Origin of the sequence: Micromonospora sp. NPDC049891, assembly GCF_040660295.1 — a bacterium.
In the GTDB taxonomy this organism is placed as follows: domain Bacteria; phylum Actinomycetota; class Actinomycetes; order Mycobacteriales; family Micromonosporaceae; genus Micromonospora.
On sequence record NZ_JBFAML010000005.1, the window covers coordinates 1 to 115,343 of the forward strand.

The 115,343-nt window shown below is 71.7% G+C and carries 100 protein-coding genes, 3 pseudogenes and 1 riboswitch (1 of these 104 running past the window's edge); of the genes and pseudogenes, 52 read left to right on the forward strand and 51 right to left on the reverse strand.

The window, feature by feature from the left end; all coding sequences use genetic code 11:
• Positions 1-93 precede the first annotated feature (93 nt).
• The 3 genes and pseudogenes from AB0I71_RS08710 to AB0I71_RS08720 form a co-directional block, all read left to right on the forward strand.
• Positions 94-1,692, forward strand: a pseudogene (locus tag AB0I71_RS08710) (zinc carboxypeptidase); the annotation flags it as partial.
• 94 nt (positions 1,693-1,786) lie between these two features.
• Positions 1,787-2,716 (forward strand): NAD(+)/NADH kinase, encoded by a 930-nt coding sequence (locus AB0I71_RS08715; protein ID WP_357582643.1) that lies wholly within the window; start codon positions 1,787-1,789, stop codon positions 2,714-2,716.
• A gap of 220 nt (positions 2,717-2,936) precedes the next feature.
• On the forward strand, positions 2,937-4,814 hold the full coding sequence (locus AB0I71_RS08720) for a nucleoside-diphosphate sugar epimerase/dehydratase (protein WP_357582644.1): 1,878 nt from the start codon (positions 2,937-2,939) through the stop codon (positions 4,812-4,814).
• Positions 4,815-5,080: 266 nt separating this feature from the next.
• Here the strand turns inward: AB0I71_RS08720 and pgm are convergent, their stop codons facing one another.
• Positions 5,081-6,727 carry a phosphoglucomutase (alpha-D-glucose-1,6-bisphosphate-dependent) gene (pgm, locus tag AB0I71_RS08725; RefSeq protein WP_357582645.1) on the reverse strand — a complete coding sequence of 549 codons (1,647 nt, stop codon included), beginning with the start codon at positions 6,725-6,727 and terminating at the stop codon, positions 5,081-5,083.
• Positions 6,724-7,956, reverse strand: a complete 1,233-nt coding sequence (gene glgC, locus AB0I71_RS08730; RefSeq protein WP_093404761.1) for a glucose-1-phosphate adenylyltransferase — start codon at positions 7,954-7,956, stop codon at positions 6,724-6,726. The genes pgm and glgC overlap by 4 nt, the downstream gene beginning before the upstream one ends.
• Before the next feature lie 96 nt (positions 7,957-8,052).
• On the opposite strand from glgC, the gene glgA reads away from it, so the two are divergent.
• Positions 8,053-9,252 (forward strand): glycogen synthase, encoded by a 1,200-nt coding sequence (gene glgA / locus AB0I71_RS08735; protein ID WP_357582646.1) that lies wholly within the window; start codon positions 8,053-8,055, stop codon positions 9,250-9,252.
• A gap of 144 nt (positions 9,253-9,396) precedes the next feature.
• Here glgA and AB0I71_RS08740 read toward each other — a convergent pair whose 3' ends face one another.
• Positions 9,397-10,233: an NAD(P)H-binding protein gene (locus AB0I71_RS08740; RefSeq protein WP_357582647.1), complete on the reverse strand. Its 837-nt coding sequence runs from the start codon at positions 10,231-10,233 to the stop codon at positions 9,397-9,399.
• Positions 10,234-10,384: 151 nt separating this feature from the next.
• On the opposite strand from AB0I71_RS08740, the gene AB0I71_RS08745 reads away from it, so the two are divergent.
• Positions 10,385-10,789, forward strand: coding sequence for a helix-turn-helix domain-containing protein (locus AB0I71_RS08745; RefSeq protein WP_357582648.1), 405 nt, complete (start codon positions 10,385-10,387; stop codon positions 10,787-10,789).
• Positions 10,790-10,873: 84 nt separating this feature from the next.
• On the opposite strand, the gene AB0I71_RS08750 is transcribed toward AB0I71_RS08745, so the two are convergent.
• Both AB0I71_RS08750 and AB0I71_RS08755 read right to left on the reverse strand, forming a co-directional pair.
• The gene (locus tag AB0I71_RS08750) at positions 10,874-11,695 is read right to left on the reverse strand and encodes a hypothetical protein (RefSeq protein WP_357582649.1); all 822 of its coding nucleotides are present in this window, start codon (positions 11,693-11,695) and stop codon (positions 10,874-10,876) included.
• Entirely contained in the window at positions 11,695-12,366 is a 672-nt protein-coding gene (locus tag AB0I71_RS08755; protein WP_357582650.1) for a nucleotidyltransferase domain-containing protein, read from the reverse strand. Before AB0I71_RS08755 ends, AB0I71_RS08750 begins: the two co-directional genes overlap by 1 nt.
• A 177-nt stretch (positions 12,367-12,543) precedes the next feature.
• On the opposite strand from AB0I71_RS08755, the gene AB0I71_RS08760 reads away from it, so the two are divergent.
• The 3 genes from AB0I71_RS08760 (at position 12,544) to AB0I71_RS08770 (ending at position 17,491) form a co-directional block, all read left to right on the forward strand.
• Entirely contained in the window at positions 12,544-14,685 is a 2,142-nt protein-coding gene (locus tag AB0I71_RS08760) for an alpha-1,4-glucan--maltose-1-phosphate maltosyltransferase (RefSeq protein ID WP_357582651.1), read from the forward strand.
• The gene (glgB, locus tag AB0I71_RS08765; protein ID WP_357582652.1) at positions 14,673-16,775 is read left to right on the forward strand and encodes a 1,4-alpha-glucan branching protein GlgB; all 2,103 of its coding nucleotides are present in this window, start codon (positions 14,673-14,675) and stop codon (positions 16,773-16,775) included. Before AB0I71_RS08760 ends, glgB begins: the two co-directional genes overlap by 13 nt.
• Before the next feature lie 179 nt (positions 16,776-16,954).
• Complete coding sequence (locus AB0I71_RS08770) at positions 16,955-17,491, forward strand: hypothetical protein (protein WP_357582653.1); 537 nt, start codon at positions 16,955-16,957, stop codon at positions 17,489-17,491.
• 160 nt (positions 17,492-17,651) lie between these two features.
• On the opposite strand, the gene AB0I71_RS08775 is transcribed toward AB0I71_RS08770, so the two are convergent.
• Positions 17,652-18,692: a phosphatase domain-containing protein gene (locus tag AB0I71_RS08775; protein ID WP_357582654.1), complete on the reverse strand. Its 1,041-nt coding sequence runs from the start codon at positions 18,690-18,692 to the stop codon at positions 17,652-17,654.
• A gap of 75 nt (positions 18,693-18,767) precedes the next feature.
• Here AB0I71_RS08775 and AB0I71_RS08780 point away from each other — a divergent pair, with 75 nt between their 5' ends.
• The 4 genes from AB0I71_RS08780 to AB0I71_RS08795 all read left to right on the forward strand — a co-directional run bounded on the left by AB0I71_RS08780 (position 18,768) and on the right by AB0I71_RS08795 (position 23,098).
• The gene (locus AB0I71_RS08780; RefSeq protein ID WP_357582655.1) at positions 18,768-20,432 is read left to right on the forward strand and encodes a hypothetical protein; all 1,665 of its coding nucleotides are present in this window, start codon (positions 18,768-18,770) and stop codon (positions 20,430-20,432) included.
• An 8-nt stretch (positions 20,433-20,440) separates the two neighbouring features.
• Positions 20,441-21,235, forward strand: coding sequence for a peroxide stress protein YaaA (gene yaaA / locus AB0I71_RS08785; RefSeq protein ID WP_357582656.1), 795 nt, complete (start codon positions 20,441-20,443; stop codon positions 21,233-21,235).
• Positions 21,236-21,351: 116 nt separating this feature from the next.
• Positions 21,352-22,053: a hypothetical protein gene (locus tag AB0I71_RS08790; protein WP_357582890.1), complete on the forward strand. Its 702-nt coding sequence runs from the start codon at positions 21,352-21,354 to the stop codon at positions 22,051-22,053.
• An 82-nt stretch (positions 22,054-22,135) separates the two neighbouring features.
• Positions 22,136-23,098 (forward strand): TAXI family TRAP transporter solute-binding subunit, encoded by a 963-nt coding sequence (locus AB0I71_RS08795; RefSeq protein WP_357582657.1) that lies wholly within the window; start codon positions 22,136-22,138, stop codon positions 23,096-23,098.
• Positions 23,099-23,107: 9 nt separating this feature from the next.
• On the opposite strand, the gene AB0I71_RS08800 is transcribed toward AB0I71_RS08795, so the two are convergent.
• From AB0I71_RS08800 to AB0I71_RS08840, 9 genes are all read right to left on the reverse strand, one after another.
• Positions 23,108-23,359 (reverse strand): helix-turn-helix transcriptional regulator, encoded by a 252-nt coding sequence (locus AB0I71_RS08800; protein ID WP_357582658.1) that lies wholly within the window; start codon positions 23,357-23,359, stop codon positions 23,108-23,110.
• A 15-nt stretch (positions 23,360-23,374) separates the two neighbouring features.
• Positions 23,375-24,226 carry an ABC transporter permease gene (locus tag AB0I71_RS08805; RefSeq protein ID WP_357582659.1) on the reverse strand — a complete coding sequence of 284 codons (852 nt, stop codon included), beginning with the start codon at positions 24,224-24,226 and terminating at the stop codon, positions 23,375-23,377.
• The gene (locus tag AB0I71_RS08810; RefSeq protein WP_357582660.1) at positions 24,223-25,194 is read right to left on the reverse strand and encodes an ABC transporter ATP-binding protein; all 972 of its coding nucleotides are present in this window, start codon (positions 25,192-25,194) and stop codon (positions 24,223-24,225) included. The genes AB0I71_RS08805 and AB0I71_RS08810 overlap by 4 nt, the downstream gene beginning before the upstream one ends.
• Positions 25,195-25,288: 94 nt before the next feature.
• Positions 25,289-26,776: a HAMP domain-containing sensor histidine kinase gene (locus AB0I71_RS08815; RefSeq protein ID WP_357582661.1), complete on the reverse strand. Its 1,488-nt coding sequence runs from the start codon at positions 26,774-26,776 to the stop codon at positions 25,289-25,291.
• A gap of 10 nt (positions 26,777-26,786) precedes the next feature.
• Positions 26,787-27,443 (reverse strand): response regulator transcription factor, encoded by a 657-nt coding sequence (locus tag AB0I71_RS08820; protein ID WP_357582662.1) that lies wholly within the window; start codon positions 27,441-27,443, stop codon positions 26,787-26,789.
• Positions 27,444-27,580: 137 nt separating this feature from the next.
• Positions 27,581-27,928: a hypothetical protein gene (locus AB0I71_RS08825; protein WP_357582663.1), complete on the reverse strand. Its 348-nt coding sequence runs from the start codon at positions 27,926-27,928 to the stop codon at positions 27,581-27,583.
• A 100-nt stretch (positions 27,929-28,028) separates the two neighbouring features.
• The gene (locus AB0I71_RS08830) at positions 28,029-29,786 is read right to left on the reverse strand and encodes a CDP-glycerol glycerophosphotransferase family protein (RefSeq protein ID WP_357582664.1); all 1,758 of its coding nucleotides are present in this window, start codon (positions 29,784-29,786) and stop codon (positions 28,029-28,031) included.
• Between the two features lie 196 nt (positions 29,787-29,982).
• A complete protein-coding gene (locus AB0I71_RS08835) occupies positions 29,983-32,370 on the reverse strand; it encodes a DUF6077 domain-containing protein (RefSeq protein WP_357582665.1) in 2,388 nt (795 codons plus the stop codon).
• 189 nt (positions 32,371-32,559) lie between these two features.
• The gene (locus AB0I71_RS08840; RefSeq protein ID WP_357582892.1) at positions 32,560-33,159 is read right to left on the reverse strand and encodes a TetR/AcrR family transcriptional regulator; all 600 of its coding nucleotides are present in this window, start codon (positions 33,157-33,159) and stop codon (positions 32,560-32,562) included.
• Positions 33,160-33,378: 219 nt separating this feature from the next.
• On the opposite strand from AB0I71_RS08840, the gene AB0I71_RS08845 reads away from it, so the two are divergent.
• The 4 genes from AB0I71_RS08845 to AB0I71_RS08860 all read left to right on the forward strand — a co-directional run bounded on the left by AB0I71_RS08845 (position 33,379) and on the right by AB0I71_RS08860 (position 38,472).
• Positions 33,379-34,275 carry an ABC transporter permease gene (locus AB0I71_RS08845; protein WP_357582666.1) on the forward strand — a complete coding sequence of 299 codons (897 nt, stop codon included), beginning with the start codon at positions 33,379-33,381 and terminating at the stop codon, positions 34,273-34,275.
• Positions 34,276-34,282: 7 nt separating this feature from the next.
• On the forward strand, positions 34,283-35,083 hold the full coding sequence (locus AB0I71_RS08850; RefSeq protein WP_357582894.1) for an ABC transporter ATP-binding protein: 801 nt from the start codon (positions 34,283-34,285) through the stop codon (positions 35,081-35,083).
• Positions 35,084-35,232: 149 nt separating this feature from the next.
• Complete coding sequence (locus tag AB0I71_RS08855) at positions 35,233-36,738, forward strand: bifunctional cytidylyltransferase/SDR family oxidoreductase (protein WP_357582667.1); 1,506 nt, start codon at positions 35,233-35,235, stop codon at positions 36,736-36,738.
• A 36-nt stretch (positions 36,739-36,774) separates the two neighbouring features.
• Positions 36,775-38,472 (forward strand): CDP-glycerol glycerophosphotransferase family protein, encoded by a 1,698-nt coding sequence (locus AB0I71_RS08860; protein ID WP_357582668.1) that lies wholly within the window; start codon positions 36,775-36,777, stop codon positions 38,470-38,472.
• A gap of 89 nt (positions 38,473-38,561) precedes the next feature.
• On the opposite strand, the gene AB0I71_RS08865 is transcribed toward AB0I71_RS08860, so the two are convergent.
• Positions 38,562-39,209, reverse strand: a complete 648-nt coding sequence (locus tag AB0I71_RS08865; RefSeq protein WP_357582669.1) for a DUF4360 domain-containing protein — start codon at positions 39,207-39,209, stop codon at positions 38,562-38,564.
• A gap of 472 nt (positions 39,210-39,681) precedes the next feature.
• Between AB0I71_RS08865 and AB0I71_RS08870 the strand changes: the two genes are divergently transcribed.
• Positions 39,682-40,332, forward strand: a complete 651-nt coding sequence (locus AB0I71_RS08870; protein ID WP_357582670.1) for a DUF4360 domain-containing protein — start codon at positions 39,682-39,684, stop codon at positions 40,330-40,332.
• A gap of 87 nt (positions 40,333-40,419) precedes the next feature.
• On the opposite strand, the gene AB0I71_RS08875 is transcribed toward AB0I71_RS08870, so the two are convergent.
• The 6 genes from AB0I71_RS08875 to AB0I71_RS08900 form a co-directional block, all read right to left on the reverse strand.
• Complete coding sequence (locus AB0I71_RS08875; protein WP_357582671.1) at positions 40,420-40,755, reverse strand: DUF952 domain-containing protein; 336 nt, start codon at positions 40,753-40,755, stop codon at positions 40,420-40,422.
• Between the two features lie 41 nt (positions 40,756-40,796).
• Entirely contained in the window at positions 40,797-41,606 is an 810-nt protein-coding gene (locus tag AB0I71_RS08880) for a class I SAM-dependent methyltransferase (protein WP_357582672.1), read from the reverse strand.
• Positions 41,607-41,829: 223 nt separating this feature from the next.
• Complete coding sequence (locus AB0I71_RS08885) at positions 41,830-42,714, reverse strand: C39 family peptidase (protein ID WP_357582673.1); 885 nt, start codon at positions 42,712-42,714, stop codon at positions 41,830-41,832.
• 224 nt (positions 42,715-42,938) lie between these two features.
• A riboswitch (cyclic di-AMP (ydaO/yuaA leader) is annotated at positions 42,939-43,079 on the reverse strand.
• Between the two features lie 278 nt (positions 43,080-43,357).
• The gene (locus tag AB0I71_RS08890; protein WP_357582674.1) at positions 43,358-44,116 is read right to left on the reverse strand and encodes a hypothetical protein; all 759 of its coding nucleotides are present in this window, start codon (positions 44,114-44,116) and stop codon (positions 43,358-43,360) included.
• A 156-nt stretch (positions 44,117-44,272) separates the two neighbouring features.
• Positions 44,273-44,707 carry a hypothetical protein gene (locus tag AB0I71_RS08895; protein ID WP_357582675.1) on the reverse strand — a complete coding sequence of 145 codons (435 nt, stop codon included), beginning with the start codon at positions 44,705-44,707 and terminating at the stop codon, positions 44,273-44,275.
• Positions 44,708-44,817: 110 nt separating this feature from the next.
• On the reverse strand, positions 44,818-46,071 hold the full coding sequence (locus AB0I71_RS08900) for an acyltransferase (protein WP_357582676.1): 1,254 nt from the start codon (positions 46,069-46,071) through the stop codon (positions 44,818-44,820).
• 259 nt (positions 46,072-46,330) lie between these two features.
• Here AB0I71_RS08900 and AB0I71_RS08905 point away from each other — a divergent pair, with 259 nt between their 5' ends.
• From AB0I71_RS08905 to AB0I71_RS08920, 4 genes are all read left to right on the forward strand, one after another.
• Positions 46,331-47,656 carry a polysaccharide pyruvyl transferase family protein gene (locus AB0I71_RS08905; protein WP_357582677.1) on the forward strand — a complete coding sequence of 442 codons (1,326 nt, stop codon included), beginning with the start codon at positions 46,331-46,333 and terminating at the stop codon, positions 47,654-47,656.
• A 109-nt stretch (positions 47,657-47,765) separates the two neighbouring features.
• Entirely contained in the window at positions 47,766-48,887 is a 1,122-nt protein-coding gene (locus tag AB0I71_RS08910; protein ID WP_357582678.1) for a glycosyltransferase, read from the forward strand.
• On the forward strand, positions 48,878-49,930 hold the full coding sequence (pseI, locus tag AB0I71_RS08915; RefSeq protein ID WP_357582896.1) for a pseudaminic acid synthase: 1,053 nt from the start codon (positions 48,878-48,880) through the stop codon (positions 49,928-49,930). The genes AB0I71_RS08910 and pseI overlap by 10 nt, the downstream gene beginning before the upstream one ends.
• Positions 49,931-49,976: 46 nt before the next feature.
• Complete coding sequence (locus tag AB0I71_RS08920; protein ID WP_357582679.1) at positions 49,977-51,197, forward strand: potassium channel family protein; 1,221 nt, start codon at positions 49,977-49,979, stop codon at positions 51,195-51,197.
• Here AB0I71_RS08920 and AB0I71_RS08925 read toward each other — a convergent pair.
• Complete coding sequence (locus tag AB0I71_RS08925) at positions 51,161-51,700, reverse strand: hypothetical protein (RefSeq protein WP_357582680.1); 540 nt, start codon at positions 51,698-51,700, stop codon at positions 51,161-51,163. The genes AB0I71_RS08920 and AB0I71_RS08925 overlap by 37 nt on opposite strands.
• A gap of 339 nt (positions 51,701-52,039) precedes the next feature.
• Between AB0I71_RS08925 and AB0I71_RS08930 the strand changes: the two genes are divergently transcribed.
• A complete protein-coding gene (locus AB0I71_RS08930) occupies positions 52,040-52,987 on the forward strand; it encodes a TerC family protein (protein WP_357582681.1) in 948 nt (315 codons plus the stop codon).
• Positions 52,988-52,997: 10 nt separating this feature from the next.
• Here the strand turns inward: AB0I71_RS08930 and AB0I71_RS08935 are convergent, their stop codons facing one another.
• The 4 genes from AB0I71_RS08935 to AB0I71_RS08950 are packed head-to-tail and all read right to left on the reverse strand — an operon-like array spanning position 52,998 to position 55,722.
• Complete coding sequence (locus AB0I71_RS08935; protein ID WP_357582682.1) at positions 52,998-53,486, reverse strand: hypothetical protein; 489 nt, start codon at positions 53,484-53,486, stop codon at positions 52,998-53,000.
• Positions 53,470-54,228 (reverse strand): SDR family NAD(P)-dependent oxidoreductase, encoded by a 759-nt coding sequence (locus tag AB0I71_RS08940; RefSeq protein ID WP_357582683.1) that lies wholly within the window; start codon positions 54,226-54,228, stop codon positions 53,470-53,472. The genes AB0I71_RS08935 and AB0I71_RS08940 overlap by 17 nt, the downstream gene beginning before the upstream one ends.
• Complete coding sequence (locus AB0I71_RS08945) at positions 54,221-55,474, reverse strand: AMP-binding protein (RefSeq protein ID WP_357582684.1); 1,254 nt, start codon at positions 55,472-55,474, stop codon at positions 54,221-54,223. Before AB0I71_RS08945 ends, AB0I71_RS08940 begins: the two co-directional genes overlap by 8 nt.
• A complete protein-coding gene (locus tag AB0I71_RS08950; RefSeq protein ID WP_099846699.1) occupies positions 55,471-55,722 on the reverse strand; it encodes an acyl carrier protein in 252 nt (83 codons plus the stop codon). The genes AB0I71_RS08945 and AB0I71_RS08950 overlap by 4 nt, the downstream gene beginning before the upstream one ends.
• A gap of 27 nt (positions 55,723-55,749) precedes the next feature.
• Here AB0I71_RS08950 and AB0I71_RS08955 point away from each other — a divergent pair, with 27 nt between their 5' ends.
• Positions 55,750-56,310: a GNAT family N-acetyltransferase gene (locus tag AB0I71_RS08955; protein ID WP_357582685.1), complete on the forward strand. Its 561-nt coding sequence runs from the start codon at positions 55,750-55,752 to the stop codon at positions 56,308-56,310.
• A 74-nt stretch (positions 56,311-56,384) separates the two neighbouring features.
• Here AB0I71_RS08955 and AB0I71_RS08960 read toward each other — a convergent pair whose 3' ends face one another.
• The gene (locus AB0I71_RS08960; RefSeq protein ID WP_357582686.1) at positions 56,385-58,145 is read right to left on the reverse strand and encodes a hypothetical protein; all 1,761 of its coding nucleotides are present in this window, start codon (positions 58,143-58,145) and stop codon (positions 56,385-56,387) included.
• Between the two features lie 266 nt (positions 58,146-58,411).
• Between AB0I71_RS08960 and pseB the strand changes: the two genes are divergently transcribed.
• The 5 genes from pseB to AB0I71_RS08985 are packed head-to-tail and all read left to right on the forward strand — an operon-like array spanning position 58,412 to position 63,957.
• The gene (gene pseB / locus AB0I71_RS08965) at positions 58,412-59,395 is read left to right on the forward strand and encodes a UDP-N-acetylglucosamine 4,6-dehydratase (inverting) (protein ID WP_357582687.1); all 984 of its coding nucleotides are present in this window, start codon (positions 58,412-58,414) and stop codon (positions 59,393-59,395) included.
• A complete protein-coding gene (locus AB0I71_RS08970; RefSeq protein WP_357582688.1) occupies positions 59,392-60,552 on the forward strand; it encodes a DegT/DnrJ/EryC1/StrS family aminotransferase in 1,161 nt (386 codons plus the stop codon). Before pseB ends, AB0I71_RS08970 begins: the two co-directional genes overlap by 4 nt.
• Before the next feature lie 11 nt (positions 60,553-60,563).
• Complete coding sequence (locus AB0I71_RS08975) at positions 60,564-61,400, forward strand: hypothetical protein (RefSeq protein WP_357582689.1); 837 nt, start codon at positions 60,564-60,566, stop codon at positions 61,398-61,400.
• The gene (locus tag AB0I71_RS08980) at positions 61,397-63,226 is read left to right on the forward strand and encodes a class I SAM-dependent methyltransferase (RefSeq protein ID WP_357582690.1); all 1,830 of its coding nucleotides are present in this window, start codon (positions 61,397-61,399) and stop codon (positions 63,224-63,226) included. The genes AB0I71_RS08975 and AB0I71_RS08980 overlap by 4 nt, the downstream gene beginning before the upstream one ends.
• Positions 63,223-63,957 carry a glycosyltransferase family protein gene (locus tag AB0I71_RS08985; protein WP_357582691.1) on the forward strand — a complete coding sequence of 245 codons (735 nt, stop codon included), beginning with the start codon at positions 63,223-63,225 and terminating at the stop codon, positions 63,955-63,957. Before AB0I71_RS08980 ends, AB0I71_RS08985 begins: the two co-directional genes overlap by 4 nt.
• Before the next feature lie 5 nt (positions 63,958-63,962).
• Here AB0I71_RS08985 and AB0I71_RS08990 read toward each other — a convergent pair whose 3' ends face one another.
• Entirely contained in the window at positions 63,963-64,190 is a 228-nt protein-coding gene (locus AB0I71_RS08990) for a hypothetical protein (RefSeq protein ID WP_357582692.1), read from the reverse strand.
• Between AB0I71_RS08990 and AB0I71_RS08995 the strand changes: the two genes are divergently transcribed.
• Complete coding sequence (locus tag AB0I71_RS08995; protein WP_357582899.1) at positions 64,128-65,012, forward strand: spore coat protein; 885 nt, start codon at positions 64,128-64,130, stop codon at positions 65,010-65,012. The genes AB0I71_RS08990 and AB0I71_RS08995 overlap by 63 nt on opposite strands.
• Here AB0I71_RS08995 and AB0I71_RS09000 read toward each other — a convergent pair.
• Genes AB0I71_RS09000 through trpB form a run of 3 tightly spaced genes read right to left on the reverse strand, consistent with a single transcriptional unit; the run spans position 64,974 to position 67,763 of the window.
• Positions 64,974-65,744, reverse strand: a complete 771-nt coding sequence (locus tag AB0I71_RS09000) for a GntR family transcriptional regulator (RefSeq protein ID WP_357582693.1) — start codon at positions 65,742-65,744, stop codon at positions 64,974-64,976. The genes AB0I71_RS08995 and AB0I71_RS09000 overlap by 39 nt on opposite strands.
• A gap of 16 nt (positions 65,745-65,760) precedes the next feature.
• Positions 65,761-66,567: a tryptophan synthase subunit alpha gene (gene trpA / locus AB0I71_RS09005; RefSeq protein WP_357582694.1), complete on the reverse strand. Its 807-nt coding sequence runs from the start codon at positions 66,565-66,567 to the stop codon at positions 65,761-65,763.
• Positions 66,564-67,763 (reverse strand): tryptophan synthase subunit beta, encoded by a 1,200-nt coding sequence (trpB, locus tag AB0I71_RS09010; protein ID WP_357582695.1) that lies wholly within the window; start codon positions 67,761-67,763, stop codon positions 66,564-66,566. Before trpB ends, trpA begins: the two co-directional genes overlap by 4 nt.
• A gap of 567 nt (positions 67,764-68,330) precedes the next feature.
• On the opposite strand from trpB, the gene AB0I71_RS09015 reads away from it, so the two are divergent.
• Both AB0I71_RS09015 and AB0I71_RS09020 read left to right on the forward strand, forming a co-directional pair.
• The gene (locus AB0I71_RS09015) at positions 68,331-68,561 is read left to right on the forward strand and encodes a hypothetical protein (RefSeq protein WP_357582696.1); all 231 of its coding nucleotides are present in this window, start codon (positions 68,331-68,333) and stop codon (positions 68,559-68,561) included.
• 146 nt (positions 68,562-68,707) lie between these two features.
• On the forward strand, positions 68,708-69,343 hold the full coding sequence (locus AB0I71_RS09020; RefSeq protein WP_357582697.1) for an alpha-ketoglutarate-dependent dioxygenase AlkB: 636 nt from the start codon (positions 68,708-68,710) through the stop codon (positions 69,341-69,343).
• Positions 69,344-69,479: 136 nt separating this feature from the next.
• Here the strand turns inward: AB0I71_RS09020 and AB0I71_RS09025 are convergent, their stop codons facing one another.
• From AB0I71_RS09025 to AB0I71_RS09045, 5 genes and pseudogenes are all read right to left on the reverse strand, one after another.
• Complete coding sequence (locus tag AB0I71_RS09025) at positions 69,480-70,865, reverse strand: RICIN domain-containing protein (RefSeq protein ID WP_357582698.1); 1,386 nt, start codon at positions 70,863-70,865, stop codon at positions 69,480-69,482.
• A 216-nt stretch (positions 70,866-71,081) separates the two neighbouring features.
• Positions 71,082-73,724, reverse strand: coding sequence for a DNA topoisomerase IV subunit A (locus tag AB0I71_RS09030; protein WP_357582901.1), 2,643 nt, complete (start codon positions 73,722-73,724; stop codon positions 71,082-71,084).
• Between the two features lie 84 nt (positions 73,725-73,808).
• Positions 73,809-74,636, reverse strand: a pseudogene (locus AB0I71_RS09035) (LAGLIDADG family homing endonuclease); the annotation flags it as partial.
• Positions 74,610-74,864 (reverse strand): annotated as a pseudogene (locus AB0I71_RS09040) (DNA gyrase subunit A); the annotation flags it as partial. The pseudogenes AB0I71_RS09035 and AB0I71_RS09040, both read right to left, overlap by 27 nt.
• A 31-nt stretch (positions 74,865-74,895) precedes the next feature.
• On the reverse strand, positions 74,896-76,953 hold the full coding sequence (locus AB0I71_RS09045) for a DNA topoisomerase IV subunit B (RefSeq protein ID WP_357582903.1): 2,058 nt from the start codon (positions 76,951-76,953) through the stop codon (positions 74,896-74,898).
• A gap of 352 nt (positions 76,954-77,305) precedes the next feature.
• Between AB0I71_RS09045 and AB0I71_RS09050 the strand changes: the two genes are divergently transcribed.
• Positions 77,306-78,562: a hypothetical protein gene (locus AB0I71_RS09050; protein WP_357582905.1), complete on the forward strand. Its 1,257-nt coding sequence runs from the start codon at positions 77,306-77,308 to the stop codon at positions 78,560-78,562.
• Here the strand turns inward: AB0I71_RS09050 and AB0I71_RS09055 are convergent.
• Complete coding sequence (locus AB0I71_RS09055) at positions 78,549-79,049, reverse strand: Rrf2 family transcriptional regulator (protein ID WP_357582699.1); 501 nt, start codon at positions 79,047-79,049, stop codon at positions 78,549-78,551. The two genes, AB0I71_RS09050 and AB0I71_RS09055, sit on opposite strands and share 14 nt — an antisense overlap.
• A 120-nt stretch (positions 79,050-79,169) precedes the next feature.
• Between AB0I71_RS09055 and AB0I71_RS09060 the strand changes: the two genes are divergently transcribed.
• Entirely contained in the window at positions 79,170-80,423 is a 1,254-nt protein-coding gene (locus AB0I71_RS09060; protein WP_357582907.1) for a globin domain-containing protein, read from the forward strand.
• A 77-nt stretch (positions 80,424-80,500) separates the two neighbouring features.
• Positions 80,501-81,358, forward strand: a complete 858-nt coding sequence (locus AB0I71_RS09065; protein ID WP_357582700.1) for an alpha/beta fold hydrolase — start codon at positions 80,501-80,503, stop codon at positions 81,356-81,358.
• A 7-nt stretch (positions 81,359-81,365) separates the two neighbouring features.
• Here AB0I71_RS09065 and AB0I71_RS09070 read toward each other — a convergent pair whose 3' ends face one another.
• Complete coding sequence (locus AB0I71_RS09070; RefSeq protein WP_357582701.1) at positions 81,366-81,899, reverse strand: hypothetical protein; 534 nt, start codon at positions 81,897-81,899, stop codon at positions 81,366-81,368.
• A 153-nt stretch (positions 81,900-82,052) separates the two neighbouring features.
• On the opposite strand from AB0I71_RS09070, the gene AB0I71_RS09075 reads away from it, so the two are divergent.
• From AB0I71_RS09075 to AB0I71_RS09090, 4 genes are all read left to right on the forward strand, one after another.
• A complete protein-coding gene (locus AB0I71_RS09075) occupies positions 82,053-83,249 on the forward strand; it encodes an FAD-dependent oxidoreductase (RefSeq protein WP_357582702.1) in 1,197 nt (398 codons plus the stop codon).
• Positions 83,250-83,327: 78 nt separating this feature from the next.
• Positions 83,328-84,224, forward strand: a complete 897-nt coding sequence (locus AB0I71_RS09080) for an RNA polymerase sigma-70 factor (RefSeq protein WP_357582703.1) — start codon at positions 83,328-83,330, stop codon at positions 84,222-84,224.
• A 93-nt stretch (positions 84,225-84,317) separates the two neighbouring features.
• Positions 84,318-84,956: a hypothetical protein gene (locus AB0I71_RS09085; protein ID WP_357582704.1), complete on the forward strand. Its 639-nt coding sequence runs from the start codon at positions 84,318-84,320 to the stop codon at positions 84,954-84,956.
• 92 nt (positions 84,957-85,048) lie between these two features.
• The gene (locus AB0I71_RS09090) at positions 85,049-85,435 is read left to right on the forward strand and encodes a hypothetical protein (RefSeq protein ID WP_357582705.1); all 387 of its coding nucleotides are present in this window, start codon (positions 85,049-85,051) and stop codon (positions 85,433-85,435) included.
• A 16-nt stretch (positions 85,436-85,451) separates the two neighbouring features.
• Here AB0I71_RS09090 and AB0I71_RS09095 read toward each other — a convergent pair whose 3' ends face one another.
• Positions 85,452-86,345, reverse strand: a complete 894-nt coding sequence (locus AB0I71_RS09095) for a DUF72 domain-containing protein (RefSeq protein WP_357582706.1) — start codon at positions 86,343-86,345, stop codon at positions 85,452-85,454.
• An 83-nt stretch (positions 86,346-86,428) separates the two neighbouring features.
• Here AB0I71_RS09095 and AB0I71_RS09100 point away from each other — a divergent pair, with 83 nt between their 5' ends.
• The 3 genes from AB0I71_RS09100 to AB0I71_RS09110 all read left to right on the forward strand — a co-directional run bounded on the left by AB0I71_RS09100 (position 86,429) and on the right by AB0I71_RS09110 (position 89,086).
• Complete coding sequence (locus tag AB0I71_RS09100) at positions 86,429-87,232, forward strand: Pr6Pr family membrane protein (protein ID WP_357582707.1); 804 nt, start codon at positions 86,429-86,431, stop codon at positions 87,230-87,232.
• 226 nt (positions 87,233-87,458) lie between these two features.
• Positions 87,459-88,505: an NAD(P)-dependent alcohol dehydrogenase gene (locus AB0I71_RS09105; protein ID WP_357582708.1), complete on the forward strand. Its 1,047-nt coding sequence runs from the start codon at positions 87,459-87,461 to the stop codon at positions 88,503-88,505.
• A 65-nt stretch (positions 88,506-88,570) separates the two neighbouring features.
• Positions 88,571-89,086, forward strand: a complete 516-nt coding sequence (locus AB0I71_RS09110; protein WP_357582709.1) for a 2'-5' RNA ligase family protein — start codon at positions 88,571-88,573, stop codon at positions 89,084-89,086.
• Between the two features lie 61 nt (positions 89,087-89,147).
• Here AB0I71_RS09110 and AB0I71_RS09115 read toward each other — a convergent pair whose 3' ends face one another.
• From AB0I71_RS09115 to AB0I71_RS09130, 4 genes are read right to left on the reverse strand one after another with little or no spacing between them, the layout of a single operon-like run.
• Positions 89,148-90,065: a siderophore-interacting protein gene (locus tag AB0I71_RS09115; RefSeq protein ID WP_357582710.1), complete on the reverse strand. Its 918-nt coding sequence runs from the start codon at positions 90,063-90,065 to the stop codon at positions 89,148-89,150.
• A 28-nt stretch (positions 90,066-90,093) separates the two neighbouring features.
• On the reverse strand, positions 90,094-92,187 hold the full coding sequence (locus tag AB0I71_RS09120) for an iron ABC transporter permease (protein WP_357582909.1): 2,094 nt from the start codon (positions 92,185-92,187) through the stop codon (positions 90,094-90,096).
• Between the two features lie 5 nt (positions 92,188-92,192).
• Positions 92,193-93,176 (reverse strand): iron-siderophore ABC transporter substrate-binding protein, encoded by a 984-nt coding sequence (locus AB0I71_RS09125; RefSeq protein ID WP_357582711.1) that lies wholly within the window; start codon positions 93,174-93,176, stop codon positions 92,193-92,195.
• A gap of 41 nt (positions 93,177-93,217) precedes the next feature.
• Entirely contained in the window at positions 93,218-94,051 is an 834-nt protein-coding gene (locus AB0I71_RS09130; RefSeq protein WP_357582712.1) for an ABC transporter ATP-binding protein, read from the reverse strand.
• A gap of 312 nt (positions 94,052-94,363) precedes the next feature.
• On the opposite strand from AB0I71_RS09130, the gene AB0I71_RS09135 reads away from it, so the two are divergent.
• Positions 94,364-96,094, forward strand: coding sequence for a hypothetical protein (locus tag AB0I71_RS09135; protein WP_357582713.1), 1,731 nt, complete (start codon positions 94,364-94,366; stop codon positions 96,092-96,094).
• A 204-nt stretch (positions 96,095-96,298) separates the two neighbouring features.
• On the opposite strand, the gene AB0I71_RS09140 is transcribed toward AB0I71_RS09135, so the two are convergent.
• Positions 96,299-96,853, reverse strand: coding sequence for a hypothetical protein (locus AB0I71_RS09140; protein WP_357582714.1), 555 nt, complete (start codon positions 96,851-96,853; stop codon positions 96,299-96,301).
• A gap of 435 nt (positions 96,854-97,288) precedes the next feature.
• Here AB0I71_RS09140 and AB0I71_RS09145 point away from each other — a divergent pair, with 435 nt between their 5' ends.
• From AB0I71_RS09145 to AB0I71_RS09160, 4 genes are all read left to right on the forward strand, one after another.
• On the forward strand, positions 97,289-98,257 hold the full coding sequence (locus tag AB0I71_RS09145) for a helix-turn-helix transcriptional regulator (RefSeq protein ID WP_357582715.1): 969 nt from the start codon (positions 97,289-97,291) through the stop codon (positions 98,255-98,257).
• Between the two features lie 81 nt (positions 98,258-98,338).
• The gene (locus AB0I71_RS09150) at positions 98,339-101,137 is read left to right on the forward strand and encodes an AAA family ATPase (RefSeq protein ID WP_357582716.1); all 2,799 of its coding nucleotides are present in this window, start codon (positions 98,339-98,341) and stop codon (positions 101,135-101,137) included.
• A gap of 205 nt (positions 101,138-101,342) precedes the next feature.
• On the forward strand, positions 101,343-101,861 hold the full coding sequence (locus tag AB0I71_RS09155) for a hypothetical protein (RefSeq protein ID WP_357582717.1): 519 nt from the start codon (positions 101,343-101,345) through the stop codon (positions 101,859-101,861).
• 23 nt (positions 101,862-101,884) lie between these two features.
• Positions 101,885-102,403: a hypothetical protein gene (locus AB0I71_RS09160; protein WP_357582718.1), complete on the forward strand. Its 519-nt coding sequence runs from the start codon at positions 101,885-101,887 to the stop codon at positions 102,401-102,403.
• A 14-nt stretch (positions 102,404-102,417) separates the two neighbouring features.
• Here the strand turns inward: AB0I71_RS09160 and AB0I71_RS09165 are convergent, their stop codons facing one another.
• Positions 102,418-103,626, reverse strand: coding sequence for an FUSC family protein (locus tag AB0I71_RS09165; protein WP_357582719.1), 1,209 nt, complete (start codon positions 103,624-103,626; stop codon positions 102,418-102,420).
• A 325-nt stretch (positions 103,627-103,951) separates the two neighbouring features.
• Here AB0I71_RS09165 and AB0I71_RS09170 point away from each other — a divergent pair, with 325 nt between their 5' ends.
• From AB0I71_RS09170 to AB0I71_RS09195, 6 genes are all read left to right on the forward strand, one after another.
• On the forward strand, positions 103,952-106,066 hold the full coding sequence (locus AB0I71_RS09170) for a cellulase family glycosylhydrolase (protein ID WP_357582720.1): 2,115 nt from the start codon (positions 103,952-103,954) through the stop codon (positions 106,064-106,066).
• Between the two features lie 63 nt (positions 106,067-106,129).
• Positions 106,130-106,510 carry a YccF domain-containing protein gene (locus AB0I71_RS09175; protein WP_099851924.1) on the forward strand — a complete coding sequence of 127 codons (381 nt, stop codon included), beginning with the start codon at positions 106,130-106,132 and terminating at the stop codon, positions 106,508-106,510.
• Positions 106,511-106,555: 45 nt separating this feature from the next.
• Positions 106,556-107,899, forward strand: a complete 1,344-nt coding sequence (locus AB0I71_RS09180) for an MFS transporter (protein ID WP_357582721.1) — start codon at positions 106,556-106,558, stop codon at positions 107,897-107,899.
• A gap of 68 nt (positions 107,900-107,967) precedes the next feature.
• Positions 107,968-109,158: a D-arabinono-1,4-lactone oxidase gene (locus AB0I71_RS09185; protein ID WP_357582722.1), complete on the forward strand. Its 1,191-nt coding sequence runs from the start codon at positions 107,968-107,970 to the stop codon at positions 109,156-109,158.
• A complete protein-coding gene (locus AB0I71_RS09190) occupies positions 109,158-109,535 on the forward strand; it encodes a sensory rhodopsin transducer (RefSeq protein WP_357582723.1) in 378 nt (125 codons plus the stop codon). The genes AB0I71_RS09185 and AB0I71_RS09190 overlap by 1 nt, the downstream gene beginning before the upstream one ends.
• A gap of 52 nt (positions 109,536-109,587) precedes the next feature.
• Entirely contained in the window at positions 109,588-110,415 is an 828-nt protein-coding gene (locus AB0I71_RS09195) for an SDR family oxidoreductase (protein WP_357582724.1), read from the forward strand.
• Between the two features lie 5 nt (positions 110,416-110,420).
• On the opposite strand, the gene AB0I71_RS09200 is transcribed toward AB0I71_RS09195, so the two are convergent.
• The 5 genes from AB0I71_RS09200 to AB0I71_RS09220 form a co-directional block, all read right to left on the reverse strand.
• Positions 110,421-111,371, reverse strand: a complete 951-nt coding sequence (locus tag AB0I71_RS09200; protein ID WP_357582725.1) for a cation diffusion facilitator family transporter — start codon at positions 111,369-111,371, stop codon at positions 110,421-110,423.
• Between the two features lie 55 nt (positions 111,372-111,426).
• Positions 111,427-111,747: a multidrug efflux SMR transporter gene (locus AB0I71_RS09205; protein WP_357582726.1), complete on the reverse strand. Its 321-nt coding sequence runs from the start codon at positions 111,745-111,747 to the stop codon at positions 111,427-111,429.
• An 85-nt stretch (positions 111,748-111,832) separates the two neighbouring features.
• Positions 111,833-113,209, reverse strand: coding sequence for an FAD-dependent oxidoreductase (locus AB0I71_RS09210; protein WP_357582727.1), 1,377 nt, complete (start codon positions 113,207-113,209; stop codon positions 111,833-111,835).
• A 184-nt stretch (positions 113,210-113,393) separates the two neighbouring features.
• Positions 113,394-114,290 (reverse strand): bile acid:sodium symporter family protein, encoded by an 897-nt coding sequence (locus AB0I71_RS09215; RefSeq protein ID WP_357582728.1) that lies wholly within the window; start codon positions 114,288-114,290, stop codon positions 113,394-113,396.
• 71 nt (positions 114,291-114,361) lie between these two features.
• Positions 114,362-115,343: the 3' portion of a DUF2855 family protein gene (locus AB0I71_RS09220; RefSeq protein ID WP_357582729.1), read on the reverse strand. 86 nt of this gene lie beyond the right edge of the window; only the last 982 of its 1,068 coding nucleotides appear in the window; the start codon falls outside the window, past its right edge — the gene reads right to left on this strand; its stop codon occupies positions 114,362-114,364.

The window sequence follows — 115,343 nt, forward strand, 5'->3', positions numbered from 1 at the left end:
CACCCCCCGGATCATCCACACGACAGGGGCAGAAAGTCATACCGGGCCGGGCGACCGAGGGTCCCCGGCTGGGGACGATCAAAAAGGTAACGGGGTGAACGTTACGGCGACACCCACGACGACTACTACGCCGAGCTGCGTGGCAAGGTCACCGGCGCCCGGCCGGGCGACCGGGTGCAGGTCTGGTTCACCGCGACCAGGCCGGGCCGGGGCAAGGTCAGCAGCGACCGCTTCACCTACCGGGTGCATCACGACATCGGCGGGGACGTGCTGGTGCTGGCCGTGGAGGACGTCACCGGGCTGAGCCCCGCCCAGGACACCACCACCGCGAAGTACGCCGACGAGATCGCCGCCTCGCTGAAGGCGGCCGGGCGCAGCAGCGACGTGTACGACTTCGACGAGATGGGGCGTACCGCCCCGCACCATCTGGGCGTGCTGTCGCACTACCGGGCGGTGGTCTGGGAGACCGGCGACGACATCATCCTGCGCGAGCCGGGGCAGGTGCCGGGCACCGTGGCGAAGGCGGCGGTGGACATCGAACTGTCTGTCCGGGACTACCTCAACGAGGGCGGCAAGCTGCTGGTCAGCGGCAAGTACGCGCTCTACGCCCAGGCGGCAAACGGTTCGTACGGCTACCTGCCGGACGCCCCGCCGGAGTGCACCGACGCCGCCGATCCGAGCTGCCTGCCACTGCTCAACGACTTCCAGCAGTACTGGCTGGGGGCGTACAACTACGTGAGCGACGGCGGCACGTCACCCGACGGGCAGCCGTACCCGGTCCGGGGCGACGCCGGGGCGTTCGCCGGCTTCGCCGGGACGCTCAACGCCGACGGCTCGGCGGGCAACCAGGACCACACCGCGTCGTTCCTGACCACGTCGAGCTTCCTGCCGCCGGCGCAGTTCCCGCAGTTCACCAGCTCCGCTCCGGTGGGCTGGGGGCGCCCGGGTGGTGCGCCGTTCGATCCGCGTACCGGCGACTGGTACCTGTTCAGCGGGCAGTCCGACGAGGCGTACAAGCGGTTGACCCGGACTGTGGACCTGAGCGGGGCGAGCAGCGCCGAACTGCGCTTCTTCACCTCGTTCGACATCGAGACGAACTGGGACTTCATGTTCGTCGAGGCCCGTGAGGTCGGCACCGACAACTGGACCACGCTGCCGGACGCCGGGGGCCTGACCACCCAGGAGACCGGGGAGAGCTGCGACTCCGGCTGGGTGGCTCAACTGCACCCGTTCCTCGCGCACTACCAGGGCGCGGACTGTGCACCGACCGGCAGCACCGGACAGTGGCACGCGGCGACCGGCACCTCCAACGGCTGGAAGGAGTTCGTGGCCGACCTGTCCGGGTACGCGGGCCGGCAGGTGGAGGTCTCCATCACCTACGCGACCGACTGGGCCACCCAGGGCCTGGGTCTGTTCGTCGACGACACCCGGGTCGTGGTCGACGGGGCCACCGTCGCCGAGACGTCGTTCGAGGCGGACTTCGGTGGCTGGACGGTGGCGGGCCCGCCGGCCGGGTCCGCCCCGGCGGCCAACGACTGGTCGCGCAGCCAGCAGGCGTTCGAGGAGGGTTCAACGGTGGTCACCCCGGACACCGTCTACCTGGGCTTCGGGCTGGAAGGGCTGGCTCCGGCGGCCCGCGACGAGCTGGTCGCCCGGTCCCTCACCCATTTGACGGGCCGACCGCGTCGGTAGCGGCGGTCCAGGGCGCGCCGGCGGTCGGGACACCGCCGGCGCGCCTTGCCGCGTACCGGCATGACGGGCGTCCGGACTGTGGTGAGCTGTGGGTATGGACCGGATCCGGCTCGGGCTGGTGCTGCACCCCACCCGGGACGTGTCCCCGGTGGTGGACACCGTCGCCGCCTGGGCCGCGCGGCACGAGGTGGCCCTGACGGTACGCGCGCAGGACCGGCAACGGGTGCCCGAGTCCGTCCGCCCCGTAGCCGAGGACCAGCTCACCGCAGGAGCGGACGTGCTGGTCAGCATCGGCGGGGACGGCACGATGCTGGGCGCGCTACGGGCGGCGGTAGCCGATCCGAAGCCGGTGCTCGGCGTACATCTGGGCAAGTTGGGGTTTCTGGTGGAGGTGGAGCCGCCGGAGCTGCCGGCGGCGCTGGACCGGCTGCTGGCCGGCGAATACACCGTCGAGTCGCACAGCTGCCTGGCCTGTGACGTGTGCGGCGACGACGTGGTCGCGTTCAACGACATCGCGCTGATCCGGCGCCCCGGGCAGGGTTTCGTCACCGCGACCCTGGCGATCGACGGGCAGCAGTACGGCTACTACCGCTGCGACGCGCTTGTGGTGAGCACTCCCAGCGGGTCGACCGCCTACAGTTACGCCGCCGGCGGGCCGCTGATCTCTCCCGCGACGCGCGCCGTGGTGGTCACCCCGAGCGCGCCGATGTCCGGCATCTCCCGATCGGTGGTGCTCTCCCCCGACGAACGGGTCCGGCTGGAACTGCGTCCCGGCTCCGCGCCGGTCGCGATCGAGGTGGACGGCCAGGTCATCCGGGACGGGTCGACCTCCGGCGCGGTGGACATCGGCTACCGCCCCGACGCGGGGCTGGTGGTCCGCCTCGACCCGCGCCGCTACCAGGAACGCAGCCAGCTCAAGCTGAGCCTGCTGGACCTGCCGCTGCTGCCCGAGCAGCTCCGCGAGCTGCTGCCCGAGAACCTGCGCCGCCAACTCGGCCGCCGCGAGCTGCCGCCCCCGCGCTGACCGGCGAACAACTCACAATCGGGACCACCAGAAATGAAACCCTTGCCAGAATCGCGTACTGCATCGCACCCCAGCTCCCAACCAAACCGACAACCGGCCACAGAAATGTGAAAACCGGAATCGGAGGGGCAAACTTCCGCTAAGCAGTTAGGGGACGTGCGTGGCCCCCTGACCTGCCGTAGGTCACCGTCGGCCACGGACAGGACAGAGGAGTTTGTACATGCCGCCGGAAACTGAGCGTGTCCAGCAAACGCCATCAACGGCCACCGACCGAATCAGAGCGGGCAGCCGTCGTACCGCCTTTTTTCTCGTCGTCGACGCGCTCGCCTGGGTCGGGGGATTCACTATCGCCGGTTGGGCGAGGTACGAACAAAGCCTCACCATCGATCAGGCTGTCAACGCGGTGATGCTCGGTGGCGCGGCCGCCGTGCTCCATGTCGGTGTGAGCGCGCTGCGCCGGGTCTACTCGGGTCGGCAGCCTCTCGGCAGCGTCGAGGAGGTCCGTGGTCTCGCGGGCGCCACCGCCACCACCGCCGCCGTGGTGCTGGTCGCCCTTCTGGCGATCGACGAACGCCCGATACCCGCCAGCACGCCGGTGGTCGGTGGCGCCCTGGCACTGCTGCTGATGCTCAGCTTCCGCCTGCTGCACCGGCACCGCCGGGACCGGGCCATGCGTCCAGACGCACGTTCGGCAACCCCGGTGCTGCTCTTCGGCCTCGGCGAGGCGGGGCAGGGGCTCGTTCGTGCGATGCTCGGCGATCCGAAGGGCCGCTATCTGCCCGTCGGCGCGCTCGACGACGACCCGGAAAAGCAGGATTTGCGCATCGCCGGCGTCCCGGTGCTAGGCGGCCGAAGCGACATCCCCAAGGCCATCCAGCGCACCGGTGCGACCGCATTGATCTTTTCGGTGGCGAACGCCGACGCCACGCTGATCCGCGAGATTCGGGAGGCGACGCTCCGGACCGGTGCCGCATTCAAGATCCTGCCACCGGTGCGAGAGCTGGTGGATCACCGCATCACGGTCAGGGGCGTGCGGGACGTCCAGATCAGTGACCTGCTCGGTCGGCGCCAGGTCGTCGGCGATCTAGCCCTGGACGACAACTCGCTCACCGGCCGACGCGTCCTGGTCACCGGCGCGGGTGGCTCGATAGGTTCCGAGCTGTGCCGGCAGATCATGCGGGCCAACCCCAGCGAGCTGATGATGCTGGACCGCGACGAGTCAGCCCTGCACAGCCTCCAGATGTCGCTCACCGGTCGAGCGCTGCTGGACGGCCCCGAACTCATCCTCGCCGACCTGCGCGACGACGAAGGCATCCGGCGCGTCATGCGGAAGCGTCGTCCCGAAATCGTCTTCCACGCGGCGGCGCTGAAACATCTGACGCTGCTGGAGCGGCACCCGGGAGAGGCCGTCAAGACCAACGTCTGGGGCACCCTCACTGTGCTCGACGCCTGTCGGGACGTGGCCCGGTTCGTCAACATCTCGACCGACAAAGCCGCCGACCCGATCAGCGTGCTCGGCTACTCGAAACGCATCACCGAGATGCTTACCGCACACGCCGCCGCGACCTACCCAGGCACCTTCCTCAGCGTCCGATTCGGCAACGTGCTCAGCAGCCGCGGCTCGGTGGTGACCGCCTTCCAACGGCAGATCGAAGCGGGGCAGCCGTTGACCGTCACCCACCCCGACGTGACCCGGTATCTGATGACGGTGCAGGAGGCGGTCCACCTCGTGCTCCAGGCAGCCAACATCGGCCGGGACGGTGAAGCCCTGGTCTTGGACATGGGAGAACCGGTACGCATCGACGACATCGCCCGTCGGATGGTCGAACAGGCGGCCAGCCCAGTCGAGATCATCTACACCGGACTGCGGCCCGGTGAGAAGCTGCACGAGGACCTGCTGGGTAGCGGCGAGTCCGACCACCGCCCGCTGCATCCGCTGATCTCGCACGTGCGGGCGCCCATACTGGACCCTCTGGAGGTCAGCGGACTGGATCCGTTCGACGAGCCGGACAAGGTCATCGACCAACTCGCCCGGCTCTGCGGCATCCTTCCCGGCGCGGCGCTCAATCAGAAAGCGGGCATACCGCTCGCCCGGTGACCACGGCCGCATCGCCAGTCGCACGCTGGGCGGCTCGGGCGGGCAGGGCGTTCCTCCCCGTTCCCGCACTGTCGAACTGACAGCACAGGCGAATCACGTCCGCCGAACGGCACGCCTCACCGACCGGGGGCCGCCTCCGCCGGCCGTGCCACCGCCGACATGCGTTGGTCCGGCGATAGCACAGGCGATTCAGCTCGACAGCATCCGCACCACAGCACTCGCCCGGGGCGGGAGACCCCGCTCCGGGCGAGCTGCCGGTGGTGCTGTCAGGCGTTGTCAAGCACGTCGGTGACCAGGTCCTGGGCTTCCCGTTGGATGCGGGTCAGGTGGTCCGGGCCCTGGAAGGACTCGGCGTAGATCTTGTAGACGTCCTCGGTCCCCGACGGGCGGGCGGCGAACCAACCCGACTCGGTGGTGACCTTGAGGCCGCCGATCGGGGCGCCGTTGCCGGGGGCGGTGGTGAGCGTCGCGGTGATGGGTTCGCCGGCCAGTTCGGTGGCGCGTACCTGCTCCGGGGAGAGCTTGCCGAGCACGGCCTTCTGCTCCCGGGTGGCGGGTGCGTCGATGCGGGCGTACGCGGGTGCGCCGAAGCGGTCGGCCAGCTCGGCCCAGTGCTCGCTCGGGGTACGCCCGGTGCTGCCGATGATCTCGGCGGCGAGCAGGCAGAGCAGGATGCCGTCCTTGTCGGTGGTCCAGGTGCCGCCGTCACGGCGCAGGAAGGACGCGCCGGCGCTCTCCTCGCCGCCGAAGCCGACCGCGCCGTCGAGCAGCCCCGGCACGAACCACTTGAAGCCGACCGGCACCTCCAGCAGCGGTCGGCCGAGGTCGGCGGCGACCCGGTCGATCATCGAGGAGGAGACCAGCGTCTTGCCGACCGCCGCGTCCGGACCCCAGTTCTCGCGGGTACGGAACAGGTGGGCGATCGACACGGCGAGGTAGTGGTTGGGGTTCATCAGCCCGGCGTCGGGGGTGACGATGCCGTGCCGGTCGGCGTCGGCGTCGTTGCCCGTGGCCACCTGGTAGTCGGCGCGCATGGCGATCAGCGAGGCCATCGCGTTCGGCGACGAGCAGTCCATCCGGATCTTGCCGTCGCCGTCCAGGGTCATGAACCGCCAGGTCGGGTCGACAGTCGGGTTGACCACGGTCAGGTCGAGCCGGTGCCGGTCGGCGATCTCGCCCCAGTAGTCGATGCTGGCGCCGCCGAGCGGGTCGGCGCCGATGCGGACCCCGGCGGCGCGGATCGCGTCGAGGTCGAGCACCGCCGGCAGGTCGTCGACGTACGCGCCGAGGAAGTCGTACGTGTCGGTGGTGTCGGCGGCGCGGGCCCGCGCGTACGGGATGCGGCGCACCTCCTTGAGCCCGGCGGCGAGGATCGCGTTCGCGCGGTCCTGGATCCATTTCGTGACGTCGGAGTCGGCGGGCCCACCGTGGGTGGGGTTGTACTTGAAGCCGCCGTCGTCGGGCGGGTTGTGCGACGGGGTGATCACGATGCCGTCGGCGAGGCCGCTGGTGCGACCCCGGTTGTGGGTGAGGATGGCGTGTGACACCGCCGGGGTGGGGGTGTAGCCGTCGCGGCTGTCCAGCAGGACTGTGACGTCGTTGGCGGCGAGCACCTCCAGGGCGTCGACGGCCGCCGGGGTGGACAGCGCGTGGGTGTCGCGGCCGAGGAAGAGCGGGCCCTCCAGGCCCTGTTCCCGGCGGTAGTCGCAGAGCGCCTGGGTGACGGCGAGGATGTGGTCGGAGTTGAAGGCGTTGCGCAGGCTGGACCCGCGGTGCCCGGAGGTGCCGAAGGAGACCTGCTGCGCCGGGTCGGCCGGGTCGGGGTGCTCGGCGTAGTAGGCGGTCACCAGCCGTGGTACGTCGACCAGGTCGGCGGGTTCGGCCGGCTGCCCGGCGCGCGGGTGACTGCTCACGGTTCCACCTTCTGTCCCTTGCCGATGACCACGATGCCGTTGTCGGAGACGGTGTAGCGCTGCCGGTCCCGTTCCAGGTCCACGCCGATCTCGGCGCCCTCGGGCACCTGGACGTTCTTGTCGAGGATGGCCCGACGGACCACCGCGTGCCGGCCGATCTCGACGCCTTCCATCAGGACCGAGCCGTCCACGTGCGCCCAGGAGTGGACCTTCACCTTGGGCGAGACGATCGAGTTCTCCACCAGCGAACCGGAGATCACCGCGCCGGGCGAGACCATCGAGGCGACCGCCCGGCCAACCCGCTCCCCCCACTGGTGCACGAACTTGGCCGGCGGATACGGCGGCTGCTCGGTGTAGATCGGCCAGTCGAAGTTGTAGAGGTTGAACACCGGATGGACGTTGATCAGGTCCATGTGGGCGTCGTAGAACGAGTCGAGGGTTCCCACGTCGCGCCAGTAGCCGCGGTCCCGGTCGGTGCTGCCGGGCACCTCGTTGTCGCGGAAGTCGTAGACGTTCGCCTCGCCGCGCTCGACGAGCATCGGGATGATGCTGCCGCCCATGTCGTGCTTGCTGGTCTTGTCGTCGGCGTCGCGTTCGACAGCGTCGATGAGCGCCCGGGTGGTGAAGACGTAGTTGCCCATCGAGGCGTAGATCTCGTCGGGCGCGTCGGGCAGGCCGACGGCGTCGGTGGGCTTCTCCCGGAAGGCCCGGATCCGTCGGCCGTCCTCGCCGACCTCGATGACACCGAACTGGTCGGCCGTCGACAGCGGCTGCCGGATCCCCGCGACCGTCACCCCGGCCCCCGAGGCGATGTGGTCCTCCACCATCTGCCGGGGGTCCATCCGGTAGATGTGGTCGGCACCGAAGACGATCACATAGTCGGGCTGCTCGTCGTAGATCAGGTTGAAGCTCTGGTAGATCGCGTCGGCTGAGCCGGCGAACCACCAGGGGCCACGGCGCTGCTGCGCGGGCACCGGAGTGACGTAGTTGCCGAGCAGCGTCGACATCCGCCAGGTCTTGGTGATGTGCCGGTCGAGGGAGTGGGATTTGTACTGGGTCAGCACGACGATCTTCAGATAGCCGGCGTTGGCCAGGTTGGAGAGGACGAAGTCGACCATGCGGTACATCCCGCCGAACGGGACGGCCGGCTTGGCCCGGTCCGTGGTCAGCGGCATCAGGCGCTTGCCTTCTCCGCCGGCCAGGACGATCGCGAGCACCTTGGCAGCCATGAGCAGACGCTATCCATACCGCTGCCGGTTCACCACTCGTACGGGCACAGTTCCGCAGCCGGGTGCGGCGTCGGATTCTGCACTAGGGTGCCGGGCATGACCGACTCCGCACGGCTGCGCGTGGACCTGCTGACCCGGGAGTACCCGCCGGAGGTCTACGGCGGTGCCGGCGTGCACGTCGAGTACCTGGCCCGGGAGCTGCGCCGGATCACCGACGTGCGGGTGCACTGCTTCGGCGCGCCGCGTACCGAGCCGGGGGTTCGGGCGTACGCCGAGCCGCCGGCCCTGGCCGGGACGAACGCCGCGCTGCGGACCATGGGCGTGGATCTGGAGATGGCCGCCGGGTGTGCCGGTGCCGACGTGGTGCACAGCCACACCTGGTACGCCAACCTCGCCGGGCACACCGCGAAGCTGCTGTACGGGGTGCCGCACGTGGCGACCGCGCACAGCCTGGAGCCGCTGCGGCCGTGGAAGGCCGACCAGCTCGGCGGCGGCTACGCGCTCTCCTCGTGGTGTGAGCGCACCGCGTACGAGGCGGCCGACGCGATCGTGGCGGTCAGCGCGGGCATGCGTCGGGACGTGCTGGCCGCGTACCCGTCGGTCGATCCGGACCGGGTGCACGTGATCTACAACGGCATCGACACCGCGCAGTACGCCCCGGATCCGGGCACCGACGTGCTGGCGCGCCTCGGCATCGACCCGGCCCTGCCCAGCGTGGTCTACGTCGGGCGGATCACCCGGCAGAAGGGTCTGCCGCACCTGCTGCGCGCCGCCCGCGAGCTGCCGGCGGACACCCAGTTGGTGCTGCTGGCCGGGGCACCGGACACCCCGGAGATCGCCGCCGAGGTGGAGGGCCTGGTCGCCGAGCTGCGGGCCAGCCGCTCCGGGGTGGTCTGGGTGGCCGAGATGCTGCCCAAGTCCGAGGTGATCCAGGTGCTCACCCACGCCACCATCTTCGTCTGCCCGTCGGTGTACGAGCCGATGGGCATCGTCAACCTGGAGGCGATGGCCTGCGAGACGGCGGTGGTGGCCACCGCCACCGGCGGCATCCCCGAGGTGGTCGCCGACGGCGAGACCGGCCTGCTGGTCCCGATCGAGCAGGCCGGCCTCGACGGCGCGCCTGTGGATCCGGCGCGCTTCGAGGCCGACCTGGCGGGGCGGCTGAACGAGTTGCTGGCCGCGCCCGAGCGCGCCGCCACGCTCGGCCGGGCCGGGCGGCGACGCGCCGTCGAACACTTCTCCTGGGACGCGATCGCCGCCCGCACCCTCGACCTGTACCGCTCGCTGCTGAAGTAGGCCGGAGCCACCCCCTCCTGCATCGGAACAACTTCGGCGACGGCCGGTCTGTGGCAGTTCTGGTGTCTGCACCTCGGCGTGTCATCCACTTTTACTGCCATCGATCGAGGCTGCCGGCGGGCAGTGCCTCGTCGAGGTGCGGCGTCAGCGGAAGGCGAGGATGCGCCCCTCGACCCACTGGGCGAACGTACGCGGTGTCCGCCCGAGCAGTTGCTCGACATGCGGGCTGATGCGCTGCTCGGCCGCCGTGGGCTCGCCGAGGATGGACAGCGTGCCGTCGACAACGGGCGCGGGCATGAACTGCAGCATCTGCGCGCGAGCCTCCTGAGGTGTCTGCTCGACGAAGCGCACCGGTTCACCGAGCGCGTGGGCGAGGTCGGTGGTGCGTTGTCGGGGCGTGCTGAGGACGGGGCCGGTCAGTTCGTAGGTCCGGCCGGCGTGTGCGTCGTCCCGCAGGACGACGGCGGCCACCTCGGCGATGTCGTCCGGGTCGACGACCGGGAGACCGACTTCGCCGAACGGGGCGACGACGGTCCGGCGGGTACGGACCGACTCGGCCCAGGCGTACGCGTTGGAGGCGAATCCACCCGGTCGCAGGATCGTCCAGGCCAGGCCGGAGTCCTGGATCGTCCGCTCGATCTCCCGCAGCGGCGCGTGCGACACCGACTGCGGGCGGGTCTCCGCCGCCTGGGACGACAGCAGCACGACCCGTTCCACACCGCCCGCCCGGCCCACCGTGAGGATCTCGTTGACATCCAGATGGGCGCCGGCGCCGGAGACCAGGAGGAAGAGCGTACGAGCGCCGGTCAGCACGGGGCGGAGGGTTTCCGGCTGGGCCAGGTCGGCCTGCTGGTAGTGCACACCCTCGGGCAGGTCGACGGGCAGTTGTCCGCGCGACACCGCCGTCACGGCGCCCGTTCCCGCCAGCGCCCTCAGCAGGGTACGACCGACGTTCCCGGTGGCTCCCGTTACCACAATCATGATCAGTTCTCCCCGTCACAACGGTTCGGTCGCGTCCGGTCAGGACGCGACACCGCCTCGCGCCTGCGCGGCTGCGGGCGACGCCGGGAACCGTAACAACGCGGATATAGTAGGTACCTAGAAGAAAGTGACTATCCGTTCGGGAGCATGCATGGCGGCCAGTCAGCCGACCTGGGAAGCGTCCATGTCCGCCGATCCGGAGCAGGCCTGTCCGATCGCTCCGGTGGTGGACATCGTCTTCAGCCGCTGGACGACTCCGATCCTGTGGGCACTGCACCAGTACGGTCGGCAGCGGTTCGTCGAGTTGGAACGCCGGCTTACCACCATCACGCCGAAGGTGCTGACCCAGCGACTACGACAACTCGAACGCGACGGCCTGGTCGCCCGCACCTACCATCCCGAGGTTCCACCCCGCGTCGAATACGAGATCACCGAACTCGGCGCCAGCCTCGCCCCGCTCTTCGCCCACCTCGCCGAATGGGCCGCAACCAACCTCGACGCCGTCGAGCAGTCCCGGCACACCTACGACACCGCCCAGCAATCCCGCCCACGCTGATCAAGGACAACTTGCACGAGGGCCGGCGTGATCCCGAAGTTGCGCGCATCGAAATCAGCTGACGGTAGGGCCGCCGGGTCCGGGTCAGCCGGGGAGTGCTCCGAGGCCGGCGAGTAGCTCGTCCCGATCGGCGGGAGACAGTCCCTGGTAGATGGGTTCGTCCAGCCGGTTTGTCGCATCCTCGACGGCCTGTCGTCGAGGATCGTCGGGGGCCAGTTCCCGAAGCTGCGCCAGGGTGAGCCCGGCAGCGGCCCAGGCTGCCCGGTGCGCGTCGGCCCGGTGGTGCCGCAGCGCCCCGAGTCGGGTGGTCAGGCGTACGGCCGCAGTGGCATCGGTCGGCTCGTACACCGGGGCCATCGCGCGGAAGGCCGGTCCACCGGTGGCCAGGCCCGCTTCCAGAAGGCGACCGACAAGGTCGGCCAGGTGGGGAACAACCGCCAGGCCCGGCATCGTCTCGATCGGCTTCCGGTCCCAGAACTCCTCGGCGAAGTCACCCATGGTGCGCTGTACGGCCAGCGCCACCTCCCGGCCCCGTTCGGTCAGTCGCCACGCGCCGTCGGCGTCAACGACGGCGATGCCCTGTTCGAGTTCGCCGGTCATGTCGGAGCCGGAGTACGTAGTGGCCGCCGCGAAGCTGTCCGCAGGCATCGGGCGGGCCAGCAGGCCGAAGTAGAAGCTGCACTCGAACCCGGGTCGAAGGCCGTGCCGGTCGTAGACGGCCCGCAGCCGTTCCCATCCCGCGCTGCGCAATCCCACGTACACCCGGTCGATCACGGGCCGGATCAGTGCCGCGTAACTCATACCGGTCTCGCCCTCCCAGGTCCATCGCGGAGGCCAGATTCTACGCAGCGGGCGGGGTAGCTCCCGGGCGGCCTCGGCGGCCCACGACGGCACGTCGACTGTCACTACAGGTTCCTTTCCCGTACGGCGATGAGCAGCCGGTCCACGGCATGCCGGTCGGGTTGTTCCGGCAGCGTGGTGGTGGCGGCCGCGTCGGCGAGTTCGGCGAGCAGGTCCTCGGCCCAACCGGTGACCGACTCCCAGGTCAGGTCCCCTCGGCGCACCGCGAGCAGCCGGTCACGCAGGTGCCGTACGTCCACCAGGATCTCGCCGGTGCGGAGCACGTGCACCCCGGCGACCAGCAGCCGGATCATGTGCATGGTCTGTTTGTGGTTCGTCTCGCCGGTACGTTCGCGGCGGGCCGTCACCCGGTCGAGCTGGTCCCGGGCGTAGCCGCCGTACGTCTGGGCCACCCGCCGCGACAGGAACGCCCGCCGGGTGGCCAGCAACTGTCGCCCGTCCTCGGTGATCGTCTCGACAAGCGGGGACCAGAGCACCTCCAGCACCGTCGGGTTGCTCTGCAGAGCCAGCTCGCAGAAGCGTTCGAACTCCCAGGAGAACTGCTCCGCCGCCGGCCCGTCGAGGTGGGTGGGTGGCTTCTCCAGACGCCAGAAGGCACGGGTCGGCGCCACGTACACACCGCGCCGGTCGTGGTCGGAGTCCGGGCCGTGCAGCCCGTACGCCCGCGACCCGACCACGACGGCCAGCACCGTGTGCCGCTCGACCAGTTCGATCATGCCGGCACGCTACCCGCCCCGATCTGTGGCAGTTCTGCTGTCTTCGCCTCGGCGTGTCGGGCACTTCCACTGCCATGGATCGCGGCGCACCGCCGGCCCTCCGGCGAGCGACCGGGATCAAGGTTCTCGTCGGTTGTCAGCCGAGCACGAAGCGATCTCGGGCAGTAGGTTGAGGCGGTGAGCGGACGGTTCCCGATCGAAGACGTCTCCCCCGTCGTCTCCTGCGGTCGCTACCCGGCCCGTGCGGTGGTCGGCGAGGTGGTGCCGGTGTCGGCGCGCGCCTACCGCGAGGGGCACGACGCGCTCGGCTGCAACGTGGTGTGGCTCGGCCCCGACGGGTTGGCCCGCCCGTTCACCCGGATGCGTCCGGGTGAGCCCGGCCAGGACCGGTGGCACGCCACGATCGTGCCGGACGCGGTCGGCGAGTGGATGTTCACCGTGGAGGCGTTCAGCGACCCCTACCTGACCTGGCACAACGCGGTCACCAAGAAGATCGCCGCCGGCCAGGGGCCGGCTGAGCTGGCAAACGACCTGGCCGAGGGCGTACGCGTGCTGACCGCCGCCCTCGACCTGGTGCCGAAAGCCGCGCGGGCCCGCCTCAAGAAGGCCGCGAAGGCCCTGGGTGACGCCCGCTTGCCGGTGCCGCAGCGGGTGAGCCCGGCGCTGGCCCTGGCCGACCTGCTCTGGGAGCACCCGGTCCGGGAGCTGGTGACCACCGGCGAGGAGTACCGCCTCTGGGTGGACCGCGAGCGGGCCCTCTTCTCCGCCTGGTACGAGTTCTTCCCCCGCTCGGAGGGGGCAGTCGCGGCGACTGTCGACGCACCGGCCCGCTCCGGCACCTTCGCCACCGCCACCGAGCGGCTGCCGGGCGTCGCGGCCATGGGTTTCGACGTGCTCTACCTGCCGCCGATCCACCCGATCGGTCGGGTCAACCGGAAAGGCCCGAACAACAGCCTGGTCGCCGGCCCGGACGACGTGGGTTCGCCGTGGGCGATCGGCGCGGCCGAGGGCGGCCACGACGCGATCCACCCCGATCTGGGTACGCCTGAGGACTTCCGCGACTTCGTCGCCGCCGCCGCCGAACACGGCCTGGAGGTGGCGATGGACCTGGCGTTGCAGTGCGCGCCGGATCACCCGTGGGTGACCGAGCACCCGGAGTGGTTCACCACCCGGGCCGACGGCAGCATCGCGTACGCGGAGAACCCGCCGAAGAAGTACCAGGACATCTACCCGCTGAACTTCGACAACGACCCCGACGGCATCCGCGCCGAGGTGCTGCGGGTGGTGCGGCACTGGGTCGGCGAGGGCGTGAAGATCTTCCGGGTGGACAACCCGCACACCAAGCCCGTCGACTTCTGGCACTGGCTGATCTGGGAGGTCAAGCGGGTCGACCCGGACGTGCTCTTCCTCGCCGAGGCGTTCACCCGACCGGCGATGATGCACGGGCTGGCCAAGGTCGGCTTCACCCAGTCGTACACGTACTTCACCTGGCGGACCTCGGCTGCCGAGATGCGCGAGTACTGCACGGAGCTGGTGGCGGCGGCCGACTACATGCGGCCGAACTTCTGGCCCAACACGCCGGACATCCTGCACCCCTCGTTGCAGCACGGCGGGCCGCCGATGTTCAAGATCCGGGCGGTGCTGGCGGCGCTGCTCTCCCCCTCCTGGGGCATGTACGCCGGCTACGAGTTGTTCGAGCATGTGGCGCGCCCCGGTGCGGAGGAGTACCTGGACAACGAGAAGTACGAGCTGCGGCCCCGGGACTGGTCCGGTGCCGAGGCGCGGGGCCGCTCGCTGGCACCGTTCATCACCACCCTGAACCGGGTACGCCGGGAGAACCCGGCCCTGCGCCGGCTGCGCAACCTGGTCTTCCACGACATCGACAACCCGGCGTTGCTGTGCTGGTCCAAGCATGATCCGGAAACCGGCAACACGGTGCTGGTGATCTGTTCGTTCGACTCGCACACCGTGCAGTGGGGCAACACCACCCTGGACATGCCGGCGCTTGGCCTGGACTGGCACGACCGGTTCACCGTGCACGACGAGCTGACCGGTGCCCGCTACGACTGGGGGCAACGCAACGCGGTCCGGCTCGACCCGTACCTGCAACCCGCGCACGTGCTCACCCTGCGCCGCCCGACCGCCGCGCCGGAGCCTTCGACCGCCCCCGCCGTGTCCGGGCCGACGGACGCCGGGTCGCCGGGTCAGGGCGGCACCGAGCCGGTCACCCTCACCGTCCAGGACGTACTCGCCGACCTGTCGGGCGGCACCGCACCTACCGCTCCCGCCCAGAAGGACGACACCCGATGGACCAGCTGATTTCCGGGGAGATCCACGACCCGCACGCCGTGCTCGGTGCGCACCCGGCCGACGGGCGTACGGTGATCCGCACCCTGCGCCGGGGCGCGGGTGACGTCGGCGTGCTGGTCGGCGAGGAGCGGCACCCGATGAAGCGGGTGCACGACGTCGGGGTCTTCGAGGCCACCGTCCCCGGTGCGGTGCTCGACTACCGGCTCGACGTCGACGGTGTGCGCCACGACGACCCGTACCGTTTCCCGCCGACCCTCGGCGAGCTGGACCTGCACCTGATCAGTGAGGGCCGGCACGAGCGGCTGTGGGAGGCGCTGGGCGCCCGGGTCCTCGACGGCGGGGTGGCGTTCGCGGTGTGGGCGCCGAACGCCCGGGGAGTGCGGCTGGTCGGCGACGTCACCGGCTGGGCGCCCGACGACGGCTGGCCGATGCGCTCGCTCGGCTCGACAGGCGTGTGGGAGATCTTCGTGCCGGACGCCACCGCGGGCACCCGGTACAAGTACCGCGTGCTTGGCGCGGACGGGTACTGGCGGGACAAGGCCGACCCGCTCGCCGCGTACGCGGAGGTGCCGCCGGCCACCGCGTCGGTGGTGCACCGGTCGGCGTACGAGTGGTCCGACGCGGAGTGGCTGGACCGGCGGTCGCGGCGGCAGCCGCACCAGGAGCCGATGAGCGTGTACGAGGTGCACCTGGGCTCGTGGCGGCCCGGCCTGGGTTACCGGGAGCTGGCCGAGCAGTTGACCGCGTACGTGGTGGAGTTGGGCTTCACCCATGTGGAGTTCCTGCCGGTGATGGAGCACCCGTTCGGCGGCTCGTGGGGCTACCAGGTGACCGGCTACTACGCCCCGACGTCCCGGTTCGGTGACCCCGACGATTTCCGGTACCTGGTGGACCGGCTGCACGCCGCCGGGATCGGGGTGATCCTGGACTGGGTGCCGGCGCACTTCCCGAAGGACGAGTGGGCCCTGGCCCGTTTCGACGGCACCCCGCTCTACGAGCATCCCGATCCGCGCCGGGGCGAGCACCCCGACTGGGGCACCTACGTCTTCGACTTCGGTCGCCGGGAGGTGCGTAACTTCCTGGTCGCCAACGCGCTCTACTGGCTGGACGAGTTCCACGTCGACGGGCTGCGGGTGGACGCGGTCGCCTCGATGCTCTACCTGGACTACTCACGGCAGGACGGGCAGTGGGCGCCGAACGTGCACGGCGGCCGGGAGAATCTTGAGGCCATCGCGTTCATGCAGGAGGTGAACGCGACCGTCTACAAGCACCACGCCGGGGTGGTGATGATCGCCGAGGAGTCCACCGCCTGGCCGGGGGTGACCCGGGCGACGAACGACGGCGGGCTCGGCTTCGGGTTCAAGTGGAACATGGGCTGGATGCACGACACCCTGCTCTACACCTCGAAGGACCCGATCTACCGGCAGCACCACCACCATCAGCTCACCTTCTCCCTGGCGTACGCCTGGAGCGAGAACTACGTGCTGCCGATCAGCCACGACGAGGTGGTGCACGGCAAGGGCTCCCTGGTCGGCAAGATGCCCGGTGACACCTGGCAGCGGCTGGCGAACGTCCGGGTGCTGCTGGCGTACATGTGGGCGCACCCGGGCAAGCAGTTGTTGTTCATGGGTTGTGAGCTGGCCGACGACCGGGAGTGGAGCGAGGAACGCGGCCTCGACTGGTACCTGCTGCACGATCCGGCCCGGGCCGGTGTGCAACGCCTGGTGGGTGACCTGAACCGGGTCTACCGGGACACGCCGGCCCTGTGGGCGCAGGACACCTCCCCCGCCGGTTTCCGCTGGCTCGCCGGTGACGACGTCGCCAACAACGCCGTCTCGTTCGTCCGGATCGCGCCCGACGGGGCGACAGTGGTCTGTGTGGCCAACTTCTCCGCGCTGCCGCTCGAGGACTACCGGATCGGGCTGCCGGCCGCCGGTGCCTGGTCGGAGGTGCTCAACACCGACGCCCACCATTACGGCGGTTCCGGCGTCGGCAACCTCGGCACAGTGCACGCCGAGAACGTCCCCTGGCACGGCCAACCCGCCTCGGTGGCGCTCCGCGTGCCGCCGCTGGGTGCCCTCTGGCTGCGCCCCGCCTGAGAGCGACCCGATGTCCTCGGAGTTGTCATGCCACTCAGACATGTTCATGCCTGAGTGGCAACACGCTCACCAGGAGTACAACAACACGCCAGATGGGCGAGAAGATCATCGGACGGTGAACTGCCCACGCCCTCACGTTCGTACTCCCGGTTCCAGGTGGACGACGAGGCGGAGGATCGATGGCGAGCAGCAGGGGTACGGCCCGGGACCGTGGGCGTGAGCCCTCGCCAGGACAGCGGAGGATCGCGGGGTTCGCGGCGGTCGGGGTGACCCTGGCGGTGGCCTTCGCGGTGGCGACCGGGACCAGTCAGGCCAGTGAGAACTGCGACGGCCTGGACGCCGCCGTGGGCAGCAACCTCGCGTTCATCGCCGACCAGCTGATCTTCCCGGACGAGCTGTCGGAGGCCCGGATCGCCAACCGGCAGGCGGTCATCGACCAGTTGGAGCAGCGGCGCGCGACGGCCGGCTGCACCGGCGAGGTGGAGGTGCCCGACGCGGACCCGAACGCCGCACTCAACGGCGGCGCGGCGGAGAACTGCGACGGCCTCGACGGCGCGGTCCGCAACAACCTCGCCTTCATCGACGGCCAGCGCCGCAACCCGGACGCTCTCTCCGAGGCGCGGATCGCCAACCGGCAGGCCGTCATCGACCTGATCGAAGACCGCCGCACCCTGGCCGGCTGCACCGGCGAGGTCACGCTCACACCGGGCGGCTGACACCGACGGACGGTGGGTGGGCCGGGCCGGCTGACCGGCTCCGCCCGCCTGCCGACCAGCTCCCCCGCCGACCAGCTCCCCCCGCCGGCCCGCCCGCCTGCCGAGCAGTTCCCCCGCCGACCCGGTCGGCGGACCGGGACCGGCGAACCCGAGGGCCGGCTCAGACCAGGCCGGCGCCGCGTAGCAGGGTCCACAGACCGGCGCCGTCGGGCGCGGAGAGCCACTTCTGCCCGACCGGCCCCTCGGTGTGGTCGTCGTGTGGGAGCGGCAGACTACCGGCGAGCACCGCCTGGGTGGGTGACAGCCGGCGGATCGCCACCGCGGCGACGTTGTCCGGGTGGGCGACGGCGAACTCGCGGTAGATCTCCTGGTCGTGCTGGCCGTCGTCGCCGACGAGCAGCCACCGTACGTCCGGGAACTCCTTGGCCAGCCGGGCCAGGGTGGCCCGCTTGTGCTCCCGGCCGCTGCGGAACCAGCGGTCCTGCGTCGGCCCCCAGTCGGTGAGCAGCAGCGGCCCGGCCGGGTAGAGGTGCCGGGACAAAAACCGGGTCAACGTCGGGGCGACGTTCCACGCCCCGGTCGACAGGTAGAACACCGGCGCGCCGGGGTGGGCGGTGACCAGCCGCTCGTAGAGCACCGCCATGCCGGGCACCGCCGCGCGGGCGTGTTCGTCGAGGACGAACGTGTTCCAGGCGGCGAGCAGCGGCCGGGGCAGCGCGGTCACCATGACCGTGTCGTCGATGTCGGAGAGGATGCCGAAGCGCACCTCCGGGTCGAGGATGCGCACCGGGGCCTCGACCGGCTCGGCGTCGGGCATGCTCAGCCGCACCGTGCCCCAGCCGGGTGGCAGGCCCGCCTCGACCACCGTGTCGATGAAGCCACTGCGGTCGGCCTGCGCCTCGTGGACCACGCCGCCGGTCTCGATCGTCACGGTGACGTGCTTGGCCGGCAGGGTGGTGAAGCTGCGCCAGCCGCGGACCTTCTCCAACCGGCCCCGCTGACGGGTGTCGGGCCGCCCCAGCAGCACCCGGCACATCACCCGCACCCAACCGGGCGCTCCGTAGCCGGTGTACGCGATGATGTTGGTCCGCCAGCCGGTCCGCCGCAGCCGGCGTTCCACCAGGGCGTGTACGGCGTCCTCGATCCGCGCGGCCCGGTGCAGGTTGGGTACGGCCAGCTGGCCGGCGGGAGTGGGTGGCACGACTGCAACCCTGCCACAGACCAGCCACCTCGGCCACGCGAGCTGAGCCGAACCGCCGCGCCCGGCGTCGCCGCCGTGTCACACTCCGGTCGGGACGGCGACGGGGGCGAGGTCGTGCCGCGAGCAGGGACGGAACCAGAGCAGCAGCGCGGGTGGTGGCGGCCACGGCTCGACCGGCCGGCACTCGTCGCCCTGCTGCTCGGGCTGATCGGAGTCGGTTACCGGCTGGTCCTGGTGCTGACCACGGTGCCTGTCTCCAACAGCGACGAGGCCACCTTCGGGCTGGCCGCGATGCACATCGCGCAGGGGCGCGAGCAGCCGATCTTCCTCTACGGCCAGCGGTACATGGGCACCCTGGAGTCGTACCTGGCCGCACCGCTGCTCGCGGTGACCGGGCCGAGCTGGCCGGCGCTGCGGCTGCCGGTGCTCGCGCTCTACGCGCTCTTCCTCTGGCTGATCCACAGGTTGACCCGGCGGATCGGCTCACCGTGGTTCGCCACGCTGGTCGTCGGGCTGCTCGCTCTCGGCTCCGAGCGGGTCGTCCGGGACCAGGTGACAGCTGTCGGCGGGCGGCCGGAGGTCAAGGTGGCGGTGCTGGCGATGCTGCTGGTCGTGGTGGCGCTGGCCCGCGGCACGGTAGGTCACCGGGGACTGGCCGTAGGCGGCTTCGGGCTGCTCGCCGGAGTGGCGCTCTGGTCGGACTGGCTGATCGTGCCGTACCTGGCGGTGGCCGGGCTGGCGTTGGTGTGGACCCTGCGCCGGGAACTGCTCGGCCGGGCGGGTCTGCTGCTTGTCGTCGGCTTCGCCGTCGGGCTCGCCCCGATGATCCGGGACAACCTGGTGGCCCCACCCGGGCAGGACTCCCTGTCGGTGCTGCGTGGCGTCAGCGGCGAGGACGGGCCGGTTCCGCCGTGGTCGCAACGGCTCGGCGGTGGGCTGCTGGACGGCGTGCCGCTGGCCGCCGGGCTCTGCCCGGTCGACGGCTGCGCCCGCTGGCAGGCGTGGTTCGGTCTGCTCTATCCGGTGCTGCTGGTGGTGGCGGCGACGCTCGCCGGGTTCGCGTACCGGCGGGCGGCCGGGCGCCACGACCGGGTCGGGCCGATCGTGCACCTCGCGTTGCTCGCCGGGGCGGCGTTGACCCTGCTGGCGTACGTGCGCAGTCCGCTGGCCGCGACGGATCCGCTGGGCAACGCCCGCTACCTGTCGGTGCTGCAACTGTCGCTGCCGGCGGTGCTCTGGCCGCTGTGGGTGGCGGCGGTGGCCGCCCGACGGGGCACGGCCGGCGTGGTGGGCCGGGTGGCCGGTGCGGCCGCCATCGCCGTGCTGGGTGCCCTCGCTGCCGGCTCGCTCGTGGTGACGGTGCTGTTCGCCACCACCGGCGCGGCTCCGGGGCGCACCGAGGAACGACAGGCCCGGGAGCTGGCCGAGATGGTACGCGCGGCCGGCCTGCGTGAGGTGTACGGCGAGTACTGGACGTGCAACCGGCTGGTCTTCAACACCGCCGAGGAGGTGGTCTGCGGGGTGCTCGACGGCAATCTGCACCCCGGGCAGAACCGGTACCCGGCGTACTGGTGGCGGCTGGCCCGGGCGCAGCGGCCCGGGTACGTGCTGGCGGCCGACGCCCCCGCGGACCGGCGGCTGCGGGAGTTGCTCGGCGACCGGGCCGGTCCGGCACTGCTCGCCGAGGTCGGCGGCTTCCGGGTGTACCACCCGCCGGAGCCGCTGCGGCCGTGGCGTTAGAGTCACCCATGCTCATCCTGCTGCCGCCCTCGGAGGGCAAGGCCGAGGTCGGCTCGGGCCGGCGACTGGACCTGGACCGGCTCTCGCTGCCCGGCCTGAACCCGGTGCGGGAGGAGGTGCTGTCCGCGCTTGTCGCCCTCAGCGCCGGCCCACCGGAAACGGCGCTCACCGCACTCGGTCTCGGCCCCGGGCAGCACGGCGAGGTGCGGCGCAACGCCCGGCTGCGGCAGGCCGCCACCGCACCGGCCGGCCGGATCTACACCGGGGTGCTCTACGAGGCCCTCGACCTGACCAGCCTCCCGGCGACGGCGCAGCGCGCGGCCGGACGGCAGGTGCTGGTCAGCTCCGGTCTGTGGGGAGCGGTACGGCTGACCGACCGGATCCCGCCGTACCGCTGCCCGATCGGGGCGCGGCTGCCCGGGGTCGGCGCCCTGCCGGCGCTGTGGCGTCGGGAACTGGGTGCCGCGCTGACCGAGGCGGCCGGCCGTGGCCCGGTGCTGGACCTGCGTTCCGGAGCGTACGCCGCGGCCTGGACGCCGCGCGGCGAGCTGGCCGAGCGCACCCTGACCGTGCGGGTGCTGCACGAACGGGAGGTCGACGGGGTGCCGGTGCGCTCGGTGGTCAGCCACTTCAACAAGGCGACGAAGGGGCGGCTGGTCCGGGACCTGCTGCTCGCCGGTGCCCGCCCACGTACCGCTGGCGCGCTGGTGACGACGTTGCGGGACCTGAAGTACGCGGTGTGCGAGCAGGAGTCCGGGCCCGGCCGACCCCGCCAGGTCGACGTGATCGTTTCGGAGCTGTAACCAGGCGCAAGATTTCCTCAAGGCTGGACCGGATCGGTACCACCGGTCGGTGTCCCGGGTCACCGTAAGAGGACCCGACGCGACGAGGAGGCCCTCCGGTGATTGCCGAACCGATCCTGCTCGACCGGTCCCGTCCGTCTTCGTCCCCACCGACGTCCACCGCGCCGCCGTCGCCCCGGCCACCGTCGGCACCGCCACCGCTGGACTGGACGACCCTGGCCGACGCGTTCGAGACGGCCTGCCTGCTGCGCTGCATGCCGCCGCCGGCGACCCCCGGGCACCGGCAGGCCGGGCAGCAGCCCGTCCAGCCGGCGACCATCGAGTTCAACCGGGAGGAGGCGGCGCGGCGGACCCGGCAGCTGCTCGACCGCCTCGACATCCCGGTCCGCCACGAGGTGGCCGTCGGCGGGCTGCGCCGACGGTACGAGCTGCACCGGCTGCACGTCGGGCGGGAGCACCGGCCGACGTACGCGGCGATCGTGGAGAACGGCTGGCGGCGCGGCCGACGGGAACTGCTCGGTGGACCGGTGCCGGGTGCCTCGACGGCGCGGCGGCTGTGGCGTACCCGACTGGCCGCCGCCGCCTGGCGGGCCGCGCTGCTGGCCGGCGGCCGGCATGTCCGTCGGCACATCCTCGGGGTACGGATCACCGACCGGGAACTCGGCGCGGTGCTGGTGCGCGGCGCCGCTCTGCTCGACGTTCCGGCGCTGCTGCGTCCGAACACCGGCTGCTTCCTGGTCAGCGTGGCCCACGGCCCCGACCGGGACCGGATCCTGCGGTACGCGGCGGAGGAGGCGGTGCAGCGCCCGGTGGCCTGACCGGCGGCCGACCAGCGGCCGCACCACGCTCCGCCGTCCCCGGGGTTGCGCCACAGGGGTCCGGCGGCGCACAGTGCTGCCCGTGAGCCGTACCCGGTACCCCGCCCGAGCCCGGTGGCGCGGCGCCCGCGTGGCGCTGGCGCTGACCGTGCTGCTGGCCCTGCCCGGCCTCGGCGGCTGCCGCGACGATCCGGGTGAGCCGGTGGTGATCCGCATCGCCACCGGCAGCCCCACCGCCGTCTACCACGCCTTCGGCGAATCGCTGGCGGCCATCCTCAACCGGGAGCTGCCCCAGGTACGGGCGGAGGTGCTGGTCACCGCTGCCTCCGCGGAGAACGTGCGACTGCTCAACGCCGGGGAGGCCGAACTCGGCTTCACCCAGGCTGATGTGCTGCGGGCCGACCCCGGCCCGGACCCGCCGGTGGTCGCGGTCGCCCGGGTCTACGACGACCTGCTGCACCTGGTCACCACCGCCGACAGCCCGGTGCGGACCCTGACCGACCTGCGCGGGCGGCGGGTCTCGGTGGGCGCGGCCGGCTCGGGGACCAAGATCACGGTGGACCGGCTGCTGACCGCCGCCGGACTGGACGGCGCCCAGGTGCGGCAGGAGCAGCTCGGCCTGGACGATTCGGTGACGGCGCTGCGCGACGGGCGGATCGACGCCTTCTTCTTCTCGGGTGGGCTGCCGGTACGCGCCGTCGCCCAGTTCGCCCAGGACACCCCCACCCGCATCGTCGACCTCGGCGCGTGGACCGCGCCGCTGCGCCGGGGCAACCCCGAGGTGTACGTGCCCCGGGACATCCCCCGCTCGGTGTACGGCGTCGACCCGGTCACCACCGTGGCCAACCCGAACTACCTGGTGGTGCGGGCCAGCCTGCCGGAGTCACTGGTTCGCGAGGTGACCCGGTTGCTGATGGAGCGTCGCTCCGAACTGGCCGCCGCGCACCCGGCGGCCGGTCGGATGAGCCCCCGCTCGGCCATCGCCACCTCGCCGTTGCCCCTGCACCCGGGCGCGGTCGACTACTACCGCGCCAGCAAGCCCTGACCGGGCCGCTCAGGCGGACCGCGCGGCGGGAGGCGTGGGGGTGCCCAGCCGGGGGAACGGTTCGGTGGAGAAGACCACCTCCACCGGCACCTCGAAGTGTCGGGCGATACGCAGCGCCAGGTGCAGGCTGGGGCTGAACTCACCGCGCTCCAGGTAGCCGATGGTCTGGTAGTGGACGCCCAACGCCTCGGCCAGCTGACGGCGGGAGATTCCCCGCTCCGCCCGGAGCATGGCGATGCGGTTGTGGACGACCTCATTCATGTCGACGACCCATCCTCACGTCACCCGCTGCATGGCCTTCTCGCGGCGGGCCGCCACGCTCGACCCGGATTCGCGGCGAGCCATCCGGCGCAGCACCATCGGTGCCAGCACCAGCCCGGCGATCGCCCAGCCACCGAGCGCCAGGAGCGTTTCCAGGTGCCGCCAGGACTCGCCGATCTCGACGACGGCCAGGGCGTCGGGCAGCAACGCCGACCGCATGCCGAGACCGAGCCAGTAGATCGGGAAGATCTGCGCGAGCGCCTGCAACCAACCGGGCAGTGCGGTGATCGGGTAGAAGATGCCCGACGTCGCGATGAGTCCCATCATCGGCAGCATGATCAGCCCCAGGTTCCGGGGGTTGGACAGCAGCGAGCCGAAGACCGCGCCGACCGGCATGGTCGCCACCATCCCGATCAGCATCACCCAGGCCAGGGTCAGCCAGGCCCCGACACTGTCGAGCGCGAGGGCGTCGAAGAGGAAGAGACCCGGTACGAGCAGCAGGGCGACGCTGACCAGGGTCATCCCCGACACCAGGGTGATCTTGCTGATGAGGTAGCCGAACATGCCGTTCGGGGTGGCCTTGGCCCGCAGCAGGGTGCCGTCCTCCCGCTCCACGGTGAGGATCGACGCCATGTTGACGAGCCCGCCGAACGCCACTGTCATGCCGAGCGTGCTGGGCAGCGTCTGCGCGCCGAGCGAGAACTCGGTGCCCGGCACCTTGGCGCCCCGCAGGAAGAACATCACCACCAGCAGGACGATCGTCGGGAAGAGGTACCCCCAGAGGGTCTCCGAGTGGGTGAAGCTCTGCCGTAGCTCGATCCGGCCCCGGGACAGACCGGCCCGGGCGGCCACGACCAGCGGGCTCATCGACCCACCTCCTCGAACGCGCGGGTCGCGCCGTCGGCACGCCCGGACTCATGATCGCGTACCAACGTCATGTAGGTGTCCTCCAGGCTGGCCCGGCGCACCTCAAGGTCAGCGATGTCCTCGCCATGCTGGGCGAACAGCTCCCGGACGAACCCGGTCGCGTCGCCTGTGGAGTGCACGAACCGGGTCCCGCCCTGGCTCCAGCGCACCTCGGCGTCGGCGGAGATGCGACGGGACAGCTCGTCGGCGGAGCCGCTGGCGATGATCCGGCCACCGGCCAGGATGAGGATCCGGTCGGCCAGCTTCTCCGCCTCGTCGAGATCGTGGGTGGTGAGCAGGATTGTGGTGTCGTCTATGTCGGTGAGCCGGTGCACCAGGTCATGGAACTCGCGGCGGGCGGCCGGGTCGAAGCCGGCGGTCGGCTCGTCGAGGAAGAGCACCTCCGGCCGACCGACGATGCCGATCGCCACGTCGACCCGGCGGCGCTGGCCACCGGAGAGCTGACCGACCTTCTTCCGCGCGTGCTCGGTCAGCCCGACCACCTGGATCAGCTCGTCGATGTCCCACGGCCGGCTGATCCGGTCGGTGGAGTAGGGCGCGTAGAAGGAACCGAGGTGCACCAGCAGCTCACGAACCCGCCATCGGCTGTGGTCGCGCCAGGACTGGAGCACCACGCCGAGTCGGGACCGCCACCGCTCGTCGCCCCGCGCCGGGTCGGTCCCCAGCACGGCGACCCGGCCGTCGGAGCGCATCCGGAAGCCTTCCAGGATCTCGATCGTGGTCGTCTTGCCGGCACCGTTCGGGCCCAGCAGGGCCAGCACCTCACCCTGCCGCGCGGTGAACGACACCCCGGTGAGCACGTCGGTTGAGCCGTACCGCATCCGCAGGTCATGCACGTCGAGGGTGACGTCCCGGTCGGTCGGCGACGCGGTACTGGTCGGGGTGTCCGCCCCGGCAGTGACAGCCATGGACCACTACCTCCGTACGATCTGTGCGTTGGAAGATAGCACTCATACTACGGATCGCAGCAAACGTCGGCTGCCCGGGCGCGCGCTGCCGCGCTCAGGCCGGCGCGGGTGCGGACGATGCCGGATCGGTGGATGCCGGTTTACCGGCAAGCGTCGGGCCGGTCGGGTCGCCCGGATCGGCCGGTGCACCCGGATCGGCCGGGTCGGCGGGCTCCGCCGGCTGCGGGAACCACAGCGCGGCGACCAGGCCGCGCGGCGAGTTCGGGTGCATGGTGAGCCGGCCGTCGGAAGCGTCGACGAGCACGGCCGCGATGGTCAGGCCCAGCCCGGCACCGTCGACGTTCTGCACCTCCGGTGCCCGCCAGAACCGTTCGGTGGCCCGGCCGAGCTGGCTGCGGGTCATCCCCGGGCCGGTGTCGCGTACCTCAAGGGTCGTTCCGCCGTCGCGGGCCGCGACGGTCACCGTCACCTCGCCGCCCGCGCCGCTGAACTTCACCGCGTTGTCGATCAGGGCGTCCAGCGCCTGGTCGATGGCGGTCGGCACGGTACGGGCGTACACCGGCCCGGGATCGGCCGCCAGCCGCAACATGACCGACCGGTGCCGGGCCAGGGGCTCCCAGGCGGCGACCCGGGACACGGCTGCGGCCGTCGCGTCGACGGTGATCCGCTGGTTCTCGCGGCGCTCCGCGCGGGCGAGGGTGAGCAGCGCGTCGAGCAGCAGCGCGAGCCGGTCGGTCTCCTCCAACGCCAGCCGGTGCTCGGCCCGCCCCTGCTCGTCGGTGACGCTCGGCCCCAGTTCCTCCACCCGCAGCCGCAGCGCGGTCAACGGATTGCGGAGCTGGTGGCTGGCGTGCGCGACGAACGCGCGCTGCCGGTCCATCACGTCGGAGACGACGTCCGCCATGTGGTTGAAGCTCTTCGCCAGGCGACGCAGCTCCGGCGGCCCAAGCCGGTGCTGCACACGGGCGCCCCGGTCACCCTCGGCGATCTCGTGGGTGACCGCGTCCAGCTCGGTGACCGGCCGTAGCACCCAGCCGGCCAGCCCGAACGCGGTGAGCACGCAGGCCAGCACGGCGAGCAGACCCAGCGCGGCGACCAGGATCCACCAGGTGGCGACGGTACGCCGGACCCCGTCGGCCGGGGTGGCGGTGACCACCGCGCCGAGCACCTCGCCACCGTCGTTGATCGGCACCGCCACCACGATCGGCCCGTCCACCCACGGCCAGACCGAGTCGGGTCCGCTGGCCTGCTGCCCGGAGAGCGCCACGTCGAGCGCCTCGCGGGTCCCCGGGGCGACCCGCCAGCTGACCGAGGCCACCACCTCCCGCCGGTCCCGGTCCACCACCGCCGCACCGATGCCGTACAGCTCGTCGTAGCTGCCCAGCTCGTGGTCGAGGGGACCGGGCGTGCCGTCCCGCAACGCCGGCCCGGCCAGCGACGCGAAGCGGGTGGCGTCGGCGAGCCGGTCGGCCCGTACCCGGTCGGTCTCCCGGGTGGTCAGCGTCACCGCCAGCGGCGTACCCAGCGCCACCACCACCAGCACCATCAGCAGCAGATAGCTGATCACCAGCCGCCGTCGCACCCCGGGCTCCTCACTCGCCCCGGAGCCGGTACCCGACGCCGCGGACGGTCTCCACCAGGCGCGGGTCACCGAGCTTGCCGCGCAGCGAACCGACGTGCACCTCGACGGTGTGCCGATCGGTGAACGTGGTGCCCCAGGCGTCGAGCAGGATCCGGTCGCGGGGCACCGCGACGCCGGGTTGCCGGGCCAGCGAGAGCAGCACGTCGAACTCCTTGCGGGTCAGCGACACCGACCGACCGGCCACCGCGACGGTGCGGGCCGCCACGTCGATGTACACCGGTCCGACCTCGATCAGGTTGCGCTCCGGCGCGGCGTGCGAGGCCCGTCGCAGCACCGCCTCGATGCGGGCCTGGAGTTCCACCATCGAGAAGGGTTTGACCACGTAGTCGTCCGCGCCGAGCCGCAGCCCGAGCACCCGGTCCCGCTCCTCGCCACGGGCGGTCACGGCGATGATGCCGAGCTGGTTGCTGCGCCGCCGCAACTGCCGGCACAGGTCGGTGCCGTCCCCGTCGGGCAGGGTGAGGTCGAGCAGCACCAGGTCGCAGGGGGCGGCGGAGAGCGCGGCGGCGACGGTGGCGGCGTGCTCCACCTCGTAGCCACGTCGGGTCAGCGCCGACGACAGTGCGGCGGCCACCCGTCGGTCGTCCTCGACCAGCAGGATGCGCACCCGGCCTCCCCGTTCGGTCTGCAAACTCGTCACCAGTGCGGTGTCCCGATGGTGGCAGACGAGCGGCCGGGTGCACAGGCCCGGGGCCCCGGAGCGGCGGGGCACCTCGCGAGGTCTCCCGACGCTTCCTGCGGCGCTCAGAGTCCGAAGGTCTCCTCGGCGGTGCCGTCGCGCACCCCGTCCACGAAACCCTTGAAACCGGGATCGTCATGGCTGGCCGGCACGGTGGCGACGACCTCGCCGGTGGCCTCGGTGACCGCGTCGACAAGCGGCGCGAAGTCGATCTCGGCGTCGGCGAGGGTGTCGTCGTCGGCCTCCGCCAGGTTGATCACGTGTTGCACGTCCTCGGACGGCGTGTCGGGGTCGTCGGCCCAGTCGGCGCCGGCGCGGTAGCACTCGTCGTAGAGCGCGCGCTGGCTGTCGGTCCAGTCCTCGTGGTAGCTCTCCATGCCCATCCCCTCACCGGCGGCCTGCCCTTCGAGCATGCCCGCCGGGGCGACCGGCCGGGTCGGTACCCGACAAAACCGGTACCGACGGCAACGCGCCCGGGACGAGGGCTCGTCCCGGGCGCCTGCCGCGTCGGCGTCAGCGGCAGAGCCGGCCGACCTCCTCGGCGAACCGGTCCATCGGGTTGGCGTCGGCCGGACCGAGCAGGTAGGTCTTCAGCTCCCGACGGGCCTCGGTCATCGGGTCGTCGCCCGCCCGGGTCACCGCCACGATCTTCTCCAGCTCCCCGCAGTCGGCGGCCAGCAGGTACGCCGCCCGCGAGGTCGGGAAGGACCGGCGGAACTCGTCCTCGGGCAGCCCGGCGGGGTTGGCCACCACGTACGGCCGCTGGCTCTGCACGAAGTCGGACACCACACTCGACACATCGCTGATCAGCAGGTCGGTCTGGTTGAAGCAGTCGAACAGCGCGGGTACCCGCCCGGTGACGACCCGGTGCGCCGGTCCGTCCAGGTTGCTGGCGTCGACGTCGCCTCCGGCGGCACGAATCATCGCCACGATCCGCTCGTGCACCGCCTTGGCCTGCTTGGACCGGCTACCGGTCAACGGGTGCGGCTTGTAGACCAGGCGCACCGCCGGCCGGGCCGCCAGCACTCCGGCGACGATCCGCTCACCCATCAGCACCAGCGAGGTGTGGTACGGGTCGTCGTCGAGCCAGCCCTCCCAGGTGGGCGCGTAGAGCACGGTGAAGGGCCGCTCGACCGACTCCGAGCCGAAGGTGTGCACGCCGGCCAGCTGCGGACGGCCGATCTCCACGATGTCGGCGTCGAGGACGCCCACCCCGGCCCGGGCGTAGCGCTCCCGACCGGCCAGACCGGCGACCCACACCTCGTCGTAGACCTTGCTGTACGGGTTGACGCTCGCCGCCTTGTCGCTGTCGCCGTGGCCGACGAAGACGTGCTTCATGCCGGGCTCGCGCAGCATGTGGATGTTCGGGCCGACGTTCGCCGCGTACAGGGTCGTCCGGATGCTGCTCTTGTCGAGATTCATGAAGTCCGGTGCAGCCGGTACGCAGACCACCGGCAGTCGGGTGTCGGCCAGTTCGTTGAACGCCTCTTTGCTGCGCATCAGCACCACCGCACGCCGGCCGAGCGCCTCGATCGGGGCCAGCCACATGTTCGCCTGGTAGACGTCCTTGGCCGGGCCGGCGAAGTACAGCGCCACCTCCGGGCGGTCGCGGTCCAGCCAGCGCTGCACGGCGGGCAGCAGCGGGCTCTGCCCCGTACCCCGTCCGCGCAGCCAGGTCACCGCGACCACGCCGCCGACAAGCGCGGCCAGTCCGACGGCCACCGCACCGGCCAGGTAGACCGGCGCCACCTCACCGGCGACGGCCGTGCCGACCGCCCCCGGGATCAGCAGGGCGTTCAGCCACGGCAACCGGTCGCCGACGAACCGGGTGGCCCACTGCGGGGGGCGGGGCGCCGCGGAGACCGGCCCCAGGTCGATGTTGCGCACCAGGGCCGAGACAGGGTTACGCCTGTCGATCATCCGGTTGAACGCGCCGGCGAAGACGGCGATCACCCAGACGGCGGCGGGCAGCAGGAGCAGCAGGGTCAGCTCCCGCTCGATGAGCGGCACCTCGGCGGCCACCAGCAGCACGACCGACAGGTCCCGGCTGAGCTGACGGTAGACCCGGTTGATGCCGACCTTCTGGAGCAGGGTGATGGTGGCCGGCGACCACCGCTCGACCGCGAACTCCCCCAGGACCGCCGCCAGGCCGGCGACCGCGAAGAGACCGACCCAGCCGAACGCGGCTGCGGCCAGCAGGATCAGATAGGACGCCACCAGCAAGGCGCCACGCGCGGCGACCCCGACGCGTGCAGTCAACGTGCCGAACAACGAGAACGCTCCCTAAAGAGATCGATGACCGGCTGGATACGCCTCGACGGCCGCCAGCGTAGCTGCGACCTTAACGCGAATCGTCTCCGGGACAACGCTCGGGTATCCGGCATCTTTCCCCCAAACCACCGGGCCGCCGGGACGGGCCGCGCACCCCGAGCGGGCGGAAACCGCCCGCGCTGGTGTCCCGCCCTGGTCAGGTGCGGCGCAGGCAGGTGACGGCGCCGGGCTGGTCGGGTACGGGCGGGGGTCGCTCGGCGAATTCGGTGTAACCCAGTCGTTGGGCTGTCCGACGGGCGAAGCGGTTGCCGCTGTAGACGCAGATGGTGCCCACGTCCAGCCGCTCCAACGCCCCGGCGACCTGCTCGCGGGTCGGCCGCCCCTCGGCCGCGCCGCTGTTGGCGAACCGGGTCAGCAGCAGCCGGTCCTGGGCGAACTGCGAGTTCAGGTCGTACTCCACCAGATAGAAGTCGCGGGGCAGGACAACCCGCACCCGGGTGGTCACCATCGGCATGGCACGCATGGCGGTCTCCGGCGCGAGCACGAGCCCGTCCGGACGGTCGAGGGTGGTGATCCACTGTGCGATGCCGAGCCGCTGCTCCGGGATCTTCCAGGCGGGTTCGGCGTGCACCTGCACCCAACTGCGCTCGGACCACATCGGGGTGGCGTAGACGGCGAACGAGGCGATCATCGCCCCGGCCAGCACCACGCCGACAACCGCCCGTACGCTACGCAGCCGGGTCGGCAGCCAGACGGTGCACAGCAGCCCGATCAGCGCCGGCAGGGCGAGCAGCCACGGCACCCGCCACAGCACCACCGAGATGCCGGTGAGCGCACCGAGCCACTCCAGGACTCCGGGCAGCAGCAGCACGCTGAGGGTGAGGCCACCACCGGCCGCGAGCAACGCCGGGGTGCGGCGGCGGGCCAGCAACGGGCCGCACCACAGGGCGAGGCCGCCGATCACACCCACGATGCCGATCTCGAACGTGCGCCGGTAGGTCCGTGCGGCATCCCAGACGTTGACGTCCGCCGCGGCCTCGCTTGCGGATCCGACGAGCAGCTGGGCGACGGCGACCACCCCGACCGGGTACGCGAGGGCCGCGACACCCGCCACCAGCGCCGGCTTCCATCGCCCGACCAGCAGCATCATCAGGGCCGCCCCGCCGACCAGCAGCGGCAGGATGATCGCGGCGGTGGTGGTCAGCCCGATCGCGGTGATCGACAGCGCGACGATCAGCACCAGGGCACGCCGGGACCGGTCGTCGAACCAGCGGGTCAGGTAGAGCCACATCAGCGGTACGACCGCGGAGACGAACATCCCCTTGCCCTGGTAGAGCCGGGGCAGGTGGAAGGTGCCCAGGGCGGCGTCCGGTCCACAGACCAGGGCGAGGAAGGCGACGGCCACGGTGAAGGCGAGCACCGGACGCCGGGGCGCCCAACGCTGCACCAACCGCCACAGGGCCAGCACGGCGAGCACGGCCATGATCGGCAACAGCACGTACCAGGTCGCCGAGGCCGCCGGGAGGGAGAGGAACCGGGCGAGCGCACCCGCGAGGACCTCGATGCTGGCCACCGGGGGCTGCGAGGCCATCGGCGGCAGCACGTTCTCGCTGAACAGGAAGTCGTTGAGCGGCACGACGTCCCGCTCGGCCACCCACACCGACCGGCCCACGTAGTAGATGTCGTCGGGGGTGTTGCGGGCGAAGTAGAGCGAGGCGACCGCGGCCACGCCGGCGATCAGCAGCGCGTACGCCGACTGCCAGGCCCCGGGCGACGGCGCCGCCGGGGTGGTCGGCGGGGTGATCCGCCAGGTCCGCCAGGTGAGCAGCACCGCGCCGACGGCCGCCACGGCACCGGCGGAGGCCGGCAGCCACCAGGACAAGCCGGCGCCGGCCGGTGTCCCCGCCACCCCCGCGGTGATCGCCGCACCGGCGCCGATCAGCAGAACCAGCGCCGTCAACAAGCGCTGTGCCACCGACATCCGTCCGGCCCGGACCGGCGGGGCGGTGTCGCCCGCCGTGGTCGGTCCGCCCGGGTCACGCTCCGCCGCGTCCCGCGCGCGGGTCGCGTCAGCCTCGGTCGCCTGGTCGCCGCCCTGGTCCGCCGTCGGGGCGTCGACGCCCGCCGGGTCGGCAGGTGCCGTCGCGGCGGCGTCGGTCTCCGTTGCCGTGTCGTCGGGGTCGGTGTCCCGGTCCGGCGTTCCGGCGGCAGCGCCAGCGCCGTCGGGGGTGTCGGTCGATGACGCGGTGCCGGCGCTCGGCCGGGCGGCGCGGCGACGTCGCCGCCAGCGCAGGGCGAGCCGGGCCGCCACGGCCAGCAGGGCCAGCGCCGGGCCGGTCACCAGCCAGATCCGCAGCGTCAGCGACGGGGCGAGGTCCAAGGGCAGCGCGGCGTGGTAGAGCAGCGTCCAGAGCGCGAAAGCCAGCACCGCACCGTCGGTCAGTACGGCGGGTATCGCGGCGAAGCCGGCCCGGACGCGCCCTGCCACCACTCGTGCCCGGCTGGGGCGGGCGGGCGCGGGGACGGTCGCCGGCTCGGCCGGCGCCGCCTCGGGAGCGGCGACGGCCACGGTCTGGTCGGTCATCGACACGGGCGTCCTTGTCGTCGTACGGGCGGATGAGGCTGGACTGCGCGCTTCTCAGGCGCGGCGGGGCCCTGCGGCACGATCCACACCGAGAGTAGTAGTCGTCCCGGGGTCGCCGAGTCGAGCCGACGCGCGGGACGGCGGCGGCCCGGAGGCGGTCCGATCAGCCGTACCCACGGCAGCCGACGCTCAACCAGGGTCGGCTGCCGACCGCTGCCGGGGCACCGCGTCCTGGGCACCGAGCGCCAGCGCCACCGCCTCGACCATGGTTTCCAGGTAGCTGTCGGTGACGGGGGTACGGGCGATGGCGATCCGCCAGTACAGCGGCCCGACGATCAGGTCGACCGCCGCGTCCGGGTCGGTGTCGGCGGGAAGTTCGCCGCGCCGCACCGCGCGAGTGATCAACTGACCGGCGACCTCCTGCTGCCGGGCCCGCAGCACGCGCTGGAGCGTTTCGTCGATCGTCGGGTTGCGGGCCGCCTCGGCCAGCAGGTCCGGGATGATCTGCGAGGCCAGCGGGTGTCGCAGGGCGTGCGCCACCACCTGGAACAGCAGAGACAGGTCACCACGCAGGCTGCCGGTGTCCAGCGCGGGCAGCCGGCCGCCCGCGGCGGCGGCCACCACCTCCAGCACCAGGTCGAGCTTCGAGTTCCACCGGCGGTAGATCGCGGTCTTGCTGACCCCGGCCCGGCGGGCCACCGCCTCGATGGAGAGCCGGCCGTACCCGACTGCGGCGAGTTCCTGCATGAGGGCGCGCCGGATGGCCGTGGTGATCTCACCACGGAGCACCGCCGCACCGGCTGGTGTGCGCCTCTTCTCGGCCGTCACCTGGGACTCTTCTCGACTGTCACGAGGGACAGCGTAGCGCAACGACGCTACGGTTGCGTCCCGACGTATTTCGGACTACTGTCCAGCCAGCGACCGGGGGCGGCGCTCCCGCACTGACCACGCTAGATTCTCTCGTCGCGAGACATAACGCCGGCACGACAGATCGGAGCGCCAATCCCCATGGCCAACCTGCTGGCCGACCCCGATTCCGGCCTCACCCCAGCGCAGCTGGCCGCCCGACACGGGCTGCGGGTGGCCGGCGAGCGGCCCTCGATCAGTCGCTACAGCGGCCAGCTGTGGCGCTACCGGCACTTCATCTCCGCGTACGCCCAGGCCAAGCTGACCGCGTCGTTCAGCAACGCTCGGCTCGGGCAGCTGTGGCAGGTGCTCACCCCGCTGACCAACGCGGCGGTCTACTTCCTGATCTTCGGTCTGGTGCTCGAACAGAACCGCAACATTCCCAACTTCATCGCCTACCTGACCACCGGGCTGTTCATCTTCAACTTCACCCAGGTCAGCGTGCAGCAGGGCACCCAGGCGATAAGCGGCAACCTCGGGCTGATCCGCGCGCTGCACTTCCCCCGGGCCTGCCTGCCGCTGGCCATCACCGCCACCCAGTTCCAGCAACTGCTCGGCTCGATGGTGGTGCTGCTGGCGATCGTGGTGGCCACCGGTGAGCCGATCACCCTGATGTGGCTGATGCTGGTGCCGGCGGTGCTGCTCCAGACGGTCTTCAACGCCGGGTTGACGATGGTGGTGGCCCGGCTGGGTGCGAAGGCCACCGACCTGAAGCAGGTCATGCCGTTCGTGCTGCGGGCCTGGATGTACGGCTCCGGGGTGCTCTACAGCGTCAACCTGTTCGCCGAGAACCTGCCGGGCTGGGCGACGGCTGTGGTGCAGTTCAACCCGATGCTCGTCTACATCGAACTGGCCCGCATCTCCCTGCTGGAGGACACCCACCTGCTCAACGACTCGCTGCCGCTGACCTGGCTGATCGCGCTCGGCTGGGCAGCCGTCGCGGGACTCGGCGGCTACTTCTACTTCTGGCGCGGCGAACAGGAGTACGGCCGTGGTTAATCTGGAAATGTCAAATGATGTGACGGTGACCCTCCCCCGGATCCAGGAGCGGATCCCCACAGTGGTGGTGGACGACGCGCACGTCGTCTACCGGGTGCACAAGGGCGCCGCCGGCAACACCAGCCCGGTGGCCGCCTTCAAGCGGATGATCACCCGCACCTCCGCGCCGAACGTACGCGTGGTGCACGCGGTCCGTGGGGTCACCTTCACCGCGTACCGGGGCGAGGCCATCGGGCTGATCGGCACCAACGGCTCCGGCAAGTCGACCCTGCTGCGGGCCATCGCCGGACTGCTGCCGGTGGAGCAGGGCGCGGTCTACACCCAGGGGCAGCCCTCGCTGCTCGGGGTGAACGCCGCCCTGCTCAACGACCTGCCGGGTGAGCGCAACGTCACGCTCGGCTGCCTGGCCATGGGCATGTCACCGGCCGAAGTCCGGCGCAAGCTTCCGGAGATCATCGAGTTCTCCGGCATCAACCAGCGGGGCGACTTCGCCTCGCTGCCGATGCGCACCTACTCCTCCGGCATGTCGGCCCGGCTGCGCTTCTCCATCGCCGCGGCGAAGCAGCACGACGTGCTGCTGATCGACGAGGCGCTCGCCACCGGGGACAAGGCGTTCCGCAAGCGCAGCGAGCAGCGGGTGCGGGAGCTGCGGGAGAGCGCCGGCACGGTGTTCCTGGTCAGCCACCAGCTCTCCTCGGTACGGGACACCTGCGAACGGACCATCTGGCTGGAATCCGGCGAAATCCGGATGGATGGCCCGACTGCCGAGGTGCTGGCGGCCTACGAGGCATTTACGAACGGCAAGTAGAGTCTGGGTGAACCAGCGGCGTCCTGGGCCGCGTTGTCCCGTTGGGGCGACGCGGCCCGCGCGTTATGGTTCACTCCGTCGCCGTGTCGGCGGAACCTTCCGTTCACGTACTCACCACAGTCATGCACCCCCGAGAGCGAGGACCGGCAATGACGCAGGACCAGACCACCGATCCGGGCACCACGCCGGAGAACCGAGCGCCGTGGCGACCCTCACGGACGGTGGCGGTGGTGCTGGCCGGTGGCACCGGCACCCGGCTGGGCCTGGGCATTCCCAAGCAGTTGCTCAAGATCGCCGGTAAGCCGATCATCGAGCACACGCTCGCCGTCTTCGAGGCCGCGCCCGAGATCGACGAGATCATCGTGCTGATGGCCACCGGGCACGTCGCCGAGGCGCAGAAGATCGTGGACAAGGCGGGCTTCCGCAAGGTCACCAAGGTGATCGAGGGTGGCGACACCCGCAACGCCACCACCCGCGTCGCCCTGGACGCGGTGGGTGAGGGCGACTGCAACATCCTCTTCCACGACGCGGTGCGCCCGCTGCTCAGCGGCCGCATCGTCCGGGAGTGCGTGAACGCCCTGTGGAGCTACTCGGCCGTCGACGTGGCCATCCCGTCGGCCGACACGATCATCCAGGTCGACGAGAACGAGTGCATCACCGACATCCCGGTGCGGGCCACGCTGCGTCGGGGTCAGACCCCGCAGGCGTTCCGGTCCGGCACCATCCGCGAGGCGTACCGCCGGGCCGAGGGTGACCCCAACTTCGCCGCCACCGACGACTGCGGTGTGGTGCTGCGTTACCTCCCGGAGACGCCGATCAAGGTGATCGACGGCTCGGACGAGAACATCAAGGTCACCCACCCGGTCGACGTGCACCTGGCCGACAAGCTGTTCCAGCTGGCCGCCGCCAAGGTGCCCCGGCTGACCGACCACCGCGCCTACAGCGAGGAGGTCTCCGGCCGCACGATCGTCGTCTTCGGCGGTAGCTACGGCATCGGCCACGACCTGGCGGAGCTGGCCCGCAGCCACGGTGCCCAGGTCTTCCCGTTCAGCCGCTCCAGCACCGGCACCCACGTGGAGCGCCCGGAGGACGTCGAGGCCGCGTTGCGGACCGCCTTCGAGGCCACCGGCCGGATCGACCACGTCGTGGTCACCGCCGGGATCCTGGAGAAGGGCGCGCTGGCCGAGATGGACCAGGAGACCATCGACCGGGTACTCCAGGTCAACTTCGTCGGCCCGGTCACCGTCGCCCGGCAGGCACTGCCCTACCTCCAGCAGACAAAGGGCCAGCTGCTGCTCTACACCTCCAGCTCGTACACCCGCGGTCGGGCCGACTACGCGCTCTACTCGGCCACCAAGGCCGCCCTGGTCAACCTCACCCAGGCGCTCGCGGACGAGTGGGCGGAGTTCGGCGTACGAGTCAACATCATCAACCCGGAGCGGACCGCCACCCCGATGCGGACGAAGGCCTTCGGCGCGGAACCCGAGCACACGCTGCTCGCCGCCGAGACGGTCGCCCAGTCGTCGCTGGACGTGCTGATCTCGGATCTCACCGGCCAGGTGATCGACGTCCGCCGGCCACCGGGTGAGGCACCCGTCGCCGTCGCTGTACCCGCCCAGACCGACCGGTCTGCCAGCGCCGCTCCCGTCGGCTGACCGTCCGATCCACACGACCGCGAAAGCGACAGCGAGATGCGTGGTGAGCTGGTCCGCAAGTTGACCGCACGGGGCCTGGCCACCGGTGGGGCGGTCCTGGCGTTCCTGGTGGTCGCCCTCACCGGCGCGACCGCCTGGGGGCTCTTCCTGGCCGTGGTGGCGCTTGCCGCCACGGTCTGGGAGCGCCGGGTGCGACCCGGCGCAGACAACGTCGCGGAGACCACGCTGATCGCGGCCGGGGTGCTTGTCGGCTACGCCCGGCAACTCGACGCCGGTTTCGATCCGGCCCTGGCCGCGACCGCCCTGGTTCTGCTGGGCCTGGTGCTGCTCACCGGTCCGCTGCGCCAGGCCGGGAACCTGGAGATCCGCGCCGCCAACCTGCCGGTACGCGCCTGGGTGCCGCAGGTCGCGGCGGTTCTCGGTGACGCCGTGGCAGCACTGCTCGGCCTGCTGGCCCTGGCCGCCCTGGTGGGCCTGCCGGCGGCTCTGGCCCTGGCGGCGACACTGCTGGTCGGTGTCGTCGCCGCAGCGGTCGCCCTGGACCTGGCCCGGCGGCGGTTCCGACCGTCCCCAGGCGGATCGGCGGTGGCCCGGGCGCTGCGCCGGCACCAGCCCGAGTTCGTCCTGCACTTCTCCGCCCCGCCCGGCTCCGAGTACCAGGTCACCATGTGGCTGCCGTACCTGGAACGGATCGGTCGGCCGTTCGTGGTGATGGTGCGGGAGCCGGAGTTCCTGGCCCCCGTCGCGGCGGCCACCACCGCCCCGGTGGTCTACTGCCCCACCACCCGGAGCATGGACGAGGTGCTGGTGCCGAGCCTGCGGGTGGCGTTCTACGTCAACCACGGCGCGAAGAACAGCCACTGCATCAGGTACACGCAGCTCACCCACGTGCAGTTGCATCACGGTGACAGCGACAAGGCTCCCAGCGCCAACCCGGTTTCGGCGATCTTCGACCGGATCTTCGTCGCCGGCGAGGCGGCCATCGAGCGGTACGCGCGGGCCGGGATCGACATCCCCGCCGAGAAGTTCGTGGTGGTCGGCCGCCCCCAGGTCGAGGCGATCGAGGTACGCCCGCGGCCGGTGCGTGGCCTGACGAACCCGACGGTGCTCTACACCCCCACCTGGACCGGGCACAACGCCGACGCCGACTACTGTTCGTTGCCGGTGGCGGAGACGCTGCTGCGGCGTCTGCTGGACCGGGGGGCCACAGTCATCCTGCGGGCGCACCCCTACACCGCGCAGAACCCGGCCTCGGCCCGGCAACTGGCGCGGCTGCACGACCTGCTCGCCGCCGACCGGGCCCGCACCGGCCGGGGGCACCTCTACGGTGTCGCGGCGAGCCGGCTCACCCTGACCGACTCGGTCAACCGCGCGGACGCGCTGGTCTCCGACGTCTCCGGGGTGGTCTCCGACTGGCTCTACTCGGGCAAGCCGTACGCGGTGACCGACATGGGCACCGACGGCGACCGGTTCGTCGAGCGCTTCCCGCTGGCCGCCGCCGGCTACGTGCTGCGCCGGGACATGGTCGACCTGGACGAGGTGCTGGTCCGGCTGCTCGACACCGATCCGCTCGCCGACGCGCGCTGGGTCACCCGCCGCCGCTACCTGGGCGACTTCCCCGCCGACTCGTACGCCGAGGTCTTCCTGGCCGCCGCCCGACGCGAGCTGGATCCGGCCTGGACCGCGCCGGCCCCACGCGCCGCGACCGGCGCGCCCCTCTCCCCCGCCACCTGAGTACGGGGTGCGGTGCCGCACCCCGACGACCCGCGAGGGTGGCCGGCGTCGCCGACCACCCTCCGGAGCCGTAGCGTCCGGCGATCAGGTCACCGGCAGGGCTGCCAGGCGAGGTGGTACATCGTCTGGATGCTGCCGTCGGTCGAGTCCATCGTGAGGAAGTTGGTCCCCGACGAGCTTCCCCGGCTGAGACGCAGCTCGGTGTTGATGTTCAGGTTGCGCATCTCGCCGCAGGGGTGCCAGACCACGGAGGCGATCGGCACCTCGTCGGTCACCATCCAGTTGTCGTCGAGCGGCGCGGCGATCGGGTGGTTGCTGAAGGTGCTCTGCGTCATGCCCTGGAAGTAGTAGTTCGCTCGTGCCGAGGCGACGGCACCCCGGTTGAGCAGCCCGTACCCGCGGTAGTCCACCTTGACGATCGCGAAGGTGTAGCCGGCCGGGGCGTGGACCAGCACGTTGAGCTGGCAGTTCCTGCGTCCGTCGGTGACCGGGATGCCCGGGCCCGCCTGGACCAGGTAGTCGCTGTAGATCGTGGTGAAGGCGGTGTTGTCCGGGGATACCGCGACATCGGCCGTGCCCGGCCGGCACCCGGAGCCGGCCATCGCCACGAGGTCGATCACGACCTTGTCGGTGGGCGGATTGTCCATGATCCCCTTAGCGGACGCTGGCGCCCCCACTGTCAACGATGAAGCGAGTAGCGCAAGCACCACGCCGCCACGCGTCAGCAGTTTACGCATGAATCCTCCTCCGGTACAGGAAACGACGCAACATGCGAAACAAGCTACGTACAGACATAGATGAATGTCAATGCAATCTCGATTTCCCAATAATGGATCACGAGCCGAATGTTATTCGGCTTCGGATGGCGACTCCGCGCCGTCCCACAGGGTGGAGATCACTGCGAAAGTCAGCCGGGGCGTCCCGTTGATCAGGCGCACACCCGTTACCCAGCAACCGTTATAGAGGTCGATCTCGGGCTCCGGCAATTCCGATCAAGAACCTGCCGCTAATCGATCACATAGACGTTGACTGATGCTTGCGAGCCTCGTTCCAGATCGCTAGCATCCTCTCGCAGAACGCCGCCCGGTTGCTCCACACCAACCACTCACCATTCCCCCAGCGGGACTGCGTGCGAGGCACCCACCGGCCGTTCGGCGAAGAAACACGCGTTGAATTCGGTGAACATCAACTGCATCCGAGAGGAACGGAATGACAAAGAACCTCGTCGGCGCGAGAAACGGGATCTTCGCCGTACTCGGCACGGTTCTCGCGTTGTCCCTGTCCGCACCGGCCCACGCCGCCCCAGCCGGGTCCACCGCTACGCCGGATAGCGAGATCACCGTCGAGGTGGTGGCAGCCAACGGCTCCGGCTGCGCACCCGGGACCGCCCGGGTGGTGGCCCACCCCGACAACACCGGCTTCCGAATCCGCTACTTCGACTTCGTCGCTACCGCCGGTCGGGGCGTCGACGTCACCGACAGCCGCAAGAACTGCCAGCTCGGCGTGCTCGTCAATGTACCGGCGGGCTGGACGATCGCCGTCGCCGCAGCCGACTACCGGGGCCGGGCCCGGATTCCCGCCGGCGCGACAGGTCGCCAGCGGACGAGCTACTACTGGCAGGGATCGTCCGAGACCAGTCGCACCGACGCCACCTTCACCGGGCCCTACAACGGTTTCTGGGGGACCTCGGACGTCGCTCCCGTGCTGCTCTACACGCCCTGCGGACAGCAACGGGTACTCAACGTCAACACCGAGCTGAGAGTGGACGCCGGCACCGCCAGCTCGAGCGTCAGCATGTCGATGACCACGACCGAGGGTGACGTCGACACCCTGTTCAACCTCAAATGGGAACGGTGCTGATCCCTCCGGCCGACGCCGATCTCGACGACGTCCGGGTGCGTTTGCTGTCGCTGGAACGACAACAAACGCACCCGGAATGATCGACAGCTATGCCGTGGGAACCTCGTCGTCAACCCGCGTGGCACCGTCGACCGGGTACACCCCGACGACGGCTGTGGCCGGTAGCGCGGCGTAGACGTGCGGGAACGGGCCGCCGTTCGGGGCGTCCTCCCACCGCAGCGCACCACCGAGCAGAGACGTGTCGAGCGCGACGACGACAAGACGCGGCTGGTCGCCGAAGACCCGCGCCGCCGTGGCTGGCAGTTGGGATCGCGACGAGCAGTGGATGAAGCCGCTGTTTCGATCGAACGGTGAACCGTCGAACCGGCCTGCTGCCTGGAAATCGGCCCATTCGCCCGGCAGCAGGATCTTGTAGATCAGCACGTCGCCATGCTGCCAGAAGGGGAACTGGGACCCGGTGGCTGTCAGTCGAGGCGTACCGCGATCTGGAGGGTGTTCAGGTAGTGCTTGCGTACCGTGCCGGCGGGGCGTGCGGCGATCATCTCCCGGATCCCGTCGAACAGGGTCCGCCGCTGCCACGGCGAGGCGGCGATGTGACCGGAGTAGGTGGAGAGCAGCCTCAGGTACTCCTCGGCGGTGTAGTCGCGGCTCCAGACGTAACGGTGCACGGTCGGGCGGGCGAAGAAGCCACTGCCCGCCATCGCCGCCACGTCGGGGGCCGCGATCGCCTCGGGTGGCTTCGGGCCGCCCAGCCCGTCGCCCATGCCGACCTCGTCGTAGATCCGCTCGACCTGCCGGAAGAAATCGTCGCCGTCGGGTGGCGAGACGTGCTCGGTGGCGACGATCGCCAGGTGTCCACCGGGGCGCAGCAGTTCGGCGGCCCGGCGGTAGGCGACACCCGGGTCCAGCCAGTGCCACGACGTCGCGGCGAAAACGAGGTCGAACGGTGCCAGGTCGCCCGCCTCCCACCGCTCGAAGGGTGACACCACGACGCGTACGTCACCACGGCCGGCGAGTACGCGACGCGCCACAGTGGCCAGTTCCCGTCCCGGTTCCAGGCTGACCACCTGCCAGCCGCGCGCCAGCAGGCCACGGGTGGCCTGGCCGGTGCCGGTACCGATCTCCAGCACGCTGGCCGGCCCGCTCGTCAGGCCGGCCGTCGCGGCCAGGTCGGCGAACAACCGCTCCGGATAGCCCGGTCGGGCCTGCTCGTACAGCTCCGCGGCCGTGTCGAACGTCGTGGCCAGCCCCGCGTACGGTTCCTGCTCCCCCATGATGTCCCCTCGTACAGGCGTCAGACGTCGCGGTCGATGTCACACGTGATCATCGCACCGTCACTCACCACCGCGCCCCCACCCGGCCGACCCGCCGCGACAGACGACGCGCATGGCCTTCGTCGGCCGGGCGAAGCAGCACGCCCCGTACGCCTGACGTACCCGACACGGAAGCCCTCGGCCAGCAGGCCGAGGGCTTCCGTTCGCCGTGGGAACGACGTGATCAGGCCGAGTAGCCGCGGGTGGCGGCCCAGTTGGCGAGGTCGATGGTGCTGAGCCAGTACGACGGGTACGAGGCGTCGGCCGAGTCGGCGATCTTCACCAGCCGGCCGGAGTCCTTGTAGCCGACCACGGCGACGTAGTGCCCGCCGGGGAAGGAGTGCCAGCGACCGTCGGTGTCGGTGGCGGTGCCGGCGACGTTCACCACGACACCCCGCCCGTCGGTGACGGCGGCGACGACATCCGCCTGGAGCTGGTCCATCTGAGCCGGGGTGGCCGCACCGCCACGGATCATCGTGGTCTCGTACGGGTCGCCCTTGACGACGGCGTTGAGGACGCGGGTGGTGTCCTCGGCCGAGTTGGTGCCGGCGAACGTGGTGCCGAGTTGGCTGGCCAGGGCGTCCTGGCTACGGGCGACACCGGCGGCGCTGAGCGCGTTGCGTACCGCGGCGGGACCGCAGTAGTAGCCGTTGATCTGAGCCTGGTGGTCGTACCCGAGGACCTTCGACGCGGGCGGCTTCGGTGCCGCCTTCTTGGTTGTCAGGTCCGGGTCCGGGGTGGCCGCGCTGGCCTTCGGCGACGGCGAGGCGGTGGTGCTCGCCGGTGCCGCGCTGGTCGGTGCGGCACTGCTCGGCGCGGCGCTGCTGGGCGCGACGGTCGACGGCGCGACCTCGGCCCGGCTCGGCGCGACCTTTGGGTCACCGCGCAGCTCGGTGGCGGCGGTGGTGGCCTGCGTGGGGGCCGGGGTGTTCCCGGTGCCGGCAAGGGCGGCGCCGGTGCCGGTGGCCAGGACGAGCGCGACGGCGGAGCCGGCGACGATCTGGTAGGGGCGTTCGGTGGCCAGCCGACGGAGCCGGCGGGAGAGGGTGTGCTTCACGGATTCCTCCACGGACTGAGGGGAGAACGGCACACCGGCTCCGGCGGTCAGGTCGGCAGCAGGACGCCGACGACCGCCCGGGTGAGCGGGACAGGCCGTTCAGGGGTACGCCCGGAAAGCCCGGGCGGTGGCGATGACCGGGGTCAGCTCGCGGCGGTCGGGCCGGCGAGCACGGGCACCGCGGTGCCGTGGAGGCGGGGGAACAGGGGGATCACATCGAACCGCACGAGGGTTGGAACTCCTTCCGTCACCGCCGACCGGGTTAGCTGACGGATTCGGGCGGGAAGACGCCCTACCGCGGGCCGAGGCTCGCGGATTCACCCCAGTGGTGCAGTGGGTCCCCGGTTCGTGAGATCACGATTGAGCGGGTCGGTACGGCGTCGCCTCTTGCGATCGGTTACCGCACCGGACGCGCTGACACTACTGGCCGGTCACCTCGAAGCCAACCCACTCTGACCTGCTTAAACATGATCCAGTGCGGCGATTTTCGGGTATCCGGGAACTGGCGTCGCTCAATGGGACCGACGGCATTCGGGGCACCTTCGGGTGACAACCGGACGAGTGGTGGACACTGCCGACGGATTTTGCTGCGGTAATGGTCTCAACTACGAACAGTGACCGATTTTCCGGCCGCTGTGACCCAGCTCACGAAATTTCAGCCCAGTCGAGCTGGCCGCCAGCGCAGCACCGGGCCGGGACGCCTGACGGCGATCCGACCGGGCACGGGCGGCAGGTCCGGTCGGAGTCGCTCAGCGGCCGCGTACGCCTCGGCGGAGAGGGAGCGGGCGGCCTCGGTGGCCAGTTCCGCCGCCCGCCACAGGTCACGCTCCCGCTCGGCGGCCGACAGGTAGGCGGCCAGGCGGTTGTCGCGTACCACCCGGGCGAGGACCACCTCCTGTTCGACCGGGTGCCGCCGGGGATCCCAGCCGGACCGGCGCGCCAGCACGTCGCTGAGCTGCCGGGCGGTCAGGTCACCACGCCAGTGGGCCGCCATCGCGGCACGACGCAGCCAGCGCTCCCGGGCCGCGTACTCGGCAGGCGTCCGGGGGGTGCGCGGGGTCGGTAGCCCGGCGACGCCGGCCAGCCGTCGGGCGACGGAATCCGCCTCGTCGTACCCGGCCCAGGCTTTGTCGAGTTCCGTCTGGGCGACCCGCCACGCCGCACGCCGCCGGTCGGCGTTCTGCGCCGCGCCGGCTGCCGCGACCGCCACCTCCCCGGCATATCGGCGCAGGTCGGCTTCCTCGACCGCGGCGCGGGCCGCATCCTGGTCGACGGGCTTCTCCACCGGCCCGGCCGGCTCGGGGCGCGCGACAAGCAGGGTGAGTACGCCCAGGGCGAGCACCAGCAGGACCGACCAGATGGCGGCGGCGCGTGGCACCTCGATCAGGAACTGGTAGATGACTGTCTTCTCCATGTCGGCACCTCGGGGAGATCGGTACGGCGCCGGTGGCCGTACCGGCAGCGGATCGTCATGGCGAGCCCCGACGCCGCAACTGGCGGCAACGGGCTGGCGGATGCTCGGCGCGGGTGCGGCGCCGGGCCTGCGGACGCGACGGAGGGTCGCCGGGGATCAGGCCTGCGGTGGGGCGCGGGCGGCCCGGACACCCGCGACACGGGCCGCCGGCCCCGGCGTGGCGTCCACCGCGATGCCGCCGAGCGCCGTCAGCCCGGGCTGGCCGACGGCCGCCGGCTGGGCCGCGGACACCCCGCCCAGGTCGGCGGCGACATCGGCGCCGCGTACGGCCGGCGTCGCGAGGACGACCAGCTCAGCGGTGGCGGCCAGATCGCGGGAGGCGGCCCGGTCCCATTCGGCGGACGCCTGCGTCACGGCGGTCTGGACCAGCGGGGCCGGTGCCGTGGCGGCGAGCCGGTCGACTGGGACCGCTTCGTCGGGCAGCGCCCAGGCACCGAGGGTGAAGGCGGCGGCGACCGCGAACCCGGTCAGCAGCCGCGTGGCCCAGCGCGCCAGCCACCACAGAGGACGGGCGGGCGCGACGGGAAGCACACCGCCACGCTACCGCCACGAGCGGCGGGACGCACCGGTCATCGGGCGTGTCGTGCCGCCCGGCGCGTCGCCGCCCGCGCCGATAATCGCAGCTCAGGGCAGCCCCGGGATCACTGTCCCCGGTGGACGGTCCGGTCCTGCTCGGTGTCCGTGACGGGATCCGTACCGCCGCGTGGTGTCCGCTGGCGGGGCAGCCCGTCGGCCGACGGTCTCCCGGGTTCCTCGGATCGCGCCGCGCCGCCCGGCGGCTCCGATCGCGACGGTCCGGACGGGGCCAGGCGACGCATCATCGGCTGTTCCACGTACCTGTGCAACAGAGCGGCCAGCCCCAGGGTGAGCAGCAGGAAGCCGATCACCGCGAGCGGGCCCCACCAACCGGGCAGGCCCGTCCCCCAGTCCCCGGTCAACCGCAGGATCGTCATGATCACAAAGACGTGCACCAGGTAGAAGGCGAACGAGACCTCGCCGAGCCAGACCATCGGTCGGGAGCGCAGCGGCGAGCGCCGCCCGTGCACGTCCGCGTCGGCCGCCGCGGCGATCACCAGGACGTACGCCGCCGACAACAGCGCCGCCCAGAGTTCGGCCCGGATCCACTGGGAGGCCGCCACCCAGGTCACCACGAAGATCAGACTGGCCAGGGGCAGTCGGGGCCCCCGCCAGCGACCGCGCAGCATGAGTTCGGCAGCGGCCACGCCCATCCAGAACTCCAGCGAGCGGACCAGCGGGAATACCTGGGTGAACCACCAGCGGTCCTGTTCCGGCACCAGCACCTGCCCCGGCCAGAGTGCCAGGATCAGCAGCGGCACGGCGATCACCACCGCCCACAGCAGCCACGGCCGGGCCCGCCGCACCGCCGGCAGCACCAGCGGCAGACACAGGTAGAAGAACAGCTCGCAGGAGAGCGACCAGCTGACGTTGTTGACGCTGTAGAAGTGGCCGGGCCGGGGGTCCCAGGCCTGCACCAGGAAGAGGTTCTCCAGCGCGGCCACCGGGTTGATCGGATCGGCGAACCAGAGCATCGCCAGCATGGCCAGCGCCCACAGCACCAGGTGGTTCGGGTAGATCTTGGCGAACCGGCGTCGCCAGAACCGGCGCCGGGAGGCACCGGGGCGGGCGGACCAGACAAGCACGAAGCCGCTGAGGATGAAGAAGAACTGCACCCCGGACAGGCCCAGGGTGAAGATCTCACCCACCACCGCCTGGGGGCCGGGATCGGCGATGATGCGCATGGTCCCGGCGTGGAAACCGAAAACCAGCATCGCGGCGACCCACCGTAGACCGGTGAGCGACGGCAGGAGGCTCGCCTGTCCGCGGCCGGCCCGGGGGCTACGTCGTTCGACGGCGGTGGCGGTGCTGCTGGTCATCCGGGCACCCTATCCATCGGTCCCGTTTCACCCTGAATCGCGTGCCGCGCGCACCCCCGCCGACCTCGCGTTCGGCCGACCTGAGAGGGCTCTACGGGGGAATTCACCGCGAATCAGGTCAGACCTCTCGGAACCACCACCATGTGTCATCTGCCGGCCTCTTGGCCTACTATTCCGAGACCCGAGAGGGACACCACCCCGTTACCTGGCCGACCGGCGGGACGTGGGGCTGACGCACCGATGAGAGGCAGAGCCAGCGATGCACCAGCGGATCCTGATGCGAGCCCGCAAGGAGCCCTTCGAGGTCAACTCCCCGGAGGAGACGTTCGACCGGAACCTGATCGGTGACAACGTCGGCAACCTCGTCTTCAGCCACGCCGCGCACAAGCTGCTGGGCGCGCCCGAGGTCGAGATCACCTCGAACCGGTTCGTGGTCAACCCGCGCGCCGCGGACCGGATCAACGAGCAGTACGACGTCTTCGTGGTACCGCTGGCCAACGCGTTCCGACGCAGCTACGCACACCGGGTCGACGCGATGACGAACCTCATCGAGCGGCTGAAGATCCCGGTCGTGGTGCTCGGCGTGGGGGTGCAGACGAACGTCGACGGCGACCGCGAGTACCTGCGACCGATCGACGAGTCGGTCAGCCGCTTCTGCCGCGCCGTGCTCGACCGCTCGCACAGCATCGGGGTACGCGGCGAGATCACCGCGAGCTACCTGCGTACGCTCGGTTTCTCCGCGGTCGAGGAGATCGGCTGCCCGTCGATGTTCCTGCACGGCGACACCCTGCCGGTGGAGAAGCGCAAGGCCGCGCTCGGGACCGACGACCGGATCGCGTTGACCGTCTCGCCGTACGTGAAGTCGATGGCGAAGATCATCCAGTCGCACCAGCAGCGCTACCCCAACCTGCGCTACATCCCGCAGGACCTCAAGACCCTGGGCACCCTGCTCTACGGCGATTCGCCGGAGGACCGGGGCAAGACCAGCCCGATCCCGCTGCACACCTCGCACCCGCTGTTCACCGAGGACAAGGTGCGGATGTTCGTCGACCCGTGGACGTGGATCGACTACCTCACCGGCTTCGACTTCAACTTCGGTACCCGCATCCACGGCACCATCGTCTCGTTGCTGGCCGGCACGCCCGGTTACCTGTTCGCCCACGACTCCCGCACCCTGGAACTGGCCCGCTACTTCGAGATCCCGCACCGGGTCATGCGGGACGTGCCGAAGGACGTCGACGCCGCCCAGTTGTACGACGAGGCCGACTACTCCGGGATGATCAACGGGCACAAGGCGCGGTTCGAGACCATGCTCGCCTTCCTCGCCAAGCACGATCTGGGCAATGCCTTCGCCGACGGCGACAGCCCGGCTGCCTTCGACGCCCAGGTCCGCGCGACGACCTTCCCGCCCGCCGTCCGGCCGGCGCTGGCGACCTCGCCGGAGGTGCTGCTGCAACGGATCCAGTGGCTGTACGACCGGGACGTCGAGCTCCGCGAGCAGCTCCAGCAGCAGCGCCCGGACCGGTTCAAGGCCCGGATCAAGAAGGCCGTTCCCGCACCGGTACGCCGCATCCTCAACCGGTGAGCCGCGTCCTGCGCCGTTAACCTGATCCGGGCCGGCTGTTCAATTACTGAACCGTCGCCGGTCACGTCAGGTTCCAGGTCCGTCCACCCGGGTGGCCAATTGTTTCCGGGTGGTCACAGAGCCGACGCCAACGCCGCTGCTGAGCATCGTCGTGCCGGTCTACGGCGTCGAGGCGTACCTGCTCAACTGCCTGGACTCCATCCACGCCGACATCCCGGCCGACGAGGCGAGGCAGGTGGAGGTCGTCGCGGTCGACGACGCTTCACCGGACCGGTGCGGTGAACTGCTGCGCGGGTACGCCGCCGAGCATCCCGGGCTGCGCGTGCTGCACCTGGACCGCAACGTCGGCCTCGGGCCGGCCCGCAACGCGGGCCTGGACGTGGCCACCGGCCGTTACGTCTGGTTCGTCGACAGCGACGACTGGCTGCCGGCCGGGACGATCCGGGCCGTGCTGGACCGGCTGCGGGCGGACCGCCCCGACGTGATGATGGTCGACCACCTGCGGATGCACGAGTGCGGACGCGAGGAGGTCGACGCCAGCAGCCGGCTGCTGCGCGGCACCCCGGGCGTGGTGCGGCTGGCCGACCGACCGCAACTGCTGCGGGTGCAGCACACCGCCTGGAACAAGGTGGTACGCCGGGAGTTCATGGCGGAGCTGGGGTTGCGCTTCCACCCCGGCTGGTACGAGGACATTCCGTTCAGCCACCCGCTGCTGATCGGCGCGGAGCGCGTCAGCGTGCTGGACCGGGTCTGCTATCTGTACCGCCAGGGCCGTCAGGGCGCGATCACCTCGACGCGCAGCGGCCGGCACTTCGACTCATTCGAGCAGTACGACCGCCTCTTCGCCTGGCTGCGCCGACGGCATCCCGACGGACGCTGGCACGCCGAACTGTTCGACCTGATGGTGAACCACTTCCTGGTGGTGGTGGGCAACGACGACCGCTTGCATCCGCACCTGCGCCGGGATTTCTTCCGCCGGGTCGCCGCGCACTACCGCACCTACCTGCCCAGCGGCGGCTATCCCCGGCCGGGTGGGGTGTCGGGGCTCAAGCACCGACTCGTCGGCCGCGACAGTTACCTGGCCTACGCGGCGCTGCGGCGGGCACACCGGCTCGTCGGCCGGGTGCGCGGCGGCACCGCCGGGGAGACCACGGGCGGGGCGGCGACGGCACCGGCAAGCCCGACACGAGACCACACACTGGTAAGCACGCACGGAAATGGATCGGAATGACGTTCAAGATCGGGTCGCACCTGGTCGGCACCGGCGAGCGCCCCTTCGTGGTGGCCGAGATGTCCGGCAACCACAACGGGGACCTGGCCAGGGCTCTGTCCATCGTGGATGCGGTGGCGGCCAGCGGCGCGCACGCGCTCAAGCTTCAGACGTACCGGCCGGACACGATAACCATCGACGTGGACACCCCGGACTTCCGCATCTCCGGCGGGCACGAGCTGTGGGGCGGGCAGAACCTGTACCGGCTCTACGAGAAGGCGCACACGCCGTACGAGTGGCACCGGCCGATCTTCGAGCGGGCCCGCGCCCTGGGGCTCACCGTCTTCTCCTCCCCGTTCGACGCCTCCGCTGTGGAACTGCTTGAGGAACTGGACGCCCCGGCGTACAAGATCGCTTCGTCGGAGCTTGTCGACCTGCCGCTGATCCGGCTGGTCGCGGCGACCGGCAAGCCGATGGTCATCTCGACCGGGATGGCCACGCTGGCCGAGATCGACGCCGCGGTACGCACCGCCCGCAACGGCGGGGCGGGCGGGATCATTCTTCTGGCCTGCACCGCCTCCTACCCGGCACCGCCCGCCGACAGCAACCTGCGCCGCATCCCGGTGCTGGCCGACGCCTTCGGTGTCCCGGTGGGTCTGTCCGACCACACCCCCGGCATCGGCGTACCCGTCGCCTCGGTGGCGCTCGGCGCCTGCTTCATCGAGAAGCACGTCACGCTGGACCGCGCCGACGGCGGCGTGGACTCCGACTTCTCCCTCAACCCGACCGAGCTGGCCGCCCTGGTGGTCGAGTCCGAGCGGGCGTACGCGGCGCTGGGCGGTACGGCGATCGGGCCGACGCCGGCCGAGCGGGAGGGCCTGCGCTTCCGGCGGTCGTTGTACGTGGTGGCGGACGTGCGCGCCGGCGACGAGGTGACAGTGCACAACGTCCGCTCGATCCGGCCGGCCGGCGGGCTCCCCCCGGTGGAGATCGAGCGGGTGCTGGGTCGCCGCTTCACCGCCGACGTGGCGCGCGGCACCGCACTGAGCTGGGATCTGATCTGACGGGGCGCTTCGCTCCACCCGCGTGCGGACGGGTATACCTCTGCGTATGACGTTTGTGGCGGTGGCGGCGGGCGTGACATTGATCGCGGTGGTGGTGGTCGACGTCTGGCTGACCGTGCTGCACCCGGACGCGGAGGGTCCCATCGCCCGCACGGTCCGGCGGCTGGTCTGGCGCGCGTCGTCGCTGACCGCCGGCCGGCGTCGTACACCCCGCCGAACGCCGCTGGTCTGGGCGGGACCGATCCTGGTCACCGGCACGTTCCTCGCCTGGCTCGGGCCGCTGGTGCTCGGGGTCGCGCTCGTCGTCTGGCCACACCTGGACGGTTACCACCGGGTCGTCGGGTACGGGCCAGCCGGTTTCGTCGACGCAATCTACTACGCCACCGGGCTGCTGACCGTGCTCGGCTTCGGTGACATCACCCCGGACACGGGGACGCAGAAGCTGTTCGCCGTGGCCTCCGCCGCGCTCGGGTTCGGCTTCTTCGCCGCGCTGGCCACCTACCTGATCGAGCTGATCACCGGGCTGACGGTCCGCAACCGGTTCGCGTTGACCATCCACGATCAGATGCGCGGCACCGACGGGGTGGGTCTGATCGCGCGGAGCCTAACCGACGAGGGGGTCGAGGAGGCCCGGCAGCGCTGCGCCGCCTGGGCGGAGAGCCTGCGGGAGGTCGACGACACCGTTCGCCGGTATCCGCTGGTCGCCCTCACCTACCGACCCCGCCGCCAGGACTACGACATCGAGCCGGCCCTGGAGCAGATGGCGGCGGCCACGGTCGCGGCGCTGCTGGCCGCCAGGTGCGCGCCCTGGCGTGGCCTCGGACCCCGGGCGGAGGAGTTGGCCCACGCCCTGCTGCGGCTCCGGGACACCATCGCCAGCCGCTACCTGGGTCGGCACCTGTTGTCGGCGAGCAGCGAGCCGGTGGCGGGTGACGGCATGGATGAGGCGGGCACAGACGAGCTCCTGCGGCGGTTGCACGGCCGGCTGACCGATGAGCTGGGACCCCGGTTCGACCAACCGCCGGGCGGCGACGGGTTGGCCGGCGAGGTGCTGTCCCGCTCCCTGCCGTTCCTCGCCGCGCTGCGCGGTTGGTCGGTGCTCGGGGTGACCCGCGAGGGACCCCCCCATCGGGGTGAACCGTCCCGACGATCAGTAGCGTGGTGTCCAGGAACGGCGGCGAACTCCGGGGGCGACCCGGCGCGGTCCGGTGGACATCTCTGGCCGCCGCACTACCGAAGGCCGATCTGTCCCGTGGCCCACAGGTAGGTCACCACTGACAGTTCGAGGCCCCCGAGGTTGACCGGCTTGCCGGGCGACGTGGACACCAGACGGTCGTTGGCGAGGCACTCCTGCACGAACTGCCGGAACGCGGTGCGGCGGTTGATCGCGTCTTCTTTGGAGGGGTCGGAGCTGGTGCAGGAGCTGATGAACTGTGCCTGCATTGATCCGCTGCCCGACGGTTCGGACGACAGGTTCGGAACGGTCTTGCGCAGAGCCTCCAGGTACTCCTGAGGATCACCAATTCGCCAGTAATCGCCGTGGGCGAGCCCGTCGACCAGTTTGTCGGTCGACAGGGCGTCCTTGTCAACCAGGCTTCTGGTGTTCACGTCGCCGATCTTCTTGGAGCGCAGATAACCGCCGACCAGTTCCTCGCTAGCTTTGCCGGAGCTCTGAGCCAAACTCTTCAACGCATCAGCGGACATGAGATCCAGGATGTATGACTGCATTTCTGGAGCCAGTGACCAGATGTACGACTGCTCCTCCAGCATCGAGATCTCCTCTCAGTTCAGTCCCCCGCGACGCAGGGTGGGGAGTGAAGCTTTCTCCCGTAACGCCATGGTGGGCGCGGGGCGGACCCGATGCGTCGGTGCAGTCGGTTCGGCGACTGGTGCGAACCCGACACGGCACACTTGACTAGCGAAGCGTGCTTCGTGAATACTGGTACGCAGTTCGAGGGGGAGTACCCGACGCAACGCGCGTCGCCGACAGTACGGGCCCGGCCGTCCGGGCCCCGGTGACGCGGTCACCGCACCCGGTGGCCGGGGAGACCTTCGTCCAGCAACGCCGGGCCCCGCCGAGGGCTCCGGCCGGACGAGAGGTCGTTCCCGGTGTCCGTCTCCTGGTGGGTCTGGGCCCTGCTGATGCTGGCGATCGGCGTCATGCTGGCCATCGACCTGTTCCTGCACCGCGACAACCACGTCATCGGCTTCCGTGAGGCCGCCACCTGGTCCGGCATCTGGATCGCCGCCGGGCTGCTGTTCGGTGTGGTCCTGTGGGCCTGGCAGGGCGGCGACGTGGCCGGCACCTACTTCGCCGGCTATCTCATCGAGAAGGCGCTCTCCATCGACAACGTGTTCGTCTTCGCGATGATCTTCGCCTACTTCGGGGTTCCGGCCGCGTACCAGCACAAGGTCCTGTTCTGGGGAGTCATCGGCGCGCTGGTGTTCCGGTTCGTGTTCATCTTCGTCGGCGCGGAACTGCTGGAGACGTTCTTCTGGACCGCGTACCTGTTCGGCGCGTTCCTCATTGTGACCGCCTACAAGATGGCGTTCCGGCACGGCGAGCAGACCCCGCCGGACCGCAACCCGGTGGTACGCCTGGTACGCCGTCTCGTGCCGACCGATCCGGCCTACCACGGCGACAGGTTCTTCACCCGGATCAACGGTAGGCGGGTCGCGACCCTGCTGTTCGTGGTCCTGATCGCGGTCGAGACCACCGATCTGATCTTCGCGATCGACTCGGTCGCGGCGATCCTGGCCATCACCACGAGCACGTTCATCGTCTGGACCGCGAACGCGTTCGCGATCCTCGGGCTGCGCAGCCTGTACTTCTGCCTCGCCGGCCTGCTCCGCCGCTTCGTGCACCTGCACTACGGCCTGGCGGTGCTGCTGGCCTTCGCCGGGGTCAAGCTCATCCTGTCCGAGACCCCGGTCGGCAAGTTGCCCATTCCGGTGACCCTGGGCGTCATCGTGGCGACGATCGCGGTGTCCATCGCCTGGAGCCTGCGCAGCACCAGCGCTCACCCGAAAACGCCCGAGCCCTCGCAACGTCCCTGATGGTGCGGTCTCAACCGGTGCCGCACACCGCGACGTCGGGGACAGTGCACGACTTCCGGCCGGCGGGGGTGAAGGCCACGGTGACGACCAGGTCGGCCAGCGGCAGGGTGCGCCACAGCCAGGCGGTGCCGGGTGGCACCTCCAGGCCGTGCCGATGCCACCAGGTCGCCACCGGCACGTCGGCGAGTTTGGACAGACACTCGACGCGGGTCCAGCGGCCCCAGAAGTCGGTGGCCCCGAACCGGCGGACCAGCGCGGCGGGTAGCGGCGCGTCGGCGCGCTCGGCGTCGATCGCGACCCGCCAGCCGGGCACCGGCGGGGCGTACCAGCCGACACAGCGTCCGTCGTCGAGGTGGCTGCGGGTGACGGCGCCGCCGGACTCGGCCACCGGCGCCACCCGCAGGTGTCGTTGCGCGGCGGCGAGCAGGGTGGACACCCGTTGTCCCGCACCGGGCCCGGTGCGGGACAACGGGTCCGACAGGTCAGATCGAGGCGGCACCGTCGACCACGATGACCTGGCCGTTGATGTTCGTCTGGTCACGCAGCAGCAGCCGCACCACCGGCACCACCTCGTCCGGCTCGGTCAGCTGACCGGTAGGCGTGCGACGCACGATCTGGTCCAACTGGGTCTGGCCGAGCACCGCCGACATCTCGGAGGCGAAGAAGCCCGGGGCGACCGCGTTGACAAGGACCCGCCCGCCCAGTTCCCGGGCCAGCGAGCGGGTCGCCGCGTCCATCCCGCCCTTCGTGGCGGAGTACGCCACCAGACCCGGGAAGCCGCGCTGCGCGCAGATCGAGGTGATGTTGACGATCCGCCCGCGCCGGCCCTGGGCCAGCATCCGCCGCACGGCCAGCCGGGTGAGCTGCAACGGTGCGGTCAGGTTGGTCTGGATGATCCGGGCGATGTCGGCGGTGGCGGTGTGCACGTGCAGCGAGTCCTGCCCGACGGCCGCGTTGTTCACCACGCCGTCGATCGGGCCGAGCCGCTCCTCGGCCGCCCGGACGAACGCCTGAGCGGCGGCGAGGTCGGTGACGTCGACCGAGCCGACGTGCGCCCGGTCCGGATGAGCCTCGGCGAGCTTGGCCAGCTCGGGGGTGACGGTACGGGCGAAGGCGGCCACCTTCAGGCCCGCGTCGAGCAGGTCGGTGACGATGGCGAGGCCGAGGCCGCGGGAACCGCCGGAGACGAGCACCACGGAGCAGGGCGGCACGGGCTGGGCGGGGGTGGTGGGGTCAGACATCGCTCTTCAGGGTCTCCTTGACGGGAATCTCGGTAAGCACGCGGATCCGACGCGGTACCGCGTACTCGGGCAACTGGTCGGCGCACCAGCGCACAAGCGTCGCCTCGTCCAGCGCGGTGCCGGCACCTGTCGGCACCACCTCGGCGACGACCATGTGACCGAGCAGCGGGGCACGCCGTCCGGTCACCCGCGCCCAGGCCACCTGCGGGTGACCGGTGAGCACGTCGCGGACCACCCCGGCGGAGACCTTGCTACCGCCGACGTTTATCTCGTCCGCGTCGGTTCGGCCGGTGATCAGCACCCGGTCGTCGATCAGCTGCGCCCGGTCGCCGGTGCGGACGGGACCGTCCAGCCCGGCACCGTGGTACGGCGAGGTGATCACCAGTTCCCCGTCGCGCACCCCGATCGTGGGGCGACCCGGAGCTGCCCGGTCCAGCCACTGGACCGGGAACCCGGCCCGACCGTCGTGCACCACGATGGCCGCACCGACCTCGGACGAGGCGTAGATCCAGGAGATCCGGGCGGCCGGGAACACCTCCCGCAGCCGGTCCAGGATCGTCTGGTCGACCGGTTCGCCACCGAGGGTCAGCTGACGCAGCGGCACCCGGGCCAGCCCGGCCGGATCGCGGTGCAGGGCCCGCCGCCAGAAGGTCGGCGTACCGGAGGCGGCGTCCACACCGTGCTCGGCCGCCAACGCCGGCCAGTCGTCGAGCTGATCCGGCTCCACCACCACCAGGTGCTGACCCGGCTGGGTCAGCGACAGCGTCACCACCTGCCACCAGGCGTACGTGCCGGGGGCGTACGGGCAGAGCCAGGTCCGGGCCGGCTGCTCGCCCCGGACGGTGGTCAGGGATTCCAGGGTGTGCCCCACCCGCTTGGGACGACCGGTGGAACCGGAGGTCAGCAGCCACAGTCGACCGGGCTCGGCGGCCCGCGCACCGGGTGCCGCCGCGTCACCGACCGTCCGGGCGCCCAGCTCGGTCACCGCGAACCCGGCGGCGCGCAGTTCCTCGCGCATCGCCGCGTCGACCCGGCTGGCCGTGCTGAGCAGCAGCTCGGTGCCGTGTACCGCGTGGTGCCGGGCGGCCGCGAGCGCGTACCTGGCCGAATGGGCCAGCACGGCGGCGGGCTCCGGCAGGGTCAGCTCCGGCAGGTCACGCCAGGTCAGCACGGCGCCGTCGACGACGATCCGGTTGTCCGCCCCCGCCGGGTGGGCGGGGGCCTGCGGGGCGGTCTCGACGCTCACTGCCGTTGCAGCTCGACGAGGAAGTCCAGCACGTCGCTGACGGTGGCGATCCGGCGCAGCCCGGGCGCGTCGAAGTTCAGCTCCTCCCCCGTGGCGTCCTCGACGCGCAGCGCCAACTCGGAGAAGTCCAGCGACCGGAAACCAACCTCCCGCAGATCGGCGGCGTCGTCGGCGGGCAACGCCTTGCCCTGGTTCTTGAGAACCTCGCCCATGAGGTCGCGGATCTGCGCCCGACTCAATTCCTTCATGCGGCGGAGTGTACAGCCAGGTGAATCGTGATTAGGGTGCCCGGTGACCAGGTAAACGGAACGGAAAGCGAGCGGTACGTGTTGCGTGACGCCACCGGGGACGACGTTAACCTGATGTTGTCCTGGCGTAATCAGGAAATCAACCGGCAGGTCAGCAAGACCAGTCACGTCATCACCGCCGAGGAGCACCGACGGTGGTGGTCGGCGGTACGCCAGGACCCCACCCGTCGGGTGCTGACCTACCTGCGCGACGATGTGCCCAGCGGCGCGGTCACCTACTTCGACCTGCGGTTGTCCGGCCCGCGTACCGGCGGATGGGGCTTCTACCTGGACGCCGAGGGGCTGGCCGAACGGGGTGAGACGCTGCCCGCCTGGCTGGAGGTGATGCGGGAGGCGGTCGACCACGCCTTCGACGTGCTGGACCTCGACCGACTCGACGGTGAGGTGCTGGCCCACAACACCGTGGTGCGCCAGATGAACCGTCGGCTCCGCTTTGTCGAGGGGCCCGGTCGCCAGGAAACGCACGACGGCCGGGAAATCACCGTCATCCCCATTTCTCTGGAGCGCGCCAACCGCCGCGTTCGCTGATTTTTTGTATTCCGTCCACGCATTGTTCACGTGGCCGACGGGTGAGGTTTTGCGTCGCCTCGGGAAGGCCGTTGTCACCGGCGCCGCCACCCGGCCCACTTCAGCTCCGGGTCGCCGCCCACCAGGACGAAGCCGTACCGGGTGCCGTCCCAGTCGTCGGGTTCGCCGGGTGCCCAGCGCGCGAGGACGACCTCCGTGCCGGCCGGCGGCCGGTCGCCGAACCAGCGCACCTCGGTCCAGGTGACCTGGTGGCTGAGGTTGAACCTGAGCTGGTAGGGCACACCGGTGGAGGCGGCGACCCGCTCCGGCGGTCGGATCCCCAGCTCGGTCACGCTTGGCGTCGGCGTGCCGGCCAGCGCCAGCGGACGGATCAGCCGCTGCGCGACCACCTGCATGGTCGCCACGTTGACCACGATCAGTGCCGTGAGGACGATCGCCAGCAGGCTCGTGCGCGCACGTCGAGGCCGGGTCGCCAGCATGAGCACGAACAGCAGGCAAGCGGCGACCCCGATCGCGGACCCGACCAGCGGCCGCATCTGTCGCCACCCGCCGGTCAGGGCCATCAGGTCCGGCGCGCTGAACGCGCCCCAGCGCAACGGCGCGTCCTGGGCCACCGCCTGCGCCAGCCGAACGTGGATCAGGACCCCTCCGGCGGCCAGCAGCAGCACCGTGACCCCGGCCCGACGCAGCAGCGGACGGTACGCCGTGCCGAACAGCAATCCGATGCCGGCCAGCAGCCAGAACGGGGCGAACATCTGCACGTACCGGGCGTAGATGGCGTCCGGCACCCGGTCCGGGACGCCGGCCAGGACGACCTCCGCGCCGACGGCGACGCCGACGGTGGTGAGCAGGGCCACGCCGAACGTCCAGCTGACGGCGTCACCACCCCGGCGGCACAGCCGGGTCACCGCCTCGGCACCGGCCAGTCCGGCCAGCCCGAAGGTGACGACCATCAGGTACCACACCTGCGTGCCGACGGACGCCAGCACCTGCGACAGTCCCCGCGCCGAGGTGACCGCCCGCACGGCGTTGCCATCGGCCGGGTCGCCGAGCAGATGCACCGTCTCGCCGAGCAGGCGCACTCCCGCCTCGTTGCCCAGTGCGGCGGCCAGCACCGGCAGCACCGCCGCCGACAACGCGGCCGGACCCAGCCGACGGCGGACGACAAGCGCCAGGACCAGCAGCGCGTATCCGGCGACGATCACCACCCCGCGTGAGTGCACCAGGTGGCACGCGCCCGCGAGGGCACCGCAGACCGCCGCGGTGACCGGACCGGGCCGCTCGACCAGCCGGTGCACGGCGAGCAACCAGGCCAACAGCAGCGGCCCGAGCACCGCGTCGGTCATCGCCACCGTGGCGTGAAAGGCCACCGCCGGCAGCGTCGCCGCGCCGGCCGCCGCCGCCAGGGCCGGGCCGGGTCGCAGCCCCAGCAGCCGGCGACCGAGCAGGTACGCCAGCGGCAGGACCGTCGCGTTCAGCGCCGCGTTGATCACCCGTACCAACAGGTAGGTGTCGACGAAGTCCCGGTCGAGGAGGAAGGCCGGCGCGATCAGCAGCGGGTAGCCGATCCGGCGCAGGGTCTCGTTCTCACTGCTGAAGCCCCCGGGACCGCCGGCCAGGGCACGGGCGGTGTTCAGGTAGCTGTCCTCGTCGGTGTGCGCGAACGGCATGAGGGCGTGACGGGCCAGCCAGATCCGCCAGGCGGTCGCCAGCAGCCAGCCGCCGACCAGCAGCAGGGGCAGCAGCAAGCGTCGACGTCCCGGCGGCGTCGGCCCGTCCGGGTCCGCCGAGCCGCCCGCGTTCTCGGCCCGGGCCGCCTCGGCCTCGATGGTCATCGTCCCTCCCACGACGTGCCCGGGCAGGCAGCCGCCGTCCGGACGCGCCACGGTTCCCGGTCGGGTCGAGACCCTAACGGCCCTGTCCGCGCAGGTCGGCGGGCACGTCGTGGCGACGGCAGGTGTTCGCCAACCGGGTGCCCGCCATTCACCGCCGCACGGCGCGTGGTTAACCGCAGGGCATGAGCCCGTTAACCCGCCGCGTTTAGCGTTCCCACCCGGCCGGCCGAGGCCGACCGCGAAACCGACGAACACGGGAGCACCAGTTGAGCGAGTTGAACGGATCGTCCATCCTCGTCACCGGGGGCACGGGTTCCTTCGGCAGGACCTTCCTGCGGCACCTGCTCGCCGAGACCGATCCGGCCCGGGTGGTGGTCTTCTCCCGTGACGAACTCAAGCAGTACGAGCTGCGCCAGCAGCTCGGCGACGACCCCCGGTTGCGCTGGTTCATCGGCGACATCCGGGACCGGCACCGGCTGACCCGGGCCATGCACGGCGTCGACCACGTCGTACACGCCGCCGCCCTCAAGCAGGTCGACACCGCGGAGTACAACCCGTCGGAGTTCATCGCCACGAACATCACCGGTTCGCAGCACGTGGTGGACGCGGCGATCGAGGCCGGCGTCAAGAAGGTCGTGGCCCTGTCCACCGACAAGGCGTCCAGCCCGATCAACCTGTACGGCGCGACGAAGCTGGTCGGCGACAAGCTGTTCATCTCCGCCAACCACTACGCGGCGCAGCACCCGACCCGCTTCGCGGTGGTGCGCTACGGCAACGTGGTCGGCAGCCGCGGCTCGGTGGTTCCGCTGTTCCGCCGGCTCGCCGCCGAGGGCAGGAGCCTGCCGATCACGGACAAGCGGATGACCCGTTTCTGGATCACCCTGGACCAGGCCGTGCAGTTCGTCATCGACTCGTTCGACCAGATGCAGGGCGGCGAACTGTTCGTGCCCCGCATCCCCAGCATGCGCATCCTCGACCTGGTCGAGGCGGTCGCCCCGGAGGCCACCACCCACGAGATCGGCATCCGTCCCGGCGAGAAGCTGCACGAGGAGATGATCGCCCCGGACGACAGCCGCCGGACGCTCATCGCCAAGGACCGGTTCATCGTGCAGCCGACCATCGCCACCTGGGGCTACCAGCCGCCCGTCGGCTGTGAGCCGGTGCCGGACGGCTTCGCGTACCAGTCGGACTCCAACGACGACTGGCTCACCGTTCCCCAGCTGCGTGAGATGCTCGGCATCGCGGCATGACGTCTTCTTTCCTTCCGTACGGGCGGCAGTCGGTGACCGACGACGACGTGGCGGCGGTGGTCGCCGCGCTGCGTAGCGACTGGCTCACCACCGGCCCGGAGGTCGCCGCCTTCGAGTCCGACATCTCCACCTGGGCCGGTGGCGCCGGGGTGGCGACGGTCTCCAACGGCACCGCCGCACTGCACGTGGCGTACGCCGCGGCCGGCGTCGGTCCGGGCGACGAGGTGATCGTGCCGCCGATGACGTTCGTGGCCACCGCCAGCAGCGCGGTCGCCCTCGGCGCGCGGGTCGTCTTCGCCGACGTGGAGGAGGAGACGTTCACCCTGGATCCGGCAGCGGTGGCCGCCGCGACCACCGAACGGACGAAGGTCGTCGCCGCTGTCGACTACGCCGGCCACCCGGCCGACTACGACGCGCTGCGTACCGCGCTCGACGACAGCGACGCGCTGCTGCTCGCCGACGCGGCCCACTCGATAGGTGCCACCTATCGGGGCCGGCCGGTGGGTTCGCTCGCCGATCTGACCACGTTCTCGTTCTTTCCGACAAAGAACCTGACCACCGCCGAGGGCGGTGCGGTGGCCACCACCGATCCAGGGTTGCTGAAGCGGGCCCGCCGGTTCCGCAACATCGGGCTGGTCCGGGAATCCGACGAGCTGCGCTGGCCCGACGAGGGTGGCTGGCACCAGGAGGTGCACGAGTTCGGCCTGAACTACCGGCTGCCGGACGTGTTGTGTGCGCTGGGCCGCAGCCAGTTGCGCCGGCTCGGTGCCTTCCTCGCCCGCCGCGCCGAACTGGTGGCCCGCTACGACGCGGCCCTCGCCGACCTGCCCGGTGTGCTCGTCCCCGGCCGGCGGCAGTGGGCGGCACCGGCCTGGCACCTGTACCCGATCCGGGTGCTCGACGGCCGCCGCCGCGAGATCTACGAACGGATGCGCTCGGCCGGCATCGGCGTCCAGGTCAACTACATCCCCGCGCACTGGCACCCGGCCTTCGCCGATCTCGGCTACCAGCGCGGTAGTTGCCCCGTGTCGGAAGCCTTCTACGCCCAGCAGTTGTCGCTGCCGCTCTACCCTGGACTGCGCGACGCCGACCAGGACCGCGTCATCGACGCGTTGGCCGCGGCCCTGCGCGGCGGCGCGCTCCGGCCCGCCGCCTGAGGGAATCCCCGATGCACCACGCGAACCACTTCTACGGTCACGCCCATGTGCTGGCCCGCTACGCGGGGTTGGGCGACGGCCACCCGCCCCGGATCAACGGGTACGTCCAGCATGGCTGGAACATCGGCGACGGCCTCGCCCCCGGCCACCCGTACGCCGAGCGCACACCGAGCCTGCTCTGGTCGGAGCAGACCCGGCGGCGGGCCTGGTCGGTCGGGCGACGCAACGTCACGGTGATCGGGGCGCCGTTCGTCTACCTGCTGGCCATGCGGCCGGAGGAGGAAACCCAGCCGCCCCGGGAGGGCACCATCTGGTACCCCTTCCACGGTTGGGAGGGCCAGCACGTCAGGGGTGACCACAAGGAGCTGATCGCCCGCATCCGGGACACCGAGCCCGGCCCGGTGACGGTCTGCCTGTACTGGCACGAGCACCGGATGCGGCGGGTACGCCGGCTCTACGAGAACGCCGGCTTCCGGGTCATCTGCCACGGTTACCGCGGGCACTGGTGGAAGGACACCGACCCGCAGTTCCTGGACCAGCAGCTCGCCGAGCTGCGCCGGCACCGCCGGGTCGCGTCGAACCGGCTGACCAGCGCCATCTTCTACGGCATCGCGGCCGGCTGCGAACCGGCGGTGTACGGCGATCCGATGGTGCTGGCCGACGAGGATCCGACCTTCGGCGGCACCGCCCGGATCCGCCGGCAGTGGCCGCAGCTGCACGGCGAACAGGTGCACCTGCCGACCGCCGTCGAGATCGCCCACGCCGAGCTGGGCACCGACCACCGCCACCCGCCCGCCGCGCTGCGGGAGCTGCTGGGGTGGGCGTACCCGCAGGAGGAGACGACGTGACAACGGAGACGGCGTCAGCGGTGACGCTGCCCGGCGGCGAGATGCTCGCCTGGTCCGACCGGACGGACTCGGCCGGTGACGGGCCCCTCGCGACGCTTGCCGCCCGCCTGGTGCCGGCCGGCGCCCGGGTGCTGCTGGCCGGGCCGCACGGTCCGGCACTGCTCGACGCGCTGGCCCACGCTCGGCTCACCTGCCTGCTGCGCGGCTACCCGGACGCGGCGGTGGTCGCCGGCCGGGTGGACCGGGTGCTGGTGGCCGGACCACACGGCCTGCCCGCCGGCGAGGAGTACGACGTGGTGATCGCCGGTGCCGGGCTGGACGCGATCGAGTCGGTCGAGGGTGAGCGGCTCGGCTGGGGCGGGCTGTTGGCCCGCCTCGTGGCAGCCGTCCGCCCCGGCGGTGACCTGCTGCTGCGCCTGGACAACCCACTCGGCGTGCACCGCCTGGTCGCCGCCGGGAGCTGGTACGCCGGCCGCGACGATGCCGAGTGGACAGTGGGCGGGGTGCTCGACGCCGCCCGCCCCGCCAACCTGGAGCAGCTACGCCAGCGGCTGGCCGCCGCCGGGATGCGGACCGGCGCCTGTTACGCCGCGTACCCGCGTCCGGACCTGACCACCGCGCTGCTGGCCGTCGACGAGCTGGCCCGGCGCACCACGAGCGGGCTGTTCGACGCGGTACTGCACACCGCCTGCACCGACGGGTACACCGGCCGGTTCGTGCTCGCCGATCCGGCCCGGCTGGCCGTGGACGCCCTGCACGCCGGCCGCGCCGCCGACCTGGCACCGTCCTGGTTGGTTCTGGCCCGCCGGCCGGCCGCCGAACCGACCGACCCCGACGACGAGACCCACCCGCTGCCCGGCGGCGAGGTACCCGGCCACCTGCCGGTGGCCCTGGTCGGTGGCCGCGCACCGGACGCCCCGGTGGTCGAGGTGCTGGACGGGGCGCAGGGCTGGCACTGGCGCCGACCCGACGGCGCTGCCCACGTCGGGACCGGTGCCGCGCCGTACGCCAGCCGGGAGGTGGCCCACCGCGACCCGGCTGCCCCCGACGGCCCGGTGCCCGATGGCCGCCTGCTGCGCAGCCTGCTGCTCGACGGGTGCCTGCGCCGCGACACGGCGCTGCTGCGCCGGCTGCTGCGCGGGTACGCCGACTGGCTCGACAGCCAGGCCGAACAGGGACGGCTCGCCGGTGCGGTGGCCCTGGCCGGGGCGGACAACCTGGTCGTCGACGGTGACCGCTGGGCGGTGCTCGACCGGAGCTGGCGGGCCGACGCCCCGTTGCCGGTCGACGTGGTGCTGGCCCGGACCCTGTGGCGATTCGCCGCCGACCTGCTCACCGGCGGGTACGCCCACCCGTGGACCTCCACACTGGACGTGCCGGGCCTGACCGTGGTGCTCGGCGGGGTCGCTGGACGCGACTTCGACCGGGCCGTCGTCGAGGCCGCGATGGAGACGGAGGCCGCGGTCGCCGCGGCGCTACCCGGGCTGGACGGTGCCGGGCGGGTCGACCTGGAACCGTCGGCGGTCACCCCGACCGACCCTCCGCCGGGCCCGCACAGCTACCAGCAGCTCCGCGAGGCGTGGCTGCGCCAGCGGGAGGAGAACACCCGGCTGACCGCGCTGCTCAACTGGACCGAGAACCTGCTCACCGCGCGCGAGCGGGCGCTGCGCCGGGCCGAAGCGAAGATCAACCTGCTGAGCGGTTCGCTGAGCTACAAGGTCGGGCGGCTGGCCATCACCCCGGCGCGGATGGCCAGGCGCGGCGCCCGCGCCGCCAAACGTCGCGCCCGCGCCGCCATCGCCTCGAAGCAGGGGAGACAGAAGTGACCGACCGGATCGTCGGCATCGTGCAGGCGCGGATGGGCTCGTCCCGACTGCCCGGCAAGGTGCTGCGCCCACTTGCCGGACGCAGCGTGCTCGGCCGGGTGGTCCGGGCCGCCCAGGACAGCGGCGTGCTCGCCGACCTGGTGGTGGCGACCAGCAGCGACAGCAGCGACGACGCGGTCGTCGCCGAGTGCGACCGGCTCGGCGTCGCCTGGCACCGGGGCCCGGTCGACGACGTGCTGACCCGCTTCGTCGGCGCCCTCGACGCCCATCCCGCCGACGCGGTCATGCGGTTCACCGCCGACTGTCCACTGCTGGACCCGGAGATCGTCAGCCTGGTCGCCTCGGTGTACCGCGCCGTGCCGGGGCTGGACTACGCCAGCACGTCCATCGCCCGTACCCTGCCCCGAGGTCTGGACGTCGAGATCATCCGGGCGGACGCGCTGCGGACCGTCGACCGGCTCGCCACCGAGCACCACCGGGTGCACGTGACCTCGTACGCGTACGCGCATCCGGAGGTGTTCCGGGTGCTCGGGGTGACCCTCACCCCGGACCGTTCGCAGCTGCGTCTCACCCTCGACACCGCACGCGACTGGGACCTGGTCCGCGCGGTGGTCGACCATTTCGGTGACGTCAGCGTGCCGCTGGCCAAGCTCGCCGACTGGCTGGACGGGCAGCCGGCGCTCCGCGCGCTGAACGCCGACGTCCGGCAGAAGCGGTTGGAGGAGCGCTGAGCACGTTACGCGTCGGACTGCGCTGCGACGCCGGGCCGTCGCGCGGTGTCGGGCACCTGGTCCGTTGTCTCGCCCTCGGTGAGGAGTTCCAGGCTCGGGGCGCCGTCGTCGAGGTCTTCGGCACCGTCGACGGCGTCGGCTGGGCGGCCGACCAGCTCACCGCCCGGGGCATCCCGCTGCACCCCGGCCCGGACACCCCGGACGGGCTGGTCGCCACGGCCCGCCGGCACCACCTCGACGTGCTGGTTCTCGACTCGTACGAACTGGATCCCGCCGGAGCGGGCGCGCTGCGGGCCGCCGGGGTGCTGACCCTGGCCATCGTCGACGGGGACACCCGGGGTCAGGACGCCGACCTCTACCTGGACCAGAACTTCGCCACCGACCTGGCGGTGCCGGCCGGCCGGCTGCTCGCCGGCAGCGGGTACGCCCTGCTGCGCGAGGCTGTGCTGGCCGCCCGGCCGGCGACCCCCCGCCCGGCGGTGGCGGTGCGACCTCCCTCGGTGCTGGCCTTCTTCGGCGGCACCGACGCGGCCGGCGCGGCGCCGGTGCTGACCGAGGTGCTGCTCTCCACCGGCCGGCCGATGGAACTCACAGTCGTCGTCGGCCGGCCCGAACTGGGCGAACGGATAGCTGGGCTGACGCCAAGGCCGGGGCAGTCGCTGCTGCCGGTGCCCCCCACCGGTACGCTGCCGGCCCTGATCGCCGCGGCGGACCTGGTGGTCAGCGCGGCCGGCACCTCCACCTGGGAGTTGTGCTGTCTCGGGGCACCCTCGGCGCTGGTCTGCGTGGTGGACAACCAGCGCGAGTCGTACCACCGGGTGGTGGCGGCCGGCCTGGCCGCCGGGCTCGGTGAGCTGCCCGCGCTGACCGGTGACCCGGCGGCGGTCCGTGCCGCCACGCACACCCTGGCGGGGCTGCTGAGCGACGGGGCACGCCGGGCGGCGCTGTCCGCCCGCGCCTGGGCCGCGGTGGACGGGCGCGGGCGGGAACGGGTGGTCGACGCGGTGCTGTCGGCGCTACGACCCGTCGCCGCGGAGCGCACCCCAGTGCAGTGACAGGCCCCGGGCGGCACGGTCGGTGTTGATCTCCATCATGCTGCCGAGGATCGTCGCCCGGTCGGCGACGATGGCGGTGCCGTCCTGCGTGTAGGTGGTCCGGTCGCTGACGAACACGGCGGCGCCCGGGGGATCGTCGAGGTGCGCCGCCAGCGCCGCGTCGAGGATGCCGGGCCGGATCGTCTCGGTGGCCCGGGCCACCGAGACACCCCGGACTGCAAGCGCCTCGTACAGGGACGTCGCGGTGAAGTCGACCTCGCGCAGTCCGTCCGCGTGCGATGCGCGTACCCAGGAGACCTGGTGCACCGCGCGGCGGCCGGCGAACGCGCGGACCCGCTCCAGCCGCAGCCCGGAGTCGGTCGCGCTGGCCCGCAGCGCCCCGGCGACCCGCGCGGGCAGGCGGCGCACCGCGCGGCCGACGACTGCGGTCCGCACCTCGTGGCCCTGATCCCGCAGGTCGTCGGCGAAGCTGCGCAGCGAGCCGAGCCGGTACGCCAGGTGTGGCGGGCTGACGAAGGTGCCCCGGCCGGGCTGCTGCTCGATCAGCCCTTCGTCGCTGAGCTGCCGCAACGCCTGCCGGAGCGTCATCAGGGTGACGCCGTAGGCGGCGCTGAGATCACGCTGGGAGGGCAGCGCTTCCCCGGGCCGGTAGTCGCCGGCTCGGATCTTGGCGGCGAGATCCGCGGCGATGGTGCGGTACCGCGCCGCGGACGCTTCCTGCCCGGTTGCCATGCCGCCGCCCCGCCCCCTAACCTCCGGCGTCCGCCGACACCTCTGCCGGCACACCGTCCAGTGCCGCCCGCAGCGACCTGACGAATCCGGCGGTCGCCGCCGGGTCCGCGCCGTCGAGCACGCGCCGCATCAGTGCCGCGCCGACGATGGCGCCGTCGGCGTCCCGCGTCGCGGCAGCCGCCTGCTCCGGTGTCGAGATGCCGAAGCCCAAGAATACGGGCCGGTCCGTGACGTCCCGCAGGCGCCGCGCCAGTCCGGCGGCCGAGGCGGCGAGTTGCCGACGCTCGCCCGTGGTGCCCATCAGCGAGACCGCGTAGATGAAGCCGCGGCTGCGCTCGGCGATCTCCCGCAGCCGCCGCCCGGGCGTGGCGGGTGACGCCAGCAGTGCGAGGTCGATGTCGGCGGCCGTCGCGGCCGCGCCCGTCGATCCGGCCTCTTCCAGCGGCAGATCGGGCACGATCAGGCCCTGCACGCCCGCCTCGGCGAGGGCCTGGCAGAACCGGTCCGCAGCGCGACGCAACGCGAGATTGGCGTACGTGCTGACGACGACCGGCACCTCGATCCGGCTTCCGCTCAGATCGGCGAGGATTCCGGCGGTGGTGGCGCCCCGGGTGAGCGCGGCGTGGGACGCCTCCTGGATGGTGACGCCGTCGAGGGTCGGGTCGGAGAAGGGGATGCCGACCTCGATCGCGTCCGCCCCGGCATCGGCCAGGGCGCGCAGGTGGTCGGTCCAGTCCGGGGTGACTCCCCCGGTGAGATAGGGCATCAGCAGCTTGCGTCCACGGTCCCGGCGCAGCCGCAGCCGGGTCTCCAGAGTGGTCATTCCGTCTCCTCGTCAGCCAGGTACGTCATGAGCGTCGTGATGTCCTTGTCGCCGCGTCCGGAGAGCGTGACGAGCACACTGCTGCCGGCGGGCAGGTCGCCGGTTCCGGCGGCCCGGACGACCCAGGCGAGCGCGTGCGCCGACTCGATCGCCGGGACGATGCCCTCGGCGCGGGCCAGCCGGACCGCCGCCGCCAGCGCCTCCTCGTCGGTGACGGTGACGTACTCGGCCCGGCCGAGGTCGCGCAGGTGGGCGTGCTCCGGCCCGACCCCGGGGTAGTCCAGGCCCGCCGCGACGGACCGCGCCTCGCGGATCTGGCCCTGCTCGTCCTGAAGGAACAGCGACTGGAATCCGTGCAGGACGCCGATCTCACCAAGGGCGGCGCCGGCACCGCCCGCCGCCTCGACCCCCACCAAACGTGCCGGTGTGTCGACGAACCCGGCGAAGGTGCCGGCGGCGTTGGAGCCACCGCCGACGCAGGCGACGACGTGTTCCGGTGTGCCGGCCGACAGTTCCTCGGCGCACTGGTGTCGGGCCTCCTGGCCGATGACCGCCTGTAGCTCACGAACCATCCACGGGTACGGGTGCGGCCCGATCACCGAGCCCACGCAGTAGTAGGCGTCCTCGGTGACGCCGACCCAGTGGCGCATCGCCTCGCTTGTGGCGTCCTTGAGGGTCCGGCTGCCCGACCGCACCGGTACGACCTGCGCACCGAGCAGCCGCATCCGGAACACGTTGTGCGCCTGCCGCTCGATGTCACGCTCACCCATGAAGACGGTCACCGGCAGGCCCAGCAGGGCACCGGCGGTGGCGGTGGCGACGCCGTGCATTCCCGCGCCGGTCTCGGCGATCAGCCGCCGCTTGCCCATCCGGCGGGCCAGCAACGCCTGCCCCAGCACATTGTTGATCTTGTGCGAGCCGGTGTGCGCGAGATCCTCCCGCTTGAGCAGCACCGTCACGCCGAGTTCGGCCGACAGCCGAGCCGCCGAGGTCAGCGGCGTCGGCCGGCCGGCGTGCATGGACAGCAGCCGCGCCAGCTCGCCCCGGAAGCCCGGGTCCGCCCACGCCTCCGCGAATGCCGCCTCGACCTCCGCACACGCGGGTATCAGCGGCTCGGGTACGAACCGGCCACCGTGCCGCCCGAACCGGCCGGCCACCGGCCCGGATGTCGAGGCGCGCCGCGCCAGAGCTTCCATGACAACCTCCAACTGTTCTATAACTCTACACTACAGTTATAGAACAGTTTGTCGAGGACGCGCAATGCTTCCGGCACCGACGGCCAGCGACACTGCGGCAGGCCCCGAGGTGGCAGCAGAGGTGTGCCCACCCTCGGCCGACCGGCCGGGCAGCCGCGCCGGCACCCGCTTCGCCAGGCGCCGTCGTCACCTTCGACTCGCCCCGCCAACTGCCGCTCCGCCCACGCGGCGCCGGGTCAGCCCGGGCAACCGTTGCCGGCAAGCCCTGACTACAGTGGCCAGCGCCCAGGGTGGACGGCCGCCCGCTGGCTGTTGGCAGGCGGCTCCTGCGGTCCGAACCACCCTTCACCGGGTAGCCACAAAGGAGCACGTGTGATCTTTTCCGTACGAAGAGCGGCCCTGTTGATGCCGGCGCTTGCTCTCCTGACGTCTGCCGCACTGGTGGCCCCGATGGCGACGAAGGCGGAAGCAGCGACCTGCGTACGCTCCTGGAGCGCCTCGGCGGGTGACTCGGTCGGGAGTGGACTCGGATTCAGCTACTCCGGATGGCCGGGTGGAAATGCACGGGTGAAGGCCACGTACAAGATCTCGGGCACGGTCAAGTCGATCCGGGTGCGCATGTCACAGGGAGGCACCAGCACCTCCACCACGCTGCTCGGCACCTCGGGCAGCAAGGTCACGAAGGACGTCGCCGTGGGCTATCGCACCAAGGGCAGCGGCACGCTGTGGTTCGAGCCCAGGGGTGACAGCACGACCACCGGTCGCACCCTCTACTCCTTCTGCCTGTACCGGAGCTGATCTTCCGCTCAGCAGCGGGGCCGCGGAGGCCGTTCCGGCCTCCGCGGTCCCGCCCGGCCATCGACACGTAGGTCGCTGCCACGCGACACGTCGAGCGCACCCGGCCCGCTAGAACTGGTGTACGAAATCGCTGCTAGGCTGCGGGCATGTCACAGCCCGCGTACCAGCCGTCGATGCTGGAGGTCACCGACGCGCCGCCCGCCCTCGGCCCGCTGGCCGGGCAACCGCGCCGGCACCCGCTGAGCCGGGGCGCCTGGGTCGACCACCTGCCCGGCTGGGTGCACGGCTCCGACCAGGTGCTCGACGTGCTGCTGCGCGAGGTGCCGTGGCGGGCCGAACGACGCACCATGTACGACGCCGAGGTCGACGTACCCCGGCTGCTCAGCTGGTACGGCGCGGGCCGGCCACTACCGCACCCGGTACTCACCGCCGCCCGCGCGGCCCTGACCCACCACTACGCCGACGAGCTGGGCGAACCCTTCGTCACCGCCGGCATGTGCCTCTACCGCGACGGGCGGGACAGCGTCGCCTGGCACGGCGACACCCAGGGCCGCTCCGCCCACACCGACACGGTTGTCGCCATCGTCTCCTTCGGCTCACCCCGCCAACTGCTGCTGCGGCCCCGTGGCGGCGGGACCAGCCTGCGCTTTCCGCTGGGCCACGGCGACCTGGTGGTGATGGGCGGCTCCTGCCAGCGCACCTGGGAGCACGCGGTACCCAAGACCGCCCGTCCCGTCGGCCCCCGGATCAGCGTCCAGTTCCGCCCGGCCGGCGTCGCCTGAGCACATCCACCCGTACGCCCGGCGTCCTGGAAACAGGGCGGCCCGCCCCCGCCGGATCGACGGGAACGGGCTCGCCCTCACCCACGGCTGCGGCTGCGGCTGCGGCTGCGGCTGCGGCTGCGGCTGCGGCTGGGGTCTAGAACTGCGCGAAGAACCGCCACACCTCGCCCTTGGTCCAGGTCCTGGCGCCGCTGTCGCCGCCGCCGTCGACCGGGCCAGGGGTGTGACCACCGTCGAACGCGCCCCACTGCACCGGATAGCCGGCGCGGCATCCTGAGTAGACGGTGGTGATGTGCGTCCGGCTGCCCGCCGCCGGCTCGGGCGGGTTCTGTTGCGTGCAGCCGTTGTTGCGGACGAACCTGTCGCGCAGCGACCGCCCGCTCGTGATGTTGTCGGAGATGCCGTGGATGCCGAAGTACGCGACCGGCTGGGTACCGCCACTGCACCCGCTGAGCTCTCGGGGAGCGCCGTAGACCGCGACGGCCCGGAAGACGTTCGCCCGGGCGCAGGCGAGGGCGTAGCTCATCGCCCCGCCGTAGCTGAACCCGAGGGCGAAGCGCTGCGCCGTGTTGACGCAGAGGTCGCTCTCGATCCGACGGATCATGTCATCGACGAATGTGACGTCCTCGCCACCGGAGTTGGCCCAGCCGTTGCCGATGCCCTGCGGCGCGACCAGGATCGCGCTGTTGTTCGACTGCTCCTGCTGGCCGTAGTAGGCCCAGGCGGCCCCGTCGGCGCCGCCGTAGGCGACGTCACCCGAGGTGCCACCCAACCAGTGGAACGCGAACATCAACCGGTAGCGGGTGTTGTTGTTGTAGTTGGCGGGGATCCGCAGGATGAAGCTACGGCTCTTGCCGCTGCTCTGGATCGTGTGCGTACCGTTGCCGAGCGTCGGAGTCCTGCCGCACCCTGCGCCCGGCTCACCGGTCGGTGGGGGTGGCGACGTGGGACCGCCACCGCCGACGGGGAACAACTGCCACTGCTGGTTGCCGCGGTTACCGTCGGCGTACTGGATGATGTTCGCCCCGTCGGCGGTCGAGGCGCCCTGCACATCCACCGCCTTGTTGCTGTTCCGGTTGATCAGCCGGACGTGGCCCCCGTCGGAGTCGGCCAACCGGAACTGCTGGTTCGCGCCGTTGCGGTCCGCCCACTGCACGATCGCGGCCCCGTCAGCGGTCGACGCGTTCGACACGTCCAGGACCTTGCCGGAATGCCGCGACTTGAGCCGGTAGTAGCCTCCGCCGGAGTCCACGAACTGCCACTGCTGGTTGGCCCCGTCGTTGCGCGTCCACTGGCTGATCCGCGCGCCGTCGTTGGTGGCCAGACCGTACACGTCCAGCGCCTTGCCACTGTTGCGGTTGACCAGCACATACCAGGCGTTGGTGTCCACCGTCGCCGCGGCCGCGGGTGCCGCGTTGACCGCGACCAGGCTGCCGGCCGCCAGGACCGCCGCACCGACCGCGGCCACGACCGACAGTCGTCGGCGTCCGGGAGGAGAGGCGGGACGAACCTCACCAATCATTGATCCACTCCTTCGACTAGGACCACGCGCGGTCCGAAAGGACGCACGTTGTCGCAGGCACCGACGTTGTGGATTGGTGGTGTCGACACGTCGGGCCACCAGCGAGCAAGGCTCAACGTATCGTCGTAATACGTCATACGTCAATGACCGACGTCGATGGATGACGGCCGCGCCGGACTGTCCTGTCCGGCGCGGCCACAGCCGAAGGGGCGCTACCTACTCGCGGTCGATCTGGTGCCCCACCACGGCCGGACCGAGCATGACGGCGAAGCCGGAACCGTCGCGACGCGGATCCGCAGCCGGCAGTTCCACCGCCTCACCGTTCGCCGTCGACCCCACCGGCCGGGGACCGACCCAACCGACCACCACGTCGGTCTCACCCTTGAGGAACCGATGGGCACGCACCCCGCCGGTCGCCCGCCCCTTCGCCGGGTACGCCGACAACGGGGTCACCTTGACAGTCGCGCCTGTCGAGGTGACCACCATCGGCTCACCGTGCTCCGGGTCGTCGGTACGGACCGCGCCGAAGAACACCACCCGCGCCCCGGACGGCAGGGCGATGCCGGCCATCCCGCCACCTCGGAGCCCCTGCGGGCGGATCGTCCCGGCGGGGAACCGCAGCAGCGCGGCCGCACTTGTCAGGAAGGCGAGGCTCTCCGCACCGTCGACCAGCCAGGTCGCCCCGACCACCTCGTCGCCGTCGCGCAGCCCGATCACCTCGAACTCGTCGGATCGGACCGGCCAGTCCGGGGCGCACACCTTCACCACGCCCTGCCGGGTACCGAGGGCCAGACCCGGTGAACCCTCGGCGGAGGCGCCGAGCGGCGCCAGGCCGACAACCGTCTCCCCCGGCTCCAGCGGCACCAACTCGGCGGCCGACATCCCACCGCGCAACGACACAGTGCCGGCCTGCTCCGGCAGCACCGGCAGCGGCAGCACGTCCACCTTGAACGCCCGGCCGGCACTCGTCACGAGCAACACCCGCCCCCGGGCGGTGGAGTGCACCACGGCACGTACCGCGTCGTGCTTGACCCGGCCGTGCCGGCGCCGCCCCTCGGCGGCCTCCTCCGACTCGGCCGCGGTACGGGCCACCAGCCCGGTGGCCGACAGGATCACCTGGCACGGGTCGTCGGCCACCTCCAGCGGTCCGGCCGGCGCGGACGCGGCAAGCACCTCCTTGAGGTCACCGTCGACAAGCGTGGTGCGCCGGGGCACGGCGAACTGCTTGACCACCGCGGCCAACTCGTCCGAGACGACCTTCTTCAGCACGTTCTCGTCGTCCAGGATTGTCGACAGCTCGGCGATCTCGGCACGCAGCTTCTGCTGCTCGGCCTCCAACTCCAGCCGGTCGTACTTCGTCAACCGGCGCAGCGGAGTGTCCAGGATGTAGTTCGCCTGGATCTCGGAGAGCTTGAACTGCCGCATCAGGCCACCCCGGGCCGCCTGGGCGTCCTCGCTGCCCCGGATCAGCTTCACCACCTTGTCGATGTCGAGCAGGGCGATCAGCAGACCGTCGACCAGGTGCAGCCGCTCCTCCCGCTTACGCTTGCGGTACGCGCTGCGCCGGGTCACCACCTCGTAGCGGTGGGCCAGGAACACCTCAAGCAGCTCCTTGAGCCCCAGGGTGCGCGGCTGCCCGTCGACGAGCACCAGGTTGTTGACGCCGAAGGACTGCTCCAACGGGGTCAACCGGTAGAGGTCGGCGAGCAGCGCCTGCGGGTTCACGCCGACCTTGCACTCGACGACCAGCCGGGTGCCGCTCTCGCGGTCGGTGAGGTCCTTGACGTCGGCGATCCCGGTGAGCCGCTTGGTCTTGGTCACCTCGTTGGTGATGGCCGCGATGACCTTCTCCGCGCCGACGCCGTACGGCAACTCGACAACCGTGATGGCCTGCCGACCCCGGCTGCCCTCCAGCGGCCCGATCTCCACCTTGCCGCGCATCCGCACCACGCCACGGCCGGTCTCGTACGCCCGGCGCACCTCGTCGAGGCCGAGCAGCATGCCGCCGGTGGGCAGGTCGGGACCGGGCACGAACTCCATCAGCTTGTCGAGGGTGGCGTTCGGGTGCCGGATCAGCCACCGGGCCGCCGAGACGACCTCGCCCAGGTTGTGCGGGATCATGTTCGTCGCCATCCCGACCGCGATCCCGGCAGCACCGTTGACCAGCAGGTTCGGGAAGGCGGCCGGCAGCACTGTGGGCTGGGTCAGTGAGCCGTCGTAGTTGGGCTCGACATCGACGGTGTCCTCACCCAGCTCACCGACGAGCAGCATCGCCTCCCGCGACATCCGAGCCTCGGTGTATCTCGCCGCTGCCGGTCCATCGTCTGGGCTTCCAAAATTTCCATGCCCGTCGATGAGTGGCACGTTCAGCGAGAAGTCCTGCGCCAGCCGGACCATCGCGTCGTAGATCGCGGTGTCGCCGTGCGGATGGTACTTGCCCATGCAGTTGTGGACTATGTAGCCCTCGGCGGCGAACGCGTGGTCGTCGGCTCCAACCTGGATGTCGTAGGTGGCGGCAGGGGCTACGGCCTCAACTGCGGCAACGCGGAGGAAAGAGCGGCCGGACAACGTCTCAAGCCGATTCGCAAGCGGTGAGCCGATTCGCCGAAGTTTGCGCACCCACCCGTCGCGTTCCGCGCGCCACAGCGGGAACGACCGGTCCGAAAGGTGCACACCATTCCGGTCTTTACCGTAACGCACCTTGCTTCCAGCACCCGACAGTGACGCCCGAAAAGCTTTACCGCCCACCTCGTGGAACCACCCACCACCTCGATGCGCCTTGGTGAACTCCTGCATCACTGGACCACAAGGAAGGCGGTCGTTACCCTGTTTACCGCCGTATGGGTATCCAAGCTCCATCACCCGCCGAAGCCCGTCGTTCTTGTATGGAATTCGCACCCAGGGCAGAAGCAACTCAGCAATGGCAGCGGCGTCCCGCCCAGTAACGGCAAGACCGCAGAGCGGGTGGTCGCCGGCTTGGTTGCTGGTCCAGTGGTGGCCGTGTACTCCCAAATCGGCAAGCATGGCGTATACCTGACGCACCAACGTCTCGCTGGTGCTCACAAAGACGATTTCTCGAAAACGTTTCCGCACATAGCCGTCGCCGTCGAAGAAGCCGGCGAGGAACGGTGCCCAGGCGGAGCGGTTTTCGATGATGTCGTCCGGGATCCGCTTGGCACGGCTGAGCGGCGTCGCAGCGTCAAGCAGACCCCGATGCCGGGCGAACGTGATGATGTGCTGGTCGCGATGGCCCGGCTTGGCTGCCTCGCGCTTGCCGCGAGTGGCATTCAATCCGTTGACTATAGCCCAACCGTGCGCCGCATCGAGCGGCTCTCCGTCGCACATGTGTATTCGGACACGACCATCTGCGGCTCGTGCACGATCGACGGGGAAGCCCTCGGCTACAACGAGTCCGCGGACGTAGTCGTAGATGTCTCCACCCGGGATGGCGGCCTGCCAGCGACGTCCGCCGTAAGCCAGTGTCAGGTGATTCTTCAGGTCCCGGGCTTCGGTCCAGCCAACGGTCAGGTCGTCATTTACGACACGAAACCGTTGGCCGGGCGTGACGACCATCGTGTGACCATTACTCCAGGTGACTCGGACCAGTTCCGACACGGGATTTCGGTAAACCTGGGTGACCGGAGTAGCGGTGCCATCCCCGTCCAACACGAGGTCACCAATCTCAATGTCCTCGATAGCCCTGAGACCTTCGGGTGTGGAGACCAGCGTTCCCGAGACGAAACAGTCGCCGACGATCCGGGCGGACTTCACGTGCGCCCGGTCCGGGCGGTGGCCCTGCTCGTACATCGACCAGAGGATGCGGCGGTGCACCGGCTTGAGGCCGTCGCGGGCGTCGGGCAGTGCCCGGGAGTGGATGACCGAGAAGGCGTACTCCAGGTAGGAGTCGGACACCTCGGTGGTCAGCGGGTTGTCGATGATCCGCGCGCCGGCCCGGTCGAACGCGGAATGGTCGACCTTCGTCTCCTTGCGGCGTGCCATGGCTCAGCTTTCCTTCCGAGAGACGCGATGGTCAGGCGTCGATGGCGTCACGGTCGACCCGGTCGGCGGAGTCGATCAGCCAGTTGCGGCGCGGCTCGACCTTCTCCCCCATCAGCAGTTCGAGGATCCGCTCGGCGGCGTCGACGTCGTCCAGGGTGATCCGGCGTACCGCGCGGGTGGCCGGATTCATCGTGGTCTCCCACAGCTCGTCGGCGTCCATCTCGCCGAGACCCTTGAACCGGGGAACCGGGGTGACGATCTGCTTGCCGGCCTTCTCGAACCGGCGCACCGTCGACTCCATCTCCGCCTGCGTGTAGGTGTAGACGGTCTCCGGGTTGCGCCCCCTGGTCGTGATCTTGTGCAGCGGCGGCATCGCGGCGTAGAGCCGGCCCGCCTCGATCAACGGCCGCATGTACCGGGCGAACAGGGTGATCAGCAGCGTCCGGATGTGTGCGCCGTCGACATCGGCGTCGGCCATGATCAGCACCCGGCCGTAGCGCAACGCGGACAGGTCGAACGTGCGCCCGGAGCCGGCACCGAGCACCTGCACGATCGCCGCGCACTCGGCGTTGTCCAGCACCTGCTGGAGGTTGGCCTTCTGGACATTGAGGATCTTGCCCCGGATCGGAAGGAGTGCCTGGTATTCGGCAGAGCGGGCAAGTCGGCCGGTGCCGAGGGCGCTGTCGCCCTCCACGATGAACAGCTCACTTCTGTCGATGCCCGAGGCGCGGCAGTCGACGAGTTTGGCGGGCATGGCCGCGCCTTCGAGGGCGGTCTTGCGGCGGGCCGCGTCCTTCTGCTGCTTCTGGGTGAGGCGTACCCGGGACGCGTCGACGATCTTCTGGAGGACCGTGCGCGCCTCGGTGCGCGTCTTGCGGTCGTCCAGCCAGGACTTGACGTGCTGCTCCACCAGGCCCTGCACGACCTTTGTGATGCCGGCGGTGGAGAGTTCGTCCTTGGTCTGCGAGGTGAACTGCGGCTCGGGCACCCGGACGTGCACCACCGCCGTCATGCCCTCCAGCACGTCGTCGAGGGTTGGCGCGTCCTCCTTGGCCTTGAGCAGGCCCCGGGTGTTGCGCACCGCGTCGGCGAGGGTACGGGTCAGCGCCCGCTCGAAACCCTTGCGGTGGGTGCCGCCGTGGGCGTTGCGGATGGTGTTGGTGAAGCACTCGACGGTGCGTTCGTAGCCGGTGCCCCAGCGGAAGGCGATCTCGACCTCGGCCCGGCGCTGCACGTTCGACTGCATGACGCCGTTGGCGTCGGCGGCGTTCTCCCGGTACGTCCCCTCGCCGGTGACCAGGAGAGTGCCGGAGACGGGCCGGTCGCCGGCCGGAGCGAGGAACTCCACCATGTCGGAGAGTCCGTTGGGGTAGTGGAAGCGCTCTTCGGTGGGCTCTTCCGCGGTGCGGTCGTGCAGTGTGTAGCCGACGCCGGGGACCAGGAAGGCGGTGTGGCGCAGCTTGGCCCGGACGGCGTCGTGATCGAGCGTGGCGCCGGTCTCGAAGTAGCGGGGATCGTGCCAGTAGCGGACCGAGGTGCCGGTGCGGTGGCCACGCTTCATGGCGCCGACGACCTGGAGCCCGGGGCCGGGGGTGAACGACGCGTCAGGGCCGTCGCCGTCGAAGATGCCCGGCACGCCGTGCCGGAACGACATGGCGTGCACCTTGCCGCCCCGGCGCACGGTGACGTCGAAGCGGCGGGACAGGGCGTTCACCGCCGAGGCACCCACGCCGTGCAGGCCGCCGGAGGTCTTGTAGCCGGAGCCGCCGAACTTGCCTCCGGCGTGCAGGCGGGTGAGCACCAGCTCGACTCCGGAGATGCCGGAGCGGGCGTGCACGTCGGTGGGGATGCCACGGCCGTTGTCGTCGACCTGCACCGAGCCGTCGGCGTGCAGGATGACCTCGATGCTTGTGGCGTGGCCGGCGACGCCCTCGTCGGTCGAGTTGTCGAGGATCTCGTTGACGAGGTGACCCACGCCACGGCTGTCGGTGGAGCCGATGTACATGCCGGGCCGCTTGCGGACGGCGTCCAGCCCCTCAAGGTGGGTGAGGTCGTCGGCCCCGTACAGGGTGTCAGGCTCTGCGGTCAACTGGTCGTACTCCCCGGTCTCGGCGATGTGCTTCCCCGCGCCGTCGGCGGTCGGCCCGGCGCGGACACGCCGCAGCGAGCGTAGCCGCACGCCCCGACAACCTGTGCGGGACACCCGCCGGCACGCCGAGGCCGCTGCTGGCGGACCTGCTGCGGTCAACGCCCCGGCCGGCGGCCTTATGCCCGCCGGGCGGTGGTCGGAGCCGGAATCGGTGGCCGACACGGGAGCCGCACGGACCCCTGCGGACCCGCCTGTCACAGATGTTTCCCACTGTTGACGTTCGTCACACGTGCGTGATCTCATCACCGCACCAGAAGATCTTTCATATTTCCATGAACGGATGGGGATGCCGATGTCCGCGTTGCGTCGTACCGCCTCCGCGATGGCCCTGGCCGTCGCCGCGGCGACCCTCTCCACCGCCGTCGCGGCCCCCGCCGCCTCGGCCGCACCACCCACCGCGGCGGTGGCCCTCGGCGACAGCTTCATCAGCGGCGAAGGCGCCGGCTCCTACCAGCCGGTGGTCGACGCGACAGGCGTCGCGCGGGGCTTCCCGGGGTGGACAGCACCCAACAACGACGCCTTCTTCTGCCACCGCTCGGCCAACGCCTCGCTGCACAAGGCGACGCTGCCCGGCATCCAGGACCGGTTCAACCTGGCCTGCTCCGGCGGCCAGCCGCGCGACATCGCCGCCGCCTCGTCGGCCCGGACGAACGGCCGGCAGGTCGCCGCCCAGCTCGACCAGCTCCGCGCGGTCGCCCAGACCCACGACATCGACCTGGTGCTGATCGGGCTCGGCTCGAACAACAGCTCGTTCACCTTCGGCGGGGTCGCCGAGAAGTGCGCCAACCGCTTCATCGCCGACGCCTGGACCGGCTGGTGGGAGTTCTGGGCGTACCTGGGCGGGCCGGTGGAGCAGAAGCCCTGCACGGACGCCGACCTGGCCACCGCCGCGCAGCTCACCGCCGCGACGGCCGAGACCACCGCGGCGGTACGCCAGATCCTGACCACCCTGCGCGAGGTGGACGCCGACGGCCAGCACCGGGTGGTGTTGCAGGACTACACGAACCCGCTGCCGCTGGACCTGGCCCCGGCCTTCCACGAGGAGGACAGCCGGGACGACACCCGGGACAAGTTCCGCGCGCTGGGTGCCGAGCGGTACGCGGCCGGCTGCCCGATCCACCGCGCGAGCCTCGCCCCTGGTCACCGGTTCTCGCAGGGACTCGGGAGCATCGTGCGCTCCGCCCGGGACACCCTGGCCGCCGAGTTCGCCGGGGCCGACCTGGTCTACCTCAACGTGCAGCGGGCCTTCGACGGTGCCCGGCTCTGCGAGAACACGAACAGCCCGACCGGCACCCTGGCCACCCCGATCCGGCTGATGGACAGCCCGCCGAACGGGACCTTCGTGACCAGCCTCTCCGGCAAGGACAAGATCGCCATCCAGCGGATCGCGAACACCTGTGTCAGCTACTTCCAGACCTGCCAGGAGTCGTGGCACCCGAACGCCGCCGGACACCAGGTGCTGGGACAGTGCCTCTCCGGCGCGGCCACCGCCACGGCCCGCTCGGTCGCCTGCGTACGCGCCTCGAACGGCACGATCAGCGTTTCCTGACCGGCTCGGATGCCGCCCGGACCGCCGAGGTCCGGGCGGCATCCGGCGTTGCCGACGGTGCCGATGTCCGGCCGAGGGCGAGCAGCACCGGCCCGGCCGGCCCGTCGACCAGTTCGCCGAGGCGCACCCCGTCGAGGACGGCGAGGAAAGACTCCTGCGCCCGTCGCAGCTCCGCCCGCAGCCGGCAGACCGCCCGCAGTGGGCAGGCCGGTGCCTCGCAGTCGACCACCTCACCCTCGCCCTCGAACGCCCGGACCACCTGCCCGACGGTGTACGCCGCGGCGTCGGCGGCGAACGCCACACCGCCGGAGCGGCCCCGGATGGTCACCAGCACGCCGAGGCGTTGGAGCCGCTGCACCACCTTGGCCACGTGGTTGCGCGGCAGCGCCAGCCGGTCGGCCAACTCGTCCACAGTCATCCGGCCGTCCGTGGCCGCGACCTGCATGGCGATCCGCAGTGCCATGTCGGTGGACCGGTTGAGCTTCACGTTTCGACCCTAGTGACGGACCGGTGACGCGGTCGGCCGGGATACCGGTGTGACAAGCCCGACCGGCGATCCGGGACTTTCGACCCTGAAACAGGTATCGAGGATTCCTGTTTCGTGGTGATGCCCGAGCGGTCGATCCAAAGGAGAACAATCGTGCTCACCCAGTCCTCAGCAGCGGTGGTGACGGCGACCCTGCCCGCCGTACGCGCGCACGGCGAGGCCATCACACGGCGGTTCTACCAGCGGATGTTCGAGGCCCGTCCGGAGCTGCTCGACCTGTTCAACCGGGGCAACCAGGCGAGCGGCGCGCAGCAGGCCGCGTTGGCCGCCGCCGTGGTCGCGTACGCCGAGCACCTGACGGGTGCCAGCGCCGTGCCCTGGGCGCCGGTCCTGGACCGGATCGCCCACAAGCACGCGTCGCTGGGTATCACCCCGGCCCAGTACACGATCGTGGGCCGGCACCTGCTCGCCGCCGTCGGTGAGGTGCTCGGCGAGGCGGTGACCCCGTCCGTCGCCGCTGCCTGGGACGAGGTCTACTGGCTGCTGGCTTGCGAGCTGGTCGCCCGGGAGGCCCGGCTGTACGCGGCCGCCGGGCTGGCCGAGGGCGAGTCGGTGTGGCGGTCGTGGCGCGTGACGGCCCGCCGGCAGGAGACCAGCGACGTGGTGTCGTTCACGCTCGCGCCCGCCGACGGCGCTGCGGCCCCCACATTCGTCCCCGGCCAGTACACCTCGGTCGCCGTCGACCTCGACGGTGGTCGCGGCCAGCAGATCCGGCAGTACAGCCTCAGCGGCTGCCCGGGCGCGGCCTCCTGGCGGATCGCCGTCAAGCGGCTACGCGGTGTCGACGGCGCCCCCGACGGCCTGGTCTCCACCTTCCTGCACGAGCGGGTGGCCGTCGGTGACACGCTGCGGCTCAGCCCGCCCTTCGGTGAGGTCAGCGCGGTCGCCGGAGACGGGCCGCTGCTGCTGGTGAGCGCCGGCATCGGACTGACCCCGGCGATGGCCGCGCTGGAGCATCTGGCGGTCGCCGCGCCCCGCCGGCCGGTGGTGCTGGTGCACGCGGATCGGGCCGGCACGACCCACGCCCTGCGCGGTGACCTGCCGCGACTGCGTGCCGCGCTGCCCAACCTGCACACCACCGTGTGGTACGAGGACACCAACGACGCCCCGCCGCCCGTCCTCGACGCCACGGTGAGCGGCGGTCGGGTCGATCCGGAGCTGATCCCCCTCTCCCCCGACGCCCACGTGCACCTGTGCGGACCGTTGCCGTTCATGAACACGGTCCGGGGCGGCCTGCTGCGCCGGGGGGTGCCGGTGGAGCGGATCGCCTACGAGGTGTTCGGTCCCGGCATGCTGCGCGGCGAGCCGGCCTGAGGCCGTGCCGCCCCGGTGGGCCGGCGACCGCCGGGGCGGCACCCCGACCACTACCTACCGACCGGTAACATGGTCTGGTGAGCGCGACGGTGGAGTACCAGCAGGAGTTCGTCCAGGTCGACGGCGCCCGCCTCGGCGTCCAGGTCTACCCGGAACCCGACGGGGTGACCGACGCCCCGGTGGTGCTGATCGCGCCGGCGATGGGGGTCCGGGCCCGGTACTACCGGCCGTTCGCCGCCGCGCTGCGCGCCGCCGGGCTCGCCGTGGTCGTGGCGGACCTGCGCGGCACCGGCGAGAGCACTCCCCCACCGAGCCGGACCTGCCGGTACGGCTACGCGGAGCTGGCCGCCGACGTCGGGGCGGTACGGTCCGCGCTCAAGCCCAGGCTGGACGGCCGGCGGACCCTGTTGCTGGGGCACTCCCTCGGCGGCCAGGCCGCCGTGCTGCACCTGGCCCTGCACGGCGAGCACGAGGTGGACGGGCTGGCCCTCATCGCCGTAGGCATCCCCTACTGGCGTGACTTCGCCGGTCCCCGGCGGTACGGGGTGCTGCCGTACACCCAGGGCATCGCCGCCACGGCCCGGCTGCTCGGGGTCTGGCCCGGGTGGGGTTTCGGTGGCCGGCAGGCGCGCGGGGTGATCCGCGACTGGGCGCACACCGCCCGCACCGGACGCTTTCCCGAGGTGGACGGGGTGGACGCCGAGGCGGCGGTGCGGCGGATCCGCACGCCGGTGCTGGCGATCAGCGTCGACGGCGACCAGTACACCCCGCATCCCACGCTGGACCGCCTCTGCGCGAAGCTGACCGCGGCCCCCGTCGAGCGCGAGCGTTACGCCGCCCCGGGCACCGCCCTGGACCACTTCACCTGGGTACGCGCCGCCGATCCGCTGGCCGCGCGGGTGGCCGACTTCGTCACCACCCTGCCCGTGCGCTGACCCCCGGTCAGGCCGACGGCCCCGCCGCACCGCGTCGGCGCAGCCGGAACAGCAGTCGGGCCACGGTCATCGGCAACAGGTGCAACACCACCACCAGCACGGCCGCCAGCGTGGCGATCTGGCCGCCGGAGAGCCCGGCCAGGGTCAGCACCAACCCCGCGCACACCACGGTGACCAGCGCGTGACCCGCCACCCGCAACGCGATCCGCCGGGGTGAAGGGGCCACTTCGGGCTCGGCGGATCGACGCAGCGCCGCGCTGACCGCCGCCGCGAGCGCGGTGAGTCCGGCGAACTGCAGGGCCCAGAACGCGACCCGCCAGACACTGGCGTCGTCGGTCGCCGACGGCGCGATCAGGGTGGTCACCGCGAGCCCGAGGAATGCCGCTGGCCACGCGAGGACGAAGGCGGTCGGCACGGCCAGCGCGATCCTGTTCGACAGACTCGGCTGCGGGTTGACCTCCTGCCCGATGCGGGCGATCACCTCCTCGGAGGCCCACACGAGCTTGCCTTCGGAGCCCGTTCCGGGTGCCGGGTGTGACATGCGGCGAGCGTAGTGGGGCCGGTCAATCCGACCGAGGGCGGACGGACCCGCGAACTGTCCCCCACCACGCAGGCACGTGAGCTGTCTCACGCGGCATCACAGCGGTCGGCCCTCCGGTGTCTTGAGGCCGAACCCTGACGCGAAGGAGACACCATGACCCAGCACCCGAACGTGGTCGTCATCGGCGGCGGGTACGCCGGTGTGATGGCCGCCAACCGCCTGACCCGCCGCGCCGACGTGCGGGTGACGCTTGTCAACCCGCGCCGGCACTTCGTCCAGCGGCTGCGGCTGCACCAGGTGGCCGGTGGGTCCGCCGAGGCGGTCGCCGACTACCGGGGCATCCTGGCCGACCGCGTCCGGCTCGTGGTCGATGCCGCGACCGGGATCGACGCGGTGGGGCGGCGGATCACCACCGAGTCCGCCGGGACCATCGACTACGACTATCTGATCTACGCGGTGGGCAGTGGCAGCGGCGACCCGGGGGTGCCCGGGGCGGCGGAACACGCCCACTCGGTCGCCACCCTGGAGGAGGCGCAGCGACTGGGTAGGGTCATCGCCGCCGCACCGCCGACAGCTCCGGTGACGGTGGTCGGCGCCGGCGCGACAGGCATCGAGACCGCCGCCGAATTGGCGGAGACGGGCCGTACGGTGACCCTGGTCTGCGGTGGCGTGCTCGGGCCGTACCTGCATCCCCGGGGCCGACGGTCGGTCGCCAACCGGCTGACCAGGCTCGGGGTGACCGTGCTCGACGGTCCCGGCACGAAGGTGACGGCGGTGACTCCGGATGCGGTGCGGCTCGGCGACGGCCGCGAACTTGCCAGCACGGTGACCATCTGGGCCGCCGGGTTCGGCGTGCCGGACCTGGCCGCGCGCAGCGGGCTGAGCACCGACGCGCTGGGTCGCCTGCTCACCGACGAGACGCTCACCAGCGTGGACGACGTGCACATCGTCGCGGCCGGTGACGCGGTGGCGCCGTCGGGCCGGCCGTTGCGGATGAGCTGCCAGTCCGCCCGTCCGCTCGGCGCACACGCCGCCGACACGGTGCTCCGCCGGATCGCCGGTGACCAGCCCGAGCCGATCGACATCGGGTTCTTCGGCCAGTGCATCGGACTGGGTCGTCGGGCCGCCACCGCGCAGATCGCCGCCCGGGACGACACCGCCAACCGGTTCTACCTCGGCGGCCGGCTCGCCGCCACCATCAAGGAGTACGCCATCAGGTCCATGCTCAAGGAGCTGGCGCACGAGGCACGCGAACCCGGCTCGTACCGCTGGCCGTTCAAGGATGGCAGGCGCCGGCAGCTACTGGGCGGGCGTGGCGAGGCACCGACCACAGCGGAGCGCACGGTCTAGACCGTCGGTCCACGGCACGGTCCGATCAGGCCGTGCCGTGGCCGACCCCGCAACCCGCATGAAGGAGAGGCCGAGACAGTGAGTGATCCCGCCACCGACCCGGCGACCGCGACCTTCGTCGCCCACCGGAACCTGCTGTTCACCGTCGCGTACGAGATGCTCGGATCGGCCGCCGACGCCGAGGACGTCCTTCAGGAGACCTGGCTGCGGTGGGTCGACGTCGACCTGGGGCGGGTCCGCGACAAGCGGGCCTACCTGGTCCGGATCACCACCCGGCAGGCGCTCAACCGGCTGCGCACGTTGCGTCGCCGCAAGGAGGCGTATGTGGGGTCGTGGTTGCCCGAGCCGCTGCTCACCGCGCCGGACGTGGCCGAGGATGTCGAACTCGCCGAGAGCGTCTCGATGGCGCTGATGCTCGTCCTCGAGACGTTGTCACCGACCGAACGTGCCGTGTTCGTGCTGCGCGACGCGTTCGAGGTCAGCTACGACGAGATCGCGGCCGCGGTCGGTCGCAGTCCCGCCGCCGTACGACAGATCGCGCACCGGGCCCGTCAGCACGTCAGCGCCCGCCGCCCCCGCGAGGTGGTCTCCCCGGGCGAGACCCGGGCAGCGCTGGAGTCGTTCCAGCGCGCGGTCGAGACCGGCGATCTCCAGGCCCTGCTCGACGTGCTCGCCCCCGAGGTCGTCCTGGTCGCCGACGGCGGTGGCGTGCGGCAGGCCGTGCCGCGCCCGATCGTCGGCGCCGACAAGGTGGCCCGCATGATCCTCGGTGGTCTCCGCAAGGTGCCGGGTCGGCTGACCGCGGCCGCCACGCTGCTCAACGGCGGCCCGGCTCTCGTCGTACACCTGGACGGTGAACTCGACGGCGTGCTGGCGGTCCGCGTCGGGAAGGCCGGCATCGGGGGCATCTACTACGTCCGCAACCCGGAGAAGTTGACCCGGGTCGGATCCGAGACCCGACTCGCCCGGCGCTGACCCACCGGGGGCGGGCGTGGAGCCCGGGTCGCGGCGATTAGCCCGGCCCGAGGCGGGTAAGCCGCTGCGCCCGACACGGTGGAAGGGGACCAGATGTCTGACAGCCACACCGCACTACGCTCGATGCACGACCTGGGCCTGGCGGCCTGGTTCGGCGGCTCCCTGATGGGTGCCTTCGGCGTCAACGGTGCCGCAGCCCGGATCGGCGACTCGACCCAACGACTTCCGGTGGCGTCCACCGGTTGGAACCGGTGGACGCCGGTGAACGCGGCGGCGATCGGTGCCCACCTCGCCGGCGCGGTCGGTGAACTGGTGACCGAGAGCCCACGGATGGCCGCTCAGGCCGGGGTGGGTCGGGCCAGCACCGTGAAGACCGCGCTGACCGTGGGCGCCCTGGCGGTGACCGGGTACAGCCGGTTGCTCGGCATGCGACTGGCCAAGGCCGGCCGACCTTCGGTCGAGGGGGTCACCGAACCGAACCAGCAGACACCGGCGAACGTGGCGTCCTGCCAGCGCCAGCTGAAGATGCTGCAATGGGCGATCCCGGCGCTGACCGGCGCCCTGATCGTGGTCACCGCCTACATGGGTGAGCAGCAGAAACCCGGGCAGGTCCTGCGCGGCATGATCGGCCGCGTCGGTGGCCTCGGGCACGCGTCGAAGACGATGGGCAAGGGCGCCGGCGGGATGGCGGCGGCCAAGGCGATCCGGCAGATGGCGATGTCCGGCCGCTGACCGGCGGCGAAGATGCACGACCGCCAGCGCACCCATGTGCCGGCGTCGGTTCCAGGCGGACCGACGCCCGCGCACCGATCAGCGAGGTGGCCATGACGGACCGGGACAGGCAGGACCGGGGACCCGAGGGTGTCGCGCCCTGGGGGACCACCGACGGCTTCGACGCGGATCCGCCGTGGGGTGCCGGCGAGGACTCCCCGATGGGCGAGGGCAGCGAGGAGACCGCTGTGCCCGAGGGGCGGCGCGGCGAACGACGCACGCCCGGCACCCTCGCCGGTGACCCGACGGACCGGCCCGCCGGGCGGCACGGGTTCGGCTCGGTGGAGCCGACCCGTACGCCGGTGGCCGGGCCCGGGGCACCGCCGGACCCGGCGCCGTCGCGGCGCAGCTTTCCCGACGACGAGGCCGGTGGGGACCTGCCGGACAACGCGCTGGAGGAGGCCACCGGTATGCACCCGGAGGGGACCGGACGCGGCTGAGCGTCGCGGCGTCCGGTCAGGACGGTACGGCTCGCCGGGTGGCAGTCTCGATCAGGCCGGCCAGCCGTTCCGCGTCGCGTTGGGCCTGACCGGCGCAGCAGTTGTTGAACAGCACGTGCAGCTCGTCGGCCTGCCCGGCGAGCTCCACCAGCAGCTCGGACCAGCGGCGCAGCTCCTCGTCGCCGTAGGCGTACCGGAACCGGTCCTCCTTGTCGCCGCTGGTCCAGCCGCTGCTGTGGCCGTGGAACCGGATCATCGCCAGATCGGCGGTGGCGACCGGGATCGGCGGCACCGAGTCCGGATGCCCCTGCGGCATGTCCACGCAGCAGAAGGTCAACCCCTGCTCACGGAGGAAGGCCAGGGTCTCCAGCGCCGCCGTCCCCTCGAACCAGGAGGCGTGCCGCAGCTCGACGGCGACCCGCCACGGCCGGCACCGCGACGCCAGCTCGGCGATCCGTCGCCGGGCCGCGTCACCGCGCGCCAGCCAGGGCGGGAACTGCAACAGCACCGCGCCGAGCCGGTCGGCCGCCGCGATCGGTGCCAGCGCATCCCGGAACCGGCTCCACAGCTCGTCGTACGCGGCCGTCGGCAGGTCGCGCCGCCGGATCCGGGCCGGGCCGCCGGCCGGTCGGAGATCGGCGGGCAGGGTGGCCACCGGGGTCGGGTGGCCGGTGAAGAGGCTGAACGCCTTGACGTTGAAGGTGAAGCCGTCGGGGGTGGCGTCCACCCAGCCCTGCGCGACCTCCGGCGCGGGCACCGCGTAGTACGACGTGTCCACCTCGACCAGTCCGAACCGGTCGGCGTAGTGGCGCAGCCGCCCGGCCGGGTTGTTCACCTGACGCGGGTACCAGCCGGACCGCACCAGCGTCCGGTCCGCCCACGAGGACGTGCCCACCTTGATGACACCCATGTAATTCAGTGGACCGCCGAACGGTCCGATCGGCAACCGCTGGGCCGGTGACCGCCGGGCCGACCCGTTGGTAACGTGCCGCGATGACTCTGCGGCGTCGATCAACGGCGGTGCTGCTCCGCCTGGCGATCGTGATCAGTGTGCTGGCCGGTGTGGTGCTCACCGCGCTCGGCCCGGCGACGGTGACCGGGCTGCTGCCGTACTTCACCATCCAGAGCAACCTCGCGGTGGGCCTGGTCGCCGGGTACGCGGTCTGGCGGGCCCACCGGGGTCGGCCCGATCCACCGGCGGCGCTCACCGGCGCGGTGACCCTCTACATCACCATCACCGCCGTGGTCTACCACCTGGTGCTGGCCAACCCGGCCAGCCCGTTCGCCATGCCGCAACCGGACCGGGCCCTCGGCGAGGCCCTTGGCAACCAGTTCCTGCACACAGTGGTGCCGTTGCTCGCCGTCGCCGACTGGGCGCTGCTCGGCCGACGCGGGCGACTGCGGCTGCGGCACGCGCTGTGGTGGTTGGCGTTCCCGCTGGGCTACCTGGGCTTCGCCCTGGTACGCGGGCTGGTCGTGCACCGCTACCCGTACCCTTTCCTGGACGCGGGGGAGCTCGGCTACGCCGGGGTGGGGGTTGTCTCGGCCAGCCTCGCCGTGGCGTTCTGGCTGCTCGGCCTGCTGTTCGTCGGCACCGACCGGACGCTGACCCGGCTCCGGCCCGCGCCCGCGCCAGCCGGAGCCGCCCCTGCCCCGCCAGCGCAGCCTGACCTGGTGCCAGCCGGAGCCGACCCTGCCGCGCGGCCCGAGCCGGTGCCGGCGGCGCAGCCCGAGCCGGTGCCAGCCGGAGCCGACCCTGCCGCGCCGGCACGGTCCGAGCCGGTGGCGCCGGCCTGAACCTGGCCCACCGTGCTTTCCGACCGCACCGACTGAGCGACCTGGCCACCGACCGACCGGTTCGGGCCGCCGCCTGACCGGTTCGGGCCGCCACCTGGCACACGCCTGTGCCGCCGTCGTCGAGCCTCGGGGCGGGCTGCGCTTGCGAAGACGGCCGGCCCCTGTGGTTTGGGCCGGCGTCCGCCGGGGAGCCCGGGGCAGGCGCCACCGACGACGGGAGACAGGGATGCGTGCACTGCGGCTGCCCGCATGGAAAACGGAGCCGGAACTTGTCGAGGTCGACGAACCGGCACCCGGCCCGGGTGAGGTGGTGGTGCGGATCGGGGCGGCCGGTGCCTGCCACTCCGACCTGCACCTGATGCACGACTTCGAGGCCGGCGGCCTGCCCTGGAATCCGCCGTTCACGCTCGGTCACGAGAACGCGGGCTGGGTGCACCGGCTCGGCCCGGGAGTCACCGGGCTGGAGGTGGGCCAGCCGGTGGCGGTCTACGGCCCCTGGGGCTGCGGCCGCTGCGCCCGCTGCCGGGTCGGCGTCGACAACTACTGCGAGAACCCGGCCGCCGCGCCGGTGCCGGGCGGAGGCGGTGGCCTGGGCCTGGACGGCGGAATGGCCGAGTACGAGCTGGTGCCGGACGCTCGGCAGGTACTACCGCTGCCCGAAGGACTTGATCCGGTTGACGCCGCGCCACTTACCGACGCGGGACTCACCCCGTACCACGCCATTCGCCGGTCCTGGCCGAAGCTGCCACCCGGCAGCACCGCAGTGGTGATCGGCGTCGGCGGGCTCGGGCACGTCGGCGTGCAGATCCTCAAGGCGACCACCGCCGCCCGGGTCATCGCGGTGGACACCCGACCCGAGGCGCTGCGGCTCGCCGAGGACTGCGGTGCCGACCTGACGATGCGCTCGGGCGAGGGCACCGCCGATGAGATCCGCAGGATCACCGGCGGCCGGGGGGCCGACGTGGTGCTCGACTTCGTCGGTGCCGACGCCACGCTGAAGCTGGGGGTCGCCGCCGCCCGGACCGTGGGTGACCTGACCATCGTGGGGCTCGGCGGTGGCTCGCTGTCGGTCGGCTTCTTCTCCGTGCCGTACGAGGTGAGCATCCAGACCACCTACTGGGGCAGCCGTCCGGAGCTGCTTGAGGTGCTCGACCTGGGTGCGCGTGGACTGGTACGACCGAAGACCACCACGTTCAGCCTGGACGACGCGATGAGCGCGTACCGGATGATGCAGGACGGCACCCTGGAAGGTCGGGCCGTCATCGTGCCGTGAAACGCCGCCCGGACCGCACCGCGCCACACCGCCGACGTCCCTGGACACCACCCTAGAATGATCATGTGGTCGCCGCGTTGGAGCTGTACCTGGACACCGTCGCCACCCGGCGGATCCGGGTGCTGTGGGACGCCCTGGAGGCCGAGGGGGTGCAGAGCATGCGCTCCCTGCTGGAGCAGCGGCACCGGCCGCACGTCTCACTCGCGGTCGCGCCGCGCTTCGACCCTGAGCAGGTCACGGCGGCGCTGGCCGGCGTCACGGTGGCGGCGCCGCTGCGGTTGTCGTTCCAACACGCCGGCCAGTTCGTCGGTCGGGTGCTCTGGTTGGGTCCGGTACCCACCCCGGAACTGCTGGAGCACCACCGGCGGGTGCACGACCTGCTCGTCGCGGGCGGAGTGACGCTTGTGGAGCACTACCGGCCGGGCCGGTGGGTGCCGCACTGCACGCTGTCCATGCGAGTGCCGAACACGCTGATGTCCGCCGCCGTACGCCGTTGCCTCGAGGTGCTGCCGCTGGAGGCGACGGTCGTCGCCGCCGCCCTCACCGACCACGCCCGCAACATCTCCCACCCCCTCCCCTAACCACCCCCCGCCCCGCCCGGTGGGTGGGGTGGGCGGGTTGGGGTGAAGGGTGGGTGGGGGTTTAGGAGGGGTCGGGGCGGCCGTGGCGCCAGTAGCCCATGAAGGCGACTGCGCGGCGGTCGAGGCCGCGCTCGGTGACCAGGTGCCGGCGGAGGGTACGGATGACACCGGCCTCGCCGGCCAGCCAGGCGTAGAGCGGGGCGGCCGGGGGCACGTCGGGCACCTCCCAGAGGATCTCGTGGTCCACGTCCACCTCGTCGACCAGTTGGCCGGCCGGAGCCACCGGCGCGCCCGCCACACCGGCGAGCAGTTCGCCGGCGGCCGCGGCGACGGCGGCGACGAGGCGGCTGCCGTATCCGCCGGCACCCCGGGGCAGCCAGGTCACCTTGACACCGGGCGGCGTGATCAGCGACAGCGCGTCGCCGGCCTCGGGGACCTCCAGCAGCACCCGGCCGCGCGCGTCCAGCGGCAGCCGCTCGCAGATGCCGCTGATCGCCGGCACCGCCGTCTCGTCGCCGGCCAGCAGCAGGCACCCGGTCGACGGGGGCCGGAACTCGACCCCGCCGTGGTCGCCGCCGTACGCCGAGTCCGGACCCACGATGGCGATCTCGTCGCCGGGGCTGACCCGGCGGGCCCACCGGGTCGCCGGTCCGCCGTCGCCGTGCAGCACCAGGTCGACGTCGATCTCGCTCAGGTACGGCCGGACCGCGCGCACCGTGTACGTCCGGATCGGGTTGCGTTCGTGATCCGGCAGGGCCCGCCACCGCGCGTACCAGTCCGGCCCCTGCGGCAGGTGCACGCCGACCTGGCCGGGCAGCGGCAGAGCCAGCTTGATCCGCTGGTCGTAGCCGTTGTCGGCGAAGCGGTCCAGGTCCGGGCCGGTGAAGGTGACCCGGACGAAGGACGGGCTGAGCCGACGTACCGCGCGGACCTCGACGGCGAACAGCCGCCAGGGTGCTACGGGCAGGGTGTGGGTCATGGTGCCTCTCCGTATCGGGTCGGTGCGCTTACCGGGGTGCGGCGGCGCGTGAACGCCACAGCAGCCAGACGAAGTAGGGGGTGCCGATCATGGCCGTGACCAGTCCGGCGGGGATCTGAGCCGGCGCGATCACGGTGCGGCCGAGGGTGTCGGCGAGACTGACCAGGGCCGCGCCGAGCAGCGCGGCGACCGGGAGCACCCGGGTGTGTCGGCCGCCGACGAGGGCCCGGGCCGCGTGCGGGGCGACCAGGCCGACGAAGCCGATCACTCCGACGGCGGAGACCGCCGTCGAGGTGAGCAGGGCCGCCGCGCCGAGCGCGATCAGTCGGGTCCGTTCCAGCCGGACGCCGAGTACCCGTGGGGTGTCGTCGTCGAGCGTCATCAGGTCCAGCTCGCGCCGGGCGGCCACCACCGCCGGGGTGAGCACCAGCAGGGCTATCGCCACCGGCAGCACCTGGGTCGCGGTCCGGCCGTAGGTGGAGCCGGAGAGCCAGGTGAGGGCCTTGCCGGTGTTCCAGGGATCGAAGGCGACGATCATGAAGGTGATCAGGGCCATGCCGCCCTGCCAGGCACCGAAGCCGATCAGGACCAACCGGTCGGAGCTGAGGCCGCCACGCCACGCCGCGCCGTACACCAGGGCGAAGGCCAGCATGGCGCCGAGCCCGGCGACCCCGGAGACGGCCCAGACACCGGCCAGCGGCACGAAGGTGAGCAGCGAGACCGCGCCCAGCCCGGCGCCGGCGGTGATGCCGAGGATGCCGGGCTCGGCCAGCGGATTGCGGCAGACCGCCTGCACGGTGGTACCGGCGACCGCCAGGGCCGCGCCGGCCAGCGTCGCCGCGGCGACGCGCGGCCACCGCTGGTCCAGCACGAAGGTGTACGCCGGCCCGGTACTGCCGTTGATCCAGTTGACGATGTCGCCGAGCAGCAGCCAGGTGTCCCCGGCGAGCATGCCGAGCAGCACCGCCCCGGCGGTGACGGTGGCGGCGACGGTAAGCACTGTGCGGTGGAAGGTCGCGGAGCGCACGGCCGCGTGACCGCCGGGCGGGCGGCGGGTGGGGCCGGCGTCGCGGTGCCGGCGGGCCAGCCAGATCAGGATTCCCGCGCCGAGCAGCGTGGTCACCACACCGGTGGGGATGTCCACGCCGGCCTGGCCACCCATCAGTGCCCGCAGCAGCACGTCGGAGCCGAGGACGATGACGGCGCCGGCCACGCCGGACAGTGGCAGCAGGATCCGGTGCCGATGGACGCCGGGCACCAGCGAACCGAGCAGCCGGACGATCACCGGCGCGCAGAGACCGACGAAGCCGACCGGGCCGGTGAGGGTGACCGCCGCGGCGGACAACAGCACGGCCAGCACGGTGACGATCAGCCGGGTCCGGCGTACGTCGATGCCGAGCACGGTTGCGGTGTCGTCGCCGAGGGCGAGGATGTCGAGGCGGTGGCCGAACAGCATCAGCGCCGCGACGGCGGCCACGATCACCGGGGCGAGTTGGGTGAGCGCGTCGAGGTCGCTCTGCACCAGGGAACCGTTGCCCCAGGCGAACAGGCCGATGGTGGCCTGCTCGAACAGCAGGAGCAGCAGCATGGTCACCGAGCTGAGCGCCAGCGCGGTGGCCGAGCCGGCGAGGATCAGTCGGGTGGTGCCGGCCTGACCGCCGGACGACATCGCCATCACCAGGCCGGCGGCGGCGAGGCCGCCGCAGAAGGCCAGGCCACCGGCGGGCAACGCGGGCAGCGCGATGCCGAACGCGGCGACCGAGACGATGGCCAGGTGGGCGCCGGCGTTGACGGCGAGGGTGTCCGGGGACGCGAGCGGGTTGCGGGCGATCGACTGCAGGGCCGCGCCCGCGAAGCCGAGGGCGACACCGATGGTGAGCCCGGCGAGCAGCCGGGGCACCCGGGAGGCGACGAGCACCCGGGCGGTCTCGTCGTCCCCGCCGGTCAGCAGCCGGAGCAGGTCTAGCGCACCCACGGCGGAGGTGCCCTGGGTGAGGTGCACCGCCACGACCACCAGCAGCAGCGCGGTGGCGATGACGAAGATCCCGACGATGCGGGGAACCGAGGGCCGCCCGGCCGGAGCCGGCTGGACAGCCGGCTCCGGACGCGAGGGCGCGGACAGCATGGTCACACCGCGTAGGTGTTGACGAGCTGGTCGATGTACTGCTTGCCGGAGAGCGGCCCGCCGAAGGTCCAGATCCCGTCGGGCATCCGGTGCAGGTTGCCCTGCTTGACGAAGGGCAGCGACTTCCAGATGGCGTTGCTGTTCAGGCCGTCGGCGAAGACGTCGGCGCCGTCCGAGGCGTTGTAGAAGAAGTGCAGGTCCGGGCTGGACAGGACGGTCAGGCCCTCGACGTCGGTCTGGCCCAGGCCCCAGGCCTCGTCGGTCTCGCCGGTCCAGGCGTTGGTGAGGCCGAGCTGGATGCCGATCTGGGAGACCAGGGCGCCCTCGCCGAACATCCGGATGCTGACCGTGCTGCCTTCCTTCCAGCCGTCGGCGATGGCGAACGGCTTACCGGCGGCACCGGCGTCGGCGATCTTCTTCTTGCCGTCGGCGATGGCGGCGTCGAAGTCGGCGAGCAGCTTCTCCGCCTCGGCGGTCTTGCCGACCGCGGCGGCGATCATGTTCAGGTCGGCCCGCATCCGGCCGAGGTTGTCCGAGGCGTCGCTGCCCTTGGTGACGATGACCGGGACGTACTTCTCCAACTGGGTGATCACGTTGGCGCCGCGGTCGTCCTCCATGACCACGAGGTCGGGTTGCAGCGCCACGATGGAGTCGATGCTCGGCTCACCGCGGGTACCCACGTCCTTGACGCCCGCGTCGAGCTTGGCGGCGCTCACCCAGGTCGCGTACCCCTTGGGGTCGGCGACCCCGACCGGCATGACGCCGAGGCTGACCAGCATCTCGACCTCGCCCCATTCGAGGCCGACCACCTTGGTGGCGGGGGCGTCGAGCTTGACCTCCTTGCCCCGGCTGTCGGTGACGGTGACCGGGCCGCTGGCGGCCGGCGTGGAGGCGGCTGGCTCGGCGGTGTTCTCGGTGGTGCCGCAGGCGGCCAGCAGCACCGCGGTGGCGGCAGCCACCAGGGCGGTAACACGGGTACGGGACATGATGTTCTTTCTCGGGTGGGTGTCGTGACCGGTCTGTGTGCTCAGACCGGGATTCGGGCCAGGTGTCGGCCCACGGGGCGGGTCGTCACCAGCCCGCTGAGCGGGTCGGTGCTGACCTCGATCCGGATGCCGTACGTCTCGGTCAGGTCGTGTTCGGTGAAGACCTCGGCCGGCGTGCCGGTGGCGCGGACCCGGCCGCCGTGCAGCAGGACCACCTCGTCGGCCACCGCGGCGGCCTGGTTCAGGTCGTGCAGCACGACGCCGACCGCGACCCCGTGGTCGTCGGCGAGGTCACGCATCAGATCGAGAATCCCGACCTGGTACCGCAGGTCGAGGAAGGTGGTCGGCTCGTCGAGCAGCAGTACCGGGGTGTCCTGGGCCAGGCAGGTGGCCAGCCAGACCCGCTGCAGCTCGCCGCCGGAGAGTTCGTCCACCGGACGGCCGGCCATCGCACTGACGCCGGTGACCTCCATCGCGCGGGCGATGGCGGCGGGGCCGTCCGGGTCGTCCGCACGCCACCGGCCCCGATAGGGGTGACGGCCGTAGCCGACGACGTCGCGGACGGTGACACCGTTGGGGATCGGCCTGCTCTGGGCGAGCAGGGTGACCCGGCGGGCGTACTCCTTGGCGGGCAGGCCCGCCGCGGCGATGCCGTCGGCGAAGTGGACGCTGCCGCTGTCGAGCGGGTGCAGCCGGGCCAGTGCCCGCAACAGGGTGGACTTGCCGCTGCCGTTGGGCCCGACGAGCGCGGTCACCGCGCCGGGACGCAGGGTGATCGCCGCGCCGTGCACCACAGTCGTGCCGTGGTAGCCCAGGCACAGGTCGGCACCGCGTAGGCTCTGCTCGGCGTCGTCCAACGCCAGTCCGCTCGACATGCGGTTAGGTTAACCTAACCTAAGTAGCTGTCAAGACGCGGGTTGGCTTCACTTTCATCCACGCCGCCGGCACCGCGACGCCGGTGCACAGGGATCGATCCGTCACGCCGCGTCGCTGGTCAACCCACAGCGCGGATCCGTGACGAGCCCGCTGGCGCGATCGGACGGGACGCCGACACGGGGCCACCCGTCAGGCGGCCCGAAAACCGTACCGGGGTGGGACGACAGAGCAGTCGGAGCAGCGGTAACGTTGCGCGTCATCCGCCGCCGGCCCGCCGGCGTGGCGCTCTTCGATCCTACGGAGGATGGGGCATGTCCATCGGCGAGGAGCCGTTCGCAGTCCGCGACGACCTGGCCTCGCGGCCGAATTTCGAGGTCGCCCTGCGTGGGTTCGACAAACGGCAGGTCGAGCGCTACGTCGAGCAGGTGGACAGCCGGCTCGCCGCGGTCTCGGCCGAGCGGGACCGGGCCACGGCACAGGTGCGCGAGCTGACCGGAAAGCTCCAGGCGGTCCAAGGCGAGATGGCCGAGCTGCGGCAGCGACCGGCGCAAGTGGACAAGGCCACCTTCCAGGACGTGGGCCCGATGGTCGGCCAGATCCTGGATCTGGCCGAGAAGCAGGCCGCAGCGATCATCGAGACGCACACCCAGCGGGCCACCAAACTCCAGGCGGAGGCGGAGAAGACACTCGCCAACGCGCGGGAGCGCACCGTCAAGGCGCTGGCCGACCTTGAGGAGGAGCTGGCCGGCCGTCGGACGGAGCACGAGAAGACGTACGAGGAGTTGCGGGCGGCGGCCGACGCGGAGCTGGCCGAGAGCCGGGAGCGGGCCGACAAGCTGCGCGCCGACGGGGAGGCCGCGCACGAGCGCGCCCAACAGGAGGCGCAGCGGATCGGCGAGCAGTGCCGTCAGCAGGTCGAACAGGCCCGTTCGGCAGCGGAGGCGCTTACCAGCTCGGCGCGTACCCAGATCCACCAGGAGATCCAGGCGGCCCGGTCGAAGAGCCAGCAGGAGCTGGCGCAGTGGCGGGCCACTGTCGAAGAGGAAATGGCCGAGCGACGGGCCGCGGCCGAGGAGGACCTGGCCGAACAGCGAGCCGCCGCCGAGCGTGAGCTGGCCGCGCAGCGGACCGCCGCCGAGCAGCGGGTCAGCTCGATGATCGCCGACGCCCAGCAGTACTCCGCGGAGATCCGCAAGCGCGCCGACGAGCAGGCGGCCGAGGTGCGCGAACTCAGCGACGAGCAGGCCGCGGCAGCCGAGGAGCAGCTGCACGCCGTCCAACTGGAGGTCGGGGAGCAGCGCCAGGCGCTGGCTCAGCTGCACGAGCAGTTGGACGACGCCGAGCAGCAGCTGGACGCGGCCCGCCGCACCAAGGACGCCACCGAGGCCGAGCTGACCCGGCTGCGGCAGCTGCTGGAGGAGACCAGCCGGGAACTCGTGGCGGAGACCCAGCGGCTGGACGAGGTGCGCCGGGCGGCCGAGGCCGCCGAGCGGCACGCCAAGGAGACCCGGGCACGGGTGCAGCGCGAGGCCAAGCGGGTCGCCGACCTGGCGGCCGCAGCGGTGATGGCCGCCGCGGCTGGTGGCGGCGAGACCGCCGAGTACCCGATGGTGGCCGCCCGCGTCGGGGCCACCCGGACCGGTGGCGAGCCGGCCACGACGGGCGGCGGCGAGGTCACCTCGACGGCCGGCGGTCAGGCCGAGGGGGTGACCGCCGCTGCGGAGGTCGACGCCGACCGCGCCGGGTCGGAGACGGCGCGCACGGCCGCCGACACCACCGATCCGGCGGGCCGGGACCGCAACGGCGCGATGACCGCAAGGCCGGCTCAGCCGGGCTCGGGCGGCGCTGGTGGCGGCCCGGAGCAGGGCGGGCGCCCGCTTGTGGATCCGGTGGCGCGCGCGGCGGCGGCGGTGGCCGCCGGTGGGCCGGGCGGCATCGACTGGTTCGCCGGCCAGGCCGCGGACCGGCAGTCCGATCAGGCCGAGCCGACGGCACCCACCTCGAACGACGCCGACCGGGCGCCCGAGCCGGCGGCCAACTGATCGGACACCCGAGCTGAGCCACGGTTCGTGAGGCTCGTCCGAGCGGGCCGAGGCTCCGGCAGCGGCACGGCACAGCCGGCCACGCTCTCATCGGACGCGGCTGACACCGCCCGCCGGTCGACTGACCGGCGGGCGGTTCCGTCAGGCCCTGTGTCGGGTGCGCGAGAGGTCGGGACCTGCTGGGCGACCTCGCCGAACACGCGCTCAGAACGGCCGGCGTGGCAGCCAGCCGAGGAACCGGTTGCGCGCACGGGCCAGCGGCAGACCTGGTAGGTCCCGGGCCGCGGCGAGCAGACAGGAGCCCAGGTAGACAGCGAGCGCGGCGCGGGCCCCGCCGAACTCCGCGAGCAGTTGGCTCTGCTTGACCGCGCACGGCCACTCCTGCCCGCAGCCGGTGCAGGTCCAGCTCGGTGGCGAGGGCAGGTGCTCCGGTGGCTTGGCGGAGCGGTACCGCACGGCGGCGCTGTTCCGGCTGCCGACCCGGGTGGGAGCCCGATGCGGCTCGCCGGGCGTGGGATGCCGGTGGGCGAACAGTTCCCGGCGCGCCAGTCCGAGCGCCCCACCCACCCGGACCAGCGCGTCCGGCCCCGGGCGATAGCCGACCAGCGCGCCCAGCACGTGATGACCCAGCAGGTCGAAGGCGTCGGGCCCGAGGGCCAGGTCGCGGCAGAGCGCGATCAGTCGCGTCGGTGCCGCGACCCGTTGCGCCACCAGGGCGCAGCGCAGCACGTCCCGCAGGCCGCCGCCCAGGGCGGACATGCGGGATCCCACGATGCCGGTCAGGAGTGTCTCTCCGGCGATCCGCCGGAGTGCCTCAGCCGTCGCCAGTCGGACGATGTCAGTCGGATCCTTGGTGTCCAACACCCCATCCCTTCATCCGTTAGTCGATCAGCTACCTCTCGTTCGACACCCTTCGCATGATCACGGCCACGGACGGTCGCCGGCTAGCCCGGTGCGCGCACGCCGGAGCCTGCCGGCTAGCCCGAAAACGAAACTCCCCTGACATCGGCAACGAGCGAGATCCCACAGGCGCGACGGATACGCCATGAAAACTTCATGGGAGTCCTTCCTTTGTGGATACCATCGATGGGAATCCTGGCTCTGCATGTCCTGCCACTCTCCGGATCCACTACGTCCCGTCGGGCTCCGTCCCGGCGTACCGAAGCGCCCTCCGTCCAGGTCGATGGAGACGTATTGAAGACGAAGGTTCCGACCGCCCACCGGTTCGACAGCCGCGACCCGGAGACGATCCACGACTTCCTGGCGAACGCCTACCGCACCACTGTGGCCGTCCGCGCGGCCGCCGGCGTCCGCTACCGGTTGCGCCATCACCGGGTGGACGCGGGCTCATTCTGGTTGGAGACGCTGGACCAGTCCGCCTGCCTCGAGATCGACGCCGGGCCGCCCGCCGCCCTGGTGATCTGTGAGGTCGTCAGCGGACGTGTCGACCGCTCCTGCGCCGGTGCGTACGGCCGGTTCGGGCCGGGCGACGTCTTCCTGGTCACTCTCCCCGACCTGTCCTGCTCGCTGCGCTGGCTGCCGGGCCGGATCACCACCTGCCTGCTCAGTCCGGCCGTCCTGGACCGGGTGACCGGCGCGGCGTCCGCCCACCGGGCGCGCTCGGTCCGGTTCACCGGACTGACCCCCGCCTCCCCGGCCCTGGCCGGGCTGTGGCGGCACACCATGAGCTACCTCAACCACGTCGTGCTGGGCAACCCGTACGCGTACCGCGAGCCCCTGGTCATCGCCAACGCCGCCCGGATGCTGGCCGCCTCGGCCCTGGCGGTCTTTCCCAACACCACGGCGGGCTGGCCGTCCGCCACCGACAGGCGCGCGGCGACCACCGCGACGCTGCGCCGGGCGACGGCGTTCATCGAGGAGTACGCCGACCGCGACATCGGTGCGGCCGACATCGCCGCGGCGGCCCAGGTCTCGCTGCGGACCCTGCAACTGGCGTTCCGTCGACACCTCGACACCACCCCGATGGCGCACCTGCGCCGGGTCCGCCTCGACCGCGCCCACCGCGACCTGATGCAGGCCGACCCCCGGCAGGAGACCGTCTCGGCGATCGCCTCGCGGTGGGGATTCCTCAGCCACAGCCGGTTCACCGCGCGCTACCACGCCACCTACGGGTTTCCGCCCAGTCGGACCCTGCACGCCTGAGGACCAACCTGACCGACCGCCGGTGGCGGATCGCCGTCCGCACGATGGCCGCCGCACCACCATCGGTGCCAGAATCACCACATGCGGCGTACGCTCGTCGGCCGGGACGGGGTGTTCGATCAGGCCTGGCGCGCACTGCGTGAGCCGGGCTCGGTGCTGTTGGAGGGCCCGGCCGGCATCGGCAAGACGACGTTGCTCCGGGAACTGCTCAGCGAGGCCACGCGGGCCGGCTGGTCGGTGCTGACCTGCGCGCCGACCGAGTGCGAGACCGATCTGCCCTTCGCCGCCCTCGCCGACCTGCTCCGGCCACTGGCCGACCTGGTGGTGGACCTGCCGCGCCCGCAGCGCGTCGCGGCCGAGGTGGTGCTGCTCACCCGGGACAGCGACGAGACCGTCGACGAACGGGTGGTCGGTGCCGCCACCCGCTCGCTGCTGGAGGCGGCGCTCGCCGCCGGCCGGCCGACGCTGGTCGCCGTGGACGACTCGCCGTGGCTGGACCGGCCGAGCGAACGCGCCCTGCGGTTCGCCCTGCGCCGGGTCGGGCCCGGACTGTCCACCCTGGTCAGTTGTCGCACCGACAGCACGTCCACGCTGCGGATCGCGCCACTCGGGCTCGACTCCGGTCCCGGCCGGCTGACCCGGCTGCCGCTGGCTCCGCTGGGAGTGGGAGCCCTGCACCACCTCCTGCGGGAACGGGTCGGCGCCACCCTGAGTCGTTCGCTGCTCGCCCGGATCGCCCGGGAGGCCGCCGGTAACCCGCTGGTCGCCATCGAGGTGACCCGCGCGGTGCAGCGCCTGCCGCAACCGCCGGAACCGGCGCAGGACCTGCCGGTGGCCTCGTCCATGCACCAACTCCTCGGCGAGGTGCTCGCCGACTTGCCGGCCCGCTGCCGGGACGCCGTGCGGCTGGCGGCTCTGCTCGGCGTACCCCTGCTGCGTGACCTGGCCGCGGCGGGGGTCTCCCCCGCCGCGTTCGACGCCGCGGAGGAGGCCGGCCTGCTCGTGGTGGGCGCGGTGCGAGTGGAGTTCAGCCATCCGGTCTACGCGGCCGCGGTCCGCGCCGGTATCCCGCCCGGCGTCCGGCGCGGCCTGCATCGCCGGCTGGCCGAGGTGGTGGCCGATCCGGACGAGCGGGTCCGGCACCTGGCGCTCTGCACCACCGCGCCGGACCCGGTGGTCGCCGACGCCCTCGCCGCGGCCGCCGCCCGACAACACGCGCGGGGCGCGCCGGAGGCCGCCGCCAACCTGTACGAGTCGGCGGCGCGGCTGACACCTGCCGACGACGAGACCAGCCGTGGCCAGCGGCTGCTGGCGGCGGCCCGTTGCCGGTTCGGTTGCGGGGACCACCCCGGGGCACGCACCGCCGCCGAGGCGGTGGCCGCCGGTTTCGACGGCGACGTCCGCGCGGAGGCGCTGCTGCTGCGCGCCGTGGTCGCCTGGAGTGCCGACGAGTCCGGCGGCACCGCGGTCGAGGCCGCCGGCCGGGCGCTGGCGGCGACCCGCCCGGATTCCCCGCTGGCCGGCCGGATCCACGCCCACCTGGCGCTCTTCGTCGACCTGCCGGATCCGGCGCGGGCGCACGCCGAGGCGGCCATCGCCCTGCTCACCGGTCCCGGCGGCGACCGCACGCTGCTCGCCGCAGCGCTGCTGCACCTGTTCTTCAACGAGGTACGCGCCGGCGAACCACCCCGCGTCGAGCTGCTCGACCGAGCGCTGGAGATGGAGGGTCCGGAGCCGTCGTGGCTGGCCGGCACGATCCCGGCGATCTGGTGGAAGTCGATCGACGATCCGGCCCGGGCCCGGCGGCGACTGGGCAAGCTGCTGGACCTGGCGGCGACTCGGGGCGACGAGCCCTCGCAGTACGACCTGCTCAAACACCTCGGCGAGACCGAGCTGCTCGCGGGGCGGTGGCCGGTCGCCGAGCGGCACATCGCGGCGGCCCGCGAGCTCGGTGAACTGCTCGGCACCGAGGCGACCGCGGAGATCTGGCTGGCCGGGCTGCTCGACGCGCTGCGCGGCCGGCTCGACGTGGCGCAGCAGGTGGCCGAGGCGGGGCTCCGGCTGGGTGAGCGGCTCGACGACGACTGGTGTCGGCGGATCCACCTGCAACTGGGCGCGTTCGTGGCGCTCTGCGCCGGCCGGATGGCCGACGCCGCAGCCGGGTACGGCCGGCTCGCCGCGACTGTCGACCGGATGGGCCTGACCGAGCCGCTGGCGCAGCGCTTCGAGACCGACTGGATCGAGGCCTGCGTGGGTGCCGGTGACCTGGTCACGGCCCGCAGCGCCCTGGCCCGACTGGCGGAACGCCACCGGCGGTTGCCCCGCCCCTGGACGCTGCTGGGCCTGGCGCGCAGTCGCGCCCTGCTGGACAGCGCCAGTGGTGGGGACCCGTCGGCTGCCCTGGCCGACCTCGCCGCCGCGCGAGCCGCCGTACCGCCGGAGGTCCTGCCGCTGGACCGGGCCAGATGCCTGCTGGTCGCGGGCGTGGTGCATCGCCGGTCCCGCCGCAAGCGCCCGGCCAGAGAGGCGCTGGCCGCCGCTGCTGTCGAGTTCGACGCCCTGGGCGCGACGGTGTTCGCCGAGCGGGCCCGGGCCGAGGCCGCCCGGCTCGGCGGACGCCCGCCCGCGCCGTCGGACCTCACCGCCACGGAGGAGCGGGTCGCCCGGCTCGCCGCGCAGGGACGGACCAGCCGGGCCATCGCCGACGAGCTGTTCGTCAGCCCGAAGACCGTCGAGACCAACCTGTCCCGGGTCTACCGCAAGCTGGGCATCTCCCGCCGGGCTGAACTGGGTGCCGCACTGGCGCGGATCGGTGGAGCCGACGACCGGGTACGCCGACCGGCGGTCGCCGGTGCGTCGGTCATCGCCGTCAAAGGCTAGGGAAACACCGGATTCCTCCACGGCCGTGCGGTCGTAGCGTCGAGACGTCACCCCGACGTACCGGCTTCGGGGTGGACCGGCGCCGGCCACCGGCAGGCAGTCCGGCCGCGTCGTTCAGGCACGCCGCGATCATCCACCGGCAGCATGCCGGACCTGGTCGAGCAGCCCGGCCCGTTGCAGCCGGGTGTCAGAAGGGACCGAACCCGTGCGTCGACTGATCCTGCCCGCAGTGCTCGCGGCCGCACTCGCGCTCACCGGCTGCGACAGCAGCGAACCCACGCCTCCGGAGGCGGGCCCCGGCGCGGACGCCGAGGCCGACCTCGACCTGCCCGCGGGCGACGCCGGCACCGAAACCCCGGCCTGCCCGTTCACCGCCGCCCAGATCTCCGAGTTGGTCGGCCAGTCGATGGTCGACAACGGCAAGTGCAGCTTCGGCGACGGCAAGGGGGTGGCGGCCCTGTCCGTGACGACCGCCTCGCAGTTGGCCGGCGAGACGACCTACGACTACCAGCGCCAGCAGGCCGCGCAGACCTACCAGACGGTGACGGACCTCGACGGCGGCGGGAAGGGCTACCTGGCGGTCAAGGAACTCGGTGCCGAGGCGGTGCTGGTCGGCGGTGCCGGCAGCTTCACCGTGACGTTGAGCAGCTTCGAGCGGCTCGGCGCCCAGTCCGACGGGTACGAGCAGGCGCTTCGCCGGCTGCTCGACGCCCTGCCCCGGTGACACCACGCCCCGAGGAGACGACCGTGAGGTACCTGAAGCTCGCCGTGACGGCCGTCGCCGTCGCCGTTCTCGCCGCCTGCGGCGGCGGCGCGGAACCCGCCGCCGCGCCACCGCCACCGACCGAGGTGGCGGAGCCGGTGGCACCCACCGAGGCGACCGAGCCGTCGGCCGAGGCACCGGCTGTCGACGCCTGCGCGCTGGTGTCCAAGGCGGACGCCGAGAAGCTGGCCGGCACTCCCCTGGATGATGCGGTGCCGGTCCGCGATACCTGCAGGTACACCGGACCGGTGTCGGGTCCGGTGGCGCAGGTGGAGGTCTACGTCGGCGACGGGGCCAAGAAGATCCTCGACGTCGACCGCGACCTCGACCACGAGTTCGAGACGCTGTCCGGCATCGGGGACGAGGCGTACCTGGAGGACGGCGCGGTCTTCGTCAACGCCGCCGGCGTCTGGGTGGCCATCCGACTGGTTCGGCTGGACGACCCGGCCAAGTACCACAAGCCGCTGACCGAGCTGGCGCGGACGGTGGCCGGTCGGCTCTGAGCCGCCCGGGACGGTCACGCCGCCCCCCGTTCGGCGGGCGGCTGCTCCGCCTTGGACCGCTCCCGCTCGAAGCGTCGCCGGATCACCGCGACGGCCTCGTCCTCGTGGCAGCCGAGGCTGCGCAGCAGGTCGGTGGCGACGGTACGGATCTGGGCCACCACCACACTGCCGGAGAAACCGACCCCCTCGGTGTACGCCTCGGCGGCCCGGTCGACCGCCTTGAGGACCAGCTGCTCGGACCGCTCCGTGCGGTGCCCGCTCTCCGCCTCGACCTGCAACAACGCGAGCGCGTCCCCGAAGTAGTGCACCGCGGCGGCCAGCCCGGGCGGGATCGGCTCGCCGTCGTGGACCGCGGTGGCCGCCCGACGTAGCATCTCCTGGCCACCCCCGACCGCCAGGCTGAGGTAGCGGGTACCGCGTTGGTAGTGCTCGAACTCGCCGCGCCGGTGCCAGCGCGCCGGTGAGACCGCCACCGCCTCCTGCGCGCCGGAGACCGCGTCGTTGAGCAGGGCCAGTTGGGGTTCAAGGCCGAAGATTCCGTCCCGGGCGCGGGCCACCATCCCGGCGTCTTCGCTGGACAGCCCGTCCGCGGCGTTGTGCAGGTGTTCGATCAGGGCGGCGAAGAGCGGACGCGCGGCCCGCTGGATGATGCGCACCGGGTTGACCGGCAGCAGGGCCACCACCACCACGGCGGAGACCGCGCCGATGACCGCGTCGATGATCCGCGGCACCTCCAGTCCGCGCTGGATCGGCGAGAGGGTGGCGATCAGCACCGCCGTACCACCGGCCTGGGTGACGACCTGCCCGCCCCGGCTCATGGTGAGCGCGAGCAGGATGGCGATGGTGACCACGGTGCCGATCTGCCACGGACCGGTGCCGATGACCATGATCAGGGCGTCACCCACCAGGAGCCCGGCCAGCACGCCGACGAGCAGTTCCATGGTGCGTCGGGTCCGCCGACCGATCGCGGCGGCGATGGTGCCGACGGCGGCGCTGGGGGCGAACACCGGTGACGGGTGGCCCAGCAGCTCGTGCGCCAGTGTCCAGGCGAGCGCGGCGGCCACCCCGGCCTGCACGGCGAGGATGGCGTACAGCTCCAGGCTCCGGCGTCGCTCCCGCCAGCCGATCCGCTGGCTGAGGCTGCCGACGGTCCCGGCCACCCTGGCCTCGACCCGGCCGGCGGCATCACGCGCCCAGCCCGCGTTCTCCTCCCCCGCCGCCACGCCGCCGACTACCCCGCCGGGCCGCGCTCATTCACTGCCCGGGGTACCGGTGCCGCTTTCCCGGGTGCCGGTCGGTCTCCTGCTGGCGCTGGCGGGCCTCGCCGATCCGCTCGACGTCGATGTTCCCACCGTCTCGGTACGCCGGGCCGATCGACTTCCCCGCCAGCCCACCTCCCTCACCTGGGAAGAAGACCCTTGTATCGCGACACGTCGATTGACAAAGTTCATGATCCCAACTTATGGTGCGAGCCGGCCGGATGTTTCCGGTGGCCCGGCGACGCCCGGCCAGCCACCCCGTCGACACCATCACCACGCGAGGAGCGTCATGGCTGGGCTGAAGGGCACACTGCGCAGGACACGTTGGCGATTCGGCCTGGTGGCCAGCGGCATCGCCGCACTACTGGCCGGAGCCGGTCTGATCAACGCCGGCACCGCCCACGCGGCGGCCGGATGCCGGGTGGCGTACTCCGCCCCCAGCCAGTGGCCGGGCGGGTTCACCGCGAACGTCGACGTGACAAACCTCGGCGACCCGCTCAACGGGTGGCGACTGACCTGGACGTTCCCCTCGGGGCAGCGGGTCACCCAGGCCTGGAACGCCACCGTCACCTCGTCCGGCAACGACGTCACCGCCAGCAACGTCAGCTACAACGCCGCGCTGGGCACCAACCAGACCGCGTCGTTCGGCTTCAACGGGTCGTGGTCCGGCAGCAACACGGCGCCGACCACGTTCGCGCTCAACGGCGTCACCTGCACCGGCAGCGTCGGTACCACCCCGCCACCGACCACCACCCCGCCGCCGAGCACGCCCCCACCGAGCACTCCGCCGCCGACCAGCCCGCCGCCGGCCGGTGACCCGATGGCGTACGTGGCCGCGATGCAGCCCGGGTGGAACCTCGGCAACACCTTCGACGCGGTCGGTGCCGACGAGACGGCGTGGGGCAACCCGCGCGTCACCGAGGCGCAACTGGACGCCATCCGGGCACAGGGCTTCAACAGCATCCGGATCCCGGTGACCTGGAGCAACCACCACGGACCCGCGCCGTCGTACACGATCGACGCCGCCTGGCTGAACCGCGTCAAGGAGGTCGTCGGCTGGGCCCTGGACGACGGCTTCTACGTGATGATCAACCTGCATCACGACTCGTGGCAGTGGATTCACGAGATGCCGACGAACCGGACCACTGTGCTCAACCGCTACAACGCGCTGTGGACCCAGATCGCCGCCGCGTTCCGGGACCACTCACCGAGGCTGCACTTCGAGAGCGTCAACGAGCCGCAGTTCGCCAACAGCTCCGGCGACGCCCAGAACGCGCAGTTGCTCCACGAGCTGAACGTCAACTTCCACCGGATCGTGCGCGCCTCCGGCGGTGCCAACGCCACCCGGATGCTGGTCCTGCCGACCCTGCACACCTCCTCCGAGCAGGCCCGGATCAACGAGCTGACCACGACGATCAACCAGCTCAACGACCGCAACCTGATCGCCACCGTGCATTTCTACGGCTACTGGCCGTTCAGCGTGAACGTCGCGGGCGGTACCCGCTTCGACGCCACCACCCAGCAGGACCTGACCGACTCGTTCGACCGGGTGCACAACGCCTTCGTGACCCGCAACATCCCGGTCGTCATCGGCGAGTACGGGTTGCTCGGGTTCGACAGGCACACCGGCACCATCCAGCAGGGCGAGAAGCTGAAGTTCTTCGAGTTCCTCGGCCACTACGCGCGAACCAAGCGGCTGACCACCCAGCTCTGGGACAACGGCCAGCACTTCGACCGGGTCGCCTTCCGGTGGAAGGATCCGGAGCTGTGGGCCCAGATCAGGTCGAGCTGGACGACCCGTTCCGGCACCGCGTCGTCCGATCAGGTGTACGTGCCGCGTACCGGCTCGATCACCGCCAAGTCGCTCACCCTGAACCTCAACGGCACCACCTTCCAGGGGCTGCGCCAGGGCAGCACGAACCTGACCCAGGGCACCGACTACACGGTCTCCGGCAACCAGCTCACCATCACCGCGAGCGCGCTTACCCGGCTGGTCGGCAATCGGGCGTACGGGGTCAACGCCAGCCTCCAGGCCCGTTTCTCGGCCGGCGTGCCCTGGCGGATCGACGTGATCACCTATGAGACTCCGGTCCTGTCCAGCGCCACCGGGTCCACCGCCGCCTTCGCCATTCCGACCCAGTTCCGCGGCGACCAGCTCGCCACCATGGAGGCGAGGTACGCGGACGGCAGCAACGCCGGCCCGCACGACTGGACGTCTTACAAGGAGTTCGACGTGGCCTTCAGCCCCGACTACCCGGGTAGTCGGATCACGTTGACCGACACCTTCTTCGCCGAGGTACGCGACGGCGCACCGGTCACCCTCACCTTCCACTTCTGGAGCGGCGCACAGGTGACCTACCGCGTCACCAGATCCGGCAGCAACGTCACCGGGGTCACCGGCTGACCCGCACGCGCCACCGGCCGCCCGGACGGGTGGCCGGTGGCGCGCAGCGGTCATCATTGGTTCATGATCCGATTCCTGCTGAACGTGCTCTGGCTCATCTTCGGCGGTGGCCTGGTGCTGGCGATCGGTTACGGCATCGCCGCCCTGATCTGCTTCGTGCTCGTCATCACCATCCCGTTCGGTGTCGCGTCGTTGCGGCTGGCGTCGTATTCGCTGTGGCCCTTCGGCCGGACCCTGGTGCCCAAGCCCGGCGTCGGGGTGGCCTCGGGTCTCGCCAACATCATCTGGGTGCTGCTGGCCGGCTGGTGGCTGGCGCTCTCGCACATCGTCGCCGGCGTCAGCCTCTGTCTGACCATCATCGGGATTCCGTTCGGCGTGGCCAACTTCAAGCTCGTCCCGGCGGCGATCTGGCCGTTGGGGCAGGAGGTCGTACCCGCACCGTGACGCCGGCGCGGCGTTTGAGCGTCGTGGACCGGGTACCGAGACGACGTGCGCAGCGAGGGGCAGCAGGGTCGACGCCCGGCCGGTACCGCACCGTCCCGCCGTGAGCGGGCGGTGCTGGTTCCGCCCGGCGGCGGTGTGCCGACGCCACCCCGGCGGGTCCACTGGACCGGGGCGGTGTCGGCACTGGGCTGCCCGCCGTTCCGGGCGTTCCTGGCCGGGGCGATCTGCGCCAGCACCGCCACCTGGATGCTCAACCTGACCGTGCCGTTGCTGCTCTACCAGGCGACCGGGCAGGCCGTCTGGGCCGGTCTCGGCGCGTTCGCGCAGTTCGTGCCGGCGATGCTCGGCTCCCCGGTCGGCGGGCTGCTGGCCGACCGCTACCCGCGCCGGGCCGTGCTGGCCGCCACCCAACTGGTCGCGCTGCTCGTCGCCCTGCTGCTGGCGCTGCTCAGCCGGAACGGCGCGGCGGCACCGGTGGCGTTGCTGGCCCTGGTCGCCGCCGCGGGGGCCGCCAACGGGGTGCAGACCCCGGCCTGGCAGAGCCTCATTCCACAACTCGTGCCACCCCGGCAGCTGCTCAACGCGATAGCACTCAACGCGATGCAGGCAAACGTCGCCCGCGCGTTGGGTCCGGTCCTGGCCACGGCGGTACTGGTCCGGTCCGGAAGCACGGCGGCGTTCCTGGTGGCGGCCGGCGCCAACGTGGTGATGCTGCTCGCGCTCGCCACGATCCGGCCCCGCACGCCCGCCGAACCCGCGCCGACGGAGCCGATGCTCGCCCGGCTGCGTGGCGGCGTGCGGTACACCCGCCGCGTCCCCGGGCTGCTGGTGGCGGTGCTGCTGGCCGGTTGTGTCTCCTTCGTCGGCACCCCGATCGTGCAGCTCGCCGCCGTCTTCGCCACCGACGTCTACGATGCCGGCACCGGCGGCGCCGGCCTGCTCGCCTCCGGTCTGGGCATCGGCGCCGTCCTCGGCGCGGTACTGCTCAGCGTGTACGGCAGCGGCCGACCACGGTCCGGTGTGGCCGGTGTGGCGCTGGCCGTGCACGGTTTCGCGACGTTCGCGCTGGCCGCGGCCCCGACGCTCGGGCTCGGCCTGGCCGCGGTGATCGTGCTGGGCACCAGCTATCTGGCGGTGCTCTCCACCGCGAACGTGACAGTGCAGGTGCTGGCGCCCGACGCCCTGCGGGGCCGGGTGGCCTCGCTGTACTGGATGGCGTTCGCCGGCGCCTACCCGCTCGGTGCGCTGGTGCAGAGCTGGCTGGCCGACCTGATCGGCGTGCGTTGGGCGGTGGCGCTCACCGGGCTCGCACTCAGTGTCGTGGTGCTCTGGTTGCGCCGGCGCCGGCTGCTCGACGCCCTCGACGGCCCGGCCCCCGCCGGCCGGTGAACGATCTTGTTTATCCGGTTTCGCGCCCGGGTAGCACCGAGGGTCACCGATCTGGGAGGAGTGACCGGGTGACCCGGGAGTGGCGCAACTGGTCCGGCAGCATCCGGTTCACCCCGAGGGGGATCCTGGAACCGGCAGACGAGTCCGAGGTGGTGCAGTTGGTGCGGCGCGCCCGCGACGCGGGCGGCACGCTGCGGCCGGTCGGTTCCGGTCACTCGTCGAGCCCGCTGGTGCGTACCGACGGGTTCCTGGTCAGCGTCGACCGGCTCGCCGGGGTGCTGTCGCACGACGCCGAGAGGGGCCGCGCCACGGTCGGTGCCGGCACCAGGTTGGAGGATCTCGGCGAGGGTCTGTTCGACGCCGGGTTGGCGATGGAGAACCTGGGCGACGTCGACTACCAGACGATCGCCGGCGCGACCGCGACCGGCACCCACGGCACCGGTCCCCGGTTCGGCAACCTGTCCACGCAGATCGCCGAGGTACGCCTGGTCACCGGCACCGGTGAGGTGCTGGACATCTCGGCGGACCGCAACGCCGAGCTGCTGCCGGCGGCCCGGCTGTCGCTCGGGGCGCTGGGCGTCGTCACCCGCCTCACGCTTGACGTCCAGAAGCACTTCGAGGTGGTCCGGCGTACCTGGTGCGCGCCGCTGGACTGGACGTTGGAGCACCGGGAGGAGTTGCAGCAGCGGCACCGCAACCTCGATTTCTACTGGTACCCCCGCAGCGACCTGACCCAGGTACGGGCGCTCGACGAGCGCGACGACCCGCCCGCGCCGAGCTGGACCGGCCCGATCCGGGAACTGGAGACCGGGCCGCTGCACCACAAGTTGCCGCAGGACCGCGACCTGCGGTTCGAGGAGATCGAGTACATGCTGCCCAGCGAGGCGTTCGACGAGTGCTTCGCCGCAGTACGTCGACGCATCCTGGACCGGCACCGGGTGGCCGTCGCGTGGCGGCTGCTGGTCCGCACCATCGCCGCCGACGACATCCACCTCAGCAACGCCAACGGCCGGGCCACGACCACCATCGCCTGCCTGCACAACGTCGGGCTGCCGCACGAGGAGTACTTCGCCGACCTGGAGGCGATCTTCCGGGACTTCGGTGGTCGCCCACACTGGGGCAAGAAGCACTCGCTGACCGCGAAGGAACTGCGCGAGCTGTACCCGGACTGGGACACCTTCGCCGCGATCCGCCGCCGGCTCGACCCGGACGGCGTCCTGCTCACCCCGGATCTCGCCCGGCTGCTGAAGGAGGCGTGATGGACCCGATCGGCGCGACGACCTGGGTGGTTCCCGGCGGGCGGATTCCCTTTCCCAGCCACGGCGAGGAACCGGAGTTCACCAGCTTCGACCAGGTGTGTGTGCTGAACACCGGTGACCACCCCGCGCAGGTGGAGCTGACCGTCTACTACACCGATCAGGACCCGGTCGGGCCGTACCCCTTCCGGGTGCCGGAGCGGCGGATCCGACACGTACGCCTCAACGATCTCGTCGATCCGGAGGCGATCCGCCTGGCCCGGCCGTACGGTCTCCTGCTGACCTCGTCGGTACCGGTGGTGGTGCAGTTCCAGCGGCAGGACACCCGGCTGCCTGGCGCGCTCGCCCTGACCGACGTGATCGCCCATCCAGTCGGGTAGGGTCCGTTCCCGGGATCCTGGTCCGCGACATCCTCAGGGGAGGCCCGAAGACGTGTTCCCCACGGCAGCAGCCAACGATCTGGGCGGTCGGGTGGCTCTGGTCACCGGGGCCAACCACGGCATCGGCGCGGCCACCGCCGTCGCGCTGGCCCGGTTGGGCGCCGCGGTACTGATCACCTATCTACGGTTGGACGACCCACCGGATCCGGGCATCCCCGACACGTACCGGCGCAACCGGGCCGGCGACGCGACCGAGGTGGTCGAACGGGTCCGCGCCGTCGGCGGCCGGGTGGTACCGGTCGAGGCGGACCTGGCGGACCCGGCAGTCCCGGCCCGGCTGTTCGACGTCGCCGAACGCGAGCTGGGCACTGTCGACATCCTGGTGAACAACGCCAGCGGCTGGCTGGCGGACACCTTCAAGCCCGCCGCTGTCGACCGGCACGGTCGGTCGTTGCGGCCGGTGAGCGCCGAATCCTTCGACGTCCAGTTCGCCGTGGACGCCCGCGCGGGCGCACTGCTGATCGCCGAGTTCGCCCGCCGCAACGTCGCCGCGCAGCGTGGCTGGGGGCGCGTCATCAGCCTCACCTCGGGTGGCAGCGACGGGTTCCCCGAGGAGGTCTCCTACGGTGCCGCCAAGGCGGCGCTGGTGAACTACACCATGTCCGCGGCACGCGAACTCGCGCCGTTCGGTATCACCGCCAACGCCGTGCACCCGCCGGTCACCGACACCGGCTGGGTCAGCGAGGAGGTACGCGCCGCTGTCGGCGACGACCCGCACCTGCTCCGGGTGGCCGAGCCCGAGGAGGTCGCCGAGGTGATCGCCTTCCTCGCCGGGGAGAGTGGGCGGCTGGTCACCGGCAACGTGGTCCAGTTGCGCTGACGGACTCACCAGTGGGCGCCGCCGCAGACGCCTTCGGCGTCCCGTGGCTCGACCTGCAACGTGGCGTGCTCGATGCTGAAGCGGTCGTGCAGCATCTGGCGCGCGGCGGCCAGCACCCGGGCCAGCTCGGCTCCGGTGTCCAGGGTGAGGTGTGCCGAAGCCACCTCCATTCCCGAGGTCAGGGTCCACACGTGCAGGTCATGCACGTCGGCGACCCCGTCGAGCCCGCGCAACCCGTCGCGCACCTCGGCGACGTCCACGTGCGGCGGTGCGGCCTGCACCAGGACCCGCAGCGCGGCGCGGGCGAGGCGGTAGGTGCGGGGCAGGATGAACAGGCCCACGCCGACGGCGACGATCGGGTCCGCGTACCACCAGCCGGTCAGGGCGATCACCCCGGCCGCGACGAGCACGCCGACCGAGGCGAGCAGGTCACCGAGGACCTCCAGGTAGGCGCCGCGCACGTTCAGGCTCTCCGTCGCGCCGGCGCGCAGCAGCAAGAAGGCGACCACATTGGCGACCAGCCCGGCCACGGCCACCGCCGCCATCGGACCGACCAGCACCTCCGGCGGTTCATCCAGCCGCCGCAGCGCTTCCACGAGCACGTAGACGGCTACCCCGGAGAGCAGCACCGCGTTGGCAAGCGCCGCCAGAACCTCCATCCGGTACAGGCCGAAGGTGCGCTGACCGTCCCGGGAGGTTCGGCTCGCGGCGGTGATCGCGGCGAGCGCCATGCCGATGCCCAGCACGTCGGTGAACATGTGCCCGGCGTCCGACAGCAGGGCCAGGGAACCGGTCACCCAGGCCCCGACCGCCTCCACAAGCATGAAGACCGCCAACAGGACGAAGGCCGCCCACAGTCGCCCGCGGTGTCTCTCCCCCGCCCCGACGACCCGCCGTCCGTGATCGTGCCCCACCCCGCACCCCCTCCATCCCCTCTCCACAACATATGCTGACATTGCTATAAGTGCAATCATCACCCCCGCCTGCGGGGTGGGGTGGGGTGGGTGGGGGTCAGTGGGTGTTGTCGAGGTTGAGCAGTACGACGCCGGCGATGACGAGAGCGACGCCGCAGACCTTGACGAGGGTCAGCGGTTCACCCAGGTAGGCCGCGCCGATGGCGACGATGGCGGCGGTGCCGAGACCCGACCACATGGCGTACGCGACGCCGACAGGTATCCCCTTGACCGCCTGGGCGAGCAGGGCGAACGCGGTCAGGTAGGCCACCGCCAGCCCCAGCGTCGGCCAGAGCCGGGTGAAGCCCTGCGTCGCCTTGAGCAGGCTGGTGCCGGTGACCTCCGCCGCGATGGCGAGCAGGAGAAAGACGTAGGCCACCCGGATCCTCTCTCCCGCTCGGTCCCCGCGTCGACAGCGGCAGCGTACGCGGGGCACTCGCCGCCCGGGAGCGACGGGCGGCCGGTCAGCGAGCCCGCCGGTTGGCGCGCAGGGCGCCGAGGATCACCTTCGGCGCGGCCAGTGAACTCGGGTGCTTCCGCATCGAGACGACGTCGTTGAACCGGCGGGCGGTGACCACGTCGGTGACCGTCGCCGCCACGATCTGCCGGCTCACCCAGCTGGAGAGCCGGTAGCCACGTGGGTAGGGGCCGTCGACGTGCGGCAGTGCCAGGTCGGCCGAGGTGGATATCGACCAGGCCGCGTCGACCACGATCTTCTGGAGGGCGAAGAAGTGGCGGGCCGGCAGGCTGAGGTCCGGGCCGGGCCGCAGGTAGCTCGCCAGGCAGGCCGCGTGCAGGGCGGCGGCGGTGATGCCCTGCCCGTACACCGGGTTGAACGAGGCGACCGCGTCACCGACGCTCACCAACCCGGCCGGCAACCGGGTCACCGCGTGGAAGTCCCGACGCCGGCTGTCGGCGTGCCGGTAGGTCTGCACGTCGCCGAGGATCTCGCTGTCGGCGACCACGGCGAACTCCGGTGGGAACTGTTCCCGCAACCGGCGGACGAAGTCCTCGGCGGTACGGCCGGGACGGTTCTCCCCGTAACCGGCCATCATGGCCATCCACCGGCCGTCCTCGATCGCGAAGAACGCGGCGCCAGCGACGTCCACGGACATCGTCGGGCTGTGCAGCGCCAGCACCACGGCGTGCTCAGGGTGCGCCTCGTGCCGCCGGAACAGGGCTGTCGCGTAGTTGAGGTTCACCGTCATCCGCCGCAGCGCCGGCCGTTCCCACCCGGCCTCCGCCAGCCAGTCGGACAACCGGCTGGACCGCCCCATGGCATCCACCACCAGGTCGGCGTGCTCCACACCTGGCGAACCGCCGACGTCGTACCGGACACCGGTGGTCACGGCACCGTCGAACACCAGCCCGGTGGCCCGCGCGGTGAGGGTCTTGACGTTCGGCAGTCGAAGCACCTGCTGCCGGATCAACGACTCCAGCAGCGGCCGGCTGCCGGCCAGGCTGTCGGCGTCGTCCGGTACGACGACCTTCAGCCGGCCGTCCAGGTAGTTCCGCCGGGCCGCGGGCGGGGCTTCGACAGCCCCCTGCGCCAGGGCCTCTTCCCGGAATCCGGGGAACAGCTGCTCCAGTTGAAGGAAGCCGCCGGGCAGCAGCGCGTGCAACTGGGTCCCCTGTGGCACGCCCGGTCGTCCACCGGTCGCGTGCAGGTCGTCGCGGTCGATGACCACCACGCTCTCGGCGTGGTCGGACAGCACCCGGGCGGCGAGCATCCCGGCGATGCTGCCGCCGATCACCACCGCCTTGTCCATGACAGGGGACGCCTGGTCGGGCGGTCGCACCGCGTTCAGCGCGGCGAAGACCCGAGCCGGAGAGAGGGACATCGTGCTCTCCAAAGGGGTACGAGGTGTGGCGCCTTTCCGCCTGCCTGCCAGTGGCCGATGCTCGGGCAGGCCGACGGAGCCGGACGGTCGGCATGACGCCCAACGATCGTTGCACAGCGAGGGAACGCAAACGCCGATCCGCCCGCCCCTCGGGCACCCGCGCCGAGGTGTCGATCCGGCCGGATCAGGTCCGGACGGCACCGTCCGGGGCCGGGTCGCGTCGGGTGCCCACCCGGTTGACCAGGTAACCGAAGGCGGCAGCCGTGAAGAACATGACGATGCCGTAGACCGCACCGGGAATCGCCATCTGGGTGTTGTTGAGCAGCGCCGGACTGAGCGCGATGGTGATGGCCAGGGTGCTGTTGTGGATGCCGATCTCGAATCCGGCCGCCTTGGCGGCGCTGCGCTCGACCCCGGCCAGCCGGGGCACCCCGTACCCGATGCCGAGGCTGAGCAGGTTGAACGCCAGCACGGCCAGGCCGACGGAGACGAAGTAGTCGGCGAGGTTGTCCCGCTCACCGAGCACGGCACCGGCGATCACCGCGACCAGTACCACCACGGACAGCACCCGGACCGGGCGGTTCAACCGCTCGGCGACCCGGGCCGCCCGCGCCCGGATCAACATTCCGACAGCGACCGGGATCAGCACGATCGCGAACACCTGGAGCACCTTGTCGAACTGAAGCCCGATGCTCCTCGCGCCGCCGAGGAAGTACGCCGCCGACAGGTTGACCACGATCGGCAGGGTGAACACGGCCAGCACCGAGTTGATCGCGGTCAGGGTGATGTTCAGGGCGACGTGCCCGCCGAAGAGGTGGCTGTAGAGGTTGGCCGTGGTACCGCCCGGGGAGGCGGCCAGCAGCATCATCCCGACACCCAGTTCGGGTGGCAGATCGAAGGCGAGGACCAGGCCGAAGCAGAGCGCCGGCAGCAGCAGGATCTGGCACACCAGCGCGATGACGGCGGCCTTCGGGTGTCGGGCCACCCGCCGGAAGTCAGCGGTGGTCAGGCCGAGACCCAGACCGAGCATGATGATGCCGAGGGCGACGGGTAGTCCGATCAGGGTCAGGGCGGAGTCCATGACACGACATCGTTACCACCTGGTAACGCACTCACAATCCTCCGTGTGGCCGGGGTACCGGCTCCCCGCGCTCAGAACTGGACGACCCGTCCCACCCGGGGTGGCGTACGGCCCGCGAGGACGTCGAGCCAGGCGTGCTCCAGCGCGGCCGGGCCGGTGCCGACCTGGACGTCGAGCCAGCCGCCCACCACCTCCGCGAACCGCCGCCAGGCATCGGCGAACCGCAGGTCGAGCCCGTCGCGGCCCCAGTCGAGACGGCGTTTGCGCATCTGTACCGGGGCGAAGAAGACCTCTCCGGCGGCGTCGGCGTTCGGGATCTGGTTGGTCAGGCCGACCGCGATGTCGCGTACCAGCCGGTCGCCGAGGTGCCGCCGCAGGGCGGCCCGGGTCGCGGGCGCACCGGACAGGTCGAGGTAGGCGGTCGGCACCGGGTCGAGGGCGGCGATCCCGTCGTACGGCAGCACCTCGTCGTAGCAGCCGAGCGAGCGGGTGAACCCGAGGTTGCCGGGCGAGGTGAGCCCGACCAGGCGTGGGCCACGCCCGCGCAGTTCGACGGCGGCGGCGTACGCGGTCTTGCTGGACGCCGACGAGAACACCAGCGAGGTCGCGCCGTAGCAGTCGTTGTCGACGACCTGGTCGGCCAACATGAAGGAGGTGAAGAAGAGCGGCCGGAACAGGATCAGCAGATCCTCCTGGTCGGCCCGGTACGCCGGGTCACCGACTGTCGAGCGGTACCCGTTGTACGGCGAGGGCAGCTCGGCCCGGTGGGCGCTGGAGTCCCGGAACCCGGAGCCGTCCACCCGGGAGGGCCGCACCACCAGGTGGCCCGCGGGCGGGAGATAGCCGTACACCCGCTGCCCCACCTCGACTCCGGCGACGGTCGAGGCGACCACCTCGGCGAAGCCCCACAACGGCGGCAGCCCCCACCGCCCGTCCAGCCCGTGCCGGTCGGGCGGGAAGAACTCCCAGTACCGCATCGAGTCGCCGAGCACCGCGTAGGTGATGTTGTTGGCGGTCAGTCCGACACGGTCCACGCGCAACAACGCCTCGCCG

Excerpts from the sequence above, each read along its gene's own strand:
- AB0I71_RS08715 (WP_357582643.1), top strand. The coding sequence starts at position 1,787 with ATGGACCGGATCCGGCTCGGGCTGGTGCTGCACCCCACCCGGGACGTG.
- AB0I71_RS08720 (WP_357582644.1), top strand. The coding sequence starts at position 2,937 with ATGCCGCCGGAAACTGAGCGTGTCCAGCAAACGCCATCAACGGCCACC.
- glgC (WP_093404761.1), bottom strand. The coding sequence starts at position 7,956 with ATGGCTGCCAAGGTGCTCGCGATCGTCCTGGCCGGCGGAGAAGGCAAG.
- glgA (WP_357582646.1), top strand. The coding sequence starts at position 8,053 with ATGACCGACTCCGCACGGCTGCGCGTGGACCTGCTGACCCGGGAGTAC.
- AB0I71_RS08740 (WP_357582647.1), bottom strand. The coding sequence starts at position 10,233 with ATGATTGTGGTAACGGGAGCCACCGGGAACGTCGGTCGTACCCTGCTG.
- AB0I71_RS08745 (WP_357582648.1), top strand. The coding sequence starts at position 10,385 with ATGGCGGCCAGTCAGCCGACCTGGGAAGCGTCCATGTCCGCCGATCCG.
- AB0I71_RS08755 (WP_357582650.1), bottom strand. The coding sequence starts at position 12,366 with ATGATCGAACTGGTCGAGCGGCACACGGTGCTGGCCGTCGTGGTCGGG.
- glgB (WP_357582652.1), top strand. The coding sequence starts at position 14,673 with ATGGACCAGCTGATTTCCGGGGAGATCCACGACCCGCACGCCGTGCTC.
- AB0I71_RS08770 (WP_357582653.1), top strand. The coding sequence starts at position 16,955 with ATGGCGAGCAGCAGGGGTACGGCCCGGGACCGTGGGCGTGAGCCCTCG.
- yaaA (WP_357582656.1), top strand. The coding sequence starts at position 20,441 with ATGCTCATCCTGCTGCCGCCCTCGGAGGGCAAGGCCGAGGTCGGCTCG.
- AB0I71_RS08800 (WP_357582658.1), bottom strand. The coding sequence starts at position 23,359 with ATGAATGAGGTCGTCCACAACCGCATCGCCATGCTCCGGGCGGAGCGG.
- AB0I71_RS08805 (WP_357582659.1), bottom strand. The coding sequence starts at position 24,226 with ATGAGCCCGCTGGTCGTGGCCGCCCGGGCCGGTCTGTCCCGGGGCCGG.
- AB0I71_RS08810 (WP_357582660.1), bottom strand. The coding sequence starts at position 25,194 with ATGGCTGTCACTGCCGGGGCGGACACCCCGACCAGTACCGCGTCGCCG.
- AB0I71_RS08825 (WP_357582663.1), bottom strand. The coding sequence starts at position 27,928 with ATGCTCGAAGGGCAGGCCGCCGGTGAGGGGATGGGCATGGAGAGCTAC.
- AB0I71_RS08835 (WP_357582665.1), bottom strand. The coding sequence starts at position 32,370 with ATGACCGACCAGACCGTGGCCGTCGCCGCTCCCGAGGCGGCGCCGGCC.
- AB0I71_RS08845 (WP_357582666.1), top strand. The coding sequence starts at position 33,379 with ATGGCCAACCTGCTGGCCGACCCCGATTCCGGCCTCACCCCAGCGCAG.
- AB0I71_RS08850 (WP_357582894.1), top strand. The coding sequence starts at position 34,283 with ATGTCAAATGATGTGACGGTGACCCTCCCCCGGATCCAGGAGCGGATC.
- AB0I71_RS08855 (WP_357582667.1), top strand. The coding sequence starts at position 35,233 with ATGACGCAGGACCAGACCACCGATCCGGGCACCACGCCGGAGAACCGA.
- AB0I71_RS08860 (WP_357582668.1), top strand. The coding sequence starts at position 36,775 with ATGCGTGGTGAGCTGGTCCGCAAGTTGACCGCACGGGGCCTGGCCACC.
- AB0I71_RS08865 (WP_357582669.1), bottom strand. The coding sequence starts at position 39,209 with ATGCGTAAACTGCTGACGCGTGGCGGCGTGGTGCTTGCGCTACTCGCT.
- AB0I71_RS08870 (WP_357582670.1), top strand. The coding sequence starts at position 39,682 with ATGACAAAGAACCTCGTCGGCGCGAGAAACGGGATCTTCGCCGTACTC.
- AB0I71_RS08880 (WP_357582672.1), bottom strand. The coding sequence starts at position 41,606 with ATGGGGGAGCAGGAACCGTACGCGGGGCTGGCCACGACGTTCGACACG.
- AB0I71_RS08890 (WP_357582674.1), bottom strand. The coding sequence starts at position 44,116 with ATGGAGAAGACAGTCATCTACCAGTTCCTGATCGAGGTGCCACGCGCC.
- AB0I71_RS08900 (WP_357582676.1), bottom strand. The coding sequence starts at position 46,071 with ATGACCAGCAGCACCGCCACCGCCGTCGAACGACGTAGCCCCCGGGCC.
- AB0I71_RS08905 (WP_357582677.1), top strand. The coding sequence starts at position 46,331 with ATGCACCAGCGGATCCTGATGCGAGCCCGCAAGGAGCCCTTCGAGGTC.
- AB0I71_RS08920 (WP_357582679.1), top strand. The coding sequence starts at position 49,977 with ATGACGTTTGTGGCGGTGGCGGCGGGCGTGACATTGATCGCGGTGGTG.
- AB0I71_RS08925 (WP_357582680.1), bottom strand. The coding sequence starts at position 51,700 with ATGCTGGAGGAGCAGTCGTACATCTGGTCACTGGCTCCAGAAATGCAG.
- AB0I71_RS08940 (WP_357582683.1), bottom strand. The coding sequence starts at position 54,228 with ATGTCTGACCCCACCACCCCCGCCCAGCCCGTGCCGCCCTGCTCCGTG.
- AB0I71_RS08950 (WP_099846699.1), bottom strand. The coding sequence starts at position 55,722 with ATGAAGGAATTGAGTCGGGCGCAGATCCGCGACCTCATGGGCGAGGTT.
- AB0I71_RS08960 (WP_357582686.1), bottom strand. The coding sequence starts at position 58,145 with ATGACCATCGAGGCCGAGGCGGCCCGGGCCGAGAACGCGGGCGGCTCG.
- AB0I71_RS08970 (WP_357582688.1), top strand. The coding sequence starts at position 59,392 with ATGACGTCTTCTTTCCTTCCGTACGGGCGGCAGTCGGTGACCGACGAC.
- AB0I71_RS08975 (WP_357582689.1), top strand. The coding sequence starts at position 60,564 with ATGCACCACGCGAACCACTTCTACGGTCACGCCCATGTGCTGGCCCGC.
- AB0I71_RS09000 (WP_357582693.1), bottom strand. The coding sequence starts at position 65,744 with ATGGCAACCGGGCAGGAAGCGTCCGCGGCGCGGTACCGCACCATCGCC.
- trpA (WP_357582694.1), bottom strand. The coding sequence starts at position 66,567 with ATGACCACTCTGGAGACCCGGCTGCGGCTGCGCCGGGACCGTGGACGC.
- trpB (WP_357582695.1), bottom strand. The coding sequence starts at position 67,763 with ATGGAAGCTCTGGCGCGGCGCGCCTCGACATCCGGGCCGGTGGCCGGC.
- AB0I71_RS09020 (WP_357582697.1), top strand. The coding sequence starts at position 68,708 with ATGTCACAGCCCGCGTACCAGCCGTCGATGCTGGAGGTCACCGACGCG.
- AB0I71_RS09025 (WP_357582698.1), bottom strand. The coding sequence starts at position 70,865 with ATGATTGGTGAGGTTCGTCCCGCCTCTCCTCCCGGACGCCGACGACTG.
- AB0I71_RS09030 (WP_357582901.1), bottom strand. The coding sequence starts at position 73,724 with ATGGAGCTTGGATACCCATACGGCGGTAAACAGGGTAACGACCGCCTT.
- AB0I71_RS09050 (WP_357582905.1), top strand. The coding sequence starts at position 77,306 with ATGTCCGCGTTGCGTCGTACCGCCTCCGCGATGGCCCTGGCCGTCGCC.
- AB0I71_RS09060 (WP_357582907.1), top strand. The coding sequence starts at position 79,170 with ATGCCCGAGCGGTCGATCCAAAGGAGAACAATCGTGCTCACCCAGTCC.
- AB0I71_RS09070 (WP_357582701.1), bottom strand. The coding sequence starts at position 81,899 with ATGTCACACCCGGCACCCGGAACGGGCTCCGAAGGCAAGCTCGTGTGG.
- AB0I71_RS09075 (WP_357582702.1), top strand. The coding sequence starts at position 82,053 with ATGACCCAGCACCCGAACGTGGTCGTCATCGGCGGCGGGTACGCCGGT.
- AB0I71_RS09085 (WP_357582704.1), top strand. The coding sequence starts at position 84,318 with ATGTCTGACAGCCACACCGCACTACGCTCGATGCACGACCTGGGCCTG.
- AB0I71_RS09090 (WP_357582705.1), top strand. The coding sequence starts at position 85,049 with ATGACGGACCGGGACAGGCAGGACCGGGGACCCGAGGGTGTCGCGCCC.
- AB0I71_RS09095 (WP_357582706.1), bottom strand. The coding sequence starts at position 86,345 with ATGGGTGTCATCAAGGTGGGCACGTCCTCGTGGGCGGACCGGACGCTG.
- AB0I71_RS09100 (WP_357582707.1), top strand. The coding sequence starts at position 86,429 with ATGACTCTGCGGCGTCGATCAACGGCGGTGCTGCTCCGCCTGGCGATC.
- AB0I71_RS09105 (WP_357582708.1), top strand. The coding sequence starts at position 87,459 with ATGCGTGCACTGCGGCTGCCCGCATGGAAAACGGAGCCGGAACTTGTC.
- AB0I71_RS09115 (WP_357582710.1), bottom strand. The coding sequence starts at position 90,065 with ATGACCCACACCCTGCCCGTAGCACCCTGGCGGCTGTTCGCCGTCGAG.
- AB0I71_RS09125 (WP_357582711.1), bottom strand. The coding sequence starts at position 93,176 with ATGTCCCGTACCCGTGTTACCGCCCTGGTGGCTGCCGCCACCGCGGTG.
- AB0I71_RS09130 (WP_357582712.1), bottom strand. The coding sequence starts at position 94,051 with ATGTCGAGCGGACTGGCGTTGGACGACGCCGAGCAGAGCCTACGCGGT.
- AB0I71_RS09135 (WP_357582713.1), top strand. The coding sequence starts at position 94,364 with ATGTCCATCGGCGAGGAGCCGTTCGCAGTCCGCGACGACCTGGCCTCG.
- AB0I71_RS09140 (WP_357582714.1), bottom strand. The coding sequence starts at position 96,853 with ATGTCCGCCCTGGGCGGCGGCCTGCGGGACGTGCTGCGCTGCGCCCTG.
- AB0I71_RS09150 (WP_357582716.1), top strand. The coding sequence starts at position 98,339 with ATGCGGCGTACGCTCGTCGGCCGGGACGGGGTGTTCGATCAGGCCTGG.
- AB0I71_RS09170 (WP_357582720.1), top strand. The coding sequence starts at position 103,952 with ATGGCTGGGCTGAAGGGCACACTGCGCAGGACACGTTGGCGATTCGGC.
- AB0I71_RS09175 (WP_099851924.1), top strand. The coding sequence starts at position 106,130 with ATGATCCGATTCCTGCTGAACGTGCTCTGGCTCATCTTCGGCGGTGGC.
- AB0I71_RS09190 (WP_357582723.1), top strand. The coding sequence starts at position 109,158 with ATGGACCCGATCGGCGCGACGACCTGGGTGGTTCCCGGCGGGCGGATT.
- AB0I71_RS09200 (WP_357582725.1), bottom strand. The coding sequence starts at position 111,371 with ATGTCAGCATATGTTGTGGAGAGGGGATGGAGGGGGTGCGGGGTGGGG.
- AB0I71_RS09210 (WP_357582727.1), bottom strand. The coding sequence starts at position 113,209 with ATGTCCCTCTCTCCGGCTCGGGTCTTCGCCGCGCTGAACGCGGTGCGA.
- AB0I71_RS09215 (WP_357582728.1), bottom strand. The coding sequence starts at position 114,290 with ATGGACTCCGCCCTGACCCTGATCGGACTACCCGTCGCCCTCGGCATC.